Below are 113175 nucleotides of genomic sequence, written 5' to 3'. Positions count from 1 at the left end.
GGCTTCGGCAATGCCTGCTGACAACCCTTCAATGGCGTGATTGCAGACAAGCTCACCCACTGTCTGATGCGACTCCTGGATAGAGCTGGCAGGCCATTGCCGTCGTAGATAGCGGTGCAGCTCATGGATCCGCTGGCCAAATGGTCCCATGCCAGCGGCGATGCCATTGAACTCGACCAGCTGGTGGCCATTGCGCCTATCGTCCATAAAATCGCTGCGCATGATGAGCAAGGGCAGCCTGGGCGCGCTGCCGGGTGATGAATGTATGTGTTGATGCATGCTAAGCAGGGCTGAGAAGAAGGGATCTCCCGCCGCGATGGGATGAATGGCGTCGTATAAAAAACCATGATCCTCAGAGACGGCATAGATCAGCTTGCTCAAGGTCTGCGCCACGCCTTTCAAATGCTGGTAGTCTCCCCGGCTGATCGGTGTCGGCGTCAGGGTAAACGGGGTATGCACGGCAGAATACAGCGACTCCTTGAAGGCCACGCCGTGAGTAAATGCCCACTCTATCGCATCATCTCTGACTTTCTGGATATCAAGAGAACTCATCATATGTTCCTGATTGTTGACTCACTACCCTCAAAACCGGGTTGCAGCACGCATATCCCATGGCGACCGGCCTATCTCCATCAGCAACAGCGTGTCTGGAGGTTCTGGGGGATTCACTTCACCACCGGAGTGAAGCAACAGATTCGACCGGTCTCATCCAGCCTGACCTGACAGTCCAGAGAGAGCTGCTGACGCAAGCGTTCCCTGGCCCGCAGCAAACGGGACTTGGTGGCAGCCTGGGTCAAACCATGCCTGACAGCAAAGTCCGCCTGCTTCATCCCCTCCAGATCGCAGTGTCTCAGGATCTCCCTGTCACTCTGCGCCATTCTCTCCAGCACCCTCGGCAGACAGGAAGCAAGCGAATCCACCGCATCGAGCTCACCTTGCGCCATCGCCAAATCGTCGTGCAGTGGCAACCAGGTGCGCTGCCTGCGGCTGTTATCGATCACCAGATGTCTGGCGACTTCAAACAGCCAGGCCCTGGCATTCTCGATGGCGCAGAACTTGCTCTGCTGGCGGATTGCCCGCAAGAAGGTCTCTTGCAGCAGATCATCGGCATCCATCGGGCTGCCAGATTGCTTGAGCAGCCACCCATAGAGCTCATGTTCATGCTGTTGCCATGCCGTCATCAGGCAAGGTGGCGCACCGGTCGGTTGGGTCACTTGATGCGTTTTCCTTGTGCATCCACCACCTGCTCCCCATCCTCCTTGCTGAAGGCCCCTTGCTGAAGGCTCGGCAGGATGTCCAGCACCACTTCTGATGGGCGGCAAAGCTTGGTGCCAAGCGGCGTCACCACGATGGGCCGGTTGATCAGGATGGGATGCGCCAGCATGGCGTCGATCAACTCATCATCGCTGAACCTCTCTTCGGTCAGTCCTAACTCTTCAAAAGGCGGCACATTCTTGCGCAGCAGGTCCCGCACCGGCATGCCCATGGCGGCAATCAGGGCAACCAGGGTCTCGCGGCTCGGAGGTGTCTCCAGATAGTGGATAATGGCCGGCTCAACGCCCGAGTTGCGAATCAGCGCCAGCGTGTTGCGAGAGGTGCCACACGCCGGGTTGTGGTAGATGGTGATAGAGGTGTCACTCATGCCTGCGCCTCCGCTTTGCCATAGTGGCGCTTCATGCGCAGGGCCACGTTGACCAGACCGATCAGCACGGGCACTTCAACCAGTGGGCCGATGACGCCGGCGAAGGCCTGATCCGAACTCAGCCCGAACACGGCGATGGAGACCGCGATGGCCAGCTCGAAGTTGTTGCCGGTCGCGGTAAAGGCGATGGAGGCGTTCTTGTCATAGGGAATACCCAGCTTCTTGCCCACCAGGAAGCTGGTGAAGAACATGAGCACGAAATAGACCACCAGGGGCACGGCGACCCGCAGCACATCCATGGGCAGCTCGACGATCATCTCCCCCTTGAGGCTGAACATCAGCACTATGGTGGCCAGCAGGGCGATCAGCGTGATGGGGGAGATGGCCGGAATGAAGCGCTCTGTGTACCACTTTTCCCCTTTTGCCTTGACCAGATAGTGACGGCTCAAAAAGCCTGCCAGGAAGGGAATGCCGAGATAAATCAACACGCTCTGCGCGATATCCAGCATGGTGATGTCCACTGCGAAGCCCTGCAGGCCGAACAGCGGCGGCAGCACGGTAATGAACAGCCAGGCCAGGAAGCTGTAGGTGAGGATCTGAAACGCGCTGTTGAGGGCCACTAGGCCCGCACCGTACTCCTTGCTGCCACCGCCGAGATCGTTCCACACCAGCACCATGGCGATGCAGCGCGCCAGGCCGATCAGGATGAGACCCACCATGTAACCCGGTTGATCATGCAAAAACACCAGGGCAATCACGAACATCAATATGGGGCCAACCAACCAGTTCATCACCAGGGAGAGGGTGATGGCTCGGCGGTCGCGAGTCATGGTGCCCATGGTGGCGTAATTCACCTTGGCGAGCGGCGGATACATCATCAGGATGAGGCCGATGGCGAGCGGCACGTTGGTGGTGCCAACCGACATCGCCTCATTCCACTGCGCCACCTGGGGGAACAGATAGCCAATACCCACCCCGATGCCCATGGCAACGAAGATCCAGAGGGTGAGGTTGCGATCGAGAAAACTCATTTTTTTGCTGACGGGCAGGTCAGAACAGGCGGTTGTACTCATCAAGAGACTCCATGAGAGTGGGATGAAACGGGCGGCTGATGGCGGGGTAGACCGAGGGAGATCAGCGCCGCCAACAGAATGAAGAGGGTGGAGAGCCAGAGGCAGGCCTCGAGACCATGGAGCTGGAACACCAGTCCGGAGAGCAGGGTGCCGAGCAGGCGGCCCAGGGCATTGGCCATGTAATAGAAGCCCACATCGAGCGACACCCCGTCAGAGCCGGCATAACTGACGATGAGGTAGCTGTGCAGGGAAGAATTGATGGCAAACAGGGCACCGAACACCATCAAACCGCCCACCAGGCTGATGGCTGGATGCAGATCGAAATGGAGCGCCAGGGCAATCAGGGCCGGGGTCAAGGCCAATACCAGCGCCCAGCCCATGGCCACCTTGCCATCAGGCACCCGCCCCTCGCGTTTGCCGGTAAAACGCGGCGCCTGGGTCTGCACCACGCCGTAGGCGATGATCCAAAGCGCAAGGAAGCTCCCCACATAGCCATTATCCCAGCCAAGGCTGGAGGCGAGGTAGACAGGCAGCGCCACCACAAACCAGACATCGCGGGCACCGAACAGGAACAGACGGGCGGCGGAGAGGTAATTGATGGCCCGGCTCTTGGAGAAGATCTCCCTGAACTTGGGCTTGTTCTTGGCCTTGCCCAGATCCCGTTTCAGGGTCAGCATGCTGATGCACCAGACCAGTGCCAACGCCAGTGCCATGACCAGCACGGCCCCCTGAAACCCGATCAGGGTCAGCAGGGCGCCACCGAGGAAGAAGCCCATCCCTTTCAGGGCATTCTTCGAACCGGTCAGCAGTGCTACCCACTGGTAGAGCTGACCCTGCGCCTCCCCCGGCACCAGCAACTTGATGGCGCTCTTGGCGCTCATCTTGTTGAGATCCTTGGCAATCCCGGAGAGCGCCTGGGCACCCATCACCCAGGGCACCGTCAGCCAGAGCGACGGTGCCAGCAACATGCCGAGCGCCAGCACCTGGAGGGCCAAGCCTATGTTCATGGTGCGGTTGAGCCCGAGACGAGCCCCGAGCCAGCCCCCCACCAGATTGGTCACCACCCCGAAGATCTCGTAGAAGAGGAACAGGGAGGCGATGGCCAGAGGGCTGTAACCCAGCCCGTGGAAGTAGAGCACCACCAGCATGCGCAGGGCGCCATCGGTCAGGGTAAAGGCCCAGTAGTTGCCGGTCACCAGCAGATACTGGCGGATCTCTGGGGAGAGGCGGGTCAGTGCCATAGCCGGGTTATCCTTGCACCTTGTCCATTTGACCGACCATGCGCATCAGCTCGGCGGTGCGGTTGGCATAGCCCCACTCGTTGTCATACCAGGCGTAGATCTTCACCTGGGTGCCGCCCACCACCATGGTGGAGAGTGCATCTATGGTGCAGGAGCGCGGATCCGTCTTGTAATCCACCGACACCAGGGGGCGCTCTTCATATCCCATGATCCCCTTGAGCTCATTCTCGGCCGCGGCCTTGAGCAAGCCATTGACCTCGACTTCGGTGGTGGGGCGGTTTACCTCGAACACGCAGTCGGTGAGGGAGGCGTTGGCGAGCGGCACCCGCACCGCATGGCCATTCAGCTTGCCCTTGAGCTCGGGGAAGATGTGGGTGATGGCGGTGGCAGAGCCCGTAGTGGTGGGGATCAGGCTCAGGCCGCAGGCGCGGGCGCGGCGCAGATCAGCATGGGGCGCATCCAGAATGGTCTGGGTGTTGGTGATGTCATGAATGGTGGTCATGGAGCCGTGCTTGATGCCGAGCTGCTCGTGGATCACCTTCACCACGGGCGCCAGGCAGTTGGTGGTACAGGAGGCAGCTGTCACTATGGGGTGCTGCGCCTTGTCATAAAGATGGTGGTTGATCCCCATCACCACATTGAGCACCCCTTCCTCCTTGACCGGTGCCGTGACCACGACCCGCTTCACCCCTTGCGCCAGATAAGCATCGAGCAGCGCCTTGGTTTTCATCTTGCCGGAGGCCTCGATCACCACATCACAACCAGACCAGTCAGTCTGACCGATCTCCTTGTTGCGAGTGCAGGGGATGCGATGATTGCCGATCACCATCTGGTCCCCATCGCTACCGGCTTCATGATGCCAGCGGCCATGGACGGAATCGAAGGTGATGAGGTGTGCTAGGGAGGCGGCATCCCCAGCCGGGTCATTGATGCGCACAAACTCCACATCCGCCCAGTCGAAGGCGGCGCGAAACGAGAGACGGCCCATGCGGCCAAAGCCATTGATACCCACTTTGATGGTCACGCTGTTTTCCTTAACCGGCGAATGCATGGTGGTTGTTGAGGTAATTGAGGTGCGCTGCCAATGTCAGCGCCTTGGGGCGCAGCCCTTGCACCAGCGACTTGACCTGTGTGGGGGCATAGCCCGACTCCAGCAGCAAGATGGCCGCCATCAGCCCGGTACGCCCCGAGCCGCCACGACAATGAATGGCCAGGGTCTGACCCGCCGCCAGGCGCGCCAGCAGATCCGCCTTGTGGTTGGCAAAGGCTTCGGCAAACGGTGTTTCGGGGGCGCAATCGTCCTCCACCGGCAGCTGGAACCAGGCCAGCCCCAAGGCCTCGCACTCGGCGGGCAAGGCATCGGCCTTGAACCGCGTCAGCTCGGCTCCCGGCATCAGGGTGATCACGGCATCCGCTCCGGCGGCTTGCAGGGTCTTGAGGGAGTCCTGCAAGGAAGCCTCCCTGGTGCCAGGACAGGGGGTGAAGATAAGGCGGGCGCCATTATCCAGGTTCAGGATGTCAAAGGGATGCATGATAAACAGCAGCTCCATGTCTCGTCAGGATGAGGGTGAAAGCGGGACTCGCCTCTCGGCGATACCGGGCAGGTGTCAGTAGGTCTCGTCGCAGCAGGACGAGCGAGGCTGACCACTGACGGTCTGGGGACGACCATCCACCAGACCGCAAGCCTCCGGATGACCTGCACAGCACTCCTCGGTGAGGTAGCCGATAAGGCTCAGCATCAGGGGAATGTTGGCACGATAGCGCAAAAAGCGTCCCTCCTGCTCCACCGAGAGCAAGCCCGCATGCAGCATGGCCTTGAGGTGAAACGAGAGTGTGTTCGGGGCAATGTCGAGCTCGCTGGCCAGCTGGCCGGCCACCTGCCCTTCCAGTCCGGCCTTGACCAGCAGACGCCATACATCGAGACGAATGCCTGATGCGAGGGACTCGAATACCTTGGTGGCGATCTCTTTGTTCATGGAACTTCCCCTTAATGCATTTCATGACTTCAACTATACAAGAAACATTGAAATGATCAACATGGCTACGGCTCGCAGCCAATCCCTTCAATCCCTCTTGTCATTCACGCAGCACTCTTCGCGGAAAAACGCGATGCTCTCATCCAGCCCCTCGTATTGAGAAAGGCACAGGAGTGCGCGACTTTTAAGGCTCCATTTGAAACTCTGCGATACGGTAGCTCGGGGTCAATGCGGAATGGCGTGGGGGATGGAATGGAATGGAATGGAATGGAATGGAATGAATTAAAATCCACAGATACAAAAAAGCCCACCTCAATCAATGAGATGGGCCGTATAGATGGCGGAGGAGGTGGGATTTGAACCCACGGATGGTCGCCCATCGCCGGTTTTCAAGACCGGTGCATTCAGCCGCTCTGCCACCCCTCCGCAGCAGTGCGACGCATATTACCCATGACGATCCCCCTTGTAAATCCCCACCCTGTTCGTTTGCCGATTTATTGGGCTAAATGGCCAACAAACCCCGCAAACGCCACCCCAACCGTGCTTTTTCCACCGGATGGCTTGACTTGAAAACAGACTCACCCACTATAGTGACCACTACGGTATTCCCAGCAAGATGGACTTATGAAAATCACACATGCCCTGTTCGCCGCCCTGACCGGCGCGACCCTGCTTGCGGCGCCTGTGCAGGCGAGCGAGCTGACCAAGAGCGATGTCGAGCAGATCGTGCGCGACTATCTGGTCAAGAATCCGGAAATATTGGTCGAGATGTCCAATGCCCTGCGCGCCAAACAGGAGAGCCAGCAGGCCGAGAATGACAAGACGCTGATCGAGGCCCATGCCAAGCAGCTCTTCGCCAACAAGGATCCCGAGAGTGGCAACCCCAAGGGCAGCCTGACCGTGGTCGAGTTCTTCGACTACAACTGCGGCTACTGCAAGCGTGCTCATCCCCTCGTCCAACAGTTGCTCGATGAAGACAAGGACATCCGCTACATCTACAAGCAGTTCCCCATCCTGAGCGAGACTTCCTACTACGCCGCCCGCGCGGCGTTGGCGGTGCAGCTCGGCCAGCCCGACAAGTTCCAGGCCTTCCACGACAAGCTGTACGCCCATCAAGGGTCGCTGGCCGACGAGGCCCAGGTGCAAGCCATCGCCAAGTCCGCCGGGGTGGACTGGAGCAACGTCGAGGCCAAGATCAAGGATGGCAGCATCGATCAGAACCTTGGTACCAACCGTGCCCTGGCCGAGGCCATGAGCATCTCGGGGACCCCGGGGTTCATCATCGGCGACCAGATCCTGCGCGGTGCGCCACGGGATCTGGCGAGCCTGAAGGCCATCGTCAAGGATGTGCGGGCTGGCAAGAGCATTCAGTAACCCGCTCTTCGCCCACAAAAAAACGCCCCGGCATGCGATGCCGGGGCGTTTTGCTATTCAGGCTTCACACCCTCAGGCCTGATAGCCGTTCGGGTTATGGCTTTGCCAGCGCCAGGTGTCGACCATCATCTGCTCCAGGCCCCGCTCGGCCTGCCAGCCCAGCTCGTCCCGGGCCAGGGTGGGTTCGGCCCAGCACTCGGCGATGTCGCCTGGGCGACGGGGCTTGATCTGGTAGGGAATGGGGCGGCCGCTGGCGGCTTCGAATGCCTTGACCATCTCCAGTACCGAGTAGCCCTGACCGGTGCCCAGGTTGTAGGTAAAGACCCCGGTGTCGCCCTCGATGCGTGCCAGCGCCTTGAGGTGACCGATGGCGAGATCCACCACGTGGATGTAGTCGCGCACGCCGGTGCCGTCCGGCGTCGGGTAGTCGTTGCCAAACACCCCCAGTTCCTTGAGCTTGCCGACACCGACCTGGCTGATGTAGGGCAGCAGGTTGTTGGGAATGCCGTTGGGATCTTCGCCAATGAGGCCACTCTCGTGGGCACCGACCGGGTTGAAGTAGCGCAACAACACGATGGCCCAGCGGGGATCGGACTTGGCAAGATCCCGCAGAATCTCTTCCACCATCAGCTTGGAGCGACCATAGGGGTTGGTGGCACCGGTGGGGAAATCTTCCCGCAAGGGCACCGAAGCGGGATCGCCATATACGGTCGCCGAGGAGCTGAACACCAGGCGGAACACGCCGGCTTTTGCCATCTCCTCGCACAGCACCAGGGTACCGGTCACGTTGTTCTGGTAGTAGGTGAGCGGGATCTGGGCGGACTCCCCGACCGCCTTGAGACCGGCGAAGTGGATCACGGATTCGATCCTGTACTCGGCAAACAGCCGCTGCAGGCATGCCCTGTCCAGAATGTCCCCCTTGACGAAGGTGACCGGCTTGCCTGTGATCCGCTCGACCCGCTTGAGAGATTCGGGGGAAGAGTTGGAGAGGTTGTCCAGTACTACCACCTGCAGCCCAGTACCCAGCAGCTCAACCAAGGTGTGGGAGCCGATATAGCCGGCACCGCCCGTGACCAGAATTGTCATTTTTTATCCCGTGCTTTGCTGAAACTGGGTCAGAGTCTACCCGCACGACCCGCTCGGGAAAAGCTCGGGATACCAATGACGCCCCTCAGTAATCGACGCTGACATCCCCTCTGATGGTGCAGGAGCAGGCCAGCGCGACGCCGCGCTCCAGATCCTGCGCACTCAGCGTCATCACGCTCTGACGCTCGATCTCCCCTTCCGTGGTGCAGCGGCAGGCCCCGCACACACCGGCGCGGCAGGCGGCCACCATGGTTTCGCCGGCTCCCTCCAGCGCAGCCAGCAGGGTCTGGCCCGGCAGTATCTTCACCTTCTTGCCGCTCTTTTTGAGGGTCAGCCAGAAGTGGTCGCTGCCGGCCGCAACTGGCGCCGTGCTCGATGTTCCAGCAGGCAGGCCGAACGACTCCTGATGCAATTGCTCCGCCGGCAGCCCCAGCTCCGCCAGCATGGTGCAGACCGCCGCCATGTAAGGGGCCGGGCCGCACAGATAGACGTGGCGCGCGAGCAGATCTGGTGCCAATTCCCTCAGCATGTCCGGTGTGAGCCGGCCAACCCAGGGATAAGCCGCCGGCGCCTGCTCCAATACCAGCGCATGGCGCACGCCCGCATGGGCCTCGGCCAGTACGGTCAGGTCGTCTGCGAAGATCACATCCTCCGGCGAACGGGCGCTGTGGATGAAGCGGATATCTGCGTCTGGCCGTTTGGCCAGCTCGTCCCGCAGCATGGCCCACATAGGGGTGATGCCGGAGCCAGCGCTGAGCAGCAGCGGCCGCTCGCAGGGGAGTACCGCCAGGTTGAAGTCGCCGAAGGGGCCGTCAACCCGGATCTCGTCCCCCAGTTGCAAGGTTTGATGCAGATGATGGGAGACCAGCCCCACGTCCTTGATGGTGACCTGCCAGAAAGGATCCTGCGGGCTGGAGGAGAGGGTATAAGCGCGGCACTGGGGTTTGCCGTCAATCTCGGTGTGCAGGGTCACACACTGGCCGGCCAGCACGGCAGGCAGAGTGCCCTCTGTGGCGACAAACTGCCAACTTGTCACGTCGTGAGTGTCCGCACGACGGCCAATGCAGCGCAAGGTGAGAGAGGTGGAGATCATCGCAAGGCTCCTCTTTTTGAAAGACATCTTTGTGAAAAAAAGGCGAGCCGGGGGGCTCGCCAAAGGCTTACAACATCTTGGGCTGAACCCGGATCAGGCCGCCAGGATCTCGGCGAGATCCGCCTCTGCGGTCGTGGTTCCCTTGAGACCGAACTGCTCCTCCAGCACCTTGAGCAGGGCCGGGGTGAGGAAGGCCGGAGCGGTCGGGCCGGTGCGAATGTCCTTCACGCCGAGTGCCAGCAGGGTGAGCAGGATGACGATGGCTTTTTGCTCGAACCAGGAGAGCACCAGGGTCAGCGGCAGATCGTTGACACCGCACTCGAACGCCTCGGAAAGCGCCAATGCCAGTTGAATGGCGGAGTAGGCGTCGTTGCACTGGCCCACGTCCAGCAGACGCGGGATGCCGCCGATATCGCCAAAGTCGAGCTTGTTGAACTTGTATTTGCCGCAGCCCAGGGTGAGCAGCAGGCTGTCCTGCGGGATCGCCTTGGCGAACTCGGTGTAGTAGGCGCGCTCGGCACGGTCGCCGTCACAGCCCCCCACCAGGAAGAAGTGGCTGATCTCGCCAGCCTTGACCTTGTCGATCACCGCAGGGGCGGCCTGCATCAGGGCGTTGCGAGCAAAGCCGATGGTGATGAAATGCTCGAGCTCAACGTGCTTGAAGCCTTCCAGCGCCTGGGCCTTGGCGATAACGGCAGAGAAGTCCTCTCCTTCCAGATGGGTCACCCCCGGCCAGCCGACGATGGAGCGAGTGAAGATGCGATCCGAGTAGTTGCCCACGTTCGGGTCGATGATGCAGTTGGAGGTCATCACCACGGCGCCCGGGAAGTTCGCAAACTCCTTCTGCTGGTTCTGCCACGCGGAACCGTAGTTGCCCACCAGGTGCGGATACTGCTTGAAGAATGGATAAGCCAGGGCCGGCAGCATCTCACCGTGGGTGTAGACGTTGATGCCGGTGCCTGCGGTCTGTTCCAGGATCAGCTTGAGATCCACCATGTCGTGGCCGGAGACCAGGATGCACTTGCCCGGCACCGGGGTGACGCGCACCTGAGTCGGTTCCGGGTGGCCGAAGGCCGTGGTTTCACCGAGATCCAGCATCTCCATGATCTTGAAGTTGAGCAGGCCGATGTCCATGGCGCACTTGAACAGGGGATCCAGATCGCTCGGATCCGTGCCGAGCCAGCTCATGATGCGGTGGAATTCGGCGGCCACGGCGCTGTCTTGCTGGTCCAGTACCCGGGCGTGCTCCATGTAGGCGGCTGCCCCCTTGAGCCCGTAGAGGCAGAGCAGGCGCAGCCCCATGATGTCTTCATTGACTTCGCTCTTGCCGCGGTTGACCGCGGTCTGGGGCGCATGGGCCAGCTGTTCCAGCAGCTCGACACCCGGCTCGAAGCGTGCGGCGGCAGGCAGCTCGGCAAGCTGCACCGCCAGCGCGGCCAGACGGTCGGCCAGTTGCTGCCGATAGGCCAGCGCCTGGTTGACATAGTCGACGATGCGCGCGGAGTCAAAGTTGACGTTGGTGAGGGTGGCGAAGAAGGCCTTGGGTACGAAGGCATCGATCTCGTCATCGACGATGTCGTGCTCACGGGCCGCCAGCGCCCAGGCACTGAGGCCTTGCAGCGTATAAATCAGCACATCCTGCAGATCCGAGGTCTCGGCCGTCTTGCCGCACATACCTTGTGCATACGCGCAGCCATTGCCTGCGGGGGTACGAATTGTCTGTTCACATTGCACACAAAACATCATGCCTCTCCTAATTGGACATTTCAGTTGCTTGTTTTGTGGCGATTCTATTCCCCCGACTCAAAACTTAATAGGCATTCAATTTACCAATTAAGGTTTCATTGATGCAGATCAAAAACAAAAAAGCCGCCCAAACAGGGCGGCAAGCGGGTGGATAACATCAAAGACAACTCAGGTTTGCAACAACGGAACGGTCGGACCGGCGCCTGGTCAGGGGTATCCGGCCCTGCACTCTATCAGGCCAGGTAGGCGCGCAGCATCCAGACCAGTTTTTCCTGCTGCTGCACATAGTCGGAGAGGATGGAAGCGGTACCCTCGTCACCGGCGTCGGCGGCCTGGCCCAGAATGCGGCGCTGAGCCACTAGCAGCTCGCGGAAACTCTCCAGCAGGGACTCGACACAGGCGCGACCGTCGTGCAGCCCCTTCTGCTCGGGGATGGCGGAGACCTTGATGTAGTCGCTGAAGCTGTGCAGGGGCACCCCATCCAGGGTGAGGATGCGCTCGGCTAGGGCATCAACCTTCAGCAGCAGATCGTTGTAGATCTCCTCGAATTTCAGGTGAAGCTCGAAGAACTGGTTGCCGCGGATGTTCCAGTGGAAGCCACGGACGTTCATGTAGAGGATCTGGTAGCTGGCCAGCAACTTGTTCAACTCGGCGGCCAGGGCTTGTGATTGAACGGTATCAAGACCAATGGGGCTCTTCATCATTCACCTCCAGGTGGTAAACATTATCGGGAACGGAGTCAGCATATCCCCGCACAGACTCAAAGGACAATTGCTTCTGCCTTGTCCATTGATAGCGAATGGCTATCGTCAGCAAGAAAAACACCCGCTCTCATCGCTCAAGCCGCTCGATATAGAGGATCACCTCGCCGAGGTGAATGCCGAACTTGCTGATCGCGGCGCGATTGATCAGGCGATCTTCATCCAGCAGATACATCCAGTCATCGAAGCTCACCCGCACCACCTCCCCGTCCGGCAGGGCCAGATCGAGTTGATAGCGCCAGTTCAGGGCAAAGCCTGCCGTCTTGCCTACCGCCTCCCCCACCACGTCCGAGGCGGTGCCGCGCCAGTGGCCATCCGCTCCCTTGCTCAAAAACCAGGTGCGGGTCTGCTGGCGGCCGTCATCGAAATAGAACTGCTCGAACAACTCCCCCTTGCCCTCTCGCCAGCGCCCCTGCATCTCGACCCGAAAGCGACTGGTCACTTCGCCGCTACGGTCCGTCACCAGGCCATGGGCCACCAGCTTGCCATTGAAGAAACGGGCGAGATCCCAGTTCGGGCCCTGCCCTCTATAGTCATCGAGGCTGGCGCCACAACCAGTCAGCAACAGCAGTGGCCACAGCAGCAGAAGACGCCATGTGCGATGGAAGGTCATGAGGAACTCCAGTATCAGGGTTGGCCGCGCAGGCGGCGGGTAAGGGCGGGATCGCGACTGTTGTCGGCGAGCCAGATGGCCAGAAAGGCGGCGGAAAACTGCGGATCGGCAAGGGAACCCAGGGGCTTGTCCTGCCACCAGAAGTGGCCGACTCCCGCACTGTCCACATAGAAGGTGAGTCTGTCCCCAGCCCCCACGTCGGGCCAGAGGGCGGCTAGCCGGCCGAGCCAGCGCTGGCGATCTCCCTCGCTGCCGAGCCCAAGGCGCTGCCACTCGGCGGCGGTGGCGCTCAGCAGATCTTCCCTGTCTATGGCTCTGGCATAGGTCAGGGTCAGGGCCTGCGGGTAGCGACCGGGCTCGTAGCGACCGCTCGCGCTGTAGAGGGTGGCGTCATAGAGCTTGAACCAGAGCCAGCTCATCTCCCCCTGCCCGACCGGGCGCAGTTGTTGCCAGGGGGCAGAAGAGGCCTGTACCGCACTGGCAAACAGCAGCGTCAGCGCCGCCAGCAAGGTGCTAATTCCACCCCATGTGCCAATGGGCGGGGTCTTCCAGTTCATGCCAGTCCATCTCCTGTTCCTGCAGGGTATTGATATCCTGCATCACCACGCTCGCCAGTTGACCCTGGGCATCGCGTTGGCATGCAACCACCAGATAGAAACGCTCTGCCAGCTCGCACTGGCCATCCCTGGTCCACTTGGAAAACAACAAGGCGTCGGTCGAAAAGGTGTTCATCTCGATTCACCCTCCAGCGTCACCGTTACCCACAGCAGTACGGGTAACCACCCCATCCAGATCACCGCCAGCAGCACCGTGCTGATCCAGATGCCCCAGGGTAAGTGTACGGCCCCCATGGCAGCCCCCGCCACATAGGAGCTCGCGCCCCCCACCATGCCAAACAGCGCCTGCTGCCAGCGGGGCAAGGGCCGAAGCCAGCGCAGACCGTGGGAGAGGGTCAGGGCAAAACCGCACCAGAGCAGCAACAGCCAGAGCGGGAAACCGACCGGAAACTGGAACAGGCCGAGCCGCCAGAGCAGACCGTCGAGCAAACAACCTGCCAGGGCAACGGGAATGAGCCGCCAGTCTTGCCAGCGACGAGGAGAGAAGAGGAAATGAAGCAACAGCATCAGCAGCAGCGGGCCCGGTTGCTGCCATTTCACCGCCAGCAACCAGTAGAGGTTGAACCCCAGCAGGTGGGCCCACTGCCACATGGTCAGTGACCGCTGACTGGTAGATCACCGGACCAGCCGAGGGGGCCCGGCTTGGCCGCCTCCAGCTGCACCAGGCTGATGGCCCGCTCCCAGAAGCCCCCCTCGCAATAGGCAAAATAGAAGTGCCACAGCCGGATGAAGTCCTGGCTGTAGCCGAGCCTTGGCAGCTCGGGGGCCAGCGCCAGGAAGCGTTCGCACCAGTGGGCCAGGGTGCGGGCATAGTGGTGGCCGTGATCGTGCAGCCGCACCAGTTGCATATCGGTCTCCCGGGCGAGCAGTCCCGCCATCTGGGAGACGCTCGGCAGACAGCCGCCGGGGAAGATGTAGCGCTGGATGAAATCGACCCCGCGCACATACTGGGCATGGCGCTGATCGGCGATGGTGATGGCCTGAATGAGCAGACGACCACCGGGTCTGAGCAGGCGTGACAGCTGGCGGAAGTAGTCCGGCAGGAAGGCGTGCCCCACGGCCTCTATCATCTCGATGGAAACCAGCTTGTCGAAGCTCCCCTCCAGCTTGCGGTAATCCTCCAGCAGCAGGGTGATACGATCCTCCAGCCCCTCCCGCGCAATCCACGCCTTCGCATAGTCGTGCTGGGCCTGGGAGATGGTGGTGGTGGTCACCCGGCAGCCGTAGTGACGGGCGGCATAGACGGCCAGGCCGCCCCAGCCGGTGCCTATTTCCAGCAGGTGATCCTCCGGTCCCAGCTCGAGCCGCTCGCAGATGGTGCGCAGCTTGGCCTGCTGCCCCTGCTCCAGGCTGGCCTCGGCGCTCGGGTAGATGGCGCTCGAGTACTGCATGTGGCTGTCGAGAAAGCCCTGATAGAGGGTATTGCCGAGATCATAGTGGGCGGCGATATTGGATCTCGACCCGGTCAGGGTATTTCGATTGAGCCAGTGACGCACCTTGTTGAAGGGGAAGCTGAGCCAGCCGAGCCGCCGCTCCAGGGTGTCGAGCAGCGTCAGGTTGCGGGCCAGCAGCCGCACCAGGGCCACCGGATCCGGGCTGGTCCAGAGTCCTTCCACCCAGGTCTCACCGGCGGCTATGCTGCCTCCCAGCAGCAGACGACGATAGAAGGCAGGATCCTGCACTATCACCTCGGCATGGAGATCGGTGCCCGCCACCCCGAAGCTGTGACGCTCGCTGCCGTCACGCAGCAGCAGTTGACCCTGTTCGAGACGTCCCAGCAGAGTGAGCAGCAGTTGCCTGGCCCCCTTGTCGATGAAAGAGGCAGAGAGGGTTGATTGAGCAAGTTCCATTAGCGGCTCTCCGGATGGATGAAGATAAAAGAGGTTCGTTTGATACAAACCCGCATCATGGGTTGCGGACAACGACTGGAAGCTGAAATACGCGAGAATGTCGGCTTCATCAGCGGCTCTCCGGGTGGCTGAAGATGGGGGTGCGTTTGATAAAAAGACGCAAGGCCTGCCAGTAGATACCGAGCAGCACCTTGAGGGTCATCCAGGGCCAGCGGGCAAGCAGGGCCACCAGCCCCTGGCGCGACAGCGGTTCGCGACGCAGCGCCAGGGTGGCATCGAACAGCTTGGCCTCGCCTGACCTGGGATGACTCTCGATATGGATCAGCGTCTCCTCTTCGGGCGGGCGAATGCGCCAGTGGTAACGCATGGCCAGCCCCATGAAGGGGGAGACGTGAAAGTCCTTGTCGTGGGGTGCCAGGGCCGCCAGATCCAGCAGGTAGTAGTGACGCTCGTTCCAGGGGGTGTTCGACACCTCCGCCAGCAGGTAACGCGCCTCCTCCTCCCGGTAGCAGAAGTAGAAGTTGACCGGGCTGAAGTAGAACCCCAGGCAGCGCACATTGCCGAGCAGCAGCACCCGACCGCCCGGCTCGGCGTCGCCGCCAAGGGCAGTCACCTTGTCCCACACCGCCAGCTTGAGGCTCCCTTCGCTGCCTTTGAGATAGTCATTGCGATGAAAGGAGAGCAACCCGGCCCGCTCCACTCCGAACCAGCGCCCCTGGCTGAGGCTCGGCAGCTCGTCCAGATCCAGCCCCAGCATGAAGAGGTCGTAGGAGAAGGCGTGGTTGCGCGGCGCAAAGCGGCGGTGGCGCACCGAACCCTGCCAGATGGCGCTGATGGTGTCGCCGGCGGCCTTCATAGGTTGGCTCCGAAGCGACTGGCCACATCCAGGGCGCTGCGCACCCCGTCCTCGTGAAAGCCGTTGTACCAGTAAGCGCCGCAGAAATGGGTGTGCTGCCGGCCGCAGATCTCGGCTCGCCGCTGCTGAGCGGCGATGGAGGCCTGATTGAAGACAGGATGGTGGTAGACGAAGCGGCGCAGCACCTTGCTTTCGTCCACCCGGCCCTGGGGGTTGAGGCTGACGCAGAAGGGTTGCGGCGAGCTAATCCCCTGCAGGATGTTCATGTTGTAGCTCACCAGGGGGCGCGCCTCGTCGTCATCCCCGAGCTGATAGTTCCAGCTGGCCCAGGCTTTTGGCCGGGCCGGCAGGCAGTTCACATCGGTGTGCAACCAGACATCGTTGGCCTGATAGGCCATGGCGCCGAGAATGGCCTGCTCCCGCTCGCTTGCATCCGCCAACAGGGCCAGCGCCTGATCGCTGTGACAGGCGAGGATCACCTCGTCAAAGCGCTCCTCCCCATAGCCGCTCTGGACAAGCACCCCCTCGGCCGAGCGCCGGATCGCCAGTACCGGACAGGCCAGCCGGATCCGCGACATCCAGCCCGACGTGAGGGGACCCAGGTATTCCCGCGAGCCGCCCGGAATGACGTACCACTGAGGGCGGTTGGCCACATCGAGCAGGCCGTGGTTGGCAAAGAAACGCAGGAAGAAACCCAGCGGAAAGGCGCGCATGTCAGCCAGGGTGGAAGACCAGATAGCCGCCCCCATGGGCAGGATGTAGTGGCGGGCGAAGTAATCGCTGAACTCCCCCAGCAGCAGAAAATCCCCCAAGGTAGGTTCGCGGCCATCCCCGCGGCGCCCGCGGTCCGCCAGCCAGGCGCGGGCCTCCCGGTTGAAACGCAGGATCTCGGCCACGAAACGGTAGAAGCGCGGGCTCAGCAGGTTGCTGCGTTGGGCAAACAGGGTGTCCAGGTTGTGGCCGTTGTACTCCAACCCCTGGGGGCTCTTGACCGAGAAGCTCATCTCGGTGGGCTGGCGCGCCACCCCGATCCGCTCCAGCAATTTCAGGAAATTCGGGTAGGTGCGATCGTTGAACACGATAAAGCCGGTGTCGATGGCATAGCTGCGACCGGCCAGGCTGACATCCACTGTGGCGGTATGTCCGCCGAGCACGGGGGCCGCCTCGAACAAGGTGATGTCGTGCAGCTTGTGGAGCAGAAAACCGGCGCTGAGTCCCGAGATCCCGGAACCTATGATGGCGATCTTTTTCTTCATGAAGGGGATCCTTTCGAGATGAGGGTGCGACCGAGGCGCAACCAAAGCCCCGTCGGCAGTGCGCCAAGCAGACGCAGCAACCAGATGAAGCGACGGGGGAAGTGGATCTGATGGCGACCGGCGGCCAGCCCGCTCATGATGGCGCGGGACGCCTCCTCCACCGTCACCAGACAAGGCATGGGAAAATCATTCTTCGCGGTGAGCGGCGTCTGCACGAAACCCGGACGGATCAGGGTCACCCCTATGCCCCGGGTCGCGAGATCGAGGCGCAGGGTGGCGGCCAGATAGTCGAGGGCCGCCTTGGAGGCGCCATAGGCCTCGGCCCTTGGCAGCGGTAACCAGCTCACCGAGGAGCCGACGATGGCGAGCCGCGACCCGGACACCAGCCGCGGCAGGAAGGCGGCCAGGGCGTGGCCGGTGGCGATGAGGTTGGTCTCGATGACCCGGGCAAAGAGGGCACCGTCAAATCCCTCGACCAGATCCATGTATTCGCAGTTGCCGGCGTTGAGGATCAGCAGATCCAGCGCGGGCAGATCGGCGGCAATCACGGCCATGGCGGCGCTGTCCCGTCCATCGAACTGCAGGGGAATGATCCCTTCATCGGCCAATGCCTGCAGCCGTTCACCATCGCGGCCACAACCCCACACCTGCCAGCCAGAGCGCCGGTAATCGAGCGCCAGCTGGCGACCTATGCCGGAGGTGGCCCCGGTGATCAGTACCCGCCCGCTCATGTGCCCAGCCTCCCCTTGATGGCGCGCACCACGGGGCCCAGCAGCGGCAACTGTTCGTAGAGCATGGCGCCGAGATCGAAGTAATCCCGGTGCAGGCAGACCTTGCCCCAGGCATCAAACTGCAACCGGGTGGCCCCCTCCACCCGCACCGGCCGCCCACCGGCAATCCGGGGATGTACGAAGGTCATGACCCAGCCGAGCCAGGCCTCATTGCCCTGCAACTGCTGGCTGGTGATCTCGAACCTGCACTCCTTGAGCCGCTCATAGAGAGAGGAAAAATAGCGGGTGAGCGCGGCCAGCCCCTCGATGCGGTGGGCCGGATCGATAAACACCACCTGATCGGCATAGATCTCAGGCAGACGGTGCAACTGATGCTTGTCCAGTTGCAGATAAAGCACGATGAAATGGGCCAGCGCGTCGTTCATGTCATGTCTTCTCCAGGTCACGGAACATCTCGATGGCCCTCACCCGTGCAACGGCATGATCCACCATGGGCGCCGGGTAATCCTGCCGTCCCTTGAGCCGCAGCCAGTCGTGGGGCTGGTGCACATAGGCGGCAGGCACATCGGCAAGCTCAGTTACCCAGGTACGGATAAACTCCCCTTGTGGATCAAATCGTTGTCCCTGGGTAGTGGGGTTGAACACCCGAAAGTAGGGGGCCGCATCGGCGCCCGTTCCCGCGGCCCATTGCCAGCCACCGTTGTTGGCCGCCAGATCCCCGTCGATGAGCTGGCTCATGAAGTAATCCTCCCCGAGCCGCCAGTGGATGTGCAGATCCTTGGTCAGGAAGCTCGCCACTATCATTCGCAGCCGGTTGTGCATCCAGCCGGTGGCGTTGAGGCAGCGCATGGCGGCGTCGACGATGGGGTAGCCGGTACGCCCCTCGCACCAGGCGGCAAAGGCATCCGGGTCCCAGCTCCAGGGCAGGGCCACCGTCTCTGGCTTGAAAGGGCGATTCATCGAGAGGGTCGGGATCAGTACCAGCAGGTGGCGATAGAACTCGCGCCAGATGAGCTCGTTAAGCCAGACGAAACCGGGCTGCGCCTTGGACTGGGGCCGGCCGCCGAGTCGCTGCTGCAAGGCCGCCACGCACTGACGGGGGCTGACGATGCCCGCCGCCAGATAGGGGGAGAGGATGGAGGTACCCGCCAACGCCGGAAAATCCCGGGTCTCGCCATAGTCCAGCACCGCCTGCTCCAGGAAGGCGTGCAACCGCCGCAGGGCCTCGACCTCCCCCACCGGCCAGCGGGGATCCGGGGTCAGCTCCCCGAACCCCTCATCGACAAAAGCCCGCTCGGCCAGCGGCTGCCACGGCAATGGCTCACCCCGTGGCGCCGGGGCTCTGTGAATGACGAAACCATCCTCATCCAGCGCCTTGAGCCAGGCGCGGCTGAAGGGGGTGAAGACCTTGAACATCTCCCGACCGCCGGTCAGTACCCGCCCAGGGGGCAGCACGCAACAGCCGTTGAGCCAGTGGCAGCTCACCTCCTGCTCTGCCAGCGCGGCGGTGACGCCATGGTCCCGGCGCTGCTCGTCAAGTTCGATGGCCTGGTTGGCGTAGAGGTGCGTGACGCCGAGCTCGCGGCAGAGGTCAGCCAGCGCCGCAGGCACCTCGGCAAAGGTCTCGACCCGCAGCAGATGAAGCGGGATGCCGAGGGCCGCCAGCTCGCGGCCCAGCACATCGACCTGGGTCAGGATGAAGCGCTGACGGATGGGTGCCATCTTGTGCTGTCGCCACTGGGTGGGGGAGATGATGAACAGCGCAGCGACCGGCTCATCGCTGGCGCAGCCATGACGCAGCGCCGGGTTGTCGGAAAGGCGCAAGTCATTGCGAAACCAGACCAGCCTCATGATTTCTTGCTCCCGCGCCCACGGGCGCCGCGCGCGGCAGGCTTGTCCGCCATCACCTCGGCCAGGGTCGCCCGCCAGCCGTGAGCGGCCAGCCAGTCAGCGTCATAGAGTCGTCCCAGCTCGCCAAAGAGCCGGGTACCGGCAGGCCAGTCGGCGGCCAGCGCCGGCTTGCCAAGGCCGGCCCCCAGCAGCACCAGCCAGGGGGTGGCGGCCCGCCCCTCCAGCAGGGCGGCATGGCGCGGCTCCACCGCCCCCAGCAGCTGTACCTCATAACCCTGACCGATGAGCTCATACGCGGCCCAGACCAGATCGAGAGGGCCCACCTGACCCCAGCTCACCAGGGTGACCGGCAGCCCCTTCTCCTGCTCGATGAGGTGGCGGGCGAAACGGGTGTGGAGCCAGCCCAGCCACACTTGTTGCAGCAGCTCGCCATCCGGCCGCTCGCGCCACAGGCCGAGCAGCTGCTCCACCAACGGTTGCAGCACCCGACTGCGCACCAGCTCGAACGGGTAGCTCGCCAGCAGATCATTGAGCTCGGCCTCCGCCTTGCGCTGGTTGAAGGCGAGCAGGGCCTGACTGAACTGCTCCAGGGTCTGCTGCCAGTGATCGCTCACCGGCTGGGACTGAGGTTCGCTCAACAGCCCCTTCACCTGCCCTATGCTCACCCCCCGTTCCAGCCAGCTCAGGATCTCGCCTATCTGGCGGATATCCTGCTCGCTGTAGAGGCGATGCCCCTTCTCGGTACGGGCGGGCTGCACCAGCCCGTAGCGGCGCTGCCAGGCGCGCAGGGTGACGGCGTTGACCCCGGTGAGTCGGGAGACCTCGCGGATGGGGTAGATCCCCTCGTCCGGCTTGGCGGCATCATCTTGTGGTACATCTGACATGGTGACTTCCATTCAACAGGGTATGGGCGCCCCGAGCCCAGAGGCTGCGTCGGGGCACAAACGAATTCAGAGCCCGTAGCGCAGCTTGAGCGTATCGGGATGCGGCTCTGGATAAAGCTGATCTCGCCATTCTCAAAGCCCGTAACGCAACTTGAGCATATCGGGGTGCGGCTCTGGATAAAGCTGATCTCGCTATTCTCAAAGCCCGTAACGCAACTTGAGCGTATCGGGATGAGGATTGAGATAGACCTGCTCGGACAAATAGGCATTGGGGTATTCCCGCAGGTAGTGGCGGATCAGGGTGAGTGGTACCAGCAGCGGGAAGACGCCGGTGCGGTACTTGTCGATGGTATCGCAGAGCTCCTGCTTCTGGGCCGGGGTCAGCACCCGCTTGAAATAACCCTGCAGGTGCATCAGCACATTGGTGTGGCTGCGACGATTGGCACGCAGGGTCAGGGCAGCCATCAGGCCCTTGATGTAGCTGTCCGCCACCTCCTGCAGGTTGGCCTTGCCGAGGTTGCCGAGCAGCTTGCCGAGGGTGCGGTAGTGGGTAGTGGCGTGGGAGAGCACCAGATACTTGTAACGCGAATGGAACCGGATGAGAGCGGCGGCGGTGATCCCGCGAGCACAGAGCTGCTGCCAGTCGTGATAGGCGAAGACCCGCAGCACGAAGTTCTCCCGCAGTATGGGATCGCACAGGCGGCCGTCTTCCTCCACCGGCAGCAGGGGGTTGGCCTCCATCAAGGCTTTGGCAAAGAGACCAATCCCCTCCTTGGCACTCCCCTCGTTGTTGGCACCATAGATGCGTACCCGCTCCATGCCGCAACTGGGAGACTTGGCGCAGAGGATGTAGCCGGAGAGGAAGTCGAGCTGACTCGCCTTCTGCTCGCTGAAGGCGATAAGCTTGTCGGTGACGTCGAAGCTGCCGTTGCTCGCCTCGGCGCGCACCTCTCCGTGGCGCTTGACCAGCCGGATGGCGGCACGGGGGGCACCGAGGCCGATGGCCATCTCGGGGCAGACGGGGTGATAGTCGAAGTGGGCGCCAAGATCCCGCTCGCAGAAGCTGGAACGCTTGTGGCCCCCGTCGAACCGCACTTCCTGGCCCAGCAGACAGGCACTGATACCGACCTTGATCTTGTACATGATTCCACCCCTTGTATAAGCATTGACTCAGTTATAGCAGTTATAGCAGTTATACAAAAAAATGAAAGTTGTATAACTATTACCGACCGATACGACACAAGAGCAAAAACAGGATCACCGGAAAATGAAAAAGCCCATGACCGGGGTCATGGGCAAAATGGACGTTGCGACAGACAGGGAAATCAGAAGCTGTATTTCACACCCAGGCTGCTGATGGATCCTTTCTGCAGATCCCAGTTGCGATAGGTGTAGTCGGCGGTGAGGGCCAGGTTCTGGCTCACCTTGTAGGCGGCACCCGCCTTGAAGTCGTGCATGTCGTCGGTCATGTTGGCGTAACGGTAGCCGGTAGAGAGCTCGACGGCGCCGATGTCGTAGCGCAGGCCCACTTCACCGTACAGGCTGCCGCTCTGCTTGCGGGTGATGTTGTCCCAGCCGCTGTCGTTCACGTTGGAGGCGAGCTCACGCTCCATGCTGTAGCCCATCAGACCCGCTTCACCGTACAGGTTCAGGCCGGTGCTGAGGGGAGTGAACACCCCCATCCCCAGACTGGAGATGGCCATGCTGTCATTGCCGCTGTTGCGGGAGCTGTATTCAGAACCGAAACGGCCGTAGAAGTTGGAGCCGAAGCTCTTGGAGAGATCCAGGCTCAGACCACCGAAATCGCGGTTGTTGCTGTCCTTGCCACCGACGTAGTCGGACTTGGTGTGTGCCCAGGTGGCGGATCCCTTGGCATAGCTGAACGCATCTTGCGCCAGCACGGAAGTGGAAGAGAGACCGGCCAGAACCAGAACAGACAGTGCGAGCTTTTGCATTTTGTTGACTCCGATTGTTGCGTTAGGCGGAACCTAACGGGAATGGAGCCATTGTGACGGGCAAAGGGGGAGTCGCCGAGCGGCAAGCTGTTGCCAAACCATGGCAGATGTAAGCAGATGTTGCTGATGGTTACCGGAGCAACACTCCACGGGGGACGGACCTGCCCGTCCCCCGTCGCGTTCCTAGCGGAATTCCACTTCGTCGATCTGGACCCGCACCAGCGGCTTGCCGGTCAGATTGGCCGGACGGGCCAGTTCGATGGCCCGGGACGGACGCTGCTCGCCCTTGCGCAGATAGGATTCCGGCAGGCGATTCTCCCCGACCCAGAAACGCACCGGCTGGGTCGAGAGCTGCACCCCCTCGGCGCTGAACAGGGTCAGGCTGCCGTTGACCCGCACCACGTTGCGGCTGCCGGTGTTGCTCACCACGAACTGCAGACGCAGCGGATCCTCACCCTCCACCTGGTTCAGGGTCACCGTGATCCCGTCCCGGGTCGCCTGGGCAAGCAGGTCGGGATTGGCCAGGGCCTGCTCGGTCAGCACCGGCGCCGCCACGCTCGCCGTCACCGTCTTGCCGGCCACCGTCTCGGCGGGCTTGACCAGCAGGTATTCCCAGGTGAAGTCGTCGTTGAGCTGCACCTGACGGCCATCGGCCAGGGTGACCTGGGTCAGGGGCGCGGCCTGGGCCAGCAGGGGGGAGAGGCAGAGGGCAAGCAGCAGTCTGGACAAGGGTTTCATGGGCACATGACTCGATAGGGATGCAGAGGGAGCAGTATAAAGAGTCGGGCTGCCCTTGCCTATGACCCGACTCACGTTACGGGCCGGGCCCGGGATCAGATGACCAGCAGTTGAGGATCTTCGCCCGAGACCAGATCCAGGGTCACCAGATCGAACTGGGCGCTCTGGAGCGCCTTCTGAATGTTCGGCTGCATGTCGAAGACCAGGGCCCGCATGCGCTGGGGCACCCTGATCCTGGCCAGGGTAGTGACCCTGTCCGCCAGGGTATGGAAGAAGACCTGGGCTCCATCCAGTCCCATGTCGAACAACATCTGCTCGGCCATGTCGACCATGCGCAGGTGGCGCCGGTCCAGTGACTCAATATCGGAGAAGCGCTGACTCAGGCAAGCCTCTCCACCCGCCCCCCACAGGGCCAACTGGCGCTTGTGGAAGCCATAGCGAAAGTCACGGTTGGTCATGCCCTGCTCGGCAAAGAGCCACAGCGTATTGGCCGGCACGCTGTCGAAACGCCGCAGATACTCCTGCATCTCCTCCACCGAGGCCGACATCAGAAGCGGGGGGCCATCGCCGTGCTCGAGCTGCTGGCAGAGGTAGCGTACCGGATCCATCACCTCGGCGAGGTGACCGAGATGCACGCTGAAGATCATCTCGTCGGTCTTGATCACCTGATGCGCTATGCCGTAGTGCTGGCAGTAGCGCTTCGCCCGGGCCACCGCCTTGCGGCTGAGGGTCGGGTTGTCCAGGGTGATGGCCCGAAAGCGGACCCCGCTGGCCCGGCACAGATCCATGCTGTAGCAGGACTCCAACCGGCCGGAGAAGGAGACAAGCAGTTCGCCATATCCTGCCAGGGTGCTGATGAGCCTCTGTTCCCTGGCCTGAAAGTTCTGATCATATCCCCGATTCAGCGCGACTACATTGGCATCCATAACAACGCTCCGGATGGTGAATAGGATGTTATTTTGCGGCGTGCAAGCTGAATAGACACTTAAACGGCAGGGACAAAGCAGTACTTTATTCGCTCTGAATGCACATCAGATCCCTTTTCTTCGGGCACAACGCAGGGCCCGTCCCTTTCAGGCGGGCAACCATCCTTGCTCGACCAGCTGCCGGCGGCACGCAGCAGCATCGGTGAACACCATGCCCTGCAGGCCGAGCGCCTGGGCCGCCGCCACGTTGGCCGGGCTGTCATCGATAAAGAGGCACTCCCCAGCCTTGAGGTCGAACGACACCAGCAGATAACGGTAGATGTCGGGCTCGGGCTTGATCATCCGCACCCGGGCCGACACCACCTTGCCGCTGAAGAAGCGCCAGAACTCCTGATGCTGTTCCAGCCAGTCGATGCTGGCATGGCCCATGTTGGAGAGGGCGTAGAGCCGGTGACCGGCACTGTGCAGCGCCTCGATAAGCGTCACCATGGCGGGGTCCGGCAGCAAGGAGGCGGGCACCGCCTGCAGGATGGCGAGGTTCTCGGCCATGGACAAGCCGGTGCGCGCCTCGGCCTGACTCGCCATGGCGTGCAGGGAGAGGGTGCCCCTGTCCACCTCCAGCCAGTCGGGGTGGTTGAACAGCTGCTCCGCCAGGGCCTTGGCACCATCCGGTCCTCGCACCGAGCGCACTATGCCGACCGGATCCCAGCTCACCACCACCCGTCCCAGATCGAAGATAATCGCCATCCTCTCGCCTCCCTCTCATTGACCAGAAACAACGGGATCTGTGTGGCACTCATTCGACCGTGAATCCCGACTACCTACCCTGCCCCGTTCAATGCACAGGGGCAAGTTTTACTTGCATCGGCGTGCCAAATCCCTTAATGGTTATGACGTTACATTCAGGACAACATCATGTACACACCATTCCTCTTTGCGTTCTCGTTTATCCGGCCCTCATGAGGGAAGGCCCTGTCGTCGCATGAACAGAACGCAAAGACGAATCGAGCCTCCCCCAGCGGAGGCTTTTTTTTGCAGCAACCACCACAGAAGATTTGGATAGGGAACCACCATGGCTACGCTCGACGAGATCAGACAAGACATCACCCAGTTGGATCAGGAGCTGCTCGCCCTGCTGGCCAAACGCAAGACCCTCAGCATCGAGGTTGCCCGCGCCAAGCAGGCCAATCCCCGCCCCATCCGCGACACCCAGCGGGAACAGGATCTGCTGGTTGCCCTGATCCAGAAAGGGCGCGCGCTCGGGCTGGACGCCCAGTACATCACCCGCATCTACCACACCATCATCGAAGACTCCGTGCTCTCCCAGCAGGCCTATCTGCAGAGCCTGCTCAACCCCCAGCAGCAGGAGCCCATGACCAGCGTTGCCTACCTGGGCCCGCGCGGCTCTTACTCCAGCCTGGCCGCCCGCAAGTACCTGGCGCGCTACAAGGATCAGGTGATAGAGGTGAACTGCCAGAACTTCCGCGAGGTGCTGGACACGGTAGAATCGGGTCGCGCCGCCTTCGGGGTGCTGCCCATCGAGAACACCAGCTCGGGCTCCATCAACGAGGTGTACGACGTGATGCAGCACACCACCCTCTCCATCGTGGGTGAGCTGACCTACCCCATCGAGCACTGCATCCTCACCGCCGTGCCCACCGAGCTGTCCCGCATCAAGACCTTCTATGCCCACCCTCAGGTGTTCCAGCAGTGCTCCCATTACCTCAGCAAGCTGGAAGGGGCACGCCACGAGATCTGCGACTCCTCTTCCAGCGCCATGATGAAGGTCAAGGAGCTGGGGAGCCCGGATGCGGCGGCCATCGGCAGCGCCGCCGGCGGCGAACTCTATGGGCTGGACGTGCTGGCCGAGCAGCTCGCGAACCAGAAGGAGAACTACAGCCGCTTCATCGTGGTGGCGCGCAAACCCATCGACGTGGCGCCCCAGATCCCGGCCAAGACCACTCTGATCATGTCCACCTCCCAGAAGCCGGGCTCCCTGGTGGAGGCGCTGCTGGTGCTGCGCAGCCACGAGATCAACATGACCAAGCTGGAATCCCGTCCGGTGCAGGGCAACCCCTGGGAAGAGATGTTCTATCTGGATGTCTCCGCCAACCTGCAGACCCCTGAGATGCAGGCCGCCCTGCTGGAGCTGACCAAGATCACCCGCTACGTCAAGGTGCTGGGCTGCTACCCGAGCGAAGACGTCAAGCCGACCGCGGTACCGCCAGTGCTGATGGGCAGCTAAGCCCTCCGAACGGCAAGAGGCGAGCATCAGGCTCGCCTCTCTCTTTTCTGCCCCCTGCCCCGCCCCAGGACAACAAAAAGGCGAGCTCATTGCTCGCCTAGTTGGTACCCCGCCGACAGGCTCGGGTGACAGAGGATGGAGTCTCGCTCCTGGCGCTAGAACTGACCCGCCATCAGCTGGTTCAGGTGGTAGAGGTTGCGGGTATCGAGCTCCAGCTCGGTGGCATAGGTGTTGCCACGGGGATAGGTCGCCACCACACGGGCACCGCGCACCATGCCGGCCACCGACACATCCAGCGAGTTGGAGGTCTGGGTCAGGTCCTTGTAGCTGCTCTGGCCACGCACCTGCTGGCCGTTGAGCTGCTCCGCCAGCTCCCGGTAGGCATCCATCTTGGACGCCCGGATCGCCTGCAGCATCTTCTCCGACTGGGAGGGGCCGGGCTGGATGTCGATCACCGCGTAGCCCACCGCCTTGAGAACGGGGAAGTCATCTGGCTTATCCCCCTGGTCGTAGTTTACGACCCTGTTCCCGCTGCACGCCGTCAGCAAGAGGGCCATCATCAGGCCAAGCACGATTCTCATGGCTGTCTACTCCTCAGAAATCAGGGGGTCAGGTTGACCAGATGGCCGGACGCGCTCTGGCCGCCCCGCATCAGGTAACCCCGGTTGACCGATGCCCGGCCAAACGAGTTGCTGGCGCCGGACAGATATTGTTGCGGGATCAGGCTCTGGGCCGTGGTCTCCACCATCTTGGTACGCAGATCGATGATCCGGGCATTGACCAGGATCCCCTGCGAATTGCGGCTGAAGGTGCCGGTCAGGATCCGGGAGATGGGCAGCCGGGCGGAGAGATCCTTGTAGTTGCGGCTCATCACGAAGTCGCCACTGGGGGTCACTTGAATGCTGCCCGTGGTCTTGAAGTCCACCACTACCTCACCACGCCGGTTCAGCTCGTAGATGAAGCTCTCCTCGATCTGCAACCCCATCCAGTTGGTGTCTTTCAGGGTGTCGAGATCGACGAAGGAGGCGACCGCGATGGGCTCGCTCAGGGTGGTGAGCGACTTGCGCTCCATCAGCTGATCCGTCATGCGGGCCACCAGCCAGTTGAGCTCCATCCCCTTCGCCGCCTGGCGGGGATCCCCTTGCTCCCGGTTGATGGGGTCGGCCGACCCGCAGCCGGCCAGCGCCAGCGCAACCGCCAGCGCCGTGATAATTCTGTTCATGGATACCTGTTCCTGTATCTACACCTGACTTGTTATCGGTCGCAGCGGCCAACACTTGAGACGGGAATGCGCCAAGGATCATCCGATGATCCGCCAGAGAGCCTTGGGCGGCGCCAATACAGAGGCTGGGGCCGGGAAATCCGGCGGGCCGCGCACTCTTTCACCGGAACAAGGCATGGATCTTGCTTTTATTTGCGCACCCGGTGCAAACCAGGCCAGTGTCCATGAAGCCGCTCATCCGCCCCTTGGGCGCAAGAGGGGTTCGTCTATTCAAGGTGTACGTTATGAAAGTTGTGCTGCTGTCAACCCTGTTGCTGGCCAGTCTGTCGGCCCGCGCCGAGCTCATAGAGGCGCAAGGCAGTGCCGCCATCCTGGGGGGTGACGAGATCTATGCCCGCGAGCAGGCGACCCGGGATGCGCTGCGTCAGGCCCTGCTGGCCAGCGGCGCCTCCGTCTCCAGCATCCAGCGCCTGGAGAACGGCAGCCTGCGTTCGGAGCAGATCCAGATCCGCTCCGGCGGCGACATCCGCCAGTACCGCCTCAAGCGCGAGGAGGTGCGCAACGGCCGCATGTACATCACGCTAGTGGCCGACATCCAGGCCGAGCGGCAGATCTGCCAGACCCAACACTACGCCAAGGATTTGACGCTGGTGCGCCTGCGCATGCGCTACCCGGATCAGGCGAGCACCGGCGCCCTCGACGATATGCCGGCGGATCTCTCCCGCCGCCTGTTCGAGACCCTGGCGGCAGCGCCTCAGGGAGTGGTCGCACGTCAGTGGCTGGACGAGAACCTGCGCATCGATCCCCTCCACCTGCAGCAGGGGGATCGCAGCGCACTCGAGGAGATTAAGGCCCTGAGCCTGCGCACCGACAGCCAGTATCTGGTGCTCGGCAGCATCGACGATCTCTCCCTCGAACCCCAGGGCAACCAGCTGACCAGCTGGTATGAAGACCCGATCCGCAACTTCCGCATGCAGCTCTACCTGTTTGACGGCATCAACGGCAGCCTGCTCGGGCGCAAGGAGTATCAGGGGCGGGCCAACTGGACCTTCTCCAAGCGAGAGCAGGTGGGCAGCCACAATGGCCGGTTCTGGCAGTCCAGCTACGGCCAGGAGGTGAGCTACCAGTTGAAGGAGGCGGCCCAGGACATCGTCGCCGAGCTCGCCTGCGCCCCCGTCACCGCTCGCATAGTGGCCCAGCACGAACGCGGCCCCCACATCAGCCTGGGCCGTCGCAACGGCGTCAAGCTTGGGGATCAGTTCCGCGTCCAGCACAGCGCCGACTTCATCGATCCCTACGGCAAGTCCAGGGTGATGCGCAACCCCGCCGACGGCCTGTTCGAGGTAGTGCAGGTGTTCGAGGATGGTGCCATCATCAGCAGCCAGAACAAATATTCGCCGTTTAATGTCCAAATTGGCGATCTAGCCGTATTGGAATAGGAATCAAGGGTTTAAAAGCACAATGCTTCTTGTATAATGCCCGCCACAAGGTTCCCGTAGCTCAGCAGGATAGAGCGGTCCCCTCCTAAGGGACAGGCCACTGGTTCGACTCCAGTCGGGAACGCCATATAAAACAAGGGGCTGGCATCATCTGATGCCAGCCCCTTGTTTTTGATTGCCTTTTATCTTGCCTGGCCACTGTCGATATGCCCCAGGCAAGCGCCATATCTAGCCTTCAGGTGAGGCTACGTCATTACCACCAGACGTTGGCCTGCACTCCAACCACCCAGGTGTCATCACTGTCATCGCCTTCAAAAGCATGGCTGCTGTCACTCCAGTTGTCGTTGTCGCTGTCGAAATAGCTCGCGTAGAGACGCAGTTCCGGCTGGTTGCGACCCAGAGACCAGGCCTGGGCGACGGTGTACTTGGAACCACTGCGATCATAATCCGCACCATTCTCGGTCTTCTCATCGGCGAAATAACCCACCTCTGCGTAGGTGCGAGTGATTTCAGACCAGTGATACGCCAATTTGGCTGAGGCACCAAACATGGTGGCATCGAGCTGATCGTTGTCCCAGGTCTCAATGCTGTCGGCCGCTGCATAGTTGATGGCATGGCTCAGATCCCAACGGTCACCCAACGGAATGCTGCCGTAGTTGCGGATCGCGTAACCGCTACCACTCTTGACGTTGCCATTGAGGGTATCTGCCGCCCCCATGAGCACCCCTTGTGCCGCTGAACCATCCACATAATATTGCAGCACCGTCTTGTTAAACCCTGTGCCAGCCACGGCCTGGTTCAATTCCACCATGAAGGCATGACCATCGCTGTAATCATGCTCACCGCTACCTGGCTCATCCACCTGATCAGCCGACGGATCGGCATTCAAAAACTTGTATCCGAGTGCCAGGCTACCGCCTTCCCACAGAGGCAGGGAGTCATAGGTCAATTCCAGATTATTGGCATTGATCTGATGCTTGCTATGCTGGGTATCCGTGCCGATCTCATTTTCAAAATCACGATGTAATACCGCTACTGAGAATTTACCTGCACCGAGGTTCATGCGCTCTATACCGGCACCCACATTGGTCTGGTTCCAGTAAAAGTAATCGTTCATATCAATATAATAGCCTTTATTATATTGACGAATACCCGCCCAGGAGGTCTCCCCCATCCCCATGAAGTTCCGCAATTGCAGGTTCATGTTTTCCCAGCCGAATGGGGAGTCATTACTGACACTATCGGCATCACCATCCCACATATTGAACATGGTCTGGATATAAACAGATTTGTCGCCGTCGTTATTCAGCTCCTTCCCCAAGCCAATCTCGGCATAATTATCAAACTCGTTCCCGAGACGTCCAATCTTGTTCTTCTGGAAATCTGAACCACCGATGCTATTTGAAGCTGAGCCATCGGCCCCGGTCCCCACACCGGCACGGAAATAACCCCAAAAATCAAATCCCTCAGTAGCAATGGCATTGGTGGCTGCGATAGACAAAGACGCGGCGACAATGTAGCGAATTGAGTTTTTCAAAATACATCCTCGATAGTTATTATATTAAATTGACGTGCATGCTCGACCTGCATAAAAAGAGGTGGTTTTTTATGGCATGGTCATATGTATGTTTTAATCATCCACCATGGGTGGCAGGAATATGGTAATGCTAAAAAAATAATAATCTGGTGATAGCGATCACATTAATGTAATCGTTTACAGCTCTTGTTTTAAACAAATTTTTGCAAGCACCAATGCCTGTTTTCTATTTACGTATTTAGGCCTGGTTCAGCTTTCTATTAAATTCAGCTCTCATTAAGAATTAAATAATTAAAAGCGGAGTCTGATGACTCCGAAGAAAGCAATATTGACAATACGACGCCTTTATTTCTAGTCAGAGGGCTGCATGTTTATATTCAGTCACCTCAACACCTGGGTCGTAGCCCTCAGCGCGGTGCCATCTGTTGTCGGCTGGTACCGACAGGGAGTCCGAAAGAGGGCAGCCCACGCGCATCCCAGTCAAGGGGTTGCAGATGAATCTCCCTGTTCCAGCCTGCCCCTTTGAATTTGGCGGCATGATGAATCAGCCAGGGTCGGCCTCCATCGTCGATAAAGAAGCCGTTATGCCCAGGGCCATAGACTCCCAGCGCCTCGTCCTTTCTAAAGACGGGCTGAGGCCGCTTGCGCCAGTGTGCCGGATTCATAGGATCCTCCCCCTCCAGCGCCAGCAGACCGAGACAGTAATCGTCCGTCCAGCTGCCGCTGGCGGAATAGGTGAGGAAGAGTCGCCCCCCTGGGCTTAACAGCGCCTGGGGAGCCTCGTTGACCTGGGGCGTGCCGATACGCTCCCACGCCAGTTCAGGTCTGGAGATCTCAACGCGCGGCCCAGCCAGCTGCCAGGGCGAGGCCATTCTGGCGATATAGAGGCGCTGCTGATCGTTAACCTCCCCCTCCCAGCCTGACCAGATGAAATAACGTTCCCCCCGGTAATCGAGGACGGTGCCGTCGATGGCCCATTTGTCACTGGCATCAGCCATCTTGCCCTCCTGGGTACCCGCAGGGAAGGCGTACTCGCCAAAAGGATCCACCCCTTTTGACTGCAACACATACATGCGCTGCCGAGCCATGTCGCCATCCGATGCGGCGAAATAGATGTACCAGCGACCGTCCAGCAGGTGTAGCTCGGGGGCCCAGAGATGGGTGCCGTTGACAGCGCCCTGAGCCGGCATCCACACCACCTTGCGCTCGGCATTCTCAAGGTCGGTGATGTCTTTGGTACGCCATAGCGTGATGTCGCTGCCGGTGGTCTGGGTGTAGTAGTAAAAGCCGTCATCATGACGCACAACCCAGGGATCGGCGCCATCACCCAAGATCGGATTGGTAAAAGTCGAACTGGCCTGCGCTGGCATGATGGTTCCCAATAGAATGAACAGAGAAAGAAGGATTCGGTACATGACTGGTGCTCCACGAGGGACAGGATCCGCCGCCCCTCAGCTCAGCTCAGCTCAGCTCAGCTCAGCTCAGCGGCGCAGGCTCTGCCCCTGCTCACCGAAGAGATGGATATATTCGAGAGCGACGGTGAGGGAGACCGCCTCGTCGCATGAAGGCACCCGTCGATCCGTGTTGACCTTGGCCAGCAGCAGCCGCTCTATGCCCTCGCACTTGATGTGCAAGATCGCCGCATCACCGAGGTTTTCGACCAGAGAGACCCGGCCATGCAGATGGGCCTCCGGGGCGCCTTCAACCCCCACCAACAGATGCTCGGGGCGGATCCCTATCTTGATGTTGCTCTGGCCTGTGCAGTCAAACCATGACTCAGACGCCGTCACCTCGATCCCTTTACCCGGCGTTAGCTGCCAGAGATCGCCATCTTTTCCCTTCAGCTTGCAGGTCAACATGTTCATCTTCGGCATGCCGAGGAAGGTAGCCACAAACTCGGTGGCGGGGCGCTGATAGAGATCCAGGGGAGAGCCCACCTGCTCGATGTGGCCCTTGTTGAAGACCACTATCCGGTCCCCCAGCGTCATCGCTTCCACCTGATCGTGGGTCACATAGATCATGGTGGTCCCCAGCTTCTGATGCAGGCGCGCCAGCTCGGTACGCATCTGCCCACGCAGGGCGGCATCAAGGTTGGAGAGCGGCTCATCAAACAGGAACACCTCGGGTTCACGCACGATGGCTCGTCCGATGGCAACCCGCTGGCGCTGGCCTCCGGAGAGCTCGGCCGGTTTGCGCTCCAGCAGGTGGGCCAGTTGCAGGGTCTCCGCCACCCGGTTTACCTTGGTCTCTATCTCGGCCTTCGGTGTGTTGTTGAACAGCAGGGAGAAGCCCATGTTCTCGGCCACCGTCAGGTGGGGGTAGAGTGCATAGGACTGGAATACCATGGCCACCCCCCGTTTGGCAGCGTCGAGCTCATTGGCCCGCAGGTTGCCGATGTGGAGATCGCCTGCGGAAATATCCTCCAGCCCGGCAATCATGCGCAGCAGCGTCGACTTGCCGCAGCCGGAGGGGCCGACGAAGACGACGAACTCCCCCTGTTCGATTTCCAGATCCACGCCGTGAATGACGGCATTGCCATTGGGGTAGGTCTTCTTGATGTGCTTAAGCGATACGCTGGACATATGGTGCTCTCTCACGACGGCCTCATCGCGGCCGTAAAAACAGGGGGCCCGCCTTGGCAGGCCCGTGAATCGTTAACCCTTGAGGCCGGTGGCGGCGAGGAAGCCCGACGCGACACGCTTCTGGAACATGACATAGAGGATGGCGACCGGCAGGCCACCGATCAGGGCAGAGGCCATGTTCTGGGCATACCTCACCCCATAGGTGTCGTTAAGCTGAGTCAGACCGATGGGAATGGTCATGTTCTCGGTGGAGCTGACCACCAGGAATGGCCAGAGGAAATTGTTCCAGGCCCCCATGAAGGTGATGATCGCCATGGCATAAATGATGTTCCGGGAGAGAGGCAGATAGACGCGGAGCAATACCTGCCACTCCCGGGCGCCATCGAGGATGGCCGCCTCGCGAAAATCCTTGGGGATCTGATCGAAGAAGCGCTTGAGAACGAAGAGCACCATGGGTGACACCACCTGAGGCAATATGATCCCCCCCAGAGAGTCGGCCAGCCCCATGTGGTAGACCTGGCGAAAGAGCGGGATCACCAAGGCTTCGAAGGGGAAGATGATGCCAAACATGCAGCACCAGAACAGCAGGTTCGCCCCCTTGAAACGCAGTTGAGAGAAGCTGTAGGCCGCCAGCACAGTGATCAGCAGCGTCACCAGGGTAACCGCCAGCGAGGTGACCACGCTGTTCATGAAGAAGACGGGCAGATCCCCCATGGTCAGCACCTTGATGAAGGCATCGAAGATGACGGGATCGGGCAGCCACTGCAGACCGGCGACTGTCTGAGCCTCCGGGCGCAGCGCCGTGCTGATCGCCCACAGCAGAGGGGCGCCCCACAGCAGGCAGAGCAGCACAGTCAACGTGATGGCGAGCAAGGCGGTAAATGTCAGTTTGCTATTCATCTTAGCCTCGACGATTGATGAAGCGATTAGCCAGGGATTGCAGCACCAGAATGAGCAGCACTATCAGCACGAAGACCACGGCGATGGCCGAGGCATAGCCGGCGTTCTGGTTGACGAACCCGGTCTCGTACATGTAGTGCAGAACCACTTTGGTGCTGTCGAAGGGGCCCCCTCCGGTCAACAGATAGGTCTGACCGAAGATTTTGAGGGATGCGACCAGTTGCAGGCCGAAGACCATCACGGTGACAGGGCGCAGTTGGCGCCATGTGATGTAGCGAAAGATCCCCCACTCCGAGGCGCCATCGAGCCTGGCCGCTTCGTAGAGGTCCTGCGGTATGTTCTTGAGGGCCGCCATGAACAGCAGCACGTTGAAGCCAACGGTCCACCAGATGGTGGCGATGGCAACCATGGGCATGGCAAAGTCCGGATCGTTGAACCAGGCGATCTCGGTGCCGGCGACCAGGTTCACCACGCCGAAGGTCGGGTGCAGCATCCAGCCACCGATCATGGCCATGACTGCGATGGGCAAGATGTTGGGGATGAAAAAGATAGCCTGGACCAGACCGGCGAAGCGGGTGAGACGGCAGATCAGCATCGCCATGACCAACCCCAGGGCAGTCAGCGGGATCACGGTCAACAGGGCAAAGTAGGCGGTCTGCAGCAAAGAATCCCAGAAGCTGGGGTCCTGCAGCAGCTCCACATAGTTGGCAAAACCAACGTAGCCGTGAGTCTCGGTCAGCCCGCTGTCGGTGAAACTCAACTGCAACGTTTGCAATGCAGGAATGACAAAGAAGAGCAAAAAGGCGAGCAAGAAGGGCGCCAACATGAGCCAAGGCGTCATCAGGGCACCAAAGCGACCGGCGGTGGTTCTGGCAGTGTCTTTATTATCCATATCTGAACTCGGGCCTGGAATGAAGGAAACCGGGAGGCAGAGGGTTGACCCTCTGCCCCAGGGTCATTAACGTGCCGGACGACTCATGAACTTGCCCGCATCGCGCTCGAACATCTGCAGCGCCTTCTCGATGGGCAACTGACCGGTCAGCGCCGCCGGGAAGTACTTGGAGGCGGTGGCCTGCAGGGGACCAGCCGCCCCGCTGTACCAGCCATCCGGGTCATAGACGATGTTGCTGGCCGTCTCGCTGACATAGTCGGCGAGCAGTGGCATCTCCTTGAACGCCTGGGTGGCGACCGTCGGCTCGTAGGCCGGAATGTGGCCCCCTTCGGCCCAGGTGAGGGCGTTCTGGTTGATATAGTTGGCAAATTTGGCAATCCCCAGCACTTTTTCGTCGGAGATGGGTTTGTCTTTATTGCGCGGAATGGCCAATGCGTGGGAGTCGGCCCAGGCGGCCCTGCTACCGTTGAAGAAGGAGGGGAGAGATGCGATGCCCACTTCGAATCCAAGCTTGCCGCTCTTCATGCCGTCAGTAACAGAGGGGAGCTCCCAGACGCCATTGAGCATGAAGGCCGAGCGGCCGGTCATGAACTCCGTGGTGGAGGAAGCGTAATCCAGCCCCTTGGTGGCGTAGCCGTCGGCGTACCACCTGGCCATCGCCGCCATCGCCTGCTTACCCGCCTCGCCATAGACAAACTCGTTGTTCTCTATGGTCTTGCCGCCCTGCTGGCTGATCATGGAGAGCCAAAGACGGTAAGGCATGTAGGACATGGGCGAAGTCTCCATGCTCAGACCCATCGCCCCTTGCTCTTTCACGCTTTTGAGCGCCGCATCAAACTGCGCCAGCGAGGCGATGGGCTTGAGTCTGCCCTGCTCATCCAGCAAACCGGCCTTGGCCGCGATGCGCTTGTTGTAATAGAGCACCATGGCATGGGTATCGATGGGCAGAGCATAGGTCTTGTCATCGACGTTCGATTGCTTCCAGAGCAGCGGGAAAAGCTGGTTGCTATCGTAGCCAGCCTGCTTCAGAACCTCGGGATTGATGGGCTCAAGGCCCTGGGTCTGGGTCAGGCCGGAGATCTTGGAGAGATGGATGGTCGCCATGTCCGGACCGCTGCCCATGGCAGAGGCGGTCTTGAGTTTGGTATAGAAGGGTTCACCCCAGTTCAGGGTGGTAGTCTCTATTTTGTAGTCACCCTGGCTGGCATTGAAACCGTCAACCAGTTGCTTCATGCGCGCGCCATCGCCGCCGTTGAGCAGGGTCCAGTATTGCAGTGTGGTCTGTGCCAGGGTAATGGGAGAAAGCGTTGCCCCCGCGACCAGCAATGCCAGCAGCTTTATCTTCTTCATGATATGACCTCTATGTGTAGGGTGAGGCGATGCCGATGGGTTGGCATCGCCTCGGAGGAGTCTTTCTTATTCGGTGGTCAGGGACTGGATCAGGGCGACCTCACGCTCGTCATAGGGGGAGCCATCCGCCTCGAGCAGGTCGTGGAACCAGGTGTCCGCGAACTCCGGAACGGCTCGCTGGATATTGGGCCAGGGCAGATGCGTCTGGGTTCTCCCCTTGACCAGTCCCCATTGGTAACAGGCGATCTTGCGCTCCTTGAAGATGGGCAGTTGCTCATGCATGAACGACTTGGCATGGCGAGCGAGCCACTCGGTGCAGAGCAGGGGGCGATCGTAGGTCGCGACGATTTCCAGACTTTTTTCCAGCAGTTCGAGTGACTGATAGGCATGGAAGCTGATCACATCCGACAGCGCCATTGCCCGGAGGTCGGTGGGATGGGTGAAGATGGGATCGTCCGGGCTAAAGTGGTTGGCAGCATGCCAGGCACAGACCGTCAGCGGCTGGCAGGGATTGGCCTCGCGCGCCCAGCTGAAGGCCAGCTCCATCAGATGATGGCTGTAGAGCTCCATGGCAGGATCGAACTCTTCATGCTGGTTGGGGCCACGGAAAATGCCGCGATTGGTCGGCTCGTTGTAGAGATCCCACACCAGGATACGTTCATCCTGGGCGAACATGCCGACGACATCCTTGATGTAACGCTCCAGTTCACACCATTGGGTGACATCCATGACGACGTTGCGTCCAGGGCTCGCCGCTGCCTGACTGTTGTGCAGGTTTTCGACAGGCTCTTTTTGCGGGCCCAGATAGGGGTGATCGCCGGAGAAGCCGCAATCATCCATGGGGGTCAGCATGACGCAGATCCCCTCTGCGGCCGCCACCGCCAGGAAGTCGTCGATGCGGGCGATCAGGCCATCTCTGTCCACCTGCCAGACGATGAAGGGCAGGTTGGTGCGCAAGGTGTTGTAGCCCACCTCTCTGGCCCATGCCAACTCCTGCCTGATGGTCGGGAGATCGAAGGTCTCCCGTTGCCACATCTCCGTCCAGTTGACGGCGGTTCTGGGCAAGTAGTTGAACCCTCTCAGCCAGGGCTGCTTGCTCCACCACTGCCAGGCTTGTTCTGTGGACCACTGTTGTACCGCCATCGCCCCCCCTTTTGCTAATTTTTAATATTTATGAGCTAATTTTTATTTGCTAATCATATTAATAGCAAAGGGTGTTAGATGGAATTTGGTGGTCAGTCACAAAATGAGCCAGACCAAGGCTCATTGCAACATCTGGTTAACATACCGTTTTTAAGCGCGTTGACAGCCTGGATTGGGTGTTTATCGATCGTATTGATCCGCGCTGATGACGATAACATGGCTGGTTCCCCCAATCTGGTGGGGTATGATTGACGAGAAAAAAACTAATAATATTAGCTTGGCAACAGGGGCTGGTCATATCGATGAACAAGCAACGCATCACCATGAGTGCCATCGCCGCCGCAGCCGGCGTCTCCCAATCTACTGTATCTCTGGTGCTCAACGGTTCGAGCGCGGTGAAGCTCTCATTCAGGGGAAACCCTGGAGGGAGGCCAACAACCTACGGCTGGAGGGATATCGCCAAGCCCTGATCAAATGACCGGATCCCGGCTCCACAATGGGTACGCGTCGCTAACTGGCCGCTGCGCGAGGCCTATGAGCAGACCCGGCAGCTGCTGGCACTCCCCAACACACCAGACGCGGTCTTCTGCTGCAGTGACTACATGACCCAGGGCGGCTATCAGGCCATTGCGGAGGCAGGGTTACGCATTCCGGAAGATATCTTGGTTGCGGGACACGATAACCAGATGCTGGCCAACGAGATGGTGCCCCTCTGTTTGTTGGACGCCCCGAACGAGATCCATAAGGCCACCCACGACTTTCACTTGATCCCTGTCCCACCGCGGCACTTCGCATCTGTACCCAGCCCTGCGCTCGATTACACTCTGGATGTGGGCCGTCGATGACGACGACCATTCTTCATTGGCTCGCATCAAGAGAAGGGAATCATGGCCAGCAAAAAAAAATCTACGACTGAACAGCCTGCTCCGGTAGCAGAGTCCAAGCCGCTTGGCAACAAGGCATACGAGAAGGAACTGCGTCGCCTGCATGTGGAGCTGGTGAAACTGCAGCAGTGGGTGGTGCACAAGGGACTCAAGGTCTGCATAGTGTTCGAAGGGCGCGACGGCGCTGGCAAGGGGGGGACCATCAAGGCGATCACCGAGCGGGTCAGTCCCCGGGTGTTCAGGGTCATCGCGCTGCCGGCCCCCACCGAACGGGAGAAGAGCCAGCTCTATTTCCAGCGCTACATCCCGCACCTGCCGGCGGCGGGCGAGATCGTCATTTTCGATCGCAGCTGGTACAACAGGGCCGGGGTGGAGCGTGTCATGGGCTTTTGCAGCCAGGAGGCGAGCGACAAATTCCTGGCGGGGGTTCCCATGGTGGAACAAGCCATGGTCGACTCGGGCATCATATTGCTGAAGTATTGGCTGGAGGTGACCCCACAGGAGCAGGAGCGGCGGCTGCGAGATCGCATCGACGATGGTCGCAAGATCTGGAAGCTCTCCCCCATGGACATCAAGTCCTTCGATCGCTGGGATGACTACACCCGGGCGCGGGATGCCATGTTCACCGCCACCGACACCGCCTGGGCTCCCTGGTTCGTGGCCCGCTCCGAGGACAAGAAGCGGGTGCGGCTCAACATCATCTCCCATCTGCTGGCCCACGTTCCCTACGAGGAACTGCCGGCCGAACCGGTCAAGCTGCCCAAACGCAAGATTGGCAAGGTCAAGGCCTCGGAGCACCCGTTCCGGGTGATCCCGGAACTGTTCTGATCACCGTCAAGGGGGAGCCTCTGGCTCACCCCTTGCTCCCTCACGCCCTGCCCTGCTGATACTAACCTGAGGATGGCCGCCTTGGCCTTGGGGAACCTCTGGCCCCCCTGCCCACTCACTCTCTGCCCTGTTGATACTTGCGGATGGCCGCCCTGGCATTGGGGAACCTCTGGCCCTCCCCCTGCCCACTCACTCTCTGCCCTGCTGATACTTGCGGGTGGCCGCCCTGGCATTGGGGTACTTCTGGCGCCCCCCTGCCCACTCACTCTCTGCCCTGCTGATACTTGCGGATGGCCGCCCTGGCATTGAACAGCATCCGGCTCTCCCCGAGCTGACTGGCCAACCCGCTGCGACGCACGTTCTCGAGCACCCCGGGATTGAGCCCGGCCAGCCAGAGGGTGACCCCCCTGGCGCGCGCCTGCTGCTCCCCCTCCATCAGCATCATCAGGGCCGAGTACTCCACGTCCTGCACCCGGCTCATGTCCAGCACCACCACCTCGGGCTGGTGAGTCTCGATAAGCTCGCGGATCCGGGCGGCCACATGCTGCACATTGATGAAGAAGAGGCGCCCCTCCGGGCGCAGGATCAACAGGCCGGGGACCGTCTCGTCATCGGGATGACGCGCGGCCAGCGGCCGCAGCACATCCTCCCCGGGTTTTCGGCCAATCACATAGACGGGTGGCTGCGCCGTCTGGCTGGCCAGCCCCAGCAAGGAGGCCAGGATGGCGACCACTATCCCCTCCAGGGTGCCGAACAGCAGCACCCCCAGACAGGCGATGGCGGCCCAGCGAAACTCCATCATGCGAATCTGCCCTATCTTGCGAAACTCCCCCGGCTGGATGAGCCCCACCGAATAGACGATGACCACCACCGCCAGGGTGGCGCTCGGCAGCCAGGAGAGCAGCGGGGCGAGGAAGATCATGGTGGCCAGCGCCATGGCGGCGGTGACCGCAGAGGCCCACTGGCTGACGCCCCCGACGGAGCGCACCACCGCGGTCTGGGAGGTCCCCCCCCCTGCCGGCATACTGCCGCAGAAGGCTCCCCCCAGGTTGGCCAGCCCGGTGGCCACCAGCTCGCGGTTCGGATTAATCTCCGGCTCTTCCTTCCCCACGAAGGCCCGACCTGCGGCTATGGTCTCGGTGAAGCTCATCAGCGCGATGCCCGCCGCCCCAGGCAGCAGTTGCAACACCAGGGTCAGATCCGGCATCGTCAGGCCGGGCAAGCCGGTGGGAATGCTCCCGACGATGGCGACCCCTGCCTCGTTCAGGCCAAAGCCCCACACCAGCGCGATGCCGATGCCCACCCCCAGCAAGGGGGCGGGAGAATGGGGAAAGCGCCACTCCATGAACACCAACACCACCAGGGTGACGAGAGCGACTCCCAGGGTCAGCCAGGAGGTCTGGGGCAGCGCCAGCCCCAGGTGATAGAGATCCAGAAAGAAGTTCTCCTTCTGGATGTGCACACCGAACAGCTTGGGCAGCTGATCGAGGATGATCACCAGCCCGATGCCGCTCTTGAACCCCACCAGCACCGGCAGGGAGATGAAGTTCGCCACGAAGCCGAGGCGCAGCACCGCCGCCAGCATCAGCATGGCCCCCACCAGCAGGGTCAGGGTGGCCGTCACCGTGATCAGCCGACCGGGATCCCCATCCGGCACCACCAGTCCGAGCTGGGTCGCAGTCAGGATCGCCAGGGTACTGGTGGAGCTGACACTGAGCACTCGGGAGGAGCCCAACAGGGCGTAAAGCACCATGGGCACAAACGCGGTATAGAGACCGATAGCCACCGGCAGACCGGCCACGCTGGCGTAGGCCATGGCCTTGGGCAACACGACCGCCGCCGCGGTGACGCCGGCCAGCAGATCGGACAGGGAGCGCCTTGGCGCCAACGCGGGTGATGACATCTTGTCCTCCATGATCACGGGTCTGGCCGGGCGCCGGTGGGCATGACTCTAAAACGAGTTCATGCTCGGCAGTTCGGTGCCACATCCTCCGCCCCTTGCACCCTCAGGATGCAGGCACGGTTACAGAGAGAAGTGTATGCGCCAGCCCGACGCAGAGGCTTGTTGTTTCTCACGTTTTGCCATCTCGCTCCCCTATACTTCAGCGACGTTGCGCCGCCGGCCAGCCCCCTTTTCCAAGAGGAGATCCTCCTTGTTGCGACTGCTTGCACTGCTGCTTGTCTGCCTGGTGGCCCAGGTCCGGGCGCTGACACTGACTCCCCTGGTGGAGGGTCTCAATCATCCCTGGGGGCTGGTCTTGCTGTCGGATGGCGGCTATCTGATTGGCGAGCGCCCTGGCCGCTTGCTGCACATCGACGCCGCGGGCAAACGTCACCTCATCTCGGGCCTGCCGCCCCTCGCCGCCACGGGCCAGGGAGGCCTGCTCGATCTCGCCCTGGACGGCGATGGCTGGCTCTATCTCAGCTACAGCGAGCCGGGGGACGGCGGGGCCGGCACCGCAGTGGCCCGGGCCCGGCTGCAAAAGGAGGCCCTCATCGACTGGCAACTGCTGTTTCGCCAAGAACCCAAGGTGGCCGGCGGCGCCCATTTCGGATCCCGTCTGGCGTTGACGGAGGACGGCTATCTCTTCATCACCCTCGGCGATCGTTACAGCGAACGGGAGCGGGCCCAGACGCTCGACAACCACCTCGGCAAGACGGTGCGCCTGCACAAGGATGGCCGGGTGCCCGCCGACAACCCCTTCGTCAAGACGGCGAGTGCCCTGCCGGAGATCTGGAGCCTGGGCCATCGCAACATGCAGGGCGCTGCCCTGCGTCCGGGCAGCCAGCAGTTCTGGGCCCACGAACACGGCCCCCAGGGCGGGGACGAGGTCAACCTCATCCTGCCCGGCCACAACTACGGCTGGCCCAAAGTGACCTTCGGCGAGGAGTATGGGGGCGGCAAGATTGGCCTGGGCCAGAGCGCGCCCGGCATGACGCCGCCTCGCTGGATCTGGGTGCCCTCCATCGCCCCCTCGGGCATGACCTTTTATCAGGGGGAACTGTTCAAGGAGTGGCGGGGGGATCTGCTGGTCGGCGCCCTGCGCGGTCAGGCCCTGTTGCGCCTGCACCTCGACGGAGACAAGATAGTGTCGGCAGAGCGGCTGCTGACCGATCTCGGGGAGCGGATCCGCACCGTCAAGGAGGGCCCCGACGGTGCCCTCTACCTGTTGACGGATTCAGGCCAGGGGCGCCTGCTCAAACTGACCCCATAAGATGCAAGGAGGAAGCATGAACAAGTATCGAACCCTGCTGGTGCTCTGTGCCAGCCTCTGGTTGCTGGGCTGCAACACCATCCACGGGGTGGGGCGAGACATCGAGAAGGCGGGCGAGGTGATCCAGGGCTCGGCCAACCTGACGAGCGAGCCTCAGGCCGGCAAAGAGTGACAACCTAAGGCTCACACAGTCACTCGACACCGGAGGCCAGGCTGGCGAGCGGAGCCATGGTCACCCTGACCCCGTGCTGCGCCAGCGCCTCGCGGGCACTCTGGGGCAGTTGCTCGTCGGTGATCACCTGATCGATCGCATCCCAGCCCACCACGTTGAAGGTGCCGACCTTGCCGTATTTGGACGAGTCGCAGATGAGGATGCGGCTCGCCGCCGACTCCACCACGGCCCGCTTCACCGGCACCTTCTGCTCGCTCGGGGTGGAGATCCCCTGTCCATCCCAGGAGGAGGCAGACAGGAAGGCAACGTCCAGATGGAGGTTGCGCAGGAAGTGGGCTGTGGCCTCCCCGGCGCAGGACTGGTTCTCGCGAATGACCTGGCCCCCGGTGTGATAGAGGCGGCAGCGGCCGTGCTCGATGAGGTAGGCACAGACCATGAAGTCGTTGGTCACTATCATCAGATCTTCCCGCAGCGCCAGCTCCCGGGCCAGCTCCAGGGAGGTGGTGCCGGCGTCCAGATAGACGGTACTGCCCTCGGCCACCTGGTCGGCGGCGAGCCGGGCGATGGCCAGCTTGGCCCCCTGCATCAGGCTGCGCTTGGCAGCGTGGGAGGGCTCGCTCTTGATCCGCTGGGAGAGACTGACTCCCCCGGATACCGAGAGCACCCGCCCCTGCTCCTCCAGTTTCTGGATGTCGCGTCTGATGGTCATGTGGGAGACCTGCAACCAGTCGGTCAGCTCCACTATGCTGACCACGCCGCGCTCTGCCAGCAGTTGCAGGATACGTTGCTGTCGCTCTACGGGAATCATCTTGGCTCACCCCTCGGGGAAAAGAGGCGCCATTCTACCCCAGCGACCTGGGAAAAAATGATAAATAACCTCGAAGGGGCTCACAAATCACATTTATTCACACAAAAAACGCCAAAAATTGACTCGAAAGAATCTAAAGCCTCATTAATAACAAAAATTAACACGCAATAAGTTATTTTTTGTGACACCTGCCTGATATTTCACCGTCACAAGCCTCTACTATCTGCTCATCAGTCGTTATCGAGGAATCACGAGATGAGCACTTCCTATCATGTTGCTGTCATCGGCCTGGGGGCCATGGGCATGGGCGCCGCCCGCTCCTGCCTGCGGGCAGGGCTCACCACCTACGGCATCGATCTCAGCGAGCAGGCCCGCAGCCAGTTGCAGCAGGCCGGTGCCGCCGCCGTCATGGCCGATGCCAGACCTCTGGCCGAGACGCTCGATGCTGTGTTGTTGCTGGTAGTCAACGCCACCCAGGTGCGCCGCATCCTGCTCGGCGAAGCGGGGCTGGCTCGCCACCTCAAACCGGGCACCGCCATCATGGTCTCTTCCACCATTGCGGCCGAAGAGGCGAGCGCCCTGGCCGCCGAGCTGGCGCTGATGGGATTGCCGATGCTGGATGCGCCGGTTTCCGGTGGTGCCATCAAGGCCGATGCCGGCGAGATGACGGTGATGGCCGCAGGCTCCGACGCCGCCTTCGACAAGCTGGCCCCGGTGCTGGATGCGGTGGCCGGCAAGGTCTACCGGGTCGGCAGCGAGCCGGGCCAGGGCAGCACGGTCAAGATCATCCACCAGCTGCTGGCCGGGGTGCACATAGCCGTCGCCGCCGAGGCCATGGCCCTGGCCAGCCGGGCCGGCGTGTCCCTGGATCTCATGTATGACGTGGTCACCCATGCCGCCGGCAACTCCTGGATGTTTGAAAACCGCATGCCCCGGGTGCTGACCGGTGACTACCAGGCCCGCTCCGCAGTGGACATCTTCGTCAAGGATCTCACCCTGGTGGCGGACACCGCCAAGGCGCTGCGCTTCCCGCTGCCGCTCGCGAGCACGGCGCTGAACATGTTCCTCGGTGCCAGCAACGCGGGCCACGGTCTGGAAGATGACAGCGCCGTCATCAAGATCTTCTCAGGCATCACCCTGCCGGGTCAGGAGGAGCAAGCATGAAACTCGGAGTCATCGCAGACGACTTCACCGGCGCCACCGACATCGCCGGTTTCCTGGTGGAGAACGGCCTCTCCACCATCCAGTTTGCCGGCATCCCGGCAGAGGCGGATTTGACCGGGGTCGACGCCGTGGTGATCAGCCTCAAGAGCCGCTCCTGCCCGGCCGATGAGGCAGTGCGCGACTCCCTGGCGGCCCTCGACTGGCTCAAGGCCCGCGGCTGCCCGCGCATCTACCAGAAGTACTGCTCCACCTTCGACAGCACGGCGGCGGGCAACATCGGCCCCGTCACCGACGCCCTGCTGGCGGCGCTTGGCCAGCACTTCACCCTGATCTGTCCGGCCCTGCCGGTAAACGGTCGCACCGTCTATCAGGGCAACCTCTTCGTCGGCGCCCAGCCGCTCGCCGAGTCCGGCATGCGCCATCACCCCATCACCCCCATGACCGACAGCAACCTGCTGCGGCTGATGGAGGGGCAAGCCCAGGGCCGCGCCGGTCTGGTGCCGTTCAATACCATCGCACAGGGTCCCGGCGCCATTGCCGACGCCTTTGAGCAGCTAACGCAAGCGGGTGTGCGCTACGCCGTGGTCGACACCCTGACCGAGCAGCACCTGCTGGACATCGCCACCGCCGCCCTCGACATGCCCCTGGTGACCGGCGGATCCGGCCTCGCCATCGGCCTGGCCCGTCAGCTTGGGAGCGGCGATCTGCAGGGTGCCCGCGAAGCGGGCTGGCCCAGAGGCACCCGCACCGCGGTGCTGTCGGGCTCCTGCTCCGAGATGACCAACCGTCAGGTGGCCCGCTATCGCCAGCACGCCCCTGCCCTGGCGCTGGATGTGGTGCGCTGCCTCGAAGAGGCCGACTACCCGGCCGAGCTGGCGCGCTGGGTACTGGACCAGCCCCTCACCCCGGCGCCGCTGGTCTACGCCACCACCAGCCCGGCAGAGCTGGCCCGCATTCAGGAAACCCACGGCCAGCAGGCGGCCAGCGACGCGGTGGAACACTGCTTTGCCCGCCTCGCCCAACTGCTGCAAGGCGCCGGCGTGGACCGCTTCATCATCGCCGGTGGCGAGACCTCGAGCCGGGTCACCCAGGCCCTCGGCGTCAAGGCGTTCCACATAGGCCCGCAGATCGCCCCCGGTGTGCCCTGGGTGCGGGCCATCGACGCCCCCCTGTCGCTGGCCCTCAAGTCCGGCAATTTCGGGAGCGACGACTTCTTCGACAAGGCTCAGGAGTACTTCCATGACTGAACAGGCACTGCGCGACACTATGGTGATGCTGGGGGCCTCCCTCTTCCAGCGCGGTTATGCCACCGGGGGCGCCGGCAACCTCTCCGCCCTGCTACCGGACGGCACCCTGATCGCCACCCCGACCGGCTCCTGCCTGGGACGGCTCAGCGCCGACAGGCTCTCTCACGTCAACCTGCAGGGGGAACACCTGGGGGGAGATCGCCCCTCCAAGGAGGTGGCCTTCCACCTTGCCATCTACCACAACAATCCGGACTGCCGGGCCGTGGTACACCTGCACTGCACCCACCTGACCGCCCTCTCCTGTCTGGAGGGGCTGGATCCGGCCAACGTCATCCGCCCCTTCACCCCCTACTACGTGATGCGGGTCGGCCAGTTGCCGCTCATCCCCTACTACAAGCCGGGGGATGCCCGCATCGCCGAGGAGCTGGGGCGCCGCGCTCCCGAAGGCAACGCCTTCCTGCTTGCCAACCACGGCCCCGTGGTGACGGGCAAGGATCTGGTGGATGCGGTCAACAACATGGAAGAGCTGGAGGAGACGGCGCGCCTGGCACTGATGCTTCATGGCCACTCCATCCGCTACCTGAGCGAACCCGAAATTGATGAATTGAGGAGGATGAAACCATGAGCAAGTTTGCCGCCAATCTCACCATGCTGTTTACCGAGCTGCCGTTCCTGGAGCGCTTCGCCGCCGCCCGTGAGGCAGGCTTCGAGGCGGTGGAGTTCCTGTTCCCCTACGAGTGGCCGGCCGCCGAGCTGGGCCGCCTGCTGCGCGAACACGGCCTCTCCCAGGCTCTGTTCAACATGCCGCCGGGCAACTGGGGGGCGGGGGAGCGCGGCATGGCCGCCATCCCGGGGCGGGAGGCAGAGTTTCGCGCCCACCTGCCCAGCGTGCGTGACTACGCCCTGGCGCTTGGCTGCACCAAGGTGCACGCCATGAGCGGCATAGTCGACCCGGCACACAGCCTGGCAGCCCACCGCCAGACCCTGATCGAGAACATCCGCTTCGCCGCCGACTTCCTGGCCGCAGACGGCATCAAGGTGCTGCTTGAGCCTCTCAACAATCGGGACGTGCCCGGCTACTTCCTGGCCCACCAGCTCGATGCCCTGGCCCTGGTACAGGAGATAGACAGACCCAACGTGGGGGTGCAGCTCGACCTCTACCACGCCCAGATCATGGACGGGGATCTCACCCGTCTCATCGGCAAGCTGGGACCGGCCATCGGCCACGTCCAGATAGCCTCGGTACCGGATCGCCACGAGCCGGACGAGGGGGAGATCGCCTACCCCCACCTGTTCAAGGTGCTGGCGCAGGCGGGCTACCACGACTGGATTGGCTGCGAATACAACCCCAGAGCCGGCACCCGGGAAGGGCTGGGCTGGCTGACACAACAATAAGAAACACAACCTACACATGAACGAGTCTGAGGATAACGAGATGCAAATCATCATCACCGGCGGCGGTGGCTTCCTGGGCCAGAAACTGGCCCGGGCCCTGCTGCAAGGCCCCCACCCCTTCACCGAGCTGCTGCTGGTGGACATCCAGCAGCCGCAATCCCCCCTGCCGGATCCCAGGGTGCGCTGCCTGAAGGCCGACCTCACCGAAACCGGTGTCGCCGAGTCCCTGATCAGCGAACGGACCACAGTTGTCTACCACCTGGCCGCCATCGTCAGCAGCCACGCAGAGCAGGACTTCGATCTGGGTTGGAAGGTCAATCTGGACACCACCCGCACCCTGCTGGAGGCCTGCCGCCACACCCGCCCCGGCATCCGCTTCGTCTTCACCAGTTCGCTCGCCGTCTATGGCGGCCCGCTGCCTGAGCTGGTGAACGATGGCACCGCGCTCACCCCGACCTCCTCCTATGGCGCCCAGAAGGCCATGGGGGAGCTCTTGGTCAACGACTACAGCCGCAAGGGCTATGTGGATGGCCTGGTGCTGCGCCTGCCCACCATCTGCGTGCGGCCGGGCAAGCCGAATCGCGCCGCCTCGTCGTTCGTCAGCAGTATCATCCGCGAGCCGCTGCAAGGGGAGAACGCCCTCTGCCCGGTGAGCCCGGAACTGCGTCTCTGGCTCTCGAGCCCCGCCACCGTAGTCGCGAACTTCCTGCTGGCGGCCAGGCTCCCCGCCACCGGTGACGCCCGCAGCATCAACCTGCCCGGCATCAGCGTCACCGTCGGCGAGATGCTGGAGGCCCTCGCCCGGGCCGGTGGTCAGGCGGCCCGGGATCGGGTGCAGTTTGCCGCCGATCCGGCCATCGAGCGCATAGTCGCGAGCTGGCCGGGACGCATCGACAACCAGCGGGCCAGCGCCCTCGGCTTCGCGGCAGACAGGACGTTTGCCGACATCATCGACAGTTTCATCACCCATGACATGCAGGAGGCATCATGAGCGACATCCCTACCCCCATCATCGGCCTGGTCATCGCCGTCTTCGTACTGGTATTCCTGGTGGTCCGCACCCGGGTGCACGCCCTGATCGCCATGCTGGCGGCGGCCTGCATCGCTGGGATCACAGGCGGCATGAGCATCGACAAGACCCTCACCGTCATCACTCAGGGCTTTGGCTCCACCCTCGGCAGCATCGGCATCGTCATCGGCCTCGGGGTCATGATGGGCCGCCTGCTTGAAGTCTCCGGCGCCGCCGAACAGATCGCCTACAGCTTCATCAAGTGGCTCGGCAAGCGCCGCGAAGAGTGGGCACTGGCCATCACGGGCTACATCGTCAGCATCCCCATCTTCGTGGATTCCGCCTTCGTCATCCTCTATCCGGTGGCCAAGGCGCTGGCGAAAAGCGGCAAGCGCTCCCTGCTGACCCTGGGGGTCGCCCTGGCGGGGGGCCTGGTGGTCACCCACCATACGGTGCCGCCGACCCCGGGGCCGCTCGGTGTTGCCGGTCTGTTTGGCGTGGACATAGGCGCCATGCTGCTGATGGGCATGGCCCTGGCCATCCCCTGCGTGCTCGGCATCGTCTTCTACGCCCAGTGGCTCGACAAGAAGTACCCCGAGTTCGGCGCGAACGCAGCCCAGACCCCGAACGAGCTGCAAGCTACCTATGAGCAGTACCTCAAGGAGAAGGAAGGCAAGACCCTGCCGAGCCTGACCCTGTCGCTGCTGCCGATCCTGGTGCCCATCGTACTTATCTTCGTCAAGGCCATCTTCACCACCCTCGCCACCCTGGAGGGGATGGACGGCCTGATGGCGAATCCCCTGGTGCAGGGCATCAACTTCATCGGCACCCCCATCATAGCGCTCGCCATCAGCGTGCTGCTGGCGGTCTATACGCTGGTGCCGCACATGGACAGACACGCCACCGCCGCTCGCCTCGAAGAGGGGCTGCAATCGGCCGGCATCATACTGCTGGTCACCGGTGCTGGCGGCGCCCTGGGTGCCGTGCTGCGCGACAGCGGTGCGGGCCAGCAGCTCGCCGAGCAGATCGCCCAGTTGCCCATCTCCCCCATACTGATCCCCTTCATCGTCGCGACCCTGGTGCGCCTCATCCAGGGCTCAGGCACTGTGGCCATGGTGACGGCGGCCTCCATCTCCGCCCCCATACTGGCGCAGATCCCCGGGGTCAACATGCTGCTGGCGGCTCAGGCTGCTACCATGGGGTCGCTCTTCTTCGGCTACTTCAACGACAGCCTGTTCTGGGTGGTCAACCGTATGATGGGGATCTCGGACGTCAAGCAGCAGATGATCGTCTGGTCCATCCCGACCACCATCGCCTGGGCCATCGGCGGCACCGGCGTCGCCCTGCTGAACCTGGTATTCGGCTCCGGCGGCACCTGGTTCGACCCCGTGCTGCCGCTGCTGGTGCTGGCGCTCATCGTCTGGTACGTCAGGGGCCAGTCCCTGGCACCGGCGGCCAGTGCAGTGCCGAGCCGGGAGTCATAACCCGCAGCGTCATGGCAACGCTGTGTGACGAGGGCCAGTCTGCTAGACTGGCCCTCTTTTTATTCATCTTGCAAAGGAGTGTTGGATGTCTGCTTCTTCCTGGTGGGACAAGTCCACCGGTTTTGCGCTGCTCACCATCTTGCTGTGGGCCTCGCTCGCTGCCCTCACCTCTCGGATCACCAGCGTGTCACCGCTGGTGCTGGTGGGACTGGTGCTCTTCTTCTGTGGCGCGGGTGCCCTGCCGTTCTGGCGCCAGTGGCGCGCCAGCCCCCTCACCTGGCTGGTGACCATCACGGCGCTGCTGCTCTATCACCTGCTGCTGTTCATGAGCTTTCGCCACGCCCCCGTGCTGGAGGCGAACCTCATCAACTACCTCTGGCCCCTGTGCATCATACTGTTCACCCCATTGTTGCTGCCGGGCCACCCCCTGAGCCTGCACCATCTGCTGGCCGGGGCCCTGGGCCTTGCGGGCTCGGTGCTGGTGATGGTCGATGGTCGGCTGCAACTGCAGCAGGCTCATCTACCGGGCTACCTGCTGGCGCTCGGCGCCGCCATCGTCTGGGGCGCCTATTCCGTGCTCTCCCGCCGTCTGCCCCCCGCCCCCGCCGTGGTCACGGCCGCCGCCTGCCTGCCCGCAGGGCTGCTGGCGCTGCTGCTTGCCTGGGGGCTGGAGGGGCCGCTACCCTTCGACCAGATCCCGCAGGCAGACTGGCTGCTCATCGCCGGGCTTGCCCTCGGCCCCATGGGGGCGGCTTTCGTCACTTGGTATCTGGCGCTGCGGGACGGGGATCCCCGCCGCATCGGGGCGCTCGCCTACCTCACCCCCTTGCTGAGCACCCTGCTGCTGGTCTGGCTCAACGGTGAGCAGCTCACCCCGCGCCACCTGCTGGCGGGGGCTCTCATCATGGGCGGAGCCCTGCTCGGTTTGCTGGTGAAAACACCCAAGACTCGGCCAGTGGCAGAGCCACTGTCATAAAAACGCCATCAGGCCTGCTTAAGCTCACGCCCATTGCGTGGTTCAAGCAGGACTCTGATGTGAAAATTGCTCATTATGCCTCCCTCTCCTCCCTCGTACTGCTGCTGGTGGCCGGCGTTCAGGCCACCGCCCTGTTTCACGGCTGGCAGCAGTTCAATCGGGCCGAACAGGCCCAGCGCCAGCAGGAACGCCTGCAACAACAACTGAGCGGCCCCCTGCAGGGGGCGCTTCGCGACTACCTCGGCAGCGGCGATCCCCTGCGCCTGGCCGAAGCCCAGGGAGTGCGCCAGCAGGCGCTCTCGCTGCTGGCGCAGCAAGACGGGTCGCAAACCAGTCCGCTGCGTGCCCTGCTCGAACAGATGGGGGCACGCATCGAGGGCGACTACCTGGCGGCAGGCAAGCTCTCCGGCAACAGCCAGTGGCTGCTGCAAAACGCAGAGAACGAGCTGAGCACCCAGGCCCGGGCGCTGCTGCGTTACGGCCAGCAGGGTGCTGACCTGGATCCGGCCAGCGCCGAGGCCTACCGCCAGGGGGCCGCCGACATACTGGCGACCCTGCCCGCCCTCGCCCACCAGCGCCAGAACTACATGGAGCAGGCGAGCGCCAAGCGCCTCGAAGGATTGCAGTTCGAACTCGCCGCCCTGCAAAAGCAGGCGGACGCGCTGACGGCCCTGCCGAGTCTGAACCTCTTCGAGGAAGCCGCCGCCGATGAGTTCACTCTGGGGGAGCCGGTGCGCAAGGAGCTCGGGGAGCTGCCCAAAGCCGAGCTGACCTCCCTGCTAAAACGCTATCCCATGGAGCTGGAGAACAGCCGCAAGGCGCTGCAACAGCAGCAGGCTGCCCGTCAGATGGTACAGCAGGACATCACACAGCTGCTGCAGGCCGGTGAGCAGTTGGGGGAGCAGCTTGCCGCCGCTCGTCAGACGATGAACCGGGAGCTCGCCACCGTGCTCGGCTCCCTGGCGCTCTGTCTGGTGGTGGTCGCCCTGCTGTTTGCCCTGGTGCAGCGCCGCTGGCTGGTCAGGCCCCTGCTGCGACTGCGGGCGGCCTTCCTGCAGCTCGATGCCACCGGGCAGGCGCAGTTGCTGGCAACGGGGCGCGAGCGCAACGAACTGGCCGACATAGTCGCGAGCTACAACCGCCTGATCCAGCGCCTGCAACAGGATCAACAGCAGAAGGCGGGGCAGCTCTCGAGCGTCTCTTCCAGCCTGCAGGAGATGGTGGAGCAGGTGCAGGAGATCCACCACAGCACCCGCACCACCGAGCAGGCGGTGGATGAGAGCGACACCATGATGCAGGAGCTCAATCAACTTGCCGGCGAGGTGCACCAGGTCGCCGCCGAGATAGCGGAGCACGCCCAGCACAATGAGCACTCCATGAGCCAGAGCGAGCTGCTGGTGGGGGGCATGCTGGCGGCCACCGCCCAGACCGGGCTCGCCATCGACGAGAGCAGCGGCGCCCTGGCCCAGCTGACCCGCTCGGTGGAAGATGTGACCGCCATCGTCGACGTCATCGGCCACATCTCACAGCAGACCAACCTGCTGGCGCTCAACGCCGCCATAGAAGCGGCCCGTGCCGGTGAGCAGGGACGCGGCTTCGCGGTGGTCGCCGACGAGGTGCGCCACCTCTCCGCCGACACCCAGCGCTCCCTCGGCCAGATCACCGAGATCCTGGCGAGCCTCACCCAGGCAGGAGATCAGCTCGCCACCGTGCTGGCCCGCATCACCGCAGAGGCAGCCGCTCAGCGCCAGCAGGCCGAACAGTTGCGCCAGACCACCCAGACGGTGCGGGAGATGGCGCGCAGCACCGCCGTCATCGCCCTGCAGGGGGCCGACAACGCCAGGAGCCAGGAGCACAGACTCGCCAGCTTCGCCGCCCTCATCGGCCGCATCAGCCAGCACGCCCGCCAGGGCAGCCGCCTCTCGGTGCAGGTATCGGAGCACATCCACCACCAGGCCCAGCAGATCCCCCGGATCCTGAGTCAGGCCTGAGTCGCCCTCCCCCCTAACAGGCCGGGCCCCCTTGAGACGCCCGGCCTGTTCCCTGATATGCCCGCACCCGGTTAACCCCCTCCGTCCCTCGCGCCCATGACCCCTCGGGGGAGCCTGCTCGACGCGCCGAGCAAGAGACACAACCCCGACAAGGGTGAATATCTTTTTTTGTGACACAAAATTATATGTTGCCGTCAGGTTAACAAAGAAAGTTCTGCATCCGCGTCCAGATCCCTTCCGGTTAACGGGAAAAACCACCTGAAAACGCTCTCATTACCGACACGAGCGGGCTGGGAGTGCCCACACCAAGAATCATGATTATTTGCACTCGGTCATATTTTTGAAACTTGGCGGGAACTTCATGTTGATATTTCGCACCGCGAACGTACTCTTGGTGGTGTCAGATCGCCAAGGATCGAGACCTAAAAAATAATGACTGTAAAGATGCAGATTGCCCTTCAGTGATGCGCCAAGGCATCCGGGCATATGGGCACAACACAGAACAATTTCTTTTGCCCTACGGGGTGTTGATTGCAATGCCAATACCGAGTGGCGGGCGCCTGCCCGACTGCCGGAAAAAAAGCTAAGTCCATAAAATCAGGAGCAATAACAAATGGAAAAAGTGATCTTCAAGCGCGCCTCTTTGAGTGCCGCCGTGGTTGCGGCGCTGCTCGCCCCCGGCATGGCATCCGCGGCTCAAGACATGATGAGCCCGGAATATGGCAAGTCCTACAGCGCCTTCATCGACGAAGGCAAGCTGACAGGCGGCCTGTTCTACTTCCAGCGCGAGCGTGATCGCGTCCAGGCCGGCCCCGGTCAGGACGGCAAATACCACTCCAACCTGAGCCATGCCACCACCCAGGCAGCCCTGAACTACAACTCCGGTTATGCCTGGGGCATGGTCGGACTGGATGTCGGCGGCTTTGGCGCCTATGACCTGGCCGTTGACGAGAGCAACGGGGTCAACGAAGAGAACGAGTTCTCCTTCTGGGGCGACCAGTGGGGCTCAGGTGGTGACGGTGTTCCCGAGAATGGCTTCAGCCTCTCCACCGCCGCCCTGAAATTCAAGTTCGGTGACGCTGTCACCGCCAAGGGTGGTTACACCCAGCTCTATGTACCCGGCATCCTCGGCGTCAACTGGTCCTATCAACCCGGTACCTACCGCGGTGGCCAGATCGAAGGCACCTTCGGTGGCCTCTACCTGACCTACGCCATCGCCGATGAGTACAAGGCGCCTTGGTTCAAGAACACCGCCGGCTTCTCCAAGAGCAACCCCTATGCCAGCGATCCCTTCACCGATGCGAACAAGATCGACTACATCCACGGTCTGGCAGCCCGTTACACCTTCGAGAACGGCACCGCCATCACAGGTGGCTTCGGTCAGTCCGAAGGCTACATGGACAGCTACCACTTCAAGCTGGCTCACAAGTTTGACGTGCTGGGTGGCCTGAACACCAGCTACCAGTTCTACGGTTCCGACACCGAGAACGAAGACTATGACGGTCTGGCATGGCAACAGGCCCTGACCGCCAGCTGGGCAGCCGGTCCCTATGCCTTCCGCCTGGAAGGCCTCTACACCAAGGCCGAAGGGGATCTGGGCAACTACCTGCCCCGTCTGACCCGTGGCTACGGCAACTCCCAGGGTGCGAACGAGATCTGGTGGGATTCCCGCTCAGACTGGAACCACAACGAAGAGAAGGCCGTCTTCTTCGGTACCACTCGTACCCTGGATGATCTGGTCGGTGCTCCGGGTTGGGCCGCCGGTGTCTCCGGTGCCTACGGTTGGGATGCCAACAATGGCGACGGCACCCTGGAGCCGGGCAAAGAGTGGGCCGTCAACTTCGACGTCATGTACACGGTGCAGGACGGCAAGCTGAAGGGCACCCTGTTCAAACTGCACTACACCGATTACAACAACGAGCAGGACGACAAGGGCAGCTGGTACTACCCGAACATGTTCAGCTCCGAGCATGACGTCAAGTTCCACATCATCATGCCGTTCACCATCATGTAATCAGGCATCTGTTCTGATCGAAAACCGGGCCACGTGGCCCGGTTTTGTTTTTGGTGGCACTCGGGCTACCATGCCCACTTCGGCCCAGTGCTGGCCGCCAATCAGGATGATCTTCATGCCCCACCCCTTCGTGCTTATCACCGGCTGCTCCAGCGGCATCGGCCTCGCCGCCGCCAATGCGCTCGGCGCCCACGGCTTCACCGTGATCGCCTCCGCCCGCAAGGCCGAGGATGTCGCCCAGTTGCAGCAGCAGGGTCTGCTGGCGGTGCAGCTGGATCTGGCGGACACCGCCAGCATAGAGCGGGGGGCGGCAGAGGCGCTGGCCCTGGCCGGGGGGCGCCTGTTCGGGCTGTTCAACAACGGTGCCTACGGCCAGCCCGGCGCGCTGGAAGACTTGCCCACGGAGGCGCTCAAGGCGCAGTTCAACACCAATCTGTTTGGCTGGCACCATCTCATTCGTCAGGTGCTGCCGGCCATGCTGGCCGCAGGCGAGGGGCGGATAGTGCAGAACAGCTCGGTGCTTGGCCTGGTGGCCATGAAGTATCGCGGCGCCTACAACGCCAGCAAGTTCGCGCTGGAAGGCTACACCGACACCCTGCGCCTCGAACTCGAGGGCAGTGGCGTGCACATCAGCCTGATCGAGCCCGGCCCCATCGACACCCGGTTTCGCGCCAATGCCCGCGACGCCTTCGTGCGCCACATCGATCCGGCCCAGAGCCGCCATCAGGGTGCCTATCGCCAGACCCTGACCCGGCTGGAGAAAGAGGGCTCAACCAGCGGCTTCACGCTGCCGAGCGAGGCCTGCATACCGCCGCTACTGCACGCGCTCCAGAGCAAACGCCCCAGGCATCGATACCCGGTCACCCTGCCCACCAGGTTGTTCAGCATATTGCGTCGCCTGTTGCCGAGCCGCTGGCTTGACCGGATCCTCGGCAAGTCGGCCTGATCCCCGCCCGAACACGTTCATCTGCTCAGTAGTGCTGGCCATTGCTGTAGTAGGCGCTCTTGACGATGGGCAACACCTGCACCACCACGTAGATCTGCTCACCCAACACCGCCTTGAGGTGACGGGTGATGAGGGCGGCGGCGGCATCCTGCACCTCCTGCGGGCGCTCGAACCAGACCAGCTCTACGAAGGGAAAACCGGCGTCGATCGCACCGTCCCTCACCTGGGTGCTGGCAACGCACTCCAGGGTGACGAACTCCGGCTTGCCGCCAGTCAGGGCGCAGAGATCCGCCATCAGGGACGTGCTTATCTGCTGCAGGGTGTCGACAGAAACTGCCCGAAAACGAAGGTGGGGCATGGGAAACCTCTTGGCTGTGACAAATGAGGACTTATCATAGAGCACTCATCCCGCTCACATAAGGTGCCTCATGAGATTCCATCGCACGCTGCTTCCCTTCCTGCTGTGCCTGCTGCTACCGCTGCACGCCTTTGCCGACCCGGCCTTCTACCGCATCAGCAAGGGCAACGAGCAGCACTGGTTGCTGGGTTCCATCCATGCGGGCAAACCCTCCCTCTATCCCCTGCCGGATCCCATCGAGCGCGCCTGGCAGCAGAGCCACGCCCTGGTGATGGAAGTCGACATGACCCACATCAGCCAGGCGCAGTGGCAGGAGATGGGGGCCATCACCCGGCTGGTGGATGGCAAGACGCTCAAGGATCACCTGCCCATCGATCTCTACCGGCGCACCCTGATCGCCGCCGGCCAGAACGGCCTCAACGAGAGCATGCTGGCGCCGCTGCGTCCCTGGTTCGCGGCCATCACCCTGACCCAGGCCGCGCTGGAGCGCACCGGTTACCGCGGTGAATTCGGGGTGGATCAGCACTTCGCCAGGCGGGCGAACGACGGCGGCAAACCCATCATCGGATTGGAGACCCTGCTGGAACAGCTTGGCTATCTGGCGAGCGTCGGTGACAACCAGACCCTGATGCTGGAGAGCACCCTGGATGAGCTGCCGAAGCTTGAGAAGGGGTTCACCGAGGTCATGGCGGCCTGGCAGAACGGGGATCAGGCCACCCTGATCAACCTGCTCAAAGAGGAGATGGCACCGCCCAAGCTGCAAGCCTGGCTGGAGCAGACCCTGCTGGCGGAGCGCAACCGCAACTGGGTCAAGAAGTGGCCCGGCCTGCCAAACGAGAGCTTTATCGTGGTAGGGGCCCTGCACCTTTACGGCGAGCAGGGCCTGCTCGCCCTGCTGGAGCAGCAAGGCTGGCGCATCACGCCGCTCACCGAACCCGCAGCGGCAAACTAAGTCTGCCAGACAGGCGTCCTGTCACCGGGCAGGGCGCCGGGTGCGAGGCCGCTCACAGAATTCGCTGCCGATTAAATAACCACAAAGGGAGTTGATCGAGATCATCTCATCACTCCCAAAGAGGTATTTATCATGCCTGTCATCGCGCAATGACAGGAGTGGACGAGATGGAATTCTGGATGAACCTGATGTTCGGCAACAGCGTGGGGCTGATGTCCATGCTGGTGATTATCGGCACCTTCCTGCTGATCAGCGCCTACGCGGTCTATTTCATCTACAAGGTGATGCACGCAGAGCCGCCGAAAGAGGGTCAATAACCCGGCGCGACACCAGGTGCGGGCCCCTTAGCCCGCCGCGCCGCGCCATTCTAAGCACGGGTCAGGCTCGCTATAATGCCCCCTCATTCTCATGCGGGGAGCCTGCCGTGTCTCATAACGACGAACTCTCACTGTTCCTGCAGGAAGTGGCCGACGTGCGGCCGCTGCGCAGCGACCACATAGCCCCCAATGCGGGCAACAGCCTGCCGACCGAGGCGCAACTCGCGCGCCGGGAAGCCGCCACCGCCGAACAGCTCGCCCTGGATCACCTCGGCACGGAGGCGGTCGAGATGCTGGATCCCCACGACATCGTCGGCTTCAAGCGCGACGGCGTGCAGGAGGGGGTCTACAAGAAGCTGCGGCTCGGCAAGTACGAGCTGCAAGGCTCCCTCGACCTGCACCACAAAACCATCAACGAGGCGCGAACCGCCCTGGTGCAGTTCATCCAGGAGTGCGAGGTGCGGGACATCCGCTGCCTGCTGATCCTGCATGGCAAGGGGGAGCGCAGCACGCCGCGCGCCCAGCTCAAGAGCCATGTCAGCGCCTGGTTGCCGCAACTGCCTGCGGTGATGGCCATGCACAGCGCCGAGCGTCGCCACGGCGGCAGCGGCGCGCTCTATGTGCTGCTGCGAAAGAGCGAGCGCAAGAAGACCGAGAACCGCGAACGTCACCAGAAGCGCCTCGGCTGACCGCCTGAGGGTGGCCCCCGCCCGTGGCACAGTGCTAGCATCGGGCTGCCCCGATCATGCCAGGTACGGGGTGCATACCATCAGGGACGATAACAAGGACAATCCCATGTCATACCAGAAACTCGAACAACATCAGCAACAACTGCACCGCCTCTCCCACCTGTCCGCCATCTGCGGCTGGGATCAGGCCTCCATGATGCCGGAGGGGGGCAACGAGGCCCGCGCCGAGGCGATGGCGGAGCTCGGCGTGCTGATCCACGGCAAGCGCACCGCCCCCGAACTCGGGGACTGGATTGCCATGGCCGAGAGCGAACCGCTGGACGAGATCCAGCGCGCGAACCTCCATGAGATAAAACGCCACTGGCAGGATGCGAGCCAGCTGCCAAGCGATCTGGTGGAGGCGCTCTCCTTGGCCGGCAGCAAGTGTGAGCACGCCTGGCGCCGCCAGCGCAAGGAGAACGACTGGGCGGGCTTTGCCCCGAACCTCGAGGAGGTGGTGCGCCTGTCGCGAGAGGTGGCGACCTTGCGCGCCGAGGCGCTCGGGGTACGCCCCTATGACGCCATGCTGGCGCTGTACGAGCCCGGCATGACGAGCGCGCGGCTGGACGAGATCTTCGGCGATCTCACGAGCTGGCTGCCCGGCCTCATCCAGACCGTGAGCGAGCGGCAGAAGAGCGACGCCATCCTCACCCCACAAGGCCCCTTCCCCATCGCGACGCAGCAGGCGCTCGGCCAGGAGGTGATGGGGCTGCTCGGCTTTGATTTCGCGCACGGCCGGCTCGACGTGAGCAGCCACCCGTTCTGCGGCGGCGTGCCGACGGATGTGCGCATCACCACGCGATACAACGAGCAGGAGTTCGTCTCCAGCCTGATGGGCATAGTCCACGAGACGGGCCACGCGCGCTACGAGCAGGGGCTACCGCGCCATCTGCTCGGCCAGCCGGTCGCCGAGGCGCGCTCCATGGGCATTCACGAGAGCCAGAGCCTGTTCTGCGAGATGCAGCTCGGCCATCACCCCGCGTTCCTCGCGCAGATAGCGCCGCGCATCCGCGCGCACTTCGGCGAGCAGGCCGCGCTCGCACCGGAAAACCTCGAGAAGCTGTACAACAAGGTCGAGCCAGGCCTTATCCGCGTCGATGCGGACGAAGTGACGTATCCGGCGCACGTGATCCTGCGCTACGAGCTGGAGCGCGATCTCATCGAGGGGCGCATCGAGGTCGCGGACATCCCGGCACTGTGGGATGCGAAGATGCAGCAGTGGCTCGGGCTGTCCACGAAGGGCAACTACCAGAATGGCTGCATGCAGGACATTCACTGGACGGACGGCTCGTTTGGTTACTTCCCGAGTTATACGCTCGGCGCCATGTACGCGGCGCAGCTGCGCTTCGCGCTGGAACGTGAACTCGGCGACATGGGGCAGCTCATCGCGGCGGGCCGCCTGCCGGAGATCTTTGGCTGGCTCGGCAGCCACATCTGGTCCCAGGGCAGCCTGCACGGCACGGACGAGCTCATCCGTCGCGCGACCGGCGAGGCACTGAATCCGCAGTGGCTGCGCAAGCACCTCGAACAGCGCTATTTGAAATAAGCGCCTTCCCAGGGCGCAGCCTCGCGCTGCACCCTGTTATCCCCTCTCCGAGCGCCCGACTTTTTTTGCTATCCCTGTCCGTTTTTGGCTAGTCACCCCTCTCGCCCCCGCTTAGTCTCTGGGACATGCCCACAGAAATCCGAGTCATGCCATGACCACAGTGCCATCACATGAATCCCCAAGGGACGAGATCATTCCCGGTCTCACCCGCGAGCAGTGTCACGCCGCCCGGCTCGCACGGGACGCGCGCTTCGACGGCCGCTTCTTCACCGGCGTGCTCTCCACCGGCATCTATTGCCGCCCCATCTGCCCCGCGCGGGCGCCGCACGAGCACAACGTGCGCTATTTTCGCTTCGCGGCGGCGGCGGAGCAGCACGGGCTGCGCCCCTGCCTACGCTGTCGCCCGGAGCTCGCACCGTCCCAGAGCGGGGATCTGCCGCCCCTGGTCGCCCAAGTGCTGGCGCGCATCGAGCGCGGTGAGCTCGCGGAGCACAGCCTGGGCGCGCTCGCGGCGCAAGCCGGGATCACTGAGCGCACGCTGCGGCGTCAGTTCGAGCAACACCTCGGCGCCTCGCCAAAACAGGTGGAGCAGACGCGCCGCCTGTTGCTCGCGAAGCGGCTGCTGACGGAGACGCGGCTGCCCATCACGGACGTCGCGTTCGCGTCTGGCTTTGCGAGCATTCGCCGCTTCAACGATGCCTGGCACCAGGCGTACGGGCTGACGCCGGGAGCCCTGCGCAAACAGGAAGGCGGTGCGCCGGCGCAGACGCCGCAGGCAAGCCTGCAGTTGCAACTGATGTATCGCCCGCCGTTCGATGCGCAGGCCATGCTCGCGTTCTACCGGCTGCGTGCCATTCCGGGGCTGGAGCGGGTGGATGAGCACGGTTATGAGCGACGCCACCGGGTCGGTGAGCAGGAGGGGCTAATCCGCATCGAGCCCCTCGAGGGGAACAGGCTCAGGCTGACGGTGCAGGATCTGCCGCCGAGTGCGCTGCCGGACATCCTGTATCGCGTGCGCCGCATGTGGGATCTCGATGCAGACATGGTGCGCATCGGCAAGCAACTCGGGCAGGATCCGCTGCTGGCGCGGATACAGGGGCGCTGGCCCGGGGTCCGGCTGCCGGGAGGCTGGGACGAATACGAGGTGATGTTGCGCGCCATCGTCGGCCAGCAGGTGTCGGTCAAGGGCGCCATCACCATCATGGGGCGCCTGGTGGCGCGCACCCTGGCGCAGTTCGGCACGGCGCAGCTACCCACGCCGGCGCAGCTGTGCGAGCTCAATCTCGACGGCATCGGCATGCCGGGCAGCCGCATCCGCACGCTGCAGGGATTGGCCTCGGCGCTCGCGAGCGGCGCGCTCACCCTTGGCAGCGCGAGCGACGAGCAACTGCTCGCGCTGCCGGGCATAGGGCCCTGGACGGTCGCGTACTGGCGGCTGCGCTGCGGGCTGGACACGGACGCCTTCCCCGCCTCGGATCTCGTGCTGCAGAAGGCGCTGGGGGGCGGCACCAAGCTGTCGGTGAAGGAGGTGGAAACGCGCAGCGCGCCCTGGCAACCGTGGCGCGCCTATGCCGCGAGCTGGCTGTGGCACGCCATGAGCGAGCAGCCTGCACTGCTGACAGATCCGGCCCGGGCAAACCCGGACAACGAACCCAAGGAGACAACCCCATGATCCGTTACGATATGTTGCCCACCCGCTGCGGCGATCTGCTGGTCGCCATCGATGAGCGCGGTCTGGTCCACGTGGACTTCGTGGCCGGGTTGCGGCCGCTGCCCGACATGAGCGACTGGCGGCAGGACGGCGAGGCGCTCACCCCCTTCCTCGCCGAGTTTCGAGACTACTTCGCGGGCCGGTTGCAGCGCTTCACGCTGCCGCTCGCGGCGCGGGGCACGGCGTTTCAGCAGGCGGTGTGGCAGGCACTGTGCGACATCCCCTATGGCGAGACGCGCAGCTACGGCGACATCGCCCGCGCCATCGGCAAGCCGAGCGCGAGCCGTGCGGTGGGCGCCGCGAACGGCCGCAACCCGCTCTCCATCATAGTGCCCTGCCATCGCGTGATTGGCCAAAGTGGCAGCCTCACCGGCTATGCGGGCGGCCTGCCCATCAAGCAGGCGCTGCTGCACCTCGAGGGGATTTCGCGCTGACCCACGGCTCTGAGTCTCCACAACCAGGGGCCGTCCGGCCCCTGGCCATTCATCCCATCCAGCCTGCACGGCCAGACAACACCTCGTCTGGCACCAACCAGACAAGAGATTGAAAAAAAACGGTTATACCGATGACTCCGAGAAGGTGAAAGCGGGACGTCGCCCCCCGGTTGAATACTTGCCGGTCACGGGCCTCAAACCACGGCGCCGACGGGAGTTTGGGCGAATACTTCGAATACCGGGATGACGCTGCGCGTTGGCAGCTTGCTGACTATCGAGATCACGGCGTGTTTCCTGGCGATCCGATCGCGGCTATCGCCGCGATCCGTTTGAAACGAGGAGGAAACATGTCCACTCCAGTCACCGTCACTGAATTCCAGGTGAAGTCCCACGGCGCCCCAGACGAGGTGCGCACCCCCGACAAGACCCGGGTCGAGGTCGTCAAACTCGATGGCTACACCATAGGGCGGTTCAACTTCGCCCCCGGCTGGCGCTGGTCTGACTGCATCAAACCGGTCGTCAAGACGGAGCAATGCCAGCTCTCGCACCTGGGTTACGCCGTCTCGGGGTCGCTCACGGTCCGTCTCGCAGATGGCACCCTCAAGACCATCAACGCCGGGGAGTCCTACACCATTCCACCGGGGCACGATGCCTGGGTCGAGGGCGATCAGCCGTTCGTTGGCATCGAGGTGCTCAGCGCCGATCAGTTCGCCAAACCATAGTGTGTCGTCGGCAACCCGCCAGGGTTGCGACCGAACCCACCGGTGGGCGATCGCCCACCGGTACAGACCTCCCAGCAGCCTCGTCTTGTCCACCCGTCATGGTTCGTTTCCCCCTGACGACTGGAGGCGTGGGCAAGAATTCAAATGGTGGCTTGCCCGCATGTGTGCCCGGCAGCCCTAGCGTCCCTTGCTCAGGGCCGCTTTCAGGGCCGGGTTGAAGACGCGCTTGAGGGAGGCGGGGTTGTTCACCAGCTTGGCCGCCGGGCGGCGCGGGCGCCTGACCAGCTCGCCGCCACAGTTGGGGCAGGTCAGGTGCAGATATTGATCGTTGCACTCGGCGCAGAAGGTGCACTCGAAGGAGCAGATGTAGGCCGTCGCCGTGTCGGCGGGCAGATCCCGGTCACAGCATTCACAGTTCGGTCTGAGTTCAAGCATGGGCTGGTTCCTGAAAGAGGAAGGGGGAGACGGGAAAGGGCGCGGCTCAGTCGACGATAAAGAGCCGGGCGCCCTGATCGGTGTAAGAGCGATGGGGCTCGGCGTTGTCCGCCACCTGATAGCTCATGCCCGGCGTCAGGGTGAAGACGCGGCCATCCTGCAACTCGGTGTGCAGCTCCCCCTCGAGGCAGAGCAGCACGTGGCCCTTGCTGCACCAGTGATCCGCCAGATACCCGGGGGAGTACTCCACCATCCGCACCCGCATCGGGCCGAAGTGCTGGGTGTGCCAGCGGGCGACGCCCCGTTCCCCCTTGTGTTCGGTTGGGGCTATCTCGGCCCAGTTCGTGGTGCAAAACGACAGTGCATTGATGTTCATGACAGATCCTTTGTCAGCAGAGGAAGGCTTGGGGAAGACGGCTCACCACGGGACATCCGTAACAAGGCAGCGCCCCATACTGCCATCAAATCCGCTCCTGCCCTATGCCCACACGGGCAGCCATCACCCCTTGAGGCTGCCCATCACCTGCATCTCGCAGCGATGGCAGTCAAAGCGCAGCCGGAAGCTGTCCTTGCCCATCTTGAGCTCCAGCGGCTCGGCCTTGAGGCCGGGCACCTCCTTCGGGCAGAGGTGCTGGCTGTAGCGAATGCAATGTTTCGTTGTCATCAGCACCACCTCCCCCAGCTCCTTGTTCGCTTCAAAAGCGGGGGCGATGCGCCCCACCCCGTGTTCGCGAAAGAACTGCTCCGCCGCGCTGTTCAGCACGTTGCCGAGGTAGGAGAGACGGTGCTGGGGATAGGTGGCGCCTCGCAACGAGATGCGCCGCTCGGGTCGCCGGTAGGCGGCCAGACGGGCCGCCTCCAGGGCGGCGATGGCGTCCCGGCGCAGGCCGTTGAGCACGGATGCGGCAATAAACAGGGGAGAAGTGAATACCAACTCAATCTGGTGCGCCTCAAACAGGGTGTTGCCGAGTTTGCCAAGCTGATCCCTCGCCTGTTGCAGCGCCCGCGCCGGATTGTCGGCCGGCAGCTTGTCGCAGGGGAACGTGACGGTGGCACTGATGCCCTGCTCGTCGACCAGTGCGAGCCGTAATCCCTCGTCGCACTCGGAGAGGTGCATATCGACCCGGATGCGGCGATCCGCACTCGGCTTTTCCAGCAACTTGCTGAATGCCTGATCGTGGTTGCGGAAGATCTCGGCACCGACCTTGAGCCCGGGCATGCGCTCCGACAGCAGTAACTGCTTGCCTTCCACCTTGTTCAGGCGCATCCCCACCAGCTCGCCCCCCGGCTTGAAGAAGCCGAGGCCGTCGCCGTTGTTGAGGGTCACTGGCTTGCCGTCGATCTCGATGCAATCTCGGGTCACCCTGCTGACGCGCCCGAGCGGCTCACCCAGATATTTCGGGCTGCGCGGCGAGTCGATGTCCGGCTTTCGGCCATGGAGGAAGTAGTCGGTGCTGCCCCGGTTGAAGCTCTTCTTCGGATCCGGCGTGAAACCGTAGCTGCAACGACCGGCGGAGGCGGCCACCAGATCGGGGCGGCGCTCGAGAATGGCGTCCAGCTTCTGGCGATACCAGGCGGTGACGTTCTTGACGTAGTCCAGCCCCTTGAGGCGCCCCTCGATCTTGAAGGAGCGGATGCCCGCGGCGATCAGCGCCTCCAGGTTCGCGCTCTGATCCATGTCCTTGAGGGACAACAGGTGGCTGTTCTCCACCAGCACCTCACCCCCTGGCGTTTGCAGGGAGCAGGGCAGCCGGCAGAGCTGGGCACACTCACCACGGTTCGCGCTGCGCCCGGTGCGGGCGTGGCTGATGTTGCACTGACCGCTGTAGGAGACGCACAGGGCGCCGTGGATAAAGAATTCCAGCTGCACCTGGGTCTGGGCGCTGATGGCACGGATCTGCTCGAGGGAGAGTTCGCGTGCCAGCACCACCTGGGAGAAGCCCACGTCCTGCAGAAACTTCACCTTTTCCGGCGTGCGGTTGTCGGTCTGAGTGCTGGCGTGCAACGCGATGGGGGGCAGATCCAGGGCCAGCAGCCCCATGTCCTGCACGATAAGCGCATCGGCCCCGGCTTCGTAGATCTGGTGGGTCAGGCGCCGGGCCTGCTCCAGCTCGTGGTCATGCAGCAAGGTGTTGAAGGCGACGAACACCTGGGCGCCGAAGCGGTGGGCGTGGCGCGCCAGCGCTTCGATATCTTCGAGGGAGTTGCCCGCCGCGCTGCGGGCGCCAAAGGCGGGGCCGCCCATATAGACGGCATCGGCGCCATGGTTGATGGCTTCGATGCCATAGGCGAGGTTCCTGGCCGGGGCCAGCAGCTCGAGGCGGTTAGTCTGGGTGTGATCCTGCATGGGTCTGGTCTGAAGGCGGACGAGAAATGCCCGTCACTCTAGCGAGACCGGGCGCCCTTCGCCTTGATCCCGCTTAAGATCACCGCAGAATGCAGGATTGACCCGGTACACGGAAAAGCACATATGGCTGCCCCCTCATCCCCAACCCTTCTCCCGCCAGGGGAGAAGGGAGCAGAGAGAGGGTGCCGACTACGCTGGCACCCAATGCGGGTCTAGATCACCACCTTGAGCGCCAGCCCCAGCAACACCAGGCCGCTGACCTTGTCGATCACGAAGGACTTGGCCTTGAGCCAGGCCAGCACAGGACCACGGGAGAGCACCAGGGCCACCAGCACGTACCAGAGCGCGTCTATGCCGCCGGCGGTCAGCATCATGATGCTCCCCTCGCGCCAGCCGGTATCGGCGTGCACGAACTGGCTGAACAGGGCGATGAAGAAGATGGCGAGCTGGGGGTTCAAGAAGGCCACCATAAAGCCTTCGAACGCCCCCTGACGGCCACGGGCACCGTGCACCGTCTCGTCAGCAGCGTCGCCACTGGCGGGCCTGGCCAGCAGCGCCTTGACTCCGAGCCAGGCGAGGAAGGCGGCGCCGCCGTAGCGGATCAGATCAAACAGCAGCGGGGTCTGAGTGATCAGCACCGAGAGACCCAACGCCGTGATGAGGGCGTAGATCCCCACCCCCAGGCCGTGGCCGAGCGCCGTGGCCACCCCGTGGCCCTGCCCCCCCTGTACCGTGTTGCGGATGATCAGCGCCAGGCTGGGCCCCGGACTGATGGCCCCCATCGCGCAAATGGCGGCGAGCGCCAGCCAACTCGTCATTTCCATACCCTTTCCTTCTCTCTAGTCGAATGTCTCTAACTGGGATCAGGGTAGGAGGCGGCCAGCTATGCCAGAAGTGAAAGTTATGAATAGAGTCCATAGCCAACGGCTATAGGCTGGCATAACCGACTGCCCTAGCGGAGCGGGTCTGCCTTCAGCCCCAGCTGTTTGCGGCTCTCCCCCAGGGTGCGCTGCAGATGATCCCGCAGGAAGGGGTAGGCCAGCTCGCGAAACCAGCGGTGGGCCGGATCCAGGTGGTGGCGTTGGTGCCACAGCAGATGATACTGCTGCACCCGGGTGGCGAAGGGCAGATCGCAAAAACTCAGGGCGTGCTCCCGGGAGAGCTGCCAGGCGATATGGGCCGGGGTGGTCATCAGACAGTCGGTGCGCAGCAGCACCTCCACCGCCGCCTGGAAGAAGGGCACCCGGGCAAACCAGCGGCGGGAGAGCCCTAGGGGCGCCAGCACCTGCTCCACCGGGCTGTCCTTGTCGCCGCCGCCGCTCACCTGCAGATGGGGCCAGGCGAGGTAGTCATCCAGGCTGGGCGCCGTGCCCGAGAGCGGATGGTGGCGCCCCATCAGCATCACCAGCCTGTCCTCCCCCTGGTGCAGCCCCCGGATCTGATCCGGCACCAGCTCCGTGATGGTGGAGACCAGATCCAGCTCGGACTGCCACAGCTGCGGCAGCTGGCGCTTGTCCCACAGGCTGTACTCCAGCGCCGCCAGGGGGGCGGCCCTGGCCAGCGCCGCGCAGATGTCGGGCAGGATATGCTGGGCCACGTAGTCGGAGGAGGCGAGCCGGAACACCCGCTCGCAGCGCTCGGGGGCAAACTCCGGCGCCGCATAGAGCCGATCCAGTGCACCGAGCGAGTCGGCAAGCGCCGCCGCCAGACTCTCTGCCCGCGGGGTCAGCAGCCAGCGCTGCCCCTCCCGCACCAGCAGCTCGTCACCAAACTCGCTGCGCAGCTGGCCGAGCTGCTTGCTGATGGAGGGCTGACTCAGGTGCAGCAGCTCCGCCGCCCGGCTGATGTTGCGGGTCTCCAGCAACACCTTGAGGGTTGGCAACAGGTTGAGATTCGCTTTGTGCACTGACAACACCTCGGGAAGGGAGAACCTGGGTCGGGCTCTCATCTTAAGACAAGGAGGCGCGGGAATTTAAGCAAAATCACGACCTTGTTCCCCCTGCGCCCCCTTGCGCTCCCCTCCCCGCGGGATGACACTGGAAACCCTGTACGACATAATTGCGCAATGTCTTCCGCCCGCGGGCGATCCACAACAAGAAGCGATAACAAGATGAAATACGCCAATATCACCGGCTGGGGCAAATGTCTGCCTCCCGCAGTGCTGACCAACGATGCCCTCAGCACCATCATGGATACCTCGGATGAGTGGATCTATCCGCGTACCGGCATCAAGGCACGCCGGGTCTCCCATGTCAGCACCCAGGCACTCGCCACCCTGGCAGCCCGCCGTGCCCTGGCCTGCGCCGGTCTGGACGCCGGGGAACTCGATGGCATCATACTCGCCACCGCCACCCCGGGCACGCTGGTGCCCAACTGTGCCTCTGCCGTGCAGCAGGCCCTGGGCGCCCACAAGGCGGCGGTGTTCGACCTCAATGCCGCCTGTACCGGCTTTGTCTACGCACTCTCGGTCGCCACCTCCCTGGTGCAGACCGGCATGATGCAGAAGGTGCTGGTGATAGGCGCAGAGCGCCTCACCCAGTTGCTGGACTGGGCCAAGCGCGACACTGCCGTGCTGTTTGGCGACGGTGCCGGCGCCGTGGTGATAGAGGCGAGCGAGCAGAAGAGCGGCCTGATTGCCAGCAAGCTCGGCTGTGACAGCGAGGCGCGGGAGATACTGCACGTGCCGAACTTCGGCACCGATCGGGTGCGTTTCGCCGACATCGACGGCCTGTTCACCTTCAACTTCGAGGGGCAGGAGATCTTCAAGCGCGCCGTGCGCGGCATGGGCGAGGCCACCGGCGTCGTGCTGGCCCAGGCCGGCATAACCCCCGAGCAAGTCGACCTCATAGTGCCGCACCAGGCCAACGTGCGCATCATAGAGACCCTGGCCAAGCGCATGAACGCCCCCATGGAGAAGGTGATGGTCAACATAGAGCAGTACGGCAACACCTCCGCCGCCACAGTGCCCATCGCCCTGTGCGAGGCGCTGGAGCAGGGCCGGGTCAAGCCAGGCAGCCATCTGCTCACCGCCGCCTTCGGGGCCGGTCTGACCTGGGGTGCCGCCCTCATCAAATGGGGCGAGCGCGTCACCCCCCTGACGCGCTGCGACGACGAACTCCCCCCCTGCGAGCAGAGCGCCCTCGAACTCATCGCCCACGCGGTGCAGGGTTGCCAGCAGGCGCGCCCCTCAGACGCCTGAGCCTCGCCACTGCCATCCTTTTCCGCATAAAAAAGAGGAGCCCATCGTGGCTCCTCCGTGTATCTCCTCCCTGCCGGCCCTCCCTGAACATCGGTATAAAAGTCATTGAAAAGCGTGAATTTTGAGCGAGAAATATCAAAAAATAACCAGTCGACACTTTTTTGTCGTCAGAATGCGGCCAAGGGGTTCACAACCTTGCCGGATCTGGTAGTATGCGGCCTCGCACTTGGGGAGGGGTTCCCGAGCGGCCAAAGGGATCAGACTGTAAATCTGACGGCTCTGCCTTCGAAGGTTCGAATCCTTCTCCCTCCACCATTCAAGTGCGAACAATCAGGAAAATACCCCGTGGAGGGGTTCCCGAGCGGCCAAAGGGATCAGACTGTAAATCTGACGGCTCTGCCTTCGAAGGTTCGAATCCTTCTCCCTCCACCATCTTCCTGTATTGCATGCAAGGCCTGTAAAAAGTAGTACCCCTGTGGAGGGGTTCCCGAGCGGCCAAAGGGATCAGACTGTAAATCTGACGGCTCTGCCTTCGAAGGTTCGAATCCTTCTCCCTCCACCATCCTTCAGAAAACCCGGCCTCGCGCCGGGTTTTCGCTTTTCTGGAAAGATTCCATTTGGCACTGTCAGATCTGACAATTGCCCTGCTCCGCGTTTTTCGAAACAGTGGACTCCTCACCGTCAGGAGCCACCTCGCATGTTTGCAATCTGGGATGAAACCGGCCAGGAGCAGGGCTTGAGCCTGCCCCAGCTGCAGCAACGGCTGCACCATTATCAAGGGGACGTCATGGTGCGTTATCTCAATCGACTCGGCCTGTCGACAACCCTGTTTCTGACCATCCATCAGGGCCAAGCCTACCAGCGCTTCAAGGCCGGCACACCGCCACTGGACTGGGAGTGGCTGGCCCAGGCCATGCATGGTACGCCCCTCCTTGATGCCGGAGGCCACCAGCCGGAACACGCACTTCGCTGACACCTCACCCGACCTCCCTTGGGCCCATTTCATCACGAGCCCCAGCTTCCTGACAGATCTCCCTCGCGGCTCTCCAGCCAGCCCCTTCCCACGCAAGCAGCAGGTTGATTATCAGACGATTCCTACAGCGGCTGGATGACTGCGCCTTGTATGATGCGCAGCCATATTCGTCCATCAGGTGAGTGCCATGTTTGCGTTCAAAGAAGAGTATCCGATGAGTGCCATGGCAATGAGTGCCATGGCAGATGTTGCCGTTCCCTTTTACCAGCCGATCATCGGTCGGGACCGTCAGGTCAAGGGGTACGAGGCGCTGGCCAGGCGCTGGGATCCGGTGGCGCAATGTTATCAGGGCATCGATTTTGCCTCGCTCAGCCAGGACGAGTCCCTGCATCTGGATATCGTCATGCTCAGGGCCATACTGCGCGACCTGCCCGTGCTCGCGCAAAAAGGCCCCTATACGCTCTCCATCAACCTCAACCCGGCGCCTTCCAGTCCGACCTATCAGAATCTGTTGCTGCTGGTGTTGATACAGGCCCGCAAGGTGGGGATCGACATCTGGTTCGAGGTGCTGGAGCACACCCGGCTGGAGATCCAGTACAGGGCGCTGATCGAGGTGCTGCGCGCCCATGGCGCCCACATCGCCTGCGACGACTTCGGCTCCCTGGAGTGCAACTTTCAGCGCCTGATGGCCCTGCCCTACGAGGTAGTCAAACTGGATCGCTCCCTGCTGCTGCAGGCGGCGTGCACCTCACACGCCTTGAAGATGCTGGTGGGGCTGGTGAAATACCTGCAGCGACTCGGCATGGCCGTGGTGTGCGAAGGGGTGGAGACCCAGACCCATATCGAGATAGCGAACCGCCTCGGCTGCGACTACCAACAGGGCTACGCCTACGCCATGCCCTCCCCCCTCTCCCGCTGGTCCTGAACACCCGGAGCCAGAGCGCCAACGCCTCCTGTCCCTTCCTTCTTTCTCGCTGGTCCTGAACGCCCGGAGCCGGAGCCCAACGCCTCCTTTCCCTTCCTTCTTTCTCGCTGGCCCTGAACGCCCGGGGCCCTGGCTGCCGGCTCATCCCACCCCTTCCTCTTCTTCAGGCTGTGAATGGTCTCACAGTTTGGCTCATTCAGAACCCGTTTCGGCCCCGCCTCTCTATAATGGGCCCGCCTGGGCTTCTTTGACTCTCAGGCATAACCTGTTGATGCTACGGAATATTACAATGAAAAATATCAGCAAATCCCTACTGGCCGCTGCCATTTCCCTCGGATTGATGGCAGGCTGTAACAGCCAAAATGACTCCGAGACCCCGACCCCCATGGTTCGCTTCGCTACCTTCAACCTCTCCTTCGATCGCACCGCCGCAGGCATGCTCGCCGGTGAACTGGCCCTCAGTCGCACCGAACAGGATGCATTGCTGGCCCGCCTCGCCGACGGCACCTTGAGCGGCGCCGAGAAGACCAAGGCCCTCGACGTGCAGCAGATCCGCAACATCGCCGAAATCATCCAGCGCGCCCGGCCGGACGTGTTCCTGCTCAACGAATTCGACAATGACGGCAAGGGCAGCGACACCACGGACCTCAAAGCCTTCAACGACAACTACCTGGCCCATGCCCAGCACGGCGAGGTGAAGGCCATCAGCTACCCGGTGCTGCAGAACTTTGCCACCAACACCGGCCTGATGAGCGGCCATGACCTCAACCTGGACGGCAAGGTCAACAACGGGCCGGACGACGCCTGGGGCTTTGGCAACTACCACGGCCAGTACGCCTTCGCCGTGATGTCCCAGTACCCCATCGATACCAAGCAGATCCGCACCTTCCAGAAATTCAAGTGGAAGGACATGCCGGGCGAAGCGAACCCGGTCATCGACGACTGCAACAATGCCAAGGCGCCGATCCCGGCCGGCCGCCAGTGCGGCGATGCCTGGTATGACGACGCCGCCTGGCAGTCCTTCCCGCTCTCGTCCAAGAACCACGCCGACGTGCCGGTGCGCATCAAGCGTGGCAACAAGGAGGAGGTGATCCACTTCCTCATCTCCCACCCGACCCCGCCCATCTTCGGCAACGCGGCGCGCCACAACGTCAAGCACAACCGGGCCGAAGTCACCTTCTGGCAGGATTACGTGGAGACCACCAGCTACATGGTGGATGACGCCGGCAAGGCCGGTGGCCTGCCCGCGGGTGCCAAGTTCGTCATCGCCGGCGATCTCAACGCCGATCCCCAGATTGGCGATGGCGACCTGACCGCCATTCAGGATCTGCACAACCATGTGCTGGTCAACCAGGCCGTCACCAACGGCGCCCTGATCCCGGTCAGCCAGGGCGGCCCCGAGTGCCTCGCCAGCCAGCCGGATCAGTGCAAGCGCAACAACAACCGCCCCACCCCGGAGCGCATCACCAGCAGCAGCGGCCTGCAGCTCGACCACGTGCTGCCCTCCGCCAACCTGAACGCGGTCGCCTCCGGCGTGTTCTGGCCGGCCAGCTTCGAGCCTGGCTACCACCTGGTGTATGACGAACAGCTCGGCATCGCCAAGGGTGTCAGCTCGGATCACCGCCTGGTATGGGTCGACTTCAAACTGTGACAGTGACGCAGAGCAGATAAGCAACGGGGCCCGCAGGCCCCGTTTTCATTGGTTCCTCATACCAGCTTCTCCACCCGGGCCGGCAGCCCCTGACGGGCCGACGAGCCGATGGCCCAGTCCACCAGGGGGTAGCGGCCATGGCGGCTGGGATCCAGCACCGCCAAGTCATTCAGATTGACCCCGGCTCCGCGCAGCGGATTGGCAACCACTTTCTGGCCGTCTATCCAGTGTTCCCGCGCCCCCAGCTCCTTGTGGCCGAAACCGTGCTCGATGGCGATGGCATCGGCCTGCACCCCGGCCACGCACTCGGCCACCCCGATCACGCTGCCATCCGGGGTGCTGACCCGCACCCTGTCCCCGCTCTCTATCCCCAGCTGCGCCGCCGTCTGCGCATTGAGCCGCACCCGGTTGCTGGGGTTCACCTGGCGCAGGCGATCCGAGCCGATGCTCATGGAGCTCATGGTGTGGGATTTGTAACTGGTGAGCAGCAGCGGCCACTGGGCCGGCTTGAACGCCTCATTGAGCGGCGTGCCGTCCGCCAGCTGGGGGCGGAAAAAGCGCGGGGTGCCGCTCAAGAACTGCCCGCTCTGGCTGTGAAGGCGGCTGCCCACCTCGGGGTTCCACACCATCAGCGGCTTGGGCCAGCGCTTGCTTGGCTGACCTGCTTCATCGCGCCCCCTGGCCGCCGGTTCGAAGCGCCCGCCGCGAGCGAAGAGATAGGCGGCGCGGCCCGCCTCCTCCGCACTCAGGGTGGCATTCAGCACCGGCAGGATGCGCGCCACCCCGGACCAGGCGAGATCCTCAGACCCGATGGGAGGCACCGGCTCGCCGAGATAGGCCACGTTGGCCGCCCCGTAGAGGGAGAAGTCCGCCGCCTTGTGCAGGGCGTGCAGCTTGCCATCCGCCCCTTTGAGCGCCCCCTCGCCAAAGCCCGGCAGCACAAGCCGTTTGGCCACCGCGATAAAGAAGGACTCCATGCAGACCGGATCCCCCTCGGCTGTCTTGGCGACACGGGGCTCCACGATGGGCCAGCGACCGGTGGAGACCTTGGTCATCACCCCGTGCCAGGCAGTGGCCCAACCCCAGGACTCGTAGGTGAGGGTATCCGGCACTATGTAGTCCGACAGCGCCGACGACTCGTTGATGAAGCTGTCGATGCTGACAATGAGCGGCAGCACGGCAGGGTCTTTGAGCTGCTCACCTATGGCCTTGGCGAGCCCGGCCTGGCCGTAGAGGGGGTTGCCCATGTGGTTGATCCAGGCCTTGAGCCGGTAGGGGTAGCCGTTCACCGCCGCAGTCAGGTGTTCGCCGAGCAGTGGGCCCGAGATCGGGAACCAGGGCTCTTGCGCCGGATAGGGATTCTGGCCCGCCTCGCGCTTGCGCCGATATTCGGAGGTCTTCTCGTAGGGGAACTTGGAGCGCGACAGGAAGACGCCGGCGGGCTTGACCATGCCGGGGAAGCTCGCCAGATCGTAGCGCGGCCCCGCCCCGAAGGGATCGAACTTGCCGCCACTCGCCACGGCGCCGCCCCGGGCATTGAGGTTCCCAATCATGACGTTGAGCATCATGATGGCCCAGGCCGAGTAGAAGCCGTTGGCGCTCATGGTGCCGCCGTGGGAGACCACAGCCGCCCGGGTGCCGTGGCTGGTGAATTCCCGCGCCAGCGCCTCGATGTCGGCCACCGGCACGGCGCACTCGGCGCTGTATTGCGCGAGAGAGTGCTCCCGGCACGCCTCGACCAGCAGCTGGAAGCTGCTCTTGACCGTGAACTCCCCCTTGGGGCCCTGAAGGGGGCGAGCCACCCAGAGGTTGGCCCGCTCACACTGGCCGGCGGGTCTCGGCTCGCCGCTGCCCGCCTCCTCTACCAGTATGGCGTCCCCCTCTCCATAGGCTTCCCCCTCAAAGGGCAAGCCAAGATCGCTGGCCCGCAGCATCTGGCCGAAGCGCGGATGCCCCTCGTCGCAGACAACCAGATGGCTGGCGTTGCAAAAACCGCGATAGCCGGCCCGCTCGGCAGCGGCGGCATGGGGTGCCGTCAGGAAGGGCTCGACGTAGCGTTGGTTGTCGATGATCCAGCGCAGCATGGCCATGGCCAGCGCCGAGTCGGTGGCAGGGCGGATGGGCAGCCAGCGGTTGGCGGGGGCGGAGGGCATGTTCACCGTGTTGGGCAGGCTGGGGGCCACCACCACGTAGGAGAACGGCTTGCCCGGTCGCGCCCGGTTCGCCGCCAGCTGGCGGGACTGGCGCTTGAAGGGGTTGCCCGATTGCTGGGGCGAGGTGCCCATGAACAGCAGGAAGTCGCTCTCGTCCCAGTCCGGCTTGAGGTGGGCGTTCTTCTCCAGATCGTCCAGCAGGGCGCCGGCCCCGACCCGGAACGACAGGCCGCAGTAAGCGCCGTGGTTGGCGAAGTTGCGGGTGCCGAAGCTGTTGAATGTGAAGCGCTTGATGAAGTGATCCCGCCCCTCGTCCGAGGCGTTGCTCACCAGCAGCTGGTTGGCCCTGGGGCCGTACTCCGGGTTGGCTGGGTCGAGCGGCTCGGCGAGGTTGCGAATGGCCCGCAGCCCATCAACCTGGCCCTCGCCAAACAGATCGCCCCCCTCCACCACCTCGGCCACCAGCTGCTCGAAGGGGATGCTCTGCCAGCGGCCGCTGCCACGGGGCCCCACCCGCTTGAGACAACGGGTGACTCGCTGCGGGCTGTCGAGCTGCTCCAGCATGGCGTTGCCCCGGGCGCAGGCGGTGGAGCGCCCGTCCAGCCCCCCTTCCTGATAGCCGCTGGTGGCGAGCAGCGCCTGCTTGACCGGGGTCTTGAAGTCGATGTGATGGCGGGCGGAGAGGGGGTGATAGGGATTGCCCAGGATCCGCACTATCTGGTCGCGCTCGTTGTCGATGCGAGCCCGCACTCCGCACAGGGTCCAGCAGCCGAGGCACATGGTGTTGGCAACCCGCTGGGCCGGGTTGGGGTGCAGCTCCCCCCGCTCGTCGACCCGGTACTCCACGGCCAGCGAGTTGCCATGGATGGGATCCCGGGTCGGCTTGCCCGAGCTGCCGGTGGCGAGACCGCTCGCCACCTGCTTGAGGGTATCGCTGTAACCGGCGACGAACAGCCCAGTGCCGCCAGCGATGGCGGCGCCCTTGAGAAACTTGCGTTTGCTGTGATCCATCAGAGTGCCTCGCGTGCAAAAGGAGTGGGTGCCTTGATGGCGGGGGAAACAGAGGGGCACACCAACTCCGAGAGGGCCACCAGCAGGGCCAGCAGCAGACCGAAGGTACCGAGAATGCCGAGCACACCGGCCGGTCCCCAGGCGATTTCATAGAGGTAGACGCCGGCCCCGTACTTGGGTGCGAGCTGCCCCTGAATCAGCACCAGCCAGCGCAGGCCCCACACCAGGTGCAGCCCCAGCAGCGCCAGCCCCCAGAGCGACAGGCGGGCAGAGATCCTTCGGTGCACCAGCATCAGCAGGCTGGCCAGCCCCAGGGTCAGCAACAGCCAGTGGGCCGCCAGCCGCCAGCTCGGGTCGAGCCGATAGAGGGCTGCGGCCTCTGCCGCCGAGGCACCGCCCAACAGGGCCCAGCCCAGCAGGGAGAGGGCCAGCAGGCCTAACGTCCAGCCGCTCTGGCGCAGCAAAGTCGACTCGGTCTGGCCACGCCAGCCCGCCAGCAAGCGGTTGAGCAGCAGCAGGGCACTCTGGGCCCCCAGCACGGCGCTCAGGGTCAGCAGCCAGGGCAACCAGGGGGTATGCCAGAGCGGGCGAGCCGCCACCGCCATGGTCTCGAGCCCGGTGTAGAGGGCGATGCTGAGCCCGCTCACGGCCGCCAGCAGGGAGAGTGGCCTCTGCCAGGGTACCCCCGACCAGCTTCCCAGGCAGAGCAGCCGGGCAAGGGGGGCTATCTTGTCCCCTTCTGCGCCGCGCCGGGCCAGGGCTGGCCTTAGCAGCAGCCAGCCGAGCAGCATGGAGAGCAGGCTGAACAGCGGCAGCAGATAGGCGCCATACCACATGACGGAGCCAAAGCGCGTCTGAGCGTAGAAGTGCCAGGCCCGGGCTGGCTGGTGCAGATCCGCGGTCAGGGCGATGGGGGCCACCAGACCAGCCGCCACCATCAGCACCGCCGCCAGGGTCTGCAACCGCGGATCCGGTGCCTTGCGCCACAGATCAAACGCGCCGAGCCAGAGGGCCCCGTAGGCGAGGCCGATCAGAAAGAAATATTGCACCGCCCAAGGCAGCCAGGTGATGGGCTGAGCCGGGGCCAGCAGTTCGTTAATGACCATGGGCTATCTCCTTGCCATCGTCGGTGAGCAGGGTGCGCAGGGCCGGGTTGCCATCGACCTTGCTGACGAAGGCCTCGTCCATGCCGAGATAAAAGACCCGCGGCTGGGTATTGGCCTCCGGCTTGAGCACCTTGAGCGCCGGCTCGTGTTCGCGCAGCAGCCGGCTGATCCGGCTCTTGGGGTCGTTCAAATCGCCTATGATGCGCGCCTCGCCGACACAGCTCTCCACGCAGGCGGGCAAGAGCCCCGCCTCCAGCCGATGGGCGCAAAAGGTGCACTTGTCGGCGGTGTTGGTCTCGTGGTTGATGAAGCGGGCGTCGTAGGGGCAGGCCTGCACGCAGTAGCCGCAGCCGACGCACCAGTCGTTGTTGACCACGACGATGCCGTCATCGCGCTGGAAGGTGGCGCCGGTGGGGCAGACATCGAGGCAGGCGGGCTCGGCGCAGTGGTTGCACAGCCTCGGCAACATCAAGAGAGAGGCGGGAGCCTCGAGGGCGGCCACGTCGCTCACCTCGTACTGGCTCACCGTGGTGCGAAACTGGCCGAGGGGAGGCTGATTTTCGATGGTGCAGGCCACGGTGCAGGCCTGACAGCCGACGCAGCGGCGCAGGTCGATCAGCATGCCGTAACGCTTGCGCCCGTCCCCCCGGCTGATGGCCGCTCGCCCGTTGCGGGGAGCGGGAACGGACTGCGCCTGGACTTGGGTGACGGGGATCAGGGCCGCCCCTGCGGTGAGGGCGGCGATCCCGGATAACAATCGGCGCTTGCTGGGCTCCATGGCGTCTTTCCTTCTGCTGAGCTGGCTTGAAAGGGGTTGGGCCGATTGTCCTCAACGCAGGAAGTCGCCTCTATTGTGGTTTTCCACATACCGGGAGCCGGGTTGATCCAGCGCAATAAAACCGGCCCCATAACCACCAAACTGTGACCAAAGCCCCATTCGCTGCCCCATCACGGCGTCAAGGCGACCCAGCACATCGCCCCGGTGATAGACTGCCCCCTTTGCACCAAGAGGAGAGCCCCCTGCACGTCCCAGTTCCCTTGCCCCTGCTCAGCCTGCTGCTCTGGCTCGCGCTGTCAGCCCTGCCGCTGCGGGTGCAGGCCGCCCCGACCCCCTCTTCGCCAGCGCCGGCCCGACAGGAATCCGCGTCATCCCAGGCCACGCCGGTGCAGACCTTGGCCGAGCCGATACGCATCGGCGTGCTGGCAACCCGCGGCCCGGCCCTGGCTAGAGCCCAGTGGCAACCGCTGCTGCGCTGGCTGGCGCAGCGCGTCCCCGCCCATCGCTTCGTGCTGCATCCGCTGGGGCTCGATGAACTGGCCGAGGCCGTCGCCCTCGAGCACCTCGATTTCGTCATCACCAACCCGGGCCAGTTGGTGAGTCTGGCGCGCCAGTACCCGCTGGCCTGGCTCGCCACCCTCAAGAGTCCGGCCGAGGGGGACAACCTCGCTATCGGCGCCGCCCTGGTGGTGCCTGCCCAGGCCCCCTACCGACACTGGCGTGACCTCGAGGGGCAAGCGGTCGCCGCCGTCTCGGAGAACGCCTTCGGCGGCTACCTCGCCTATCGTTTCGAGGCGGGCGAACAGGGAGTTCGGCTGGAGCACTTCTTCTCCACCGTGCAGTTCACCGGCTTTCCACTGGACCGGCTCATCGAGCGGCTGGCGGCAGGGGAGGTGGCTGCCGCCATCGTGCCGGTGTGCCAGCTCGAGCGCATGGAGCGGGAAGGCAAGGTCGCCAGGGGGGCGTTTCGGGTGCTGGACGATCAGGCGCCGGCCGGCTTTGGTTGTCAGAGCTCAACCCGGCTCTACCCCAACTGGTCCTTCGCCAAGACAGAGCGGGCCTCCCCCGCCCTGGCGCTGGCGGTGACCCGTGCGCTGTTCGACCTGCCCGCTGATAGCGAGGCGGCCATCGCCGCCGATTCGGCGGGCTGGACCGTCCCCACCAGCGAGCTCGCCATCGACCGCCTGCTCAAGGCGCTGGATCGCCACCCGCTGCAGGGCCCCTGGTGGCAAGCGGCCTGGCACTGGCTGCGCCAGCATCAGCAGTGGGGCTGGGGCGCCCTGGCGCTGGTACTGCTGCTGGGGGGTCACCACCTGCTGCTGCAACGTCTGTTCAACCGCAGCCAGCGCCGGCTGCTCAAAGCCCGCCACCAGCTCGAGCAGAAGGGACACCAGCTGGCACAAGCCAGACGGCTCGCCGAACTGGGCGAGCTGGGCGCCAACGTGGCCCACGAGATCAACCAGCCCCTCAGCGCCATCGCCAACTACAGCCAGGGAGCCTTGTTGCGACTGGACAGATTGGCACAAGACCCCACTCAGGCTGCCGCCCAGGCCTCCCTGCGTCAGGCCCTGGAGCAGATAGGGCTCCAGGTCCAGCGCATCACCCAGACCGTCAACCGGCTCAGGGCCAGGCTGCAAAAGCGCCCTCCCCGCTTCGAGCCTTGCGACCTGCCCACCCTGATGGCGGAGCTGCGCCCCCTGCTGGAGCAGATGCTGGCGCCGCTCGACGTCACCTTCACCCTGCACTGGCGGGGCCAGCCGCGCCGGCTGCCTCTGGACGGCACCGGGATGGAGCAGTTGCTGGTCAACCTCATCAAGAATGGCGCCGAGAGTGCGGCGCAGAGTGCAGCGAAGAGTGCGGTGAAGAAGGCGCGCGCCGCTGTTCACTCTCCTGCTCACCCCCCTAAGCAAGCAGCGGCAAAGGAGACTGCCCGGGTCGAGCTGTTGATCGCCTTCGAGGCACAGAGATTACTGCTGGAGATCCGCGACAACGGCACCGGCCTGAGGGTCCCCGCGACCGAACTGCAGCAGGCGTTTTACAGCGACAAGCCGGATGGCATGGGGCTGGGGCTGGCCATCTGCCGGGAGGTGGTCGAGAGCCATCGCGGCCAGTTCAGCCTGGAGAACCTGAGCCCCCACGGCTGTCTGGCCCGGGTCATTCTGCCCGTGCCGCCACCCGAGGTCCCCGCCTCAGCCCCCCCCACCCACCCGCCGACTCCGAGGAACTGAGATGACGTCCCCCTCCTGCCCCCCGCTCTATCTGGTCGACGACGACGAGGCCGTGCTCGACTCCCTGCGCTTCATGCTGGAGAGTTGCGACGAGCGGCAGCTGTTCAGCTTTTCCGATGGCGAGCGCTTTCTGGCCGAGGTCGATCTGCTCCAGCCCGCCTGCCTCATCCTCGACTGCCGCATGCCGGGGCTGTCGGGCCCCGAGGTGCAGCAGCGGCTGAAGGCGGCCCAGAGCCCCATCGCCATCCTGTTTCTCACCGGCCACGGCGAGGTGCCGCTGGCGGTGGAGTCCCTCAAGCTGGGGGCGGTGGATTTCTTGCAAAAACCGGTGCAGTTGGCCCCCCTGCTCGCCGCCATCGCGCGGGCCGAGCAGGCGACGCTGAGCGCGGCCACCCGTTTCGCCCATCTGGCCGCCTTTAAGCGGCTCACCCCGCGCGAGCACCAGCTGTTGCTACTCATCGCCCGGGGCCACAAGAACCAGCAGATAGCGCAGGATCTCTGCATCTCGGTGCGCACCGTCGAGGTGTGCCGCGCCAGCCTGATGAAACGTCTCGAGGTCAATTCCCTGGCCGAACTGATGCTGTGCTATGCGGCGGTCAACGGGCAACCCTGACGCGGTCAATCCATGAGCCCCCTAACCCGGGGGCACAAAACGCGCAGAGATCACATACTTGGCGCCGCCTTGGGGGTAGAGTGCCCCTTCCCTTCATCAGGACAGACCAAGGTCCTGCGCCTTGTTTCGAGGAAACATCATGGAACTGCTTCTGCTCAGCAACGGTAAAACCACCGAACACCCAGGCCTGCTTGGCTGAGCCCGCGACCGTGTACAAACCCTGCTCGCCCGCAAACAGGTCAAGCGCATCCTGCTCATCCCCTACGCGGTGATCCGCAGCGACTGGGACGCCCGCGCCCAGGATCTCGCCGAGAGCCTGGGGGTGGAGACCATCAGCATCCACCAGTTCGACGATCCGGTGGATGCCATCCAGCAGGTGGAGGCTATCTTCATCAGCGGCGGCAACACCTGGCGCCTGAACCAGCTGCTGCACGAATACGGTCTGGTCGTCCCCATCCAGCGCGCCGTGCGCGAGCGAGGCGTACCCTATGTGGGCTGGAGCGCCGGTTGCAACGTGGCGACCCCGAGCATTCGCACCACCAACGACATGCCGGTGTGCAGCGCCGCCGTGCTGCCGGCGCTGGGCCTGTTCCCGCTGCAAATCAACCCCCACTATCTGGACGCCAGCATCAGCGGCCACATGGGGGAGACCCGGGACGAGCGCCTCGCCGAGTTCTGTGCCATCAATCCGAGCGAATCCGTGGTGGCCTTGCGCGAAGCCAGCCTGCTGCAGATTAGCGGCGAGAGCCGCGGCGAGACCATCGAATACTGGAGCGCCCGGGGCGAGGGCTTCAAGATCTTCAAGCACGGCGAGACGACCCGGGAGTATGAGGATGCCCGGCCACTGGCAGCACTGACGCCGTTTCAGCCCGGCGACTGACGCCATGGCAGACGAGCCGATGTGAGCAAGCGATCGGGGGATTTGCCATGCTGTGAGGGGAAGGAAGATTCCTTGCTCCTTGTTTCTCGATGGGAGGCGACCATGACGGTACGGATCGAACACGACAGCTTCGGTGATATCGAAGTCCCGGCGGCGCGGCTGTGGGGGGCCCAGACCCAGCGCTCCCTGCAGCACTTCAATATCTCGGGGGAACGCCAGCCCATGGAGATCATCCATGCCCTCGCCCGCATCAAGTCCGCCTGCGCCAGGGTGAACCACGCCCTCGGGCTGCTGCCCGCGCGCAAGGCCCAGGCCATCATGGCCGCCGCCGACGAGGTGTTGTGCGGCCTGCACGACGCCGAGTTTCCCCTGATGGTCTGGCAGACCGGCTCCGGCACCCAGACCAACATGAACCTCAACGAGGTACTGGCAAACCGTGCCAGCGAGCTGCTCGGCGGCGCCCGGGGAGAGGCGCGGCTGGTGCACCCCAACGACGAGGTGAACAAGAGCCAGTCGAGCAATGATGTCTTCCCCAGCGCCATGAACCTGGCGGCTGTCACCGCCATCACGGGCCAATTGCTGCCTGCCCTGACCACGCTCAAAAACACGCTGGCCAGCAAGGCTGCCACCTTCGACGACCTTGTCAAGATTGGCCGCACCCACCTGCAGGACGCCACCCCCCTCACCCTGGGTCAGGAGATCTCCGGCTGGGTCGCCCAACTCGCGCAAGGGGAGCGTCACCTCGCTGCCGCCCTGCCCCATCTGTATGAGCTGGCGCTGGGGGGCACCGCGGTCGGCACCGGTCTGAACTGCCCCCCCGGCTTCGCCGAGGCGGTGGCCAACACCCTGGCACAGCAGACCGGCTTGCCCCTGGTGAGCGCCCCCAACAAGTTCGAGGCCCTGGCGGCGAGCGATGCCCAGGTCCATGCCCATGGTGCCCTCAAGACGCTGGCGGCCAGCCTGATGAAGATCGCCAACGACGTGCGCTGGCTGGCGAGCGGCCCCCGCAGCGGGCTCGGGGAGCTCAGCATCCCCGAGAACGAACCCGGCTCCTCCATCATGCCGGGCAAGGTCAACCCGACCCAGAGCGAGGCGCTCACCATGCTGTGCGCCCAGGTGATGGGCAACGACGTGGCCATCAACATCGGCGGCGCCAACGGCAACTTCGAGCTCAACGTGTTCAGGCCGATGATCGCCCACAACTTCCTGCAGAGCGTGCGGCTGCTGGCGGACGGTATGAGAAGCTTCCACGACCACTGCGCCGTCGGCATCGCTGCGAACCGGGCGCGCATCGACGAGCTGCTGGCCCGTTCCCTGATGCTGGTGACGGCGCTCAACCCCCACATCGGCTATGACAAGGCGGCCGAGATCGCCAAACTGGCGCACCATCAGGGGCTGACTCTGCGGGAGGCGGCCATCGCCTCCGGCCACCTCAGCGCGGAGCAATTCGATGCCTGGGTGGTGCCCGCCGACATGGTGGGGCGGCAGCCATAAGCCAGGTTGCCTTGGGCCATCTCAGCCCCCGGGAGTCCGATGTCTGGATCGTTCCCGGCAAGATGGCGGGACGGCAGCCATAAGCCAGGTTGCCTTGGGCCATCTCAGCCCCCGGGAGTCCGATGTCTGGATCGTTCCCGGCAAGATGGCGGGACGGCAGCCATAGGCCAAGTTGCCTTGGGCCATCTCAGCCCCCGGGAGTCCGATGCCTGGGTGGTGCCCGCCAACATGGTGGGACGGCAACCATGACCCAAGTTGCCTTGGGCCAGCTCTGTCCCCGGAAGCCCGATGCCTGGGTCATTCCCGGCGAGATGGTGGGGAGGGGCAAATAAGGCTCTGAATTGGGGGTACTAATGAACAGAAGGGGCGCCGCGGCGCCCCTTCTCATTCACAGCCAAGGGTTCAGCTCTTGCTCTCGCAGTTGAACATCCAGTGAGTGCCAAACTTGTCCACCAGCGAGCCGAAATAGGCGCCCCAGAACATCTCCTGCAACGGCATCTCCACCTGGCCGCCCTCCCCCAGGGCCGCAAACAGGCGATCGGTCTCGACCCGGCTGTCCGGCTCCAGGTTGAGGTAGCTGTTGTTGCCCTGCACCAGGGTGAACACCATGCTGGCAGGAGCGTCCGTGCCCATCAGCACGTGGCCGCCGAGGATGGGCAACGCCACGTGCATCACCAGGTCGCCATCCTCTTCGGACAGGGGCGGCTGACCCGGGCAGCCGGGAGACTCCTTGAATCTGTGGATAGGGCCGTTGAACTCACCGCCGAACACCTCCCGGTAGAACAGGAAGGCCGCCTCCGTCTCCCGGGCAAAATTGAGATAGGTACTGACACGCGCCATGATGATCTCCTTGGTCATTGATAGCGGATTTCGCGAACAGCTATCAGCATAGAAGAGTCAGCGCCAGGGTCACCCCAACAATCAGTACACCTGTGAGTCCACAGCGGCGGTTGCACCCGTTTCCCCACGAGTACCAGCCTGATACGCAATCAAAAAAGAGCAACCCAACACAGCCACGGGTTGCACCTCATGAATCACTCAGAAAACATGTATGCAACCTATTAATATTTCACTAAAAACCTATATTAAGCCCTATTTTAAGGCTCAATCCTCCGAACCATGTGGCATAGGAAAATTCAACAATGTAGCCAAAACATTAAAATTTCTTGCTTGAAGGTTGCACCTGGTTGCGCCATCCTCGGCAAAATTTAACCGTCCGGTAATATTGTTACCTTATAGACACAGGAAGTCCCATGGCCACCACCACCCTTGGCGTTAAACTCGACGAAGCGACCCGCGACCGGCTCAAGCAGGCGGCGCAGACCCTGGATCGCACCCCCCACTGGCTGATCAAGCAGGCGATCTTCACCTATCTGGAACAGCTGGAGCGCGGCCTGACCCCGCCTGAGCACTCCGGCCTGGCCGCTGCCGCCGGAGAAGAGGCCATCGAGACCCTGAGCGAGCAGGGGATCCAGGTCTTCCTCGAGTTTGCCGAGAGCATCCTGCCGCAGTCCGTGCTGCGCGCCGCCATCACCTCCGCCTATCGCCGCCCCGAGACCGAGGCCGTGCCCATGCTGCTGGAGCAGGCCCGCCTGCCCAAGGAGAAGGCCGAGGCCACCCAGAAGCTCGCCATGAGCATCGCCGAGAAGCTGCGCAACCAGAAGAGCGCCAGCGGCCGTCAGGGCCTGGTGCAGGGGCTGCTGCAGGAGTTCTCCCTCTCCTCCCAGGAAGGGGTGGCCCTGATGTGCCTGGCGGAGGCGCTGCTGCGCATCCCCGACAAGGCAACCCGGGATGCCCTGATCCGCGACAAGATAAGCGGTGGCAACTGGAGCCAGCACCTGGGCCAGAGTGCCTCCCTGTTCGTCAATGCCGCCTCCTGGGGCCTGCTCATCACCGGCAAGCTGGTGGCCACCCACAACGAGGCAGGCCTCAACAGCTCCCTCAAGGGACTGATCGGCAAGGGCGGCGAGCCGCTGATCCGCAAGGGTGTGGACATGGCGATGCGCCTGATGGGGGAGCAGTTCGTCACCGGCGAGACCATCGCCGAGGCGCTGGCGAACGCGGGCTCCATGGAAAACAGGGGTTTCCGCTACTCCTACGACATGCTGGGGGAAGCGGCACTGACGGAAGAAGACGCCAAGCGTTATCTCGCCTCCTACGAGCAGGCCATCCACGCCATCGGCAAGGCCTCCCATGGCCGCGGCATCTATGAGGGCCCGGGCATCTCCATCAAACTCTCCGCCCTGCACCCGCGCTACAGCCGCGCCCAGTACGATCGCGTCATGGAGGAGCTCTATCCCACATTGCTGGGGCTGACCCAGCTCGCCAAGCAGTACGACATCGGCATCAACATCGACGCCGAGGAGGCCGATCGGCTGGAGATCTCCCTCGACCTGCTGGAAAAGCTCTGCTTCGACCCGTCTCTCGCGGACTGGAACGGCATCGGCTTCGTCATCCAGGCCTATCAGAAGCGCTGCCCCTATGTGATCGACTACGTCATCGATCTCGCCAAGCGCAGCCGTCACCGCCTGATGATCCGGCTGGTGAAGGGCGCCTACTGGGACAGCGAGATCAAGCGCGCCCAGCAGGACGGCCTGGAGGGTTACCCCGTCTATACCCGCAAGCCCTACACCGATGTCTCCTATCTCGCCTGCGCCCGCAAGCTGCTGGCGGTGCCCGAGTCTATCTATCCCCAGTTTGCCACCCACAACGCCCACTCCCTGTCGGCCATCTACCAGCTGGCGGGTCAGAACTACTACCCGGGCCAGTACGAGTTCCAGTGCCTGCACGGCATGGGTGAGCCGCTCTACGAACAGGTGGTCGGCAAGGTCGCCGACGGCAAGCTGGGTCGCCCCTGCCGCATCTATGCGCCGGTCGGCAGCCACGAGACCCTGCTCGCCTACCTGGTGCGCCGCCTGCTGGAGAACGGGGCCAACACCTCCTTCGTCAACCGCATCGCGGACAACAGCATCTCCCTGCAGGATCTGGTGCAGGATCCGGTACAGCAGATCGAGCAGATGGCCGCCCGTGAAGGCAGCCTGGGTCTGCCCCACCCGCGCATTCCCCTGCCCCGTGAGCTGTACGGCGAGGCTCGTCCGAACTCCGCCGGCCTGGATCTCGCGAACGAGCACCGTCTGGGATCGCTGTCCGCCGCCCTGCTCGCCAGCACCAACACCGCCTATCAGGCCCTGCCCATGTTGGGTAATGAACACCCGGGCTGCGACACCGAGGCGCCGACCCAGTTCCAGCAGGTGGTCAACCCGGCGGATCACCGCGACGTCGTCGGTCAGGTGAGCGAAGCCACGGTCGAACTGGTGGACAAGGCCCTCGCCTGCGCCCTGGCCAGCGGCCAGATCTGGCAATCGACTCCGCCGGCCGAGCGTGCCGCCGTGCTGGATCGCGCCGCCGACCTGATGGAATCCGAGCTGCAACCCCTGATGGGCCTACTGGTACGCGAATCCGGCAAGACTTTCGCCAACGCCATCGCCGAGGTGCGCGAGGCGGTGGACTTCCTGCGCTACTACGCCGCCCAGGCGCGCAACCACTTCGCCAACGAGAGCCACAGACCGCTCGGCCCCGTGGTCTGCATCAGCCCCTGGAACTTCCCGCTGGCCATCTTCAGCGGCCAGGTCTGCGCGGCGCTCGCGGCCGGCAATACGGTGCTCGCCAAGCCTGCGGAGCAGACCCCCCTCATCGCGGCGCAAGCGGTGCGCATCCTGCGCGAGGCCGGCGTCCCCGCCGGTGCGGTGCAACTGCTGCCGGGCCGCGGTGAGACCGTGGGGGCGGCGCTCATCGCGGACGAGCGAGTGCGCGGCGTCATGTTCACCGGCTCCACCGAGGTGGCGGGTATCATCTCCCGCAACCTGGCCGGTCGCCTCGACGCCCAGGGCCGCACCATTCCGCTCATCGCCGAGACCGGCGGCCAGAACGCCATGATCGTCGACTCCTCCGCTCTCACCGAACAGGTGGTGATGGACGTCATCTCCTCGGCGTTCGACAGCGCCGGTCAGCGCTGCTCCGCCCTGCGGGTGCTGTGCGTGCAGGACGACGTCGCCGAGCGGGTGATCCGTATGCTCAAGGGCGCCATGGCCGAGTACAAGGTCGGCAGCCCCGAGCACCTCTCCACCGACATCGGCCCTGTCATCGACGCCGAGGCCAAGGCCAACATAGAACGCCACATCAAGGCCATGGGGGACAAGGGTCGCCGGGTGCACCAGATTGCCCGCACCCAAGAGGGTGCCTGCAACCGCGGCACCTTCGTGCTGCCGACGCTCATCGAGCTCGACAGCCTGGATGAGCTGGGCCCAGAGGTGTTCGGCCCTGTGCTGCACCTGGTGCGCTACCCCCGTGCCAAGCTCGGCGAACTGCTCGCGCAGATCAACGACAGCGGCTACGGCCTGACTCTGGGGGTCCACACCCGCATCGACGAGACCATCGCCCAGGTGGTCAACACCGCCAAGGTCGGCAACCTCTACGTCAACCGCAACATAGTGGGCGCCGTGGTCGGGGTGCAGCCGTTCGGCGGCGAAGGGCTCTCCGGCACAGGACCCAAGGCGGGTGGCCCGCTCTACATGTACCGTCTGCTCGGGGCACGCCCGCAGGAGGCGGTGACCAGCCAGCTTCGCCAGGAGCCGGGCGCAACCCCGCAAGCCGAGGCCGCCAAACCGGCGCTGCTGGCCTTGCGTGGCTGGGCGGGCAAGCAGGCCCCGGCACTGGTGGCCCTGTGCGATCGCTACGGCGAGCTGGCGCTGAGCGGCCTGACCCAACTGCTGGTCGGCCCCACCGGCGAGCGCAACAGCTACAGCCTGCTGCCCCGGGAGCGTGTGCTCTGCCTGGCCGCCGACGATAAAGAAGCCAAGACGGATCTGCTGGCCCAGCTGGCGGCCTGTCTGGCGGTCGGGACAGAGGTGCTGTGGCAGGACAATGCCCAGAACCGTACCCTGCTGACCAGCCTGCCCAGCGAGGTACAGGCGCGCATCCAGCTGGTTGCGGACTGGGCCAGCAGCGACATCGGCTTCGATGCCCTGCTGCACCACGGCGACTCGGATCAGCTGCGGGAAGTGGCCAAGCTGGCCGCTGCCCGTGCGGGTGCCATCGTCGGCGTGCACGGCCTGCACCGTGGCGAGACCGACATCCCCCTGGAGCGACTGCTGATCGAGCACGCCCTCTCGGTCAACACCGCCGCCGCCGGTGGCAACGCCAGCCTGATGACCATAGGCTAAGCACCGCGACAGAGACTAAAGCCCCGCCGATGCGGGGCTTTTTATGTCAGTCGCTCGCTCACAAGTGCATAAAAAAGGCCGCCCTTGTCGGGGCGGCCTTCTTGTTCTCCCTTCTCCCCTCGCGGGAGAAGGATTGGGGATGAGGGGGTTAAACGTACTCCATAAACACCCGGGAAGTGAGCTTGGTGATGAGCTCGTAGGGAGAAGATTGTGCCTATCTCCTCGGCCGCCATCCCAAGTCAAAGGGTTAAACGTACTCCATAAACACTCTGGAGGTCAGCTTGGTGATCAGCTCGTAAGGAATGGTGCCAATCTCGTCGGCGACCCGCTCCACCGGCAAGCCCTCGCCCCAGAGCACGGCTTCGTCACCGGCCTTGTCGGTGGCGTCAGGGCCGAGATCCACAGTGGTCATGTCCATGGAGACGCGGCCCACCAGGGGGACGATGCGGCCATTGACCAGCACGGACGTGCCGTTGGGTGCCATGCGCGGGTAGCCATCGCCATAGCCGATGGCAATCACCCCGAGCCGGGTATCACGGGTTGACACCCAGTTGGCGCCATAACCCACAGGCTCCCCCGCCTTGTGATCCCGCACTGCGATGAGCTGGGTCTTCAAGGTCATCACGGGTTTCAGGTCGTAATCCGCCGCCACCGTGTTCGGGAAGGGGGAGACGCCGTAGAGGATGACGCCGGGGCGCACCCAGTCGCAGTGGGAGTCCGGCCAGGCCAGAATGCCTGCCGAGTTCGCCATGGCACGCTCGCCCTTGAGGGAGGCGGTCAACTTGCTGAACAAGTCGATCTGCTCGCGGGTGGTGGATTGCTCGAGCTCATCGGAGCGGCTGAAGTGGGTCATGACGTTGAACGGCTGCACCACGTTCTTGCACTTGCCGAGCCGCTCGATAAAGGCGGGCATCTCCTCGGCCCGCACCCCGAGCCGGTGCATGCCGGTGTCAAGCTTGAACCAGGCCACCACGGGGGCCGGCAACTCGGCCTGCTCCAGGGCCTCGAGCTGCTCCCAGGTATGCACCGCGGTCTGCAGGTTGTTGGCCGCCAGCACCGGCAAATCGGCACTCGAGAAGAAGCCCTCCAGCAGCACTATGGGTTTGACCACGGCGCAGGAGCGCAGCATCAGCGCCTCCTCGATGCGGGCCACCGCATAGGCGTCCGCATCCACCAGGGTGCGGGCCACCGGCAGCAGGCCATGGCCATAGGCGTTGGCCTTGACCACGGCGATGATCTTGCAGGAAGGCGCGTGGCGCTTGACCACGGCGAGGTTGTGGCGCAGGGCCGAGGTATCGATTTGGGCAATAGCCGCTTTCATCTGTTTTCCCTTACGAGGGCATGATGGCGCACCTGCGCCAGGCACCGAGTGGTGTCATCCCTTGATAGTCATCGTCTAAGGCCGGACCGGCAGAATTGTCGAACCGGGAGAACTGGCCCTGGAAGCTGAGGCGCACCCGTCCGTATTGGTACCGTTACGCTGCTTGCCTATGGTCATCCCAGCAATTCCCTTGTCAGGACAATCAGGTACTCAATAATCATCGTCAAACGCCGGGCCGGCGTAGTTGTCGAACCGGGAGAACTGACCCTGGAAGGTGAGGCGCACCCGACCTATGGGGCCGTTACGCTGCTTGCCGATGATGATCTCCGCAATCCCCTTGTCGGGACTGTCGTCGTGATACACCTCGTCGCGGTAGATGAACATGATCAAATCCGCATCCTGCTCGATGGAGCCGGATTCCCGCAGATCCGAGTTGACCGGCCGCTTGTCGGCCCGCTGCTCCAGGCTTCGGTTCAGCTGGGAGAGCGCCACCACAGGGCATTGCAGCTCTTTCGCCAGGGCCTTGAGGGAGCGGGAGATTTCACCGATCTCCAGGGTTCTGTTGTCAGACAGCGCAGGTACCCGCATCAGCTGCAGGTAGTCGATCATGATCATCGAGAGACCGCCGTGCTCGCGGGCGATGCGCCGGGCACGGGAGCGCACGTCGGTCGGGGTCAGGCCGGAGGCGTCATCTATGTACATCTTGCCCTTCTCGAGCAGTAGCCCCATGGTGGAGGAGAGTCGCGCCCAGTCTTCATCGTCGAGCTGGCCGGTCCGCACCTTGGTCTGATCGATGCGCCCCACCGAGGCGAGCATACGCATGATGATCTGCTCGGAGGGCATCTCCAGGGAGAAGATGAGCACCGGCTTGTCGGCGGTGAGCGCCGCGTGCTCGCACAGGTTCATGGCAAAGGTGGTCTTGCCCATGGAGGGACGGGCCGCGACTATGATGAGGTCCGAGCGCTGCAGGCCGGCGGTCATCTTGTCCAGATCCCCATAACCGCTGGAGACCCCGGTCACGCCGTTGTGAGGAGTCTTGAACAGCTCCTCAATCTTGTCGACCGTCTGCTCCAGAATGAGTTTCAGGGGCTGCGGGCCCTCGTTGGCGCTGGAGCGCTGCTCGGCAATCTGGAACACCTTGCTCTCGGCCAGGTCCAGCAGATCGCCGGAGGTGCGCCCCTGGGGCTCGTAACCCGCTTCGACTATCTCGTTGGCGACCGAGATCATCTCCCGTACCACAGCCCGCTCACGCACGATCTCGGCGTAGGCATTGATGTTGGCGGCGCTCGGGGTGTTCTTGGCGATCTCCACCAGATAGGCGAAGCCACCGGACTCTTCCAGCTGCTCGGAGCGCTCCAGCTCCTCCTGCAGGGTGATGAGATCGATGGGGTTGCCCGCATTGGAGAGGCGGGTCATGGCCTGGAAGATCAGGCGGTGGGGACGGCTGTAGAAATCCTTGTCGATCACCCGCTCGGCCACCCGATCCCAGGCCTCGTTATCCAGCATCAGACCGCCCAGTACGGACTGCTCGGCCTCAAAAGAGTGGGGGGGAACTTTCAGCTGTTGTGTCTTGGCGTCTTTTTTCGCCGTCACTTGCTCTGCCATACACATAAAAACCGCAGCGGGAAGGGGACGGGAATTTTACAAAAGAAACCCCGCCATCGCGAGCGCTAATGCGCGCTATTCACCTCACCCGGTGGCCTGCCTGCTTGCGGATGGCCGGCTCATCGGCTCCTGGGGCCCTCCCTGCCCCTCACAGCACGAGGAAGGGCCAGACCAGGGTCTGATCCTTCGCCTTGGATTTGAGCTTGTTGCGCAGCCTGCGCACCGAACGACTCGGTCGTCTGTTTCTCATGGGGATCCTCCTTGGCGCCCCCAGGGGGGGCAATCTGTTCATGAATAATTCATGCCAGACATGGTAATCATACCCGCAAGCTGCAACACAAAAAGGGACCGGCAGCCTGCCATGCGCCTCGCTGAGCTTGCACAAGCAGAGCATGCCCCCACCTACATGAGAGTGAAAGAGTCAAAATGAAAAAGATGCTGACCCTGTTTGCCGTGATCCTGGCCATTGGCCTTGGGGCACCCATCGCCGAGGCCAAGAAATTTGGTGGCGGCAAATCCTTTGGCAAGAGCTACAAGACGGCACCGGCTCAACCGGCTCCGACTGCAGCCCCCGTGAATGGCAAGAATCCGACTCTGGCCGCGGCGCCCAAGAAGAGCGGCATGATGGGTGGCCTGCTGGGCGGCCTGCTGGCCGGTGGCCTGTTCGCCTACCTGCTGGGCAGCGGCGCCTTCGAAGGTCTGCAAGGGATGGACTTCCTGCTGATCGCCCTGCTGGCACTGGGTGGTGTATTCCTGTTCCGAGCCCTGCGCAAGAACAAGGCGGCGGCACCTCAGCCACAGACGGCCTACGCGGGCTATCAGCCTCCGTCGGCAGCGCCTCAGCAGTTCGAACAGAGCAACGGTGCCCCGCAGGCAACCGGCTTTGCCGACAGTGACGTCCCCTTCCGCCTGCCGCCAGGTTTTGACATGAACGGTTTCCTGTCCGGTGCCCGCGATCACTATCGCACCCTGCAAGAGGCCTGGAACAAGAACGATCTGGAGAAGGTACGGGAGTACGTGAGCCCGGAACTGTTCCAGCACCTCCAGGCCGAGCGCGCCGAACTGACCGGCGAGCAGCACACCGAGGTGATGTATGTGGACACCCAGCTGGTGCGTGCCGACTACGGCAGCGACTGGGCCCAGGTCAGCGTGCGCTTCAGCGGTCGCTACATGGACCGTCAGGAGCAGGTCGAGGAGGACATCAAGGAGGTGTGGCACCTCGAGCGCAACCTGGCCAAGGACAATGCCCCCTGGCACATCGTCGGCATCGAGCAACTATAAGCACGCTCGTTCGGCAAGCATGATAAAGGCGACCTCAGGGTCGCTTTTTTATTGTCATCGCACTCTTCACTGCGACTCATGGAATATTCCCCCGCCTTGCGAGGAGCCGGGAATAATCGTCATCAGCTCCTGTTGATGACCTCGAAAATAAAAAAGAGAGGCAGCCATGGCTGCCTCTCTTTTGTTATTGGCCCAGAGCCGCTGGATTATTTGCAGCCATCCATAGAGGCGGAATTAACATAGCTGACTTCACCGGACGGCTGATAATCGGCCACCAGTATGGTCTTCTTCGCCGCGATGTAATCCTTCAGCACACCGGCATCCACCAGACCGGCATTGATGGTGTCGATCTTCGGATAACCGTCACCACCGGCCGCACTGAAGCTCGGGATGGAGAAGCTGTAGCTGGCCGCCGGATCGAAGGCCTTGCCGCCCACGCTGGTGATGGTCACGCTTTTCGCCTGGCAGTCCACCGCCATGTTGATGCCACCAAACTGGGCATAGCCGCCGGTGTTGATGGTCTTGGTCGCCACCTGGCCCAGATAGGCCGCCAGTTCGCTGCCACTCATGGTCGCCTTGTTGACCGTGTTGCCAAATGGATGCACGGTCAGCACGTCGCGGTAGCTGATGTCGCCAGCCGCGATGGAGGCACGCACCCCGCCTGAGTTGACGATGCCAAAATCGGTACCCAGCTTCTCGGCGGTGGCGGTGGTGATGAGGCGACCCAGATTGGTCTGCTTGTTGCGCACGTTGGCACGCTCGCCGTCCAGCACACCGTCGGTGGAGCCTATCACCACGCCCAGCTCCTGCTGCCCCTTCTCCTGGTAGGTAAGCAGGGTATTGTAGAGCTCGGGATCCTTGGTGATCTCTTCCTGAATGAAGGCGCCGTCAGCGTCTTTCAGATTGACAGGGATGAGGTCGTACTGGGTCAGGGTCAGCTTGCCATTCTGGTAGTCAAACTGGGCGCGGCCCACATACTTGCCCCACTCGTGGGCCTGCATGATCCAGGTGCCGTTCTGCTGATCCGGCAGGCAGTCGTCACCCGGCTTGAAGTCGGCGTACTTGTCCGGCGTGCCCGGCTCCATGCAGACCGGGTTCTGGGAGTGACCGCCGATGATGGCGTCCAGAGTGCCGGCCGGCAGTGCACGCGCCATCTCCACATCCCCGGGGGCATTGCTGCCGTGCTGGCCATTTTCGTAGTGACCCATGTGGGTGATGGCCAGGACCAGGTTCGCCTCTTTGCTGTCGCGGATCTGCTGACCAAGCCTGGCCGCTTCCGTGGTCGGATCGCGGAACTCCAGGGTCTGGACGTTGTTGGGATCCACCAGCTGGGCGGTGTCTTCGGTGGTCAGGCCCAGCACGGCAACCTTGAGACCGCTCTCCAGCTTGAACACCTTGTAGGGATCGAAATAGCGCTTGCCGCTGGCCTTGTCGTAGATGTTGGCGGAGATCATGGGGAACTGGGCCCACTCACGCTGTTTCTCCAGGATGGTCAGAGGGTTGTCGAACTCGTGGTTACCCACCGCCATGGCATCGTAGCGGATGCTGTTCATGGCCATGAAGTCCGGCTCGGCATCCTGCAGATCCGACTCGGGTACCCCGGTGTTCACGTCGCCACCGGAGAGTACCAGCACCTCGCTGCCGGCCGCCTTGGCCTCGCCACGCAGGCGTTCGACCAGGGTCTTCTGGGCAGCCATGCCATATTCACCCTTGTCGTTGTGCCAGAAACGACCGTGGGTATCATTGGTGTGCAGAATGGTCAGCTTGCAGACATTTTCGCTGCAGGGGGCGACGCTGTCATTGCTTGAGATATTGCAGCCACTCAGCGCGGCGAGCACGGCCAGCGCGACACTTCCTTTGACAAATTTATAATTCATTTCCATATCACCTTGTTATTTTGTTATTGGGCAACCCGGTCTCGAGTCGGTCCGTAATATAACAAACAACATGTGACGCTTTTTCATCAGTGACTCACAAATTCCGCCAAATGTGATCACCAGCGCAACCTCTTTCCTCATATTCCCATCCCCTCCTGCCCTGTCGCGCCATTTCACCCGCAGGGATGGCAGCCGGTCGGAGACAGTTGTGGCATACTTCCCGCCAATCGATGCCAAGGAGACTCGTGAATGGCAAAGTACGACAAGATTTCCCCCGAGACCCAGCAGGAGGCGATGAAGGTAGCCCGCGCCAACCAGAAGCCGGGGCAGACCAAGGAACAGACCCAGTTGATCGCCCAGGGAATCCAGAAGGGCATAGACGAATACAAGAAGCAGATGAAGGCGCGAGCCCGGGAGGCGAGCCGCCAGAAGAAGTTGCAGGCCAGGGCGAAGCAGCCACAACAGGGCGAGCATGAAGAAGAGAGCGAGCTCGACGTGATCGAGGTCTCTCGCCAGCACCCGTTGCCATGGGTATTGCTGGTACTGAGCTGGCTGGTGTTTGGCTGTGCCTGGATCTGGCTGCGCTGATCCCTTGCCTGGCAAACCTTTGCCCTGGGATCGGCCTCACAGCCCGGGGCCGGCGCGCTGGTCATCCCTCGCCCCTGCTGCTTACACTCTTCCCCCCGTTGTCTGGAGACCCCCATCATGAATCCGGCCCCCCTCTATCTGCTGGCCCCTCTCGTACTATTTATCGTGACCCTGGTGCTCTATCGCATCTCCCCGCTGCGAGCGGTCGCCGCCGGCAACGCCCGCTGGTTTATCCTGCCAGCCTTCACCCTCTTCATCCTGCTCATCGTCATCAATGGCGCGGCAGACCCGAGCCTGCGCAGCCCCGGCTTTCACTGGCTGATGCCGGGTCTTGGCTTTGCACTCTGCCTGTTCCCGGCGCTGCCCAAGGCGCTGGTGCCGCGCCTGGCCATCAAGGAGGGGGCCTTCGCCGCCCTGGGCCTGATGCTGATGAGCCTAGCCATGGTCTACTGATGTCGTTTACACGATCTTTTTCATGATCTGAGGGGCGCCCTGTGACGGGCGCCCCTTGTACAACCAATGGACGATAGGCATCTTGGTGACAGAGTAACCAGCCAGGAGGCCAGATGGACAATCCGCCCGATTTCATGGCGCAGTGGGATTATCAGGATCCCGCCGCCACTGCCCTGCGTTTTCGACGCCTGCTCGAAGAGGCGCAGGACGACCTGCAATACGAGCTGGAGCTGCTCACCCAAATCGCCCGCACCCACTCCCTGCAGCGTCAGTTTGCACAGGCCCACCAGCTGCTCGACGAGATAGAACCCCGCCTCACCGACGCCACCCCGCGAGCACGGCTGCGCGCCTTGCTGGAACGGGGGCGGACATTCAACTCGGCCGGCGATAAGGCCAGCGCCAGGACGCTGTTCGAGCAGGGGTGGCAACTCGGGCTCAAGCTGGGGGAGACTGGGCTCGCCATAGACGCGGCCCACATGGTGGCCATCGCCGCCCCGCTGGAGGAGCAGAGCCGCTGGCATCAACTGGCGATGACCCTGGCCGAACGCAGTGCCGACGATAAGGTGCGCGGCTGGCTGCCCAGCCTCTACAACAATCAGGGCTGGACCCTGTTCGAGCTGGGACGCCTCGATGAAGCCAGAGCCTGCCAGCAAAAATGCCTGGCCTGGCACCAGCAGCACAACAATCAGGCCAAGGCCTTTATCGCCCGCTGGAGCCTGGCACGGCTGAGCCGGGCCCAGGGCCTGCACGAACAGGCGATGGCCGAGCTGAGCCAGCTGAAAGCCGACATGGCCGAGGCCAGCGCGCCGGAAGATGGCTACCTGTTCGAGGAACTGGGGGAGAACGGCCTGATGCTGGACGATCCGGCCGCCCCCGAATACTTCGCCCGCGCCTGGTTCCTGCTCTCGCGGGATGGCTGGCTACAGGCCAACGAGACGGAGCGGCTGGCCAGACTCAAGCGCCTCGCCAAGCTCTGACGGCGGGCCGCAAAAAGAGCGGGCGGCTCACGCCGCCCGTCACTCAGGCCAAGCCCCCCTCTTCCCGACTCTGCCTCTTGCGACAGATAAGGGAAGGCCCGAGCCCAGCTGCACTTAAGCCTCAAGCCAGGCTCGCCTCTTCCCAACCCTGCTTCTTGCGATAAATAGTCGAGGGGCTGATCTCCAGCAGCGCCGCCGCCTTGGGGATGTTGCCGTCACAGCTGGCGATGGCCTGCTCGATGGCCTCCTTCTCCACCAGCCAGAGCGGGCGCACCGGCAGAGCGGTCTGCACGGGCTCGGCCAGGATCTCGTGGGTCGCCTCAACAGCAGCAGGCACCGCAAGCGCACGGCCGCCGTTGAGCGGCGGTGGCAGTATATCCTTGCTCACCAGTTCGCGATCGTTGAGCACCACTATGTTGCGCACCACGTTCTGCAGCTCGCGCACATTGCCGGGCCAGGGGTAGTCGAGCAATATCCGCACAGTGTCGGCATCGAAATCCTTGAAGCGCTTGTGCTCCTCCTTGGCATATCGCAGCAGGAGGTCGCGCGCCAGCAGCAGTATGTCTTCGCCGCGCTCCCGCAGTGGCGGCAGGGAGAGCGGGATCACGTGCAGACGGTAGTAAAGATCCTCGCGAAAACGTCCCGCCTTCACCTCCAACAGGGGATCCCGGTTGGTAGCGCAGACGAAGCGCACATCCACCGTCTCCAGCTTGCCGCTGCCGACCCGCTGCAGGGTACCGGTCTGGATGAAGCGCAGCAGCTTGCTCTGCAGGTCGAGATCCATCTCGCAGATCTCGTCGAGGAACAGGGTGCCACCGTCCGCCAGGCTGGCCGCCCCCTTGCGATCCCCTTGGGCGCCGGTGAACGATCCCTTCACATGACCGAAGATCTCGCTCTCCATCAGATCGTGGGGAATGGCGGCGCAGTTGAGCGCGATGAAGGGCTGATCCCGGCGCGGACTGCACTGGTGGATGGCCTCAGCACACACCTCCTTGCCGGTGCCGCTCTCCCCCGTGATGAACACGGTCGCCTTGCTCGGCGCCGCGCTCTCTATGATGCGATAGACAGCCTGCATCGCCATGGAGGCGCCGATGAAGCCCGCAAAGGAGCTGCGCTCGAAGTTCTCCCGATACTGGGCCACCAGCGAGCTGAGCTGCTGATGTTTGAAGGCGTTGCGAGCGGTGGCACACAGCCGTTTGCCATCGAACGGCTTGGTCAGGAAATCGAAGGCACCGCAGCGCATCGCCTCCACCGCCACATCCACCGAGCCGTGGGCGGTGATCACCACCACCGAGCAGGGCAGTTGCTGCTCGGTGATCTGCTGCAGTATGGCCATGCCGGACATGTCCGGCAGTTCGAGGTCGAGTAGCACCACGGGGGGCGGGCTGGCCAGCAACTGCGCCAGTGCCTGCTGACCGCAATCGGCCAGCACTACGTCATAGCCATCCTGAACTAGGTACTGCTCATAGACGACGGCCAGACTGCGGGTATCTTCCACCAGCAGGACACGGGGTTTGCTTTCAGCCACGAGATCCATCCTTGCGATTGATTTTGTTGTCTATTCTGGGGGTTAGACGCCATACACTCAAGACGGGCTCTCAGCTTTCTCCCGCCACCCACTGCGCCACACAAGCAAAAACGGCTCCCTGGGGAGCCGTTTTCATCGCGTTTACCGCTTATTTCTTCGCGTCATCGCCTTCGGCGGTCGGCTTTTCGATGGCCAGCAGCTCGACGTCAAATACCAGCACGGCGTTGGCCGGGATGGAGCCTGCACCGTGCTCGCCATAGGCCAGCTTGGACGGCAGGAAGAACTTGAACTTGGAACCGACCGGCATCAGCTGCACGCCTTCGGTCCAGCCCGGGATCACCTGGTTGAGCGGGAAGGTGGCCGGCTCGCCGCGATCGACGGAGCTGTCGAACTTGGTGCCATCGGTCAGGGTACCGGTGTAGTGCACCTTGACGATGTCGGTGGCCTTCGGCTTGGCGCCGTCACCCAGCTTCTCGACCTGATACTGCAGGCCGGATTCGGTGCTCTTCACGCCCTCTTTCTTGGCGTTGGCGGCCAGGTACTCTTCACCCTTCTTCAGGTTTTCCACCGCATCCTTGTCGGCCTTGGCCTTGGTCAGCTCGTTGATCTTGGCGTCGTATTCCTGCAGGACCTTCTGGATCTCCTCGTCAGTCATGCCAGCTTCCTTGCCCAGACCGTCGGTCACCCCCTTGAGGATGACGCTGTTGTCCAGCTTGATGCCGAGCTCCTGCTGACGCTCCAGAGTATTGGCGATATAACGACCCATGGAGAGGCCGATCGCATAGCCGGATTGCTCTTCAAAGCTCTTGGCTGCTGCCTTGGGAGCCTCTGCCGGCTTGCTGGCTTCTGCCTTGACCTCTGCGGTATTGGCAGCAGGCTTCTCATCTTTTTGGCAAGCAGTCAGACCCACGGCAACGGCCGCAGCCAACAGGGACACCTTCAGAAAATTGTTCATCAGTTTCTCCAAAACTCTAAATACCGCTCTCGGTTCCTTCGTGAAATGAGAGGTTTATCGTGATAAGCGCCTTATACTAACGCCGTGATCGCAGGTAACGAAAGCATGAGACAGGAAAAATGATCAAAAGTGCCATTTATCTCATCGGTATTTGCCTGATGCTGACGGGGTGCGAACAGAGCTCACTTCCCGGCCAGCAGATCCGCCTCGCCAACCAGGGCTTGCTGAGTGCGGATCTTGCCAGTTCCGGCAAGCAGGCCATCGTCTCCAGCCTGGGCCAGGGCACCGTGGTGTGGGATCTGGAACAGGGCAAGGAGCGCTGGCGCTGGCGTCAGAGCGATGATCAGGAGGAGTTCGTCACCCTCACCCGCTTCTCCCCGGACGACAGCCACGCCATCACCGCCACCCAGCGCACCTTCGCCATCTGGCGCCTGCAAGATGGTCGATCTCAAGGCTACTATTCCCTTCCTGAATCCAGCCTGAGGGATGCGGCGCTCTCGGCCGATGGTCGTCTGGTGCTGATCGGCCGCGAAGATGGCAAGGCGGAGCTGGTGGACACCCGCACCGGGCGCAGGTTGCAGTTCCTCGGCCACACCGAGCAGGTCAACACGGTGGATCTCTCCGCCAATGGCCGCTACGCCCTCACCGGCGGCAACGATTACAGCGCCTATCTTTGGGATACCCGCACCGGCCAGGTGGTATGGCGTTTCAACCACGGCGGCCGGGTGGTGATGGCGAGGCTGGATCCGGCGGGGCGCTTCGCCTTCACCGCCGACAGCCGCCAGGCCAGCATCTGGGATCTCAAGACTGGCAAGGAGGTGAGCCGGCTGCAGTTCGCGCACCGTTTCGAGGTCTACACCAGCGCGCGCTTTGCCAACGACGGCAACTGGCTCATCACCGGCGCCCCCTCACGCCAGCTCTCCCTGTGGCGGGTGAGCGATGGCAGTCTGCTGCAAAGCTGGCGCGTCTCTCCTCATCCCAAGGTGAAACCACCGAGCGCTGTGGTCTATGGCGTGGCTTTGCGCGACAATGGCCACCTCGTCAGCGCCAGCTCCAGTGGCCTGGCCGAAATCTGGACTATCAAGTAAGGACCAAAAGGCCCATGAGTCAGCAAGTTAACGATCGTCTCGAGACCCTGGAAAGCCGTCTCGCCTATGCCGAATACACGGTGGAGCAGCTCAACGAAGAGGTCACCACCCAGGGCCGTGAACTCGACCGGCTCAAGCATCAGATCCAGCTACTGGTAGACAAGCTGCAGAGCGTGCAGCCGAGCCAGATAGCCAGCATGGCCGAAGAGACGCCGCCCCCGCACTACTGAGTGCACCGCCATAAAAAAACCCGCACGCAGCGGGTTTTTTCATCTTGCCAGTCGGCAGATCAGTGGTGATGGCCCTTGCCACCGCAACCACCGCCGCCACAGCAACCGCCGTGACCCTGCTCGTCGCCGTGGTCATGACCGTGATCGTGGCCGTGACCGCCGCAGCAACCGCCGTGGTCATGGTCGTGGTCGTGGTCGTGATCATGGCCATGATCGTGACCGCAGCCACCGGCACCGTGCACGTGGCCGTGAGCCAGCTCTTCGGCGGTCGCGGCACGCACGTCCTTGATCTCGACCTTGAAGCCCAGGGTCACACCGGCCAGCGGATGGTTGCCATCCACCTTGATGAACTCTTCGGAGACTTCGATGACGGTCACCGGGCGGTGGCCATCGTCGGTCTCGGCCACAAAAGTATCCCCTTCAGACACTTCCATGCCATCGAACAGCTCGCCGGGCACTTCTTGCACCAGGTTCTCGTCATACTCGCCATAGGCCTGACTCGGCGTCAGGGTGACGTCGAACGCCTCGCCCACGCTGCGGCCTTCCAGCTCGGCTTCGAGGCCGGAGACCAGATAACGGGTACCGTGCAGATACACCAGAGGCTCTTTACCGACAGTGGTGTCGATGACTTCACCGTGTTCGTCGGTGACCGTGTATTCCAGCGTAACCACGCTCAGGGGAGCTACTTTCATGTCAGGGATCCTGCGGATAGAAAAAAACGGGCCCAGAATACCTTAAAAAGGTGGCCAAGCATATGATCTGCCCCGCTCCGCCATGCTGAAAAAGTCAGCAGTCCAGAACGAGCCTTGCCCCACCCCGGGTATTATCAAGAGGCCCCTCACTGGAGGCGAAACACCTTTATCAGCGGTTCGGCCTCGCGGATGACCCGGTCCACCCCGGCTATCCGTCGGTAGGTCACTCGGGACGAAAGACCCCTATGACCTGTTCGGCCTCGCGGGTCGCCTTGTCCACCTCGGCCTGGGTCTGCACCTGGGTATCCCCGCAGTCGACACAGGTCACCTTCTCGACTCCATGCTCCATATACAGCATCATGGTGTCCATCTTGCCGCACGCCGGGCAAACCGCACCGGCAATGAAGCGCTTTTTACGTCTGGTTTCCATTTTTGTTACCTCCAGGCAGCATCATATCAGGGTTTTTATATGCATCACGCCATCGAATATCAGCATTTTTCCACTCCTTGCCTGCAGGTCGGCCCCCGCAAACGCTCCCCTCTGGGTCAGTTGCTGCGCGTCACCCGGGGCGCGGCGCTGCTGAGACTCGGCCCCCATGAGCTGTTGCTGACGGCGGGCAGCCACTTCTGGCTGTGCGCCGATGCCCTCGCCGCCTTCACCCCCCTAGCGGGTTGTCAGCATGATTTGCTGACCTGCTCGGTGCGGGTGGCGCAACCGGCCCAGGCTGGCTGGTTGCAACCCACCCCGCTGATGGACGCCCTGCTGGACAACCTGGCCAGCTGGTCCAGGCCCCATGACTGGCAGGAGGCTTATGGCCACCGGCTGCGGGTCATCGGAGACGAGTTGCAAGCGTGTACCATCCTGGCGCAGGCAGATCAGCCGCTGCAGGCCGCATGGCGCGCCCTGGCCGGCCAATCGGAAGGCAGCACCGCAGCCTGGCAGGCTTGCCTCGTCCAGCGCGGCATCGAGGATCCCGCCCTGGCGGCCGATGCGCTCGGTGCCCAGTGGCAGTTGCTGCAAGGGGTACGCCTGCTCAGAAGTGGCAGCAAGCCTGCCCAGGTCGTGGCAAAGCTCGGCTACCGGGATGAACAGGCTTTGGCGCAGGCGTGTCAGCACTGGCTCGGGCTGACGCTGGAGGTGGTGGCCTCCGCCCAGTGAACCGGACGAGAAAATAAATGAGGGTGACAGGGTCCAGTTTTGTGGCTCTCGGTCGCTAATAACCGTTAATAACAACGGCATCATCCTGGTCACCACCCTCTATGCTGAACACCAGATTGACCGTCACCGATTAGATCAACAGGACATCCGCCATGACGAGCAAGGCCAACCAATCCCAGGGCATGTTGCTGTTTCACCTCTCAGCCAGGCAATCCTTCGCCATCGGCACCCTCAAGGTGAAGGAGATAGTCCCCTACACCCAGCTCACCGCCCTGCCCCATTCGCACCCGACCGTGCTCGGGGCGGCCAGCATGCGGGGCACCACCATCCCCGTGATCGACATGGCGATGGCGGTAGGCTATCGCCCGATCAGCCGGGAGGAGATGCCCAGCTGCTTCATCATCATCACGGATTGCCGCCGCACCCTGGTGGGCTTCCTGGTGCGGGGCATCGACAAGATCACCGAGTGCAACTGGCGCGACATAGAGCCACCTCCTCCTTCCCTCGGTCAGAACGTCTTCGTCACCGGGGTGACCAAGGTGGGGGATCAGCTGATCCAGCTGCTGGACGTGGAGTTGATCCTGTCCCGGGTCTATCCGGACGATCCCAGCCACCTCTACCCCGTGCTGACCGATGTGCAGCGCGAACGGCTCAAGCCGATGCGGATCCTGCTGGTGGACGACTCCTCCGTCGCCCGCCGCCAGCTGATGGCGGCCCTCGATTACATCAACATTCCCTACGAGGTGTGCACCAACGGGCGCGATGCCCTCAGCCTGATGCAGGCCAGGGTCGCTCAGGGCAGCCGGATAGACATCCTGGTGAGCGACATAGAGATGCCGGGGCTGGACGGTTACGAGCTCGCCTTCGAGGTACAGAGCGATCCCAGACTGGCGGAGGCTTACATCATCCTGCACACCTCCCTCTCCAGCGAGATCAGCGTGGAGCGTGCCCATCAGGTCGGCGCCCACGAGGCGCTGACCAAGTTTGAAGCCAACGAGCTGATCCAGGCCATGCTGCGCGGCGCCGAACACCACGATCGCCTGCCCGCCTGACACCGCGGCGGGCCATGGGCCCGCCGACTGTTTCCTCTTCTCCCCGAGTCGTTGCATGCTGACAGAAAGCCACTTCCACGCCCCCTGGTGGGCTCGCAATGCCCACCTGCAAACCATATTGCCGAAGTGGCTGCGCCGCGCGCCGGCCCGCTTCATCCCGGAACGGTTCGAACTCGCGGATGGGGACTTCGTCGATCTCGCCTGGAGCGGGCCCATCAGCCCGGATGAGCGGCCGCTGCTGGTGCTGTTTCACGGCCTGGAGGGCAGCATTCACTCCCACTATGCCAAGGGACTGTTTGCCCATCTGCAGCGGCAGGGCAACGACGCCGTGCTGATGCATTTTCGGGGGTGCAGCGGCGAGCCGAACCGGCTGCTGCGAGCCTACCACTCCGGCGCCATCGAGGATGCAGAGGCGCTGATCGCCGAGCTGGGTCGCCGTTTTCCCGGCAAGCCACTGATCGCCATCGGTTATTCTCTGGGGGGCAACATGCTGGTCAATCTGCTGGCGCGGGCTTGTCCGGATGAACTGACCGCCGCCGTGGTGATCTCGGCACCCCTGCAACTGGCGAGCTGCGCCGACAGGGTCAATCAGGGATTCTCACGGGTGTATCAAAGCTACCTGCTGCGCACCATGCGAGCCAATCTGCTGAGCAAGATCCGCCATCAAGCCGCAGCACAGTCCCGCTGGCAACCGCAGCAGGTCGACCGTATCGCCACCCTGCGCGACTTTGACGAGCAGGTCACGGCCCCGCTCCATGGCTTCGACAGCGCCGATCACTACTATCAGACCTGCTCCGGCCTTGGCCTGCTGGCGCGCATCCCCATCCCGACCCTGGTGATCCATGCCGCCGACGACCCCTTCATGACGCAGGCCGTGATCCCCACACCGGAACAGCTTTCCCCCCTGGTGCGCTACGAGCTGAGCCGGTGCGGTGGCCACGTGGGTTTCCTGCACGGTACGCCCTGGCGCCCCCGCTTCTGGCTGGAGGAGCGGATCAGCCAATGGCTGCGGGAGCAGACTCAGGATGCGAGCCGGTAGCCGTTGCGCCCCTCTTCCTTGGCCTGGTAGAGAGCACCATCGACCCGCTCGAGCAGCATGACCAGGCTCTCTCCCTGACGCCACTGAGCAATCCCCTGGCTCAGGGTGAGATGGGGAGCCACATCTGAGCCTTCGTGGGGCAACGCCCTGGCGGCCAGGGTAGAACGAATACGCTGCGCAACCCGTTCACCAGCGGCCAGATCTGTCTCCTGCAGCAACACCACGAACTCTTCCCCACCATAGCGGGCCACCAGATCGCCGGGTTCGCGCACGCTCTCCTCAAGACATTCGGCCACCAGGATCAGGCACTCATCCCCCGCCTGATGACCGTAGCGGTCGTTGTATCGCTTGAAAAAATCCACATCCAGCAGGATCACCGTGAGCGGCACCTCCAGCGTTGTACCCTGTGCGATGGCGTGCTTGCAGACCCGATCGAAATGACGGCGGTTGGCAAGCCCGGTCAGGGGATCCCGATGGGCCATGGCATCCATCTTGCGCGCCAGCATCAGGTTGTCATACTCGCGCGACACCGCCAGCTCGAACCAGCGGTTGAGCATCCGCCGCCCCGTCTCCAGGATGATCAGCAAACCCCCGACCGCCAACCAGTGCACGGTGACGGACGGCACCATCACCCAGTGCTCCTCGAACAGCAGAAAGATCAGAGGCGGGGCACTCAGGCTATAGAAGACACGCCACTCGCAGTAGAAGGCGATCAGGGCCGTCAGCAGCAACAGGCTGACGATGTTGAATGCCAGGCTGAATCCCACGCTGAACTCGATGGTGGCAAGGGAATAGGCCATCAGAGCCCAGGCCATCCCCACAACATGGCACAACCCCAGAGCCAGGGCTGCCATCGCGATGTTCCCTGGCGAGAGCACCAGCGCCAGACCAGGGGAGTCAGCACGCTGGCCAGGATCACCAGGCCTATCTGCCACTCATACCCCCAGGGCAGTCCAGCGATCGCCACCTGCTGGGCATCCTGATACATATAGAAGCGAGCCAGCAGATAGAGGATCGCCAGCTGGCTGATGGCCCAGAACCAGCGCAACCCCGCGCTCAGGGCGTGCCGACGCGCATCCTGAAGATGCTGGTCGACGTGACTGGTTGGGTGACGCTGTTCAACTGATGCCATGGAAACCCTCGCGCAGGTCCAGATAAACTCCTTGCGCTTGCCGGTCAGACACCGACAATATCCGCATCGCTATGACTGAAGATGAAATCATGATTATCCCTTGGCAAGAACTGGATCCCGATACCCTCAACAACCTGCTCGAGCATTTCGTGCTGCAAGAAGGCACCGAATACGGCGAGCAGGATGTCAGCCTGGCCGACAAGGTCGAGGAGGTCAGACAGCAATTACTACAAGGTAGTGCCGTGCTGGTCTACAGCGAGTTGCATGAAAGTGTCAACGTCGTGCCAAAGACGCATTTGAGCAATGCGCCCGCCGACGATCTCCGGCAGGAATGACCCACGATCTGAACGACGTCAGGCTCAGCCACCCGGGGTACAGGCGGGAGAATGCCGCGCCGGAGAATGCGGTCACCTCATCCGCAGTCTGACGCGCTTCACACGCAGTTATGTTATGCCCCCATTCGGCAATATCAGCCCCGCCAGGGCGCCTGCACATGGAGGGCGACGGGGATCATGGTACAGCCGGGTCATGAAGGCGCACTTGACCGCACTTTGAACCTGCCCTTATAACGGAACTCCCAAGGAAGAGAGAATTCTATGTCGGCCAAGCATCCCATCATTGCGGTTACCGGTTCGTCCGGTGCCGGCACCTCCACCTCCACCAACGCCTTCCGCTCCATGTTCCACCAGCTCGGATACAAGGCAGCCGTGGTCGAGGGGGACAGTTTTCACCGCTATACCCGGCCCGAGATGGACGTGGCGATCCGCAAGGCGCGCGAGCAGGGGCGCCACATCAGCTACTTCGGCCCGGAGGCCAACGACTTCGGTCTGCTGGAATCCTTTTTCCAGGAGTACGGCCAGAGCGGCAGCGGCCAGTACAGACGCTACCTGCACAGCTTCGACGAGGCGGTCCCCTTCAACCAGATGCCGGGCACCTTCACCCCTTGGCAGGCGTTGCCGGGGGAGACGGACCTGCTGTTCTACGAAGGGCTGCACGGCGGCGTGGTGACCGGTGAACACAACGTGGCGCGGCACGTGGACTTTCTCATCGGCGTGGTGCCCATCGTCAACCTGGAGTGGATCCAGAAGCTCATTCGCGATACCTCTGAGCGCGGCCACTCCCGGGAGGCTGTGACCGACTCCATCGTCCGCTCCATGGATGACTACATCAACTTCATCACCCCGCAGTTCTCCCGCACCCACATCAACTTCCAGCGAGTGCCGACGGTGGATACCTCCAACCCCTTCAGCGCCAAGGTGATACCCAGCCTGGACGAGAGTATGCTGGTGATCCGGTTTCGGGGCATCAAGCAGGTGGACTTCCCCTACCTGCTGTCGATGATCGACGGGGCCTTCATGTCCAGAATGAACACCATAGTGGTGCCGGGGGGCAAGATGGGTTTCGCGATGGAGCTGATCCTGCGCCCCCTGATCCAGCAACTGTTAGAAACCGGCAAGATTACCTGAGCCAAGGAGCTTATGATGCGCGGTGCACTTCTCTCATTCACACTGGCAGCCCTGCTGGGCGGTTGCAGCGCGGGCCCTGCCGCCCCCACTGTCGAGACGGGGACCATGGTGGTACGCCCGGCAGACAACTGGCCCTACGGGGCGACGCCACGCTATGCGCTGGCGGAGCAGTTCCAGTACGCGGGCAACAGCGCAGCACCCTGGCTGGACCCGGTGCAACGAGCCGTCACCCAGACGCTCGATGGCAAGGGTTGGCGCAGTGTGCCCCTGGATGAAGCCGACGTCTGGGTCGCCATCGGAGTGGCAGGCAGCCAGGACATGAGTGATGGGGAGATATTTTCCCGCCTCGGCATGACCCCAGGCCTGAATGCCGCCGCCGATGCGCGCAAGGGCACCCTGGCCATACTGCTGATCGACAGGCGCACCCAGCAAAGTGTCTGGAGCAGTGCCATCCAGCTCGCCAGCGACGTGCCCATCGCCGAGGATGCCCGCAGCCAGCTGAGCCAGCAGCTCGCAGCTCAACTCCTCGGCTCCCTGCCCGCCCAGTGACCCTTACCCATAACAAAACGGCCTGCGTCAAGCAGGCCGTTTTGCATACACGCCGTTGCCACGGCATGGCGATTACTTCAGCTCGCAGGTCAGCTGGGTCACACCACTCTTGATCAGGGTGGCCTGCTTGCCCTGTTGGGAGAAGGTGGTCACCCCATCGGAATAGCTGGCGGTCTCTTTGGGCGACTCGATGCGACCCAGCTTGTAATACACCCCGGCATAAGGGAACTGCACCATGTCGGCCTGGGCATCATAGGTGATGGCCAACAACTCTTCCCCGCACTGATACTGACTGTATTGATACTGGGTGGGCTGCGGCATGCTGCAGGCGGCCAGTCCGAACAGGGGAAGCAACATCATCATTTTTTTCATCGCACTTTCCTTATGTCATGGCGTTATCTACGGGACAAACTACAACTATCAAGCTTCAAGAATTTGATAACTATGGGTAATTTCTACCGCTTTTTCCAACATCAGGGACACTGAACAGTACTTTTCCATCGACAAGTCGACCGCGCGGGCCACCTGTTTCTCGGCCAAGCCCTTGCCGGTCACGACGAACTTGAGGTGGATCTTCTCGAACACCCGAGGCACCGAGTCGGCACGCTCCCCTTCCAGCTCCACATGGCAGGCGGTCACGCTCTGGCGCGCCTTCTCCAGAATGGAGACCACGTCGATGGAGCTGCACCCACCGACAGCCAGCAGGATCATCTCCATCGGGCTGGCACCTTCGCCCGGGTTGGCGCCGTCCAGCGTCACCTGATGACCGGACTCGCTCTCGCCCACAAACTTCATGCCTTCCACCCAGCTGACCTTGGCTTTCATCTCACTTTTCCTCTCAATGACGACGGTTCTGACGCCCATAGCATACCTCAAGCAGGGGTCGAGTGGCACATGCCCATCACCTTGCGCCACCCCCTGCTTCATGACCGTCTCACCCGGCACCGCGACTTGTTCCGAAACCACGGCAGACCCTGAAGGAAATAGATCGAAATCAACATCTCTCCCCCCCTTCTTGCCTAGAATGGCCCGAATGGCGCAGCAGATCGATGCACAGAGATGGACAGCAAAGTCCCAAAGCCTTGTCAGCACAGACAAAGGCTCTTATTCTACTGCGACCAAAGACTAAGGAATGGCAAGCTTGGCAACTTGCCTGGACGCACAGTCCATAAAAATGACACTACAGAGGAAGTCTCATGATCATTGGCAAACCGCAAAGCGATCCCACCCTCGAGTGGTTCTTGTCGCATTGCCACATTCATAAGTATCCCGCCAAGAGCACCCTTATTCATGCCGGTGAAAAAGCGGAAACCCTCTACTACATCGTCAAGGGTACCGTCGCCGTCCTGATCAAGGATGACGAGGGCAAGGAGATGATCCTCTCCTACCTGAATCAGGGGGATTTCCTGGGCGAGATGGGGATGTTCGAAGAGAACGAGAATCCGGAGCGTTCCGCCTGGGTACGTGCCAAAGGTGCCTGTGAAGTCGCCGAGATCTCCTACAAGAAGTTCCGCCAGCTGATCCAGGTCAACCCGGACATCCTGTTGCGCCTCTCCGGCCAGATGGCCAAGCGCCTGCAGCACACCAGCCAGAAGGTCGGCAACCTCGCCTTCCTGGACGTGACCGGCCGGATTGCCCAGACCCTGCTGAACCTGGCCAAGCAGCCGGACGCCATGACCCACCCGGATGGCATGCAGATCAAGATCACCCGTCAGGAGATCGGCCAGATCGTCGGCTGCTCTCGCGAAACCGTCGGCCGCATCCTCAAGATGCTGGAAGAGCAAGAGCTCATCTCCGCCCACGGCAAGACCATAGTGGTGTTTGGCACCCGCTGACCGGGTTCCCTGACGGCTCAGCACAGGGCCGTTGGATAAAAAAGGCTGCCACGGCAGCCTTTTCTGATCGTCTCCCCTATAATCCCGCACGCCCTTCCCCGGCCTCAACCAAGCGAGTGTGTATGCATCTTCAATGTCCCCTGTGCCGCAGCCCCCTGCATCTTCATGAAGCCTCCCGCGGGGTCTATTGCGACAACAAGCACCATTTCGATCCGGCCCCGGAAGGTTATCTGGATCTCATTCCGGGCAAGAAGGATCCCAAGGACAGCGACAGCCGGGCCCTGCTGCGTGCCAAGCGCCGCTTCCTGGAGCAGGGACACCAGCTACCCCTGGTGGAGGCCATGGCAACCCTGCTGGCGCCGCTCGGCGAGCGCGAGCTGATCCATCTCGGCTGTGGTGAAGGGTACTACTGCCGCGCCCTGGCAGAACGCCTGCCGGGCTGGCAGTTTGGCGGCATCGATCTGGCCAAGAACGCCATCTTCGCCGCCAACAAAGCGCAACCCGACGGCCATTTCGTCATCGCCGATCCGGCCAAGGCACCGCTGCTGGCCGGCTCCGCCCAGGTGCTGCTGGTCAACGATCTCAAGATCAAGACAGAGCTGCTGGTCAGCCTGCTGACGCCGGGTGGCTACCTGCTCCACCTGCAACCCGGTCCGCGCCACCAGTGGCAACTGAGAGTCAGCCTCAACCCGGTGAGCATGGAGCACCCCCTCAGCTGGCCGGCCCTGGCAGGGCTTGCGCCCGTTGAGCGGCAACGCTGCCAGTTCTCCATGCCCATGGATCAGGCTCTGCGCGCCCATGTGCTGGAAACCAGTCGCCTCGGCTGGCGCGCCGGCGGTGAGCAGCGTCACGCCTTCACCCACCAGGGGCCGGACGAGCTGGAGCAGGATCTGCTGTTGAGCCTGTGGCAAAAACCCCTCTGAACCCCATGAAAAAAGGCCCGTACGGGCCTTTTTTTATTGGCGTCTCTTACTCGAGAGGACGTCCGTTGACGGTGAAGGAGAGATCCGCCTCCGGTGCCGAGATGGGCCTCTGAACCAGGGTCTGGGCGGCGCAGATCACGGCGGCGTCCAATGGCTCGCTGGCCGTGGGCACGTTGACATGGAACTTGTTCATCACGTTGGCATTCAGGCGATGATTGGCCAGCCGGAAGTGCAGCAGGCCCTCGCGGGTCTCCACCTGCAGTTGGCAATCCCCTGTCCTGGGCCGCTCGCCGTCATCACCATAGCTGAAGCCGTAGGCACCGTGCAGAGCTGGATAGAGGTAGCTCGGCAACAGCCCGCGAGGATCGTAATACCCCACCAGGGTGGTCACCGGCACGCCGAATGCCTGCGGCTTGCGCGGAGTCCGTGGATCCACCACAGGCCCTTCGTTCCAGCGGCTGCCGTCCGAGGTGTAGCTCTTCTTGAAGCCACGGGAGACGGTGATCTGCTGGCCATTGACGAAGAGGATGCTGTTGTAGCTGGCAGCGTGATCAACGGTCAGGATGCGCCCCGCATTCCCGGCTGCGGCTGGCGGCGCCTGGATGTTGCGCGTCCAGTTGCCATCCCACATGGCTACCTTGACCAGATCATATTCCGTCAGCAGGGCCGCCAGCTTTGCCTCGCTCAGATCGTTGATGGGCACGCTGATCTGCTCCAGCTGCTCCACCCTGTGCTGGTAGGGCAGCATGGTGGCGGTGGCGGCATCCCACTTGCTAAACCCGGTCGGGGAAGCGGCATCGAACACCGCCTTGCTCTCGAGGAAGCGCTGGATGATGGCGGCCGAGTTCGGGGTATAGAGGGTGAAGCGGTTGAAGCCGGAGAAGGGCGAGCCACCCGCCATGGCATCAAAACCAAACGGGTGGCCCTCGAAAGGCGCCTGGCACTGGCCGTCGAGACAGGCACTCTGACCGCTGCGGCTGGCGCCGAAGTTGGGAATGAAGCGATTGCGATCCCCATCCCAGCCCCAGCTCGAATTGACCGCCTCCGCGCTGCGGTGTACGGATCCCAGGAAGCCGCCGACGTAATGACCGAGACCATAATTGTGGCCCACCTCGTGGCTGAATTCGTTGCCAAGGGAGCTGTCGAGCGTGACGATGCCACCGCCACCGGAGCCGCCGTGCACCTGGATGCCGTTGGCGTACTTGCCACGGCTGTTATGGGCCGCCAACTGTGCCACCACATAGGGATGGCTGCTTTCCCCCTCGCCGGCGGTGCTGTTGATGCCGTAGTTCGCGTTGTCTATCCCGTGGGAGATCAGCTCCTTGCCGATACGCTGGCGCATGGTGCCGGTGTGCCAGCCCCCCTCGCTCGGGTCAAAGTCGGTGAGCAGGGTGCCGTTTGGCAGCATCACCTCCGGCAGCGACAGGGGGGCATACTGGCTGACGATCAGCCGGCTGGTGGGCACCGTCTGGAAATATTCCCGATGGGCCTCGGACTCCCTGGCGAAGGCAAACTGATTGCGGGGCGTGGTCAGCATGCCGATGTCGATGGTGTGGATGAGCAGCTCGCTCGGGGCCCCAACCTGCAGATCCACCAGTTCACCGCTCTGCGTCCCCTGACTCAATTGCAGGCTCAGGCCAGGCTGGATCCAGTCGGCTGGCAGCACGGCGCTCCAGGCGTCGGTCGCATAGCGGATGCCGTTGTTCTCGAGCTCCCCGTCCCTGATCCACTGGCCATTGACGAACTTGAACTGCAACGTCTGACCACGGGAGAGCGTCACCTGACGGCCACTGTAGCGCACCGTCGAGTTGTAGCCCGCATTGGAGCTTGCACGTACCATCTTGCCCTCCAGGGCGGCCCCCTCCGGCAGATAGATATCCCTGACCCAGCGGCCATCGGCGGTCTGCACCTCCACCAGTGCATGCTGCTCCAGGCGATCGCTCAGCAGGGCTGCCGTGGTGTCATTCAGCAGGGCCAGCTCGGCGCTGCTGCTGATGATAGTGGTGGTCCCCGCTCCCGGGGTGAAGTCGACCCCCTCCTCCGGCGAGCCATCGAGATAATAGGCCGTCTTCGGCAACTGCTCAGGCGGGTTGAGGGTGAGCGTCCCGAGCATCTGCCCGGCGCCGTCTCGCGCCGTCACCGTCATCGGCACGCCGGTCTCGGCTTGCAGCGGCCTGACCAGCAGCAGGCTCTTGCGCAAGGCAGTCAACCTGGGCTGGCTGTCCCCCTCGGCGACATGGGTCGGCAGGATCTGGCTCTGGGCAAACTGGACCTGCGCCGCCAGCGTGCCTTGCAGGTCGTTGGTCGGGGCCTGGGTATTGAAGGGCAAGGAGGGGGGAACCTGGACGGCGGCCAACAGGGGGCCACTCGCCAGGGCAGCCATGATCAGGCTGGCTAACGGTGTTTTTTTCATTGTTATGGTTCTCGTTGTGATGGGCATGTCCACATGCCCTGCTGTTGGAAGCCTGAAAGACGATCGGCACATCCGTCCACTGCACGTGACAGGGGCGGCCAGACTAGTGCCGGGGCCGCCCCAGAGACGCTTACCGACTCGGCGTCGTCCCCTCGCGCACCCCGGGATCCCCCGCAGCGATGCGGGCATTCAGGGTCTGGTGGATAGTCCGCCACTGGGATGCGAAGAAGATCCCCTCCTGACGACCGGCGGTCATGAGGTTGCTGTTGCGATAGGGATCCGTGTTACCCGTGTGCCATAGCCCCAGGTTATGACCCAGCTCGTGGGCCAGGGTCAGGGACTGACCCAGCTCGTGGGCCAGGGTCAGGGACTGACCCAGCTCGGTGGCGTTGCCTGGGCAGGCCGCGCGATAACCCGCCCGGGGGGGCGCGTCGTCCGGCCCTATCCCCATGGACGAACCGGCCCCGGAGCCGCTGCAGGCTCGCGCCGGATCCTTGTAACTGCGGATCACATAGAGGTTGGAGAAGACCTGTCCCCGGTTCGGGATCCAGCCCTCATCGAAGGGCGCCTCCCGCTCGGAGCGATCCGCCTCGTAGGATTCGCCGTCACCGTCCCGGTCCCACTCGTGCACCAGAACGCCGTTGTCGATCCAGCTGAGCTGGAGGTTGTAAGGGGCGTAGCGGCGAGTGATATCGCGCTGGATCAACACGCCATCGTCCCACAGATGGGTCTGGGTCTCCCCCGGATAGGCGATGTAGCTGTAAGAGAGGGTCACCGCCTTGGGGGCAGTGATGACGAGACGCACGAGATCGACCCGCTCGCCGTTGGCCAGGATCGCCAGGTTGGTCTCCCCGGCCTGCAGCCCGCTCAGCACCAGCCGATCTTCACCATCCCCCGACTGGATCTGGAGCGTCGCCAGAGCCGGATCCGTGATGACATAGCTCAACGCCTGAGCTTCGGCCCCCGGCAACCTGCGGACATGGAGCACCTCCCCGCCGCCGGCGCTGCTCAACAACTTTTCTTTGAGAGGGCGGCTCAGGCCGGGGTCGAACGCCAGCCGATTGGCAGGATCCGGCAGTACCTGAGCATGAGGATAGAGCGCCTGCTCCTGCACCCCTTCGGCGCCAAGCCAGAACTGGCCCGCCTCATTACGCTTGAAACCCTGCCTGTCGCTACCGGCCAGGTAACGCAGGGTGAACTGGTAGTCCCGATCCGCCAGCACAGGGATGGGGGCACTGGGGGTGAAGGTGGTGCCACCGCTGAACGTCAGGGGACCGTCATAGAGCACCTCGCCACTGTCAGGATCCCTCAACAGGAGTACGAACTGACGGTTGTTGCCACCCCAGTGTCCCTCCTTCACCTGGAATGTGCGAATGGACAGCCTCTCTCCCAGCAGCGGCAGGCTGTCTCCATTGATACGGAAGGGGCGGCTCAGCGCGTCGCCAACCACCATGAAGAGAGTGTCGTTGATGACGGGACCCTCATCCCAGAGCGTCCCCAGCACAAGCATCCTGGCG

At 63.0% G+C, this 113175-nt stretch carries 108 protein-coding genes, 5 tRNA genes, 2 pseudogenes and 1 other annotated feature (2 of these 116 cut by a window edge); of the genes and pseudogenes, 52 read left to right on the top strand and 63 right to left on the bottom strand.

The features are described from left to right. The 9 genes from ACB039_RS11865 to ACB039_RS11825 form a co-directional block, all read right to left on the bottom strand. Nucleotides 1-552, bottom strand: the 5' portion of a protein-coding gene (locus tag ACB039_RS11865) for a glutathione synthase (RefSeq protein ID WP_371165740.1). 885 nt of this gene lie to the left of the window's left edge; only the first 552 of its 1437 coding nucleotides appear in the window; it begins with the start codon at nt 550-552; its stop codon lies beyond the left edge, outside the window. 113 nt (nt 553-665) lie between these two features. Beyond that, nucleotides 666-1214, bottom strand: coding sequence for a sigma-70 family RNA polymerase sigma factor (locus ACB039_RS11860; protein WP_371165739.1), 549 nt, complete (start codon nt 1212-1214; stop codon nt 666-668). Further along, nucleotides 1211-1642: a glutaredoxin-dependent arsenate reductase gene (gene arsC, locus ACB039_RS11855; RefSeq protein WP_371165738.1), complete on the bottom strand. Its 432-nt coding sequence runs from the start codon at nt 1640-1642 to the stop codon at nt 1211-1213. Before arsC ends, ACB039_RS11860 begins: the two co-directional genes overlap by 4 nt. Further along, entirely contained in the window at nt 1639-2715 is a 1077-nt protein-coding gene (gene arsB, locus ACB039_RS11850) for an ACR3 family arsenite efflux transporter (RefSeq protein WP_182786126.1), read from the bottom strand. The genes arsC and arsB overlap by 4 nt, the downstream gene beginning before the upstream one ends. After that, complete coding sequence (gene arsJ, locus ACB039_RS11845) at nt 2715-3956, bottom strand: organoarsenical effux MFS transporter ArsJ (RefSeq protein WP_371165737.1); 1242 nt, start codon at nt 3954-3956, stop codon at nt 2715-2717. The genes arsB and arsJ overlap by 1 nt, the downstream gene beginning before the upstream one ends. 7 nt (nt 3957-3963) lie before the next feature. Further along, complete coding sequence (locus ACB039_RS11840; RefSeq protein ID WP_371165736.1) at nt 3964-4980, bottom strand: ArsJ-associated glyceraldehyde-3-phosphate dehydrogenase; 1017 nt, start codon at nt 4978-4980, stop codon at nt 3964-3966. Between the two features lie 10 nt (nt 4981-4990). Beyond that, the gene (locus ACB039_RS11835; protein WP_232534743.1) at nt 4991-5488 is read right to left on the bottom strand and encodes a protein phosphatase; all 498 of its coding nucleotides are present in this window, start codon (nt 5486-5488) and stop codon (nt 4991-4993) included. 75 nt (nt 5489-5563) lie between these two features. Beyond that, nucleotides 5564-5932, bottom strand: a complete 369-nt coding sequence (locus tag ACB039_RS11830; protein WP_005332532.1) for a helix-turn-helix transcriptional regulator — start codon at nt 5930-5932, stop codon at nt 5564-5566. Nucleotides 5933-6270: 338 nt separating this feature from the next. Beyond that, nucleotides 6271-6358, bottom strand: a tRNA-Ser gene (locus ACB039_RS11825). A gap of 198 nt (nt 6359-6556) precedes the next feature. On the opposite strand from ACB039_RS11825, the gene ACB039_RS11820 reads away from it, so the two are divergent. After that, complete coding sequence (locus ACB039_RS11820) at nt 6557-7306, top strand: DsbA family protein (protein WP_270823327.1); 750 nt, start codon at nt 6557-6559, stop codon at nt 7304-7306. Between the two features lie 72 nt (nt 7307-7378). Here ACB039_RS11820 and galE read toward each other — a convergent pair whose 3' ends face one another. The 20 genes from galE to ACB039_RS11720 all read right to left on the bottom strand — a co-directional run bounded on the left by galE (nt 7379) and on the right by ACB039_RS11720 (nt 25016). Beyond that, on the bottom strand, nt 7379-8392 hold the full coding sequence (gene galE / locus ACB039_RS11815; RefSeq protein WP_182786134.1) for a UDP-glucose 4-epimerase GalE: 1014 nt from the start codon (nt 8390-8392) through the stop codon (nt 7379-7381). Between the two features lie 85 nt (nt 8393-8477). Next, nucleotides 8478-9485 (bottom strand): FAD-binding oxidoreductase, encoded by a 1008-nt coding sequence (locus ACB039_RS11810; RefSeq protein ID WP_371165735.1) that lies wholly within the window; start codon nt 9483-9485, stop codon nt 8478-8480. Nucleotides 9486-9578: 93 nt separating this feature from the next. Beyond that, on the bottom strand, nt 9579-11228 hold the full coding sequence (gene hcp / locus ACB039_RS11805) for a hydroxylamine reductase (protein WP_041206287.1): 1650 nt from the start codon (nt 11226-11228) through the stop codon (nt 9579-9581). A gap of 236 nt (nt 11229-11464) precedes the next feature. Further along, nucleotides 11465-11932 (bottom strand): Dps family protein, encoded by a 468-nt coding sequence (locus ACB039_RS11800; RefSeq protein ID WP_041206289.1) that lies wholly within the window; start codon nt 11930-11932, stop codon nt 11465-11467. A 130-nt stretch (nt 11933-12062) separates the two neighbouring features. Further along, nucleotides 12063-12605, bottom strand: coding sequence for a DUF3833 domain-containing protein (locus ACB039_RS11795; protein ID WP_042650333.1), 543 nt, complete (start codon nt 12603-12605; stop codon nt 12063-12065). A 14-nt stretch (nt 12606-12619) separates the two neighbouring features. Continuing rightward, the gene (locus tag ACB039_RS11790) at nt 12620-13162 is read right to left on the bottom strand and encodes a chalcone isomerase family protein (protein WP_161507479.1); all 543 of its coding nucleotides are present in this window, start codon (nt 13160-13162) and stop codon (nt 12620-12622) included. Beyond that, complete coding sequence (locus ACB039_RS11785; RefSeq protein ID WP_005332522.1) at nt 13119-13337, bottom strand: TIGR02450 family Trp-rich protein; 219 nt, start codon at nt 13335-13337, stop codon at nt 13119-13121. Before ACB039_RS11785 ends, ACB039_RS11790 begins: the two co-directional genes overlap by 44 nt. Then, the gene (locus tag ACB039_RS11780) at nt 13334-13813 is read right to left on the bottom strand and encodes a DUF2878 domain-containing protein (protein WP_161507480.1); all 480 of its coding nucleotides are present in this window, start codon (nt 13811-13813) and stop codon (nt 13334-13336) included. The genes ACB039_RS11785 and ACB039_RS11780 overlap by 4 nt, the downstream gene beginning before the upstream one ends. 2 nt (nt 13814-13815) lie before the next feature. After that, nucleotides 13816-15072, bottom strand: coding sequence for a cyclopropane-fatty-acyl-phospholipid synthase family protein (locus ACB039_RS11775; protein ID WP_042650336.1), 1257 nt, complete (start codon nt 15070-15072; stop codon nt 13816-13818). Between the two features lie 109 nt (nt 15073-15181). Further along, nucleotides 15182-15928, bottom strand: a complete 747-nt coding sequence (locus ACB039_RS11770) for a DUF1365 domain-containing protein (protein WP_161507482.1) — start codon at nt 15926-15928, stop codon at nt 15182-15184. Next, a complete protein-coding gene (locus ACB039_RS11765; RefSeq protein WP_161507483.1) occupies nt 15925-17184 on the bottom strand; it encodes an NAD(P)/FAD-dependent oxidoreductase in 1260 nt (419 codons plus the stop codon). The genes ACB039_RS11770 and ACB039_RS11765 overlap by 4 nt, the downstream gene beginning before the upstream one ends. Further along, nucleotides 17181-17915, bottom strand: a complete 735-nt coding sequence (locus ACB039_RS11760) for an SDR family NAD(P)-dependent oxidoreductase (protein WP_043130858.1) — start codon at nt 17913-17915, stop codon at nt 17181-17183. Before ACB039_RS11760 ends, ACB039_RS11765 begins: the two co-directional genes overlap by 4 nt. Then, on the bottom strand, nt 17912-18340 hold the full coding sequence (locus tag ACB039_RS11755; protein ID WP_042650340.1) for a nuclear transport factor 2 family protein: 429 nt from the start codon (nt 18338-18340) through the stop codon (nt 17912-17914). Before ACB039_RS11755 ends, ACB039_RS11760 begins: the two co-directional genes overlap by 4 nt. A 1-nt stretch (nt 18341) precedes the next feature. Then, nucleotides 18342-19766, bottom strand: coding sequence for a deoxyribodipyrimidine photo-lyase (phrB, locus tag ACB039_RS11750; RefSeq protein WP_270823319.1), 1425 nt, complete (start codon nt 19764-19766; stop codon nt 18342-18344). Next, the gene (locus ACB039_RS11745) at nt 19763-20650 is read right to left on the bottom strand and encodes a MerR family transcriptional regulator (RefSeq protein ID WP_182310430.1); all 888 of its coding nucleotides are present in this window, start codon (nt 20648-20650) and stop codon (nt 19763-19765) included. The genes phrB and ACB039_RS11745 overlap by 4 nt, the downstream gene beginning before the upstream one ends. Nucleotides 20651-20848: 198 nt before the next feature. After that, complete coding sequence (locus ACB039_RS11740; RefSeq protein WP_371165734.1) at nt 20849-21793, bottom strand: YbgA family protein; 945 nt, start codon at nt 21791-21793, stop codon at nt 20849-20851. Between the two features lie 182 nt (nt 21794-21975). Further along, the gene (locus tag ACB039_RS11735) at nt 21976-22605 is read right to left on the bottom strand and encodes an outer membrane beta-barrel protein (RefSeq protein ID WP_371165733.1); all 630 of its coding nucleotides are present in this window, start codon (nt 22603-22605) and stop codon (nt 21976-21978) included. 183 nt (nt 22606-22788) lie between these two features. Continuing rightward, nucleotides 22789-23343 carry a DUF3157 family protein gene (locus ACB039_RS11730; RefSeq protein WP_139751309.1) on the bottom strand — a complete coding sequence of 185 codons (555 nt, stop codon included), beginning with the start codon at nt 23341-23343 and terminating at the stop codon, nt 22789-22791. A gap of 95 nt (nt 23344-23438) precedes the next feature. Further along, nucleotides 23439-24269 carry a hypothetical protein gene (locus tag ACB039_RS11725; RefSeq protein WP_042650346.1) on the bottom strand — a complete coding sequence of 277 codons (831 nt, stop codon included), beginning with the start codon at nt 24267-24269 and terminating at the stop codon, nt 23439-23441. Between the two features lie 147 nt (nt 24270-24416). After that, entirely contained in the window at nt 24417-25016 is a 600-nt protein-coding gene (locus tag ACB039_RS11720; protein WP_371165732.1) for an HAD family hydrolase, read from the bottom strand. A gap of 164 nt (nt 25017-25180) precedes the next feature. After that, nucleotides 25181-25303 (top strand) — a sequence feature (Phe leader region). 38 nt (nt 25304-25341) lie between these two features. Here ACB039_RS11720 and pheA point away from each other — a divergent pair. Continuing rightward, entirely contained in the window at nt 25342-26514 is a 1173-nt protein-coding gene (gene pheA / locus ACB039_RS11715; RefSeq protein ID WP_139434192.1) for a prephenate dehydratase, read from the top strand. A 155-nt stretch (nt 26515-26669) separates the two neighbouring features. On the opposite strand, the gene ACB039_RS11710 is transcribed toward pheA, so the two are convergent. Further along, complete coding sequence (locus ACB039_RS11710) at nt 26670-27095, bottom strand: LPP20 family lipoprotein (protein WP_371165731.1); 426 nt, start codon at nt 27093-27095, stop codon at nt 26670-26672. Nucleotides 27096-27115: 20 nt separating this feature from the next. Next, entirely contained in the window at nt 27116-27736 is a 621-nt protein-coding gene (locus ACB039_RS11705; protein WP_005332494.1) for a FlgO family outer membrane protein, read from the bottom strand. A 284-nt stretch (nt 27737-28020) separates the two neighbouring features. Between ACB039_RS11705 and ACB039_RS11700 the strand changes: the two genes are divergently transcribed. Continuing rightward, a complete protein-coding gene (locus tag ACB039_RS11700) occupies nt 28021-29175 on the top strand; it encodes a flagellar assembly protein FlgT (protein ID WP_182310428.1) in 1155 nt (384 codons plus the stop codon). Nucleotides 29176-29225: 50 nt separating this feature from the next. Next, nucleotides 29226-29302: transfer RNA gene (locus ACB039_RS11695), tRNA-Arg, on the top strand. 126 nt (nt 29303-29428) lie between these two features. Here ACB039_RS11695 and ACB039_RS11690 read toward each other — a convergent pair. From ACB039_RS11690 to ACB039_RS11660, 7 genes are all read right to left on the bottom strand, one after another. Continuing rightward, nucleotides 29429-30712: a carbohydrate porin gene (locus ACB039_RS11690; RefSeq protein WP_197069661.1), complete on the bottom strand. Its 1284-nt coding sequence runs from the start codon at nt 30710-30712 to the stop codon at nt 29429-29431. 407 nt (nt 30713-31119) lie between these two features. Then, entirely contained in the window at nt 31120-32127 is a 1008-nt protein-coding gene (locus ACB039_RS11685) for a family 43 glycosylhydrolase (protein WP_371165730.1), read from the bottom strand. A gap of 66 nt (nt 32128-32193) precedes the next feature. Further along, complete coding sequence (locus ACB039_RS11680) at nt 32194-33294, bottom strand: ABC transporter ATP-binding protein (RefSeq protein ID WP_005328684.1); 1101 nt, start codon at nt 33292-33294, stop codon at nt 32194-32196. Nucleotides 33295-33366: 72 nt separating this feature from the next. Then, entirely contained in the window at nt 33367-34194 is an 828-nt protein-coding gene (locus tag ACB039_RS11675) for a carbohydrate ABC transporter permease (RefSeq protein ID WP_041206300.1), read from the bottom strand. A gap of 1 nt (nt 34195) precedes the next feature. After that, complete coding sequence (locus ACB039_RS11670) at nt 34196-35086, bottom strand: carbohydrate ABC transporter permease (protein ID WP_050504416.1); 891 nt, start codon at nt 35084-35086, stop codon at nt 34196-34198. 66 nt (nt 35087-35152) lie between these two features. Next, nucleotides 35153-36436: an extracellular solute-binding protein gene (locus ACB039_RS11665; protein ID WP_005328673.1), complete on the bottom strand. Its 1284-nt coding sequence runs from the start codon at nt 36434-36436 to the stop codon at nt 35153-35155. Nucleotides 36437-36502: 66 nt separating this feature from the next. After that, the gene (locus ACB039_RS11660; protein ID WP_139750731.1) at nt 36503-37579 is read right to left on the bottom strand and encodes a cellulase family glycosylhydrolase; all 1077 of its coding nucleotides are present in this window, start codon (nt 37577-37579) and stop codon (nt 36503-36505) included. A 302-nt stretch (nt 37580-37881) separates the two neighbouring features. Here ACB039_RS11660 and ACB039_RS11655 point away from each other — a divergent pair, with 302 nt between their 5' ends. From ACB039_RS11655 to ppk2, 3 genes are read left to right on the top strand one after another with little or no spacing between them, the layout of a single operon-like run. Continuing rightward, complete coding sequence (locus ACB039_RS11655) at nt 37882-38049, top strand: LacI family DNA-binding transcriptional regulator (protein ID WP_082030029.1); 168 nt, start codon at nt 37882-37884, stop codon at nt 38047-38049. Between the two features lie 12 nt (nt 38050-38061). Beyond that, nucleotides 38062-38424, top strand: a complete 363-nt coding sequence (locus ACB039_RS11650; protein WP_371165745.1) for a substrate-binding domain-containing protein — start codon at nt 38062-38064, stop codon at nt 38422-38424. A 42-nt stretch (nt 38425-38466) separates the two neighbouring features. Continuing rightward, nucleotides 38467-39291: a polyphosphate kinase 2 gene (gene ppk2 / locus ACB039_RS11645; RefSeq protein ID WP_371165729.1), complete on the top strand. Its 825-nt coding sequence runs from the start codon at nt 38467-38469 to the stop codon at nt 39289-39291. A gap of 262 nt (nt 39292-39553) precedes the next feature. On the opposite strand, the gene ACB039_RS11640 is transcribed toward ppk2, so the two are convergent. After that, entirely contained in the window at nt 39554-41194 is a 1641-nt protein-coding gene (locus ACB039_RS11640; protein WP_371165728.1) for a SulP family inorganic anion transporter, read from the bottom strand. Between the two features lie 250 nt (nt 41195-41444). Between ACB039_RS11640 and ACB039_RS11635 the strand changes: the two genes are divergently transcribed. After that, nucleotides 41445-42506, top strand: a complete 1062-nt coding sequence (locus tag ACB039_RS11635) for a PQQ-dependent sugar dehydrogenase (protein ID WP_371165727.1) — start codon at nt 41445-41447, stop codon at nt 42504-42506. Nucleotides 42507-42522: 16 nt separating this feature from the next. Next, nucleotides 42523-42678, top strand: coding sequence for an entericidin A/B family lipoprotein (locus ACB039_RS11630; RefSeq protein ID WP_139750889.1), 156 nt, complete (start codon nt 42523-42525; stop codon nt 42676-42678). A 19-nt stretch (nt 42679-42697) separates the two neighbouring features. Here ACB039_RS11630 and ACB039_RS11625 read toward each other — a convergent pair whose 3' ends face one another. Further along, nucleotides 42698-43486 carry a DeoR/GlpR family DNA-binding transcription regulator gene (locus tag ACB039_RS11625; protein ID WP_139750888.1) on the bottom strand — a complete coding sequence of 263 codons (789 nt, stop codon included), beginning with the start codon at nt 43484-43486 and terminating at the stop codon, nt 42698-42700. Nucleotides 43487-43741: 255 nt separating this feature from the next. On the opposite strand from ACB039_RS11625, the gene ltnD reads away from it, so the two are divergent. From ltnD to ACB039_RS11575, 10 genes are all read left to right on the top strand, one after another. Then, nucleotides 43742-44650: an L-threonate dehydrogenase gene (ltnD, locus tag ACB039_RS11620; RefSeq protein ID WP_371165726.1), complete on the top strand. Its 909-nt coding sequence runs from the start codon at nt 43742-43744 to the stop codon at nt 44648-44650. Continuing rightward, the gene (otnK, locus tag ACB039_RS11615) at nt 44647-45897 is read left to right on the top strand and encodes a 3-oxo-tetronate kinase (RefSeq protein ID WP_371165725.1); all 1251 of its coding nucleotides are present in this window, start codon (nt 44647-44649) and stop codon (nt 45895-45897) included. Before ltnD ends, otnK begins: the two co-directional genes overlap by 4 nt. After that, a complete protein-coding gene (locus ACB039_RS11610) occupies nt 45890-46522 on the top strand; it encodes an aldolase (RefSeq protein ID WP_041214644.1) in 633 nt (210 codons plus the stop codon). Before otnK ends, ACB039_RS11610 begins: the two co-directional genes overlap by 8 nt. Then, a complete protein-coding gene (gene otnI / locus ACB039_RS11605) occupies nt 46519-47292 on the top strand; it encodes a 2-oxo-tetronate isomerase (protein ID WP_270823297.1) in 774 nt (257 codons plus the stop codon). Before ACB039_RS11610 ends, otnI begins: the two co-directional genes overlap by 4 nt. A gap of 40 nt (nt 47293-47332) precedes the next feature. Beyond that, nucleotides 47333-48283, top strand: coding sequence for a D-erythronate dehydrogenase (denD, locus tag ACB039_RS11600; protein WP_043132055.1), 951 nt, complete (start codon nt 47333-47335; stop codon nt 48281-48283). Then, nucleotides 48280-49785, top strand: a complete 1506-nt coding sequence (locus tag ACB039_RS11595; protein WP_270823295.1) for a GntP family permease — start codon at nt 48280-48282, stop codon at nt 49783-49785. Before denD ends, ACB039_RS11595 begins: the two co-directional genes overlap by 4 nt. Before the next feature lie 85 nt (nt 49786-49870). Beyond that, complete coding sequence (locus ACB039_RS11590; protein WP_182786171.1) at nt 49871-50761, top strand: DMT family transporter; 891 nt, start codon at nt 49871-49873, stop codon at nt 50759-50761. A 59-nt stretch (nt 50762-50820) separates the two neighbouring features. Then, a complete protein-coding gene (locus ACB039_RS11585; protein WP_182786173.1) occupies nt 50821-52752 on the top strand; it encodes a methyl-accepting chemotaxis protein in 1932 nt (643 codons plus the stop codon). A 613-nt stretch (nt 52753-53365) separates the two neighbouring features. Then, nucleotides 53366-54766 carry an OprD family outer membrane porin gene (locus ACB039_RS11580; protein WP_371165724.1) on the top strand — a complete coding sequence of 467 codons (1401 nt, stop codon included), beginning with the start codon at nt 53366-53368 and terminating at the stop codon, nt 54764-54766. Between the two features lie 115 nt (nt 54767-54881). Then, complete coding sequence (locus ACB039_RS11575; protein ID WP_043132046.1) at nt 54882-55712, top strand: SDR family oxidoreductase; 831 nt, start codon at nt 54882-54884, stop codon at nt 55710-55712. A 25-nt stretch (nt 55713-55737) separates the two neighbouring features. Here the strand turns inward: ACB039_RS11575 and ACB039_RS11570 are convergent, their stop codons facing one another. Then, nucleotides 55738-56070, bottom strand: coding sequence for a DUF1904 family protein (locus ACB039_RS11570; RefSeq protein WP_270823291.1), 333 nt, complete (start codon nt 56068-56070; stop codon nt 55738-55740). A 70-nt stretch (nt 56071-56140) separates the two neighbouring features. On the opposite strand from ACB039_RS11570, the gene ACB039_RS11565 reads away from it, so the two are divergent. The 7 genes from ACB039_RS11565 (at nt 56141) to ACB039_RS11535 (ending at nt 62480) form a co-directional block, all read left to right on the top strand. Further along, a complete protein-coding gene (locus tag ACB039_RS11565; protein WP_371165723.1) occupies nt 56141-57022 on the top strand; it encodes a TraB/GumN family protein in 882 nt (293 codons plus the stop codon). A 167-nt stretch (nt 57023-57189) separates the two neighbouring features. After that, complete coding sequence (locus tag ACB039_RS11560; RefSeq protein ID WP_081805766.1) at nt 57190-57339, top strand: DUF3149 domain-containing protein; 150 nt, start codon at nt 57190-57192, stop codon at nt 57337-57339. 107 nt (nt 57340-57446) lie between these two features. Continuing rightward, entirely contained in the window at nt 57447-58028 is a 582-nt protein-coding gene (gene smrA / locus ACB039_RS11555) for a DNA endonuclease SmrA (protein ID WP_268433585.1), read from the top strand. 106 nt (nt 58029-58134) lie between these two features. Next, nucleotides 58135-59613: a carboxypeptidase M32 gene (locus tag ACB039_RS11550; protein ID WP_371165722.1), complete on the top strand. Its 1479-nt coding sequence runs from the start codon at nt 58135-58137 to the stop codon at nt 59611-59613. Between the two features lie 151 nt (nt 59614-59764). Further along, nucleotides 59765-61285: an AlkA N-terminal domain-containing protein gene (locus tag ACB039_RS11545; RefSeq protein WP_371165721.1), complete on the top strand. Its 1521-nt coding sequence runs from the start codon at nt 59765-59767 to the stop codon at nt 61283-61285. Beyond that, nucleotides 61282-61758 carry a methylated-DNA--[protein]-cysteine S-methyltransferase gene (locus tag ACB039_RS11540; protein ID WP_042649132.1) on the top strand — a complete coding sequence of 159 codons (477 nt, stop codon included), beginning with the start codon at nt 61282-61284 and terminating at the stop codon, nt 61756-61758. The genes ACB039_RS11545 and ACB039_RS11540 overlap by 4 nt, the downstream gene beginning before the upstream one ends. Nucleotides 61759-62105: 347 nt before the next feature. Beyond that, a complete protein-coding gene (locus ACB039_RS11535) occupies nt 62106-62480 on the top strand; it encodes a cupin domain-containing protein (RefSeq protein ID WP_041206310.1) in 375 nt (124 codons plus the stop codon). 177 nt (nt 62481-62657) lie between these two features. Here the strand turns inward: ACB039_RS11535 and ACB039_RS11530 are convergent, their stop codons facing one another. From ACB039_RS11530 to ACB039_RS11510, 5 genes are all read right to left on the bottom strand, one after another. Then, the gene (locus ACB039_RS11530) at nt 62658-62915 is read right to left on the bottom strand and encodes a DUF1272 domain-containing protein (protein WP_171272476.1); all 258 of its coding nucleotides are present in this window, start codon (nt 62913-62915) and stop codon (nt 62658-62660) included. Nucleotides 62916-62961: 46 nt separating this feature from the next. Next, nucleotides 62962-63291, bottom strand: a complete 330-nt coding sequence (locus ACB039_RS11525) for a DHCW motif cupin fold protein (protein ID WP_371165720.1) — start codon at nt 63289-63291, stop codon at nt 62962-62964. A gap of 123 nt (nt 63292-63414) precedes the next feature. Continuing rightward, complete coding sequence (locus ACB039_RS11520) at nt 63415-65262, bottom strand: U32 family peptidase (protein ID WP_371165719.1); 1848 nt, start codon at nt 65260-65262, stop codon at nt 63415-63417. A gap of 212 nt (nt 65263-65474) precedes the next feature. Beyond that, nucleotides 65475-66086 carry a LysE family translocator gene (locus ACB039_RS11515; RefSeq protein ID WP_268433592.1) on the bottom strand — a complete coding sequence of 204 codons (612 nt, stop codon included), beginning with the start codon at nt 66084-66086 and terminating at the stop codon, nt 65475-65477. A 128-nt stretch (nt 66087-66214) separates the two neighbouring features. Then, nucleotides 66215-67168, bottom strand: a complete 954-nt coding sequence (locus ACB039_RS11510) for a LysR family transcriptional regulator (RefSeq protein ID WP_371165718.1) — start codon at nt 67166-67168, stop codon at nt 66215-66217. 204 nt (nt 67169-67372) lie between these two features. Between ACB039_RS11510 and ACB039_RS11505 the strand changes: the two genes are divergently transcribed. The 7 genes from ACB039_RS11505 (at nt 67373) to ACB039_RS11475 (ending at nt 72010) form a co-directional block, all read left to right on the top strand. Then, nucleotides 67373-68461: a ketoacyl-ACP synthase III gene (locus ACB039_RS11505; RefSeq protein WP_371165717.1), complete on the top strand. Its 1089-nt coding sequence runs from the start codon at nt 67373-67375 to the stop codon at nt 68459-68461. A 230-nt stretch (nt 68462-68691) separates the two neighbouring features. Next, nucleotides 68692-68776: transfer RNA gene (locus ACB039_RS11500), tRNA-Tyr, on the top strand. Between the two features lie 32 nt (nt 68777-68808). After that, nucleotides 68809-68893 (top strand) — tRNA-Tyr (locus ACB039_RS11495). 45 nt (nt 68894-68938) lie between these two features. Next, nucleotides 68939-69023: transfer RNA gene (locus ACB039_RS11490), tRNA-Tyr, on the top strand. Between the two features lie 135 nt (nt 69024-69158). Then, entirely contained in the window at nt 69159-69434 is a 276-nt protein-coding gene (locus ACB039_RS11485; protein WP_042649139.1) for a hypothetical protein, read from the top strand. Between the two features lie 187 nt (nt 69435-69621). After that, nucleotides 69622-70359, top strand: coding sequence for an EAL domain-containing protein (locus ACB039_RS11480; protein WP_371165716.1), 738 nt, complete (start codon nt 69622-69624; stop codon nt 70357-70359). A gap of 289 nt (nt 70360-70648) precedes the next feature. Then, nucleotides 70649-72010 (top strand): endonuclease/exonuclease/phosphatase family protein, encoded by a 1362-nt coding sequence (locus tag ACB039_RS11475; protein WP_371165715.1) that lies wholly within the window; start codon nt 70649-70651, stop codon nt 72008-72010. A gap of 56 nt (nt 72011-72066) precedes the next feature. Here ACB039_RS11475 and ACB039_RS11470 read toward each other — a convergent pair whose 3' ends face one another. Genes ACB039_RS11470 through dsrO form a run of 3 tightly spaced genes read right to left on the bottom strand, consistent with a single transcriptional unit; the run spans nt 72067 to nt 77058 of the window. Further along, on the bottom strand, nt 72067-75174 hold the full coding sequence (locus tag ACB039_RS11470; RefSeq protein WP_371165714.1) for a tetrathionate reductase subunit A: 3108 nt from the start codon (nt 75172-75174) through the stop codon (nt 72067-72069). Continuing rightward, nucleotides 75174-76280, bottom strand: a complete 1107-nt coding sequence (nrfD, locus tag ACB039_RS11465) for an NrfD/PsrC family molybdoenzyme membrane anchor subunit (protein ID WP_042649143.1) — start codon at nt 76278-76280, stop codon at nt 75174-75176. Before nrfD ends, ACB039_RS11470 begins: the two co-directional genes overlap by 1 nt. Beyond that, a complete protein-coding gene (gene dsrO / locus ACB039_RS11460) occupies nt 76270-77058 on the bottom strand; it encodes a sulfate reduction electron transfer complex DsrMKJOP subunit DsrO (RefSeq protein ID WP_042649144.1) in 789 nt (262 codons plus the stop codon). Before dsrO ends, nrfD begins: the two co-directional genes overlap by 11 nt. Nucleotides 77059-77318: 260 nt before the next feature. On the opposite strand from dsrO, the gene ACB039_RS11455 reads away from it, so the two are divergent. The 4 genes and pseudogenes from ACB039_RS11455 to fumC all read left to right on the top strand — a co-directional run bounded on the left by ACB039_RS11455 (nt 77319) and on the right by fumC (nt 82273). After that, complete coding sequence (locus ACB039_RS11455) at nt 77319-79286, top strand: PhnD/SsuA/transferrin family substrate-binding protein (RefSeq protein WP_371165744.1); 1968 nt, start codon at nt 77319-77321, stop codon at nt 79284-79286. 1 nt (nt 79287) lies between these two features. Further along, nucleotides 79288-79899 carry a response regulator transcription factor gene (locus tag ACB039_RS11450; protein ID WP_371165713.1) on the top strand — a complete coding sequence of 204 codons (612 nt, stop codon included), beginning with the start codon at nt 79288-79290 and terminating at the stop codon, nt 79897-79899. A 139-nt stretch (nt 79900-80038) separates the two neighbouring features. Beyond that, nucleotides 80039-80779, top strand: a pseudogene (gene pepE / locus ACB039_RS11445) (dipeptidase PepE). Nucleotides 80780-80881: 102 nt separating this feature from the next. After that, the gene (gene fumC, locus ACB039_RS11440) at nt 80882-82273 is read left to right on the top strand and encodes a class II fumarate hydratase (RefSeq protein WP_371165712.1); all 1392 of its coding nucleotides are present in this window, start codon (nt 80882-80884) and stop codon (nt 82271-82273) included. Between the two features lie 402 nt (nt 82274-82675). Here fumC and ACB039_RS11435 read toward each other — a convergent pair whose 3' ends face one another. Further along, nucleotides 82676-83113, bottom strand: coding sequence for a VOC family protein (locus ACB039_RS11435; RefSeq protein ID WP_270823273.1), 438 nt, complete (start codon nt 83111-83113; stop codon nt 82676-82678). 413 nt (nt 83114-83526) lie between these two features. On the opposite strand from ACB039_RS11435, the gene putA reads away from it, so the two are divergent. Next, the gene (putA, locus tag ACB039_RS11430; protein ID WP_139750884.1) at nt 83527-87495 is read left to right on the top strand and encodes a trifunctional transcriptional regulator/proline dehydrogenase/L-glutamate gamma-semialdehyde dehydrogenase; all 3969 of its coding nucleotides are present in this window, start codon (nt 83527-83529) and stop codon (nt 87493-87495) included. A 247-nt stretch (nt 87496-87742) separates the two neighbouring features. On the opposite strand, the gene alr is transcribed toward putA, so the two are convergent. Both alr and dnaB read right to left on the bottom strand, forming a co-directional pair. Further along, complete coding sequence (alr, locus tag ACB039_RS11425; RefSeq protein WP_005330481.1) at nt 87743-88816, bottom strand: alanine racemase; 1074 nt, start codon at nt 88814-88816, stop codon at nt 87743-87745. Nucleotides 88817-89026: 210 nt separating this feature from the next. Then, complete coding sequence (gene dnaB / locus ACB039_RS11420) at nt 89027-90421, bottom strand: replicative DNA helicase (RefSeq protein WP_005330482.1); 1395 nt, start codon at nt 90419-90421, stop codon at nt 89027-89029. A gap of 426 nt (nt 90422-90847) precedes the next feature. On the opposite strand from dnaB, the gene ACB039_RS11415 reads away from it, so the two are divergent. Further along, entirely contained in the window at nt 90848-91702 is an 855-nt protein-coding gene (locus tag ACB039_RS11415; RefSeq protein WP_005330485.1) for a Tim44 domain-containing protein, read from the top strand. A 206-nt stretch (nt 91703-91908) separates the two neighbouring features. On the opposite strand, the gene ushA is transcribed toward ACB039_RS11415, so the two are convergent. Continuing rightward, the gene (gene ushA, locus ACB039_RS11410) at nt 91909-93579 is read right to left on the bottom strand and encodes a bifunctional UDP-sugar hydrolase/5'-nucleotidase UshA (RefSeq protein ID WP_371165711.1); all 1671 of its coding nucleotides are present in this window, start codon (nt 93577-93579) and stop codon (nt 91909-91911) included. Nucleotides 93580-93828: 249 nt separating this feature from the next. Here ushA and ACB039_RS11405 point away from each other — a divergent pair, with 249 nt between their 5' ends. From ACB039_RS11405 to ACB039_RS11395, 3 genes are all read left to right on the top strand, one after another. Then, a complete protein-coding gene (locus ACB039_RS11405; protein WP_182786202.1) occupies nt 93829-94167 on the top strand; it encodes a DUF2956 domain-containing protein in 339 nt (112 codons plus the stop codon). A gap of 117 nt (nt 94168-94284) precedes the next feature. Further along, nucleotides 94285-94620 carry a hypothetical protein gene (locus ACB039_RS11400; protein WP_043132774.1) on the top strand — a complete coding sequence of 112 codons (336 nt, stop codon included), beginning with the start codon at nt 94285-94287 and terminating at the stop codon, nt 94618-94620. Nucleotides 94621-94733: 113 nt separating this feature from the next. Continuing rightward, nucleotides 94734-95597 carry a hypothetical protein gene (locus ACB039_RS11395; RefSeq protein ID WP_005330492.1) on the top strand — a complete coding sequence of 288 codons (864 nt, stop codon included), beginning with the start codon at nt 94734-94736 and terminating at the stop codon, nt 95595-95597. Nucleotides 95598-95718: 121 nt separating this feature from the next. Here ACB039_RS11395 and ACB039_RS11390 read toward each other — a convergent pair whose 3' ends face one another. Together ACB039_RS11390 and fkpA are read right to left on the bottom strand one after the other, a co-directional pair. Then, the gene (locus tag ACB039_RS11390) at nt 95719-97125 is read right to left on the bottom strand and encodes a sigma-54-dependent transcriptional regulator (protein ID WP_371165710.1); all 1407 of its coding nucleotides are present in this window, start codon (nt 97123-97125) and stop codon (nt 95719-95721) included. A gap of 148 nt (nt 97126-97273) precedes the next feature. Continuing rightward, nucleotides 97274-98080, bottom strand: coding sequence for an FKBP-type peptidyl-prolyl cis-trans isomerase (gene fkpA, locus ACB039_RS11385; RefSeq protein WP_041207073.1), 807 nt, complete (start codon nt 98078-98080; stop codon nt 97274-97276). A gap of 119 nt (nt 98081-98199) precedes the next feature. Between fkpA and ACB039_RS11380 the strand changes: the two genes are divergently transcribed. Both ACB039_RS11380 and ACB039_RS11375 read left to right on the top strand, forming a co-directional pair. Continuing rightward, complete coding sequence (locus ACB039_RS11380) at nt 98200-99168, top strand: WD40 repeat domain-containing protein (RefSeq protein ID WP_218409669.1); 969 nt, start codon at nt 98200-98202, stop codon at nt 99166-99168. Nucleotides 99169-99182: 14 nt separating this feature from the next. After that, nucleotides 99183-99398: a SlyX family protein gene (locus ACB039_RS11375; RefSeq protein WP_005330500.1), complete on the top strand. Its 216-nt coding sequence runs from the start codon at nt 99183-99185 to the stop codon at nt 99396-99398. A 59-nt stretch (nt 99399-99457) separates the two neighbouring features. On the opposite strand, the gene ACB039_RS11370 is transcribed toward ACB039_RS11375, so the two are convergent. After that, nucleotides 99458-100090, bottom strand: a complete 633-nt coding sequence (locus tag ACB039_RS11370; RefSeq protein WP_205641139.1) for a peptidylprolyl isomerase — start codon at nt 100088-100090, stop codon at nt 99458-99460. Nucleotides 100091-100313: 223 nt separating this feature from the next. Further along, entirely contained in the window at nt 100314-100520 is a 207-nt protein-coding gene (locus tag ACB039_RS11365; RefSeq protein WP_033130616.1) for a YheV family putative zinc ribbon protein, read from the bottom strand. Between the two features lie 39 nt (nt 100521-100559). Here ACB039_RS11365 and ACB039_RS11360 point away from each other — a divergent pair, with 39 nt between their 5' ends. The 3 genes from ACB039_RS11360 (at nt 100560) to ACB039_RS11350 (ending at nt 103340) form a co-directional block, all read left to right on the top strand. Next, on the top strand, nt 100560-101249 hold the full coding sequence (locus ACB039_RS11360) for a hypothetical protein (RefSeq protein ID WP_371165709.1): 690 nt from the start codon (nt 100560-100562) through the stop codon (nt 101247-101249). 152 nt (nt 101250-101401) lie between these two features. Beyond that, on the top strand, nt 101402-102301 hold the full coding sequence (locus ACB039_RS11355; RefSeq protein WP_005330506.1) for a chemotaxis protein CheV: 900 nt from the start codon (nt 101402-101404) through the stop codon (nt 102299-102301). Between the two features lie 55 nt (nt 102302-102356). Then, on the top strand, nt 102357-103340 hold the full coding sequence (locus ACB039_RS11350) for a hydrolase (RefSeq protein WP_371165708.1): 984 nt from the start codon (nt 102357-102359) through the stop codon (nt 103338-103340). Here ACB039_RS11350 and ACB039_RS11345 read toward each other — a convergent pair. Together ACB039_RS11345 and ACB039_RS11340 are read right to left on the bottom strand one after the other, a co-directional pair. Continuing rightward, nucleotides 103322-103822 (bottom strand): diguanylate cyclase, encoded by a 501-nt coding sequence (locus tag ACB039_RS11345; RefSeq protein WP_371165743.1) that lies wholly within the window; start codon nt 103820-103822, stop codon nt 103322-103324. The two genes, ACB039_RS11350 and ACB039_RS11345, sit on opposite strands and share 19 nt — an antisense overlap. A 57-nt stretch (nt 103823-103879) precedes the next feature. Continuing rightward, a pseudogene (locus tag ACB039_RS11340) lies at nt 103880-104472 on the bottom strand (membrane-associated sensor domain-containing protein); the annotation flags it as partial. Nucleotides 104473-104561: 89 nt separating this feature from the next. Here ACB039_RS11340 and ACB039_RS11335 point away from each other — a divergent pair. The 3 genes from ACB039_RS11335 (at nt 104562) to ACB039_RS11325 (ending at nt 106487) form a co-directional block, all read left to right on the top strand. After that, the gene (locus tag ACB039_RS11335; RefSeq protein WP_043133008.1) at nt 104562-104807 is read left to right on the top strand and encodes a YheU family protein; all 246 of its coding nucleotides are present in this window, start codon (nt 104562-104564) and stop codon (nt 104805-104807) included. 261 nt (nt 104808-105068) lie between these two features. Continuing rightward, complete coding sequence (locus tag ACB039_RS11330; RefSeq protein WP_005330514.1) at nt 105069-105938, top strand: phosphoribulokinase; 870 nt, start codon at nt 105069-105071, stop codon at nt 105936-105938. Between the two features lie 15 nt (nt 105939-105953). Continuing rightward, nucleotides 105954-106487, top strand: a complete 534-nt coding sequence (locus ACB039_RS11325; RefSeq protein ID WP_371165707.1) for a hypothetical protein — start codon at nt 105954-105956, stop codon at nt 106485-106487. A gap of 72 nt (nt 106488-106559) precedes the next feature. Here ACB039_RS11325 and ACB039_RS11320 read toward each other — a convergent pair whose 3' ends face one another. Both ACB039_RS11320 and ACB039_RS11315 read right to left on the bottom strand, forming a co-directional pair. Beyond that, the gene (locus tag ACB039_RS11320) at nt 106560-106859 is read right to left on the bottom strand and encodes a hypothetical protein (RefSeq protein ID WP_005330517.1); all 300 of its coding nucleotides are present in this window, start codon (nt 106857-106859) and stop codon (nt 106560-106562) included. A 48-nt stretch (nt 106860-106907) separates the two neighbouring features. After that, complete coding sequence (locus ACB039_RS11315) at nt 106908-107312, bottom strand: OsmC family protein (RefSeq protein ID WP_041206318.1); 405 nt, start codon at nt 107310-107312, stop codon at nt 106908-106910. A 371-nt stretch (nt 107313-107683) separates the two neighbouring features. Here ACB039_RS11315 and crp point away from each other — a divergent pair, with 371 nt between their 5' ends. Then, on the top strand, nt 107684-108322 hold the full coding sequence (gene crp / locus ACB039_RS11310; protein ID WP_025328082.1) for a cAMP-activated global transcriptional regulator CRP: 639 nt from the start codon (nt 107684-107686) through the stop codon (nt 108320-108322). A gap of 122 nt (nt 108323-108444) precedes the next feature. Next, on the top strand, nt 108445-109245 hold the full coding sequence (locus ACB039_RS11305; protein WP_371165706.1) for a putative RNA methyltransferase: 801 nt from the start codon (nt 108445-108447) through the stop codon (nt 109243-109245). A 46-nt stretch (nt 109246-109291) separates the two neighbouring features. Here the strand turns inward: ACB039_RS11305 and ACB039_RS11300 are convergent, their stop codons facing one another. Both ACB039_RS11300 and ACB039_RS11295 read right to left on the bottom strand, forming a co-directional pair. Further along, the gene (locus ACB039_RS11300; protein WP_371165705.1) at nt 109292-111658 is read right to left on the bottom strand and encodes a M66 family metalloprotease; all 2367 of its coding nucleotides are present in this window, start codon (nt 111656-111658) and stop codon (nt 109292-109294) included. Between the two features lie 130 nt (nt 111659-111788). Next, on the bottom strand, nt 111789-113175 hold the 3' portion of the coding sequence (locus tag ACB039_RS11295; RefSeq protein WP_371165704.1) for an immunoglobulin-like domain-containing protein. Its footprint extends 410 nt past the window's final position; the window shows 1387 of its 1797 coding nt (coding positions 411-1797); its start codon lies off the right edge, out of view — the gene reads right to left on this strand; its stop codon occupies nt 111789-111791.

The sequence above is a fragment of the Aeromonas sp. S2(2024) genome (assembly GCF_041402505.1).
GTDB classification, from domain to species: Bacteria; Pseudomonadota; Gammaproteobacteria; order Enterobacterales; family Aeromonadaceae; genus Aeromonas; species Aeromonas media.
This window is presented reverse-complemented; position numbering and strand designations above follow the sequence as displayed.

Bases quoted from the DNA above. Each gene is read 5' to 3' on its own strand.
- arsJ (WP_371165737.1), bottom strand. From the start codon at position 3,956: ATGGCACTGACCCGCCTCTCCCCAGAGATCCGCCAGTATCTGCTGGTG.
- ACB039_RS11700 (WP_182310428.1), top strand. From the start codon at position 28,021: ATGAAAGTTGTGCTGCTGTCAACCCTGTTGCTGGCCAGTCTGTCGGCC.
- ACB039_RS11565 (WP_371165723.1), top strand. From the start codon at position 56,141: ATGAGATTCCATCGCACGCTGCTTCCCTTCCTGCTGTGCCTGCTGCTA.
- ACB039_RS11730 (WP_139751309.1), bottom strand. From the start codon at position 23,343: ATGAAACCCTTGTCCAGACTGCTGCTTGCCCTCTGCCTCTCCCCCCTG.
- ACB039_RS11800 (WP_041206289.1), bottom strand. From the start codon at position 11,932: ATGAAGAGCCCCATTGGTCTTGATACCGTTCAATCACAAGCCCTGGCC.
- ACB039_RS11835 (WP_232534743.1), bottom strand. From the start codon at position 5,488: ATGCATCCCTTTGACATCCTGAACCTGGATAATGGCGCCCGCCTTATC.
- ACB039_RS11610 (WP_041214644.1), top strand. From the start codon at position 45,890: ATGACTGAACAGGCACTGCGCGACACTATGGTGATGCTGGGGGCCTCC.
- hcp (WP_041206287.1), bottom strand. From the start codon at position 11,228: ATGTTTTGTGTGCAATGTGAACAGACAATTCGTACCCCCGCAGGCAAT.
- ltnD (WP_371165726.1), top strand. From the start codon at position 43,742: ATGAGCACTTCCTATCATGTTGCTGTCATCGGCCTGGGGGCCATGGGC.
- nrfD (WP_042649143.1), bottom strand. From the start codon at position 76,280: ATGGTCATTAACGAACTGCTGGCCCCGGCTCAGCCCATCACCTGGCTG.
- ACB039_RS11475 (WP_371165715.1), top strand. From the start codon at position 70,649: ATGAAAAATATCAGCAAATCCCTACTGGCCGCTGCCATTTCCCTCGGA.
- ushA (WP_371165711.1), bottom strand. From the start codon at position 93,579: ATGAATTATAAATTTGTCAAAGGAAGTGTCGCGCTGGCCGTGCTCGCC.
- otnI (WP_270823297.1), top strand. From the start codon at position 46,519: ATGAGCAAGTTTGCCGCCAATCTCACCATGCTGTTTACCGAGCTGCCG.
- ACB039_RS11515 (WP_268433592.1), bottom strand. From the start codon at position 66,086: ATGGAAATGACGAGTTGGCTGGCGCTCGCCGCCATTTGCGCGATGGGG.
- ACB039_RS11305 (WP_371165706.1), top strand. From the start codon at position 108,445: ATGCATCTTCAATGTCCCCTGTGCCGCAGCCCCCTGCATCTTCATGAA.
- ACB039_RS11705 (WP_005332494.1), bottom strand. From the start codon at position 27,736: ATGAACAGAATTATCACGGCGCTGGCGGTTGCGCTGGCGCTGGCCGGC.
- ACB039_RS11780 (WP_161507480.1), bottom strand. From the start codon at position 13,813: ATGTGGCAGTGGGCCCACCTGCTGGGGTTCAACCTCTACTGGTTGCTG.
- ACB039_RS11485 (WP_042649139.1), top strand. From the start codon at position 69,159: ATGTTTGCAATCTGGGATGAAACCGGCCAGGAGCAGGGCTTGAGCCTG.
- putA (WP_139750884.1), top strand. From the start codon at position 83,527: ATGGCCACCACCACCCTTGGCGTTAAACTCGACGAAGCGACCCGCGAC.
- dnaB (WP_005330482.1), bottom strand. From the start codon at position 90,421: ATGGCAGAGCAAGTGACGGCGAAAAAAGACGCCAAGACACAACAGCTG.
- galE (WP_182786134.1), bottom strand. From the start codon at position 8,392: ATGACAATTCTGGTCACGGGCGGTGCCGGCTATATCGGCTCCCACACC.
- ACB039_RS11395 (WP_005330492.1), top strand. From the start codon at position 94,734: ATGGACAATCCGCCCGATTTCATGGCGCAGTGGGATTATCAGGATCCC.
- ACB039_RS11755 (WP_042650340.1), bottom strand. From the start codon at position 18,340: ATGAACGACGCGCTGGCCCATTTCATCGTGCTTTATCTGCAACTGGAC.
- ACB039_RS11545 (WP_371165721.1), top strand. From the start codon at position 59,765: ATGACCACAGTGCCATCACATGAATCCCCAAGGGACGAGATCATTCCC.
- ppk2 (WP_371165729.1), top strand. From the start codon at position 38,467: ATGGCCAGCAAAAAAAAATCTACGACTGAACAGCCTGCTCCGGTAGCA.
- ACB039_RS11540 (WP_042649132.1), top strand. From the start codon at position 61,282: ATGATCCGTTACGATATGTTGCCCACCCGCTGCGGCGATCTGCTGGTC.
- arsB (WP_182786126.1), bottom strand. From the start codon at position 2,715: ATGAGTACAACCGCCTGTTCTGACCTGCCCGTCAGCAAAAAAATGAGT.
- ACB039_RS11640 (WP_371165728.1), bottom strand. From the start codon at position 41,194: ATGTCATCACCCGCGTTGGCGCCAAGGCGCTCCCTGTCCGATCTGCTG.
- ACB039_RS11830 (WP_005332532.1), bottom strand. From the start codon at position 5,932: ATGAACAAAGAGATCGCCACCAAGGTATTCGAGTCCCTCGCATCAGGC.
- ACB039_RS11785 (WP_005332522.1), bottom strand. From the start codon at position 13,337: ATGAACACCTTTTCGACCGACGCCTTGTTGTTTTCCAAGTGGACCAGG.
- ACB039_RS11745 (WP_182310430.1), bottom strand. From the start codon at position 20,650: ATGTCAGATGTACCACAAGATGATGCCGCCAAGCCGGACGAGGGGATC.
- ACB039_RS11680 (WP_005328684.1), bottom strand. From the start codon at position 33,294: ATGTCCAGCGTATCGCTTAAGCACATCAAGAAGACCTACCCCAATGGC.
- ACB039_RS11595 (WP_270823295.1), top strand. From the start codon at position 48,280: ATGAGCGACATCCCTACCCCCATCATCGGCCTGGTCATCGCCGTCTTC.
- ACB039_RS11790 (WP_161507479.1), bottom strand. From the start codon at position 13,162: ATGAACTGGAAGACCCCGCCCATTGGCACATGGGGTGGAATTAGCACC.
- ACB039_RS11735 (WP_371165733.1), bottom strand. From the start codon at position 22,605: ATGCAAAAGCTCGCACTGTCTGTTCTGGTTCTGGCCGGTCTCTCTTCC.
- ACB039_RS11580 (WP_371165724.1), top strand. From the start codon at position 53,366: ATGGAAAAAGTGATCTTCAAGCGCGCCTCTTTGAGTGCCGCCGTGGTT.
- ACB039_RS11370 (WP_205641139.1), bottom strand. From the start codon at position 100,090: ATGAAAGTAGCTCCCCTGAGCGTGGTTACGCTGGAATACACGGTCACC.
- ACB039_RS11740 (WP_371165734.1), bottom strand. From the start codon at position 21,793: ATGTACAAGATCAAGGTCGGTATCAGTGCCTGTCTGCTGGGCCAGGAA.
- ACB039_RS11550 (WP_371165722.1), top strand. From the start codon at position 58,135: ATGTCATACCAGAAACTCGAACAACATCAGCAACAACTGCACCGCCTC.
- dsrO (WP_042649144.1), bottom strand. From the start codon at position 77,058: ATGGAGCCCAGCAAGCGCCGATTGTTATCCGGGATCGCCGCCCTCACC.
- ACB039_RS11575 (WP_043132046.1), top strand. From the start codon at position 54,882: ATGCCCCACCCCTTCGTGCTTATCACCGGCTGCTCCAGCGGCATCGGC.
- ACB039_RS11770 (WP_161507482.1), bottom strand. From the start codon at position 15,928: ATGAAGGCCGCCGGCGACACCATCAGCGCCATCTGGCAGGGTTCGGTG.
- ACB039_RS11670 (WP_050504416.1), bottom strand. From the start codon at position 35,086: ATGGATAATAAAGACACTGCCAGAACCACCGCCGGTCGCTTTGGTGCC.
- denD (WP_043132055.1), top strand. From the start codon at position 47,333: ATGCAAATCATCATCACCGGCGGCGGTGGCTTCCTGGGCCAGAAACTG.
- ACB039_RS11400 (WP_043132774.1), top strand. From the start codon at position 94,285: ATGAATCCGGCCCCCCTCTATCTGCTGGCCCCTCTCGTACTATTTATC.
- pheA (WP_139434192.1), top strand. From the start codon at position 25,342: ATGGCTACGCTCGACGAGATCAGACAAGACATCACCCAGTTGGATCAG.
- ACB039_RS11810 (WP_371165735.1), bottom strand. From the start codon at position 9,485: ATGATCTCCACCTCTCTCACCTTGCGCTGCATTGGCCGTCGTGCGGAC.
- ACB039_RS11435 (WP_270823273.1), bottom strand. From the start codon at position 83,113: ATGGCGCGTGTCAGTACCTATCTCAATTTTGCCCGGGAGACGGAGGCG.
- phrB (WP_270823319.1), bottom strand. From the start codon at position 19,766: ATGAGGCTGGTCTGGTTTCGCAATGACTTGCGCCTTTCCGACAACCCG.
- ACB039_RS11315 (WP_041206318.1), bottom strand. From the start codon at position 107,312: ATGAAAGCCAAGGTCAGCTGGGTGGAAGGCATGAAGTTTGTGGGCGAG.
- ACB039_RS11470 (WP_371165714.1), bottom strand. From the start codon at position 75,174: ATGGATCACAGCAAACGCAAGTTTCTCAAGGGCGCCGCCATCGCTGGC.
- ACB039_RS11300 (WP_371165705.1), bottom strand. From the start codon at position 111,658: ATGAAAAAAACACCGTTAGCCAGCCTGATCATGGCTGCCCTGGCGAGT.
- fkpA (WP_041207073.1), bottom strand. From the start codon at position 98,080: ATGAACAATTTTCTGAAGGTGTCCCTGTTGGCTGCGGCCGTTGCCGTG.
- ACB039_RS11405 (WP_182786202.1), top strand. From the start codon at position 93,829: ATGGCAAAGTACGACAAGATTTCCCCCGAGACCCAGCAGGAGGCGATG.
- arsC (WP_371165738.1), bottom strand. From the start codon at position 1,642: ATGAGTGACACCTCTATCACCATCTACCACAACCCGGCGTGTGGCACC.
- otnK (WP_371165725.1), top strand. From the start codon at position 44,647: ATGAAACTCGGAGTCATCGCAGACGACTTCACCGGCGCCACCGACATC.
- ACB039_RS11570 (WP_270823291.1), bottom strand. From the start codon at position 56,070: ATGCCCCACCTTCGTTTTCGGGCAGTTTCTGTCGACACCCTGCAGCAG.
- ACB039_RS11795 (WP_042650333.1), bottom strand. From the start codon at position 12,605: ATGACCTTCCATCGCACATGGCGTCTTCTGCTGCTGTGGCCACTGCTG.
- ACB039_RS11560 (WP_081805766.1), top strand. From the start codon at position 57,190: ATGGAATTCTGGATGAACCTGATGTTCGGCAACAGCGTGGGGCTGATG.
- ACB039_RS11630 (WP_139750889.1), top strand. From the start codon at position 42,523: ATGAACAAGTATCGAACCCTGCTGGTGCTCTGTGCCAGCCTCTGGTTG.
- ACB039_RS11480 (WP_371165716.1), top strand. From the start codon at position 69,622: ATGTTTGCGTTCAAAGAAGAGTATCCGATGAGTGCCATGGCAATGAGT.
- ACB039_RS11530 (WP_171272476.1), bottom strand. From the start codon at position 62,915: ATGCTTGAACTCAGACCGAACTGTGAATGCTGTGACCGGGATCTGCCC.
- ACB039_RS11765 (WP_161507483.1), bottom strand. From the start codon at position 17,184: ATGAAGAAAAAGATCGCCATCATAGGTTCCGGGATCTCGGGACTCAGC.
- ACB039_RS11375 (WP_005330500.1), top strand. From the start codon at position 99,183: ATGAGTCAGCAAGTTAACGATCGTCTCGAGACCCTGGAAAGCCGTCTC.
- ACB039_RS11450 (WP_371165713.1), top strand. From the start codon at position 79,288: ATGACGTCCCCCTCCTGCCCCCCGCTCTATCTGGTCGACGACGACGAG.
- ACB039_RS11520 (WP_371165719.1), bottom strand. From the start codon at position 65,262: ATGCAGGATCACACCCAGACTAACCGCCTCGAGCTGCTGGCCCCGGCC.
- fumC (WP_371165712.1), top strand. From the start codon at position 80,882: ATGACGGTACGGATCGAACACGACAGCTTCGGTGATATCGAAGTCCCG.
- ACB039_RS11685 (WP_371165730.1), bottom strand. From the start codon at position 32,127: ATGTACCGAATCCTTCTTTCTCTGTTCATTCTATTGGGAACCATCATG.
- ACB039_RS11625 (WP_139750888.1), bottom strand. From the start codon at position 43,486: ATGATTCCCGTAGAGCGACAGCAACGTATCCTGCAACTGCTGGCAGAG.
- ACB039_RS11535 (WP_041206310.1), top strand. From the start codon at position 62,106: ATGTCCACTCCAGTCACCGTCACTGAATTCCAGGTGAAGTCCCACGGC.
- ACB039_RS11505 (WP_371165717.1), top strand. From the start codon at position 67,373: ATGAAATACGCCAATATCACCGGCTGGGGCAAATGTCTGCCTCCCGCA.
- ACB039_RS11330 (WP_005330514.1), top strand. From the start codon at position 105,069: ATGTCGGCCAAGCATCCCATCATTGCGGTTACCGGTTCGTCCGGTGCC.
- ACB039_RS11590 (WP_182786171.1), top strand. From the start codon at position 49,871: ATGTCTGCTTCTTCCTGGTGGGACAAGTCCACCGGTTTTGCGCTGCTC.
- alr (WP_005330481.1), bottom strand. From the start codon at position 88,816: ATGAAAGCGGCTATTGCCCAAATCGATACCTCGGCCCTGCGCCACAAC.
- ACB039_RS11355 (WP_005330506.1), top strand. From the start codon at position 101,402: ATGACGAGCAAGGCCAACCAATCCCAGGGCATGTTGCTGTTTCACCTC.
- ACB039_RS11720 (WP_371165732.1), bottom strand. From the start codon at position 25,016: ATGGCGATTATCTTCGATCTGGGACGGGTGGTGGTGAGCTGGGATCCG.
- ACB039_RS11335 (WP_043133008.1), top strand. From the start codon at position 104,562: ATGATTATCCCTTGGCAAGAACTGGATCCCGATACCCTCAACAACCTG.
- ACB039_RS11665 (WP_005328673.1), bottom strand. From the start codon at position 36,436: ATGAAGAAGATAAAGCTGCTGGCATTGCTGGTCGCGGGGGCAACGCTT.
- ACB039_RS11415 (WP_005330485.1), top strand. From the start codon at position 90,848: ATGAAAAAGATGCTGACCCTGTTTGCCGTGATCCTGGCCATTGGCCTT.
- ACB039_RS11365 (WP_033130616.1), bottom strand. From the start codon at position 100,520: ATGGAAACCAGACGTAAAAAGCGCTTCATTGCCGGTGCGGTTTGCCCG.
- ACB039_RS11775 (WP_042650336.1), bottom strand. From the start codon at position 15,072: ATGGAACTTGCTCAATCAACCCTCTCTGCCTCTTTCATCGACAAGGGG.
- ACB039_RS11760 (WP_043130858.1), bottom strand. From the start codon at position 17,915: ATGAGCGGGCGGGTACTGATCACCGGGGCCACCTCCGGCATAGGTCGC.
- ACB039_RS11525 (WP_371165720.1), bottom strand. From the start codon at position 63,291: ATGAACATCAATGCACTGTCGTTTTGCACCACGAACTGGGCCGAGATA.
- ACB039_RS11325 (WP_371165707.1), top strand. From the start codon at position 105,954: ATGCGCGGTGCACTTCTCTCATTCACACTGGCAGCCCTGCTGGGCGGT.
- crp (WP_025328082.1), top strand. From the start codon at position 107,684: ATGATCATTGGCAAACCGCAAAGCGATCCCACCCTCGAGTGGTTCTTG.
- ACB039_RS11725 (WP_042650346.1), bottom strand. From the start codon at position 24,269: ATGGATGCCAATGTAGTCGCGCTGAATCGGGGATATGATCAGAACTTT.
- ACB039_RS11675 (WP_041206300.1), bottom strand. From the start codon at position 34,194: ATGAATAGCAAACTGACATTTACCGCCTTGCTCGCCATCACGTTGACT.
- ACB039_RS11710 (WP_371165731.1), bottom strand. From the start codon at position 27,095: ATGAGAATCGTGCTTGGCCTGATGATGGCCCTCTTGCTGACGGCGTGC.
- ACB039_RS11655 (WP_082030029.1), top strand. From the start codon at position 37,882: ATGAACAAGCAACGCATCACCATGAGTGCCATCGCCGCCGCAGCCGGC.
- ACB039_RS11820 (WP_270823327.1), top strand. From the start codon at position 6,557: ATGAAAATCACACATGCCCTGTTCGCCGCCCTGACCGGCGCGACCCTG.
- ACB039_RS11360 (WP_371165709.1), top strand. From the start codon at position 100,560: ATGCATCACGCCATCGAATATCAGCATTTTTCCACTCCTTGCCTGCAG.
- ACB039_RS11345 (WP_371165743.1), bottom strand. From the start codon at position 103,822: ATGGCCCATCGGGATCCCCTGACCGGGCTTGCCAACCGCCGTCATTTC.
- ACB039_RS11350 (WP_371165708.1), top strand. From the start codon at position 102,357: ATGCTGACAGAAAGCCACTTCCACGCCCCCTGGTGGGCTCGCAATGCC.
- ACB039_RS11380 (WP_218409669.1), top strand. From the start codon at position 98,200: ATGATCAAAAGTGCCATTTATCTCATCGGTATTTGCCTGATGCTGACG.
- ACB039_RS11320 (WP_005330517.1), bottom strand. From the start codon at position 106,859: ATGAAAAAAATGATGATGTTGCTTCCCCTGTTCGGACTGGCCGCCTGC.
- ACB039_RS11660 (WP_139750731.1), bottom strand. From the start codon at position 37,579: ATGGCGGTACAACAGTGGTCCACAGAACAAGCCTGGCAGTGGTGGAGC.